Here is a 115,343-nt window from a genome sequence, read left to right as displayed (position 1 = left end):
CGGCCGCCTTCAGCTTCAGCAGCAGCGACCCGCGCGTGGCCACCGTCGAGGGCAAGGTCGTGACCATCGTCGCGGCCGGCAGCGCGACCATCACGGCGCGCCAGGGCGAACTGGGCAGCTACAACCCGACGTCCACCAGCGCCGTGCTGACGGTGGCAAAACGTACCTGCACCCTGCCGCTGGTGTATGACAACGGCCAGTGCATCGCCCCGGCCGCCACCGAATCCTTTGTGACGCGCGAGGGCCTGACCTGGATGCCGGCCACGGTGGCGCTGACCTGGGCCGAGGCCGATGCCTACTGCAAGAACACGAAAATCCAGGGCACCAACGGCTGGAAGCTGCCGACCCAGTTCGACCTGGCGGCACTGGCAACGTCCGGCATGTTGACTCAGAAGGGCTGGGCGCCAGGGGACGCCTGGACGGCCACCGCCGGCAGTACGGCGGACAGCCACTTTGCGGTCAACCTGGCCAGCGGCGCCTCGAACGCCTTCCCGAAATAGAACAAGGCTTACGTCACCTGCGTGCGTTCCTGACGCATCAGGACTCGGCTTTAGAGCCCATCCCAGTAGGGAGGAGGAAGTTGATGACGACACGCGCGTAGGCGATGCATGACAAGCGGGGGCAAGTCGCGAGGAGGCCGCTTGGCGGCGCCACGCAACGACGAGTAACGCAGCATCCGCTTGTCAGGTGCGTCAGCAACGACTCATTCCCTACTGGGATGGGCTCTTAGCCGCCGGCACAAGGTCGTGCGGCTGATGCCGAAGTGGCGCGCGGCGGAGTCGCGCTGGCCGCCGAAGCGTTCCATTACTGCGGCGATGCTTTCCGCAGCTGGCGCTGTCTGCACAGCCGGCGACATGCTTGTGTTGCCGCTCCCTAGTTCCGGGCGCAACCCCAACAAAAATTCGGCATCAGTGACTGCAGCGGCTCGACCGCCAGGAACCGCGCTAGCTGTGTCATCAAATTGCGCATACCGACTACCTCAGCAGGAAACAAAAGTCAATTTCGATTAAGTTATCGCCTCATAAGTATAAGTAATTTCGAATGCGCTTTCGGACGTCGGTGGGAACGAGGGTATTAATTAAAATTTCTTATGACTGGGGCGGTGTATCAAAAGAAGTATCAAATGTTTTTTCGATCAACGTTTTTAGGCAAATGACCGAAATTTTCTGTTTGTATTGACCACCGTCAACGTTTTCTATTTGGTAGATCTCCCATTCAAAATCATTATCAGGAACTTTCCTTATTTTTCCATAACATGTGAAAGCGTCCTTAACCTGTTTTTCTACGTCCACCTCTACAGCCCATGCGACAATATAATCTACAACGGCGAGTGCGTGATTAAAAGGACCATTGTTATTGAATTCGAACTTATATTCGACTGAACAGATGTTCGATTCTGCTAGCGGAGAAGCTATCGTCTCGTTAATTAAGCCTAAGCTGTCAATTCCCTGAGTTGAAAAAGTAACAATGCGCCTCCAGTATTTATCGAATCCTTTATTTTTTGGAAGGAAGCTGGATAGTTGTGAATAAAGTATTCCGACAAGATATTCCTCGCCAGGTTTAGGGGATAGAAAAAGGTGTGAATGATTATTTAGATCAATTATGCGGAAGCGCTCGCGAGTTTTTAATTCCTTTTTCGCATCTTGTAAAATTTCGATTTGGTCATTTAAAAGAGTTTCGGAACTCTCCTTTTTTAACCTAGACAATAATTCTGAGAATACTACGTCAGTTTTCTTCTGGGCATCAAAAAATTTCTTGATTTCCGTTCTGAAATCTGGATCTGAAAGAGTGTCGTAAGCGTTTTTGCTAAGGGCATTTCTATTCGTTACTAAATCAAAGTCGCCTTCTAAAATTATCGAATAGTGACTCGGACTGTCACCTTCAGATAAAACTTCATAATCATCAAGGCCAGATAGAAGTTCCTGATATTTGCAAATCTTAATTCCTTTAACCGCAATGAAAAATCCACGGTGCTCACTTAACCGAATGCCGGACATCGCTTTTCCCTTTCGGGCCAAGTACTTATATTCAGCATGCGCCCTTCTATTGCCGTCGATCGTCAATATTATCGAGAAATTCTGGCCATTTACTGAAAAGCTTTTTGCGGCTCTACTATAAAATCGGCCGTCCCTCAAACGTGAAACATGGGCCGGAGACTTAATTGTGGGATCTTGCTTTCCAGCAGAAGGGACTAGTAGATAAGGATATCCAAACGGGATTGATGTTGCTTTCTTATTGGCAAATATGAAAAATTTAGCTTCCACAACTGATGCAGACACCTGTTGACGCTGGCTAGGCGAAAAGCCTTCTGAAGCTGTAAGATACCTGATGTCGCCATGTCGGGTGTAAAGGCGAATGTAATTAACGATGTATGATTCTTCAGGATTGTTGCCGATGGCAAAATATTTTCCGAAGTTTTCAGTGTCTAACTCATCAATTATAATCAAGGTCATTGATGCTGTTTTTGAATTAGATACTATATCTTCAATATATTTGATCGCTTTAGTCGTATCAGCGTTAGGGCTGGTAAAAAACGAGCTAATTTCCGATACGATATTAGTTGTTTTTGACGGCGTGATGTCGTAATTAACATCCAAATTATTACGCGGATTATCGATAGTTACAACGTTCCACTGCTTTTTTGAAGCATTGGTTAGCGAAGCTACAAACACGCGACTTGAAGCAAAGCAAAGTTTAGAGCCCTGGCATTTATAACCAATCGCGTCACCTTGTTTCTTAGTTGATTTTCCAATCGAAAAGAATGCTTCCCATGGGCTAATGCCATTGGCTTTTTGTTTTGTGTCTAATCCTGATCCATCGTCGAGAAAGATGAACCCTTTTCGTTCTTTTAGTGGCGCATAGTAGATATTTTTCGCTCCAGCGTCGTAGGAATTCGAAATGAGTTCCCTAATAACTTCGCAAGGATCGTTTCGGTTTACCGATAACTCGCCTAGAACATGTTTAAATTCGATCTGTGGTTTCAAAATTATTCCTAACGATTACTTGAGTGCCATTGGTAATTGCCAATATAATTATTTAAATTATTTTTGGATATATTTTCAAATAAAATTAAAAAATTAGTAGATTTTAATGATTGAAAACTTAAAAAAGTGGCTTGTGGTCGACATCTAGTGTACGGGGAGCATTCCGTCGAGGCAAGCAAGACTATTCTTGGTCTGTCATGAACCAGCTTTTAGCCGCCGCCACAACGTCGTGCGGCTGATGCCGAGGTGGCGCGCAGCGGCGTCGCGCTGGCCGCCGAAGCGTGTGAGTACGGCCGCCAGGCTTTCCGCTACCGGTGCGATCGGTGTTTCAGCAGAGGACGGCGCGTCTGCATTGTCGCTGGCGCCTTGTAGTGCTCCCAACTCCGGCGCAATCCCCAACAAAAAATTCGGCGTCAGCGCCTGCAGCGGCTCGGCCGCCAGGAACAGCGCCAGCCGTTCCATCAGGTTGCGCAGTTCGCGCACATTGCCCGGCCATGGGTGGCGCAGCAGCAGCGGCGCGCAGGCCCCGATTTCGGCGTGCAGGTTCGGATGCGGTTTCGCGCCCAGCGCCGCCAGCGACTGCTTGAGCGACCATTCGGCCAGCGGCACGATGTCGTCCTGGCGTGCGCGCAGCGGCGGCAAGGCCAGGCGCAGCACCGCCAGCCGGTAGAACAGGTCGGCGCGAAAGCGTCCTTCGCGTACCCGCGCTTCCAGGTCGCAGTGGGTGGCGCTGACCACGCGCACGTCGATCGGCACCGGCCGCGTGCCGCCGACGCGCATCACCTCGCGCTCCTCCAGCACCCGCAGCAGGCGCGTCTGCAAGCCGAGCGGCATCTCGCCGATCTCGTCGAGGAACAGGGTGCCGCGGTTGGCCGCCTCGAACAGGCCGGCGTGGCCGCCGCGGCGCGCGCCCGTAAACGCCCCTTCCTCGTGGCCGAACAGTTCCGATTCCAGCAGCGACTCGGCGATCGCGCCGCAATTCACCGCCACGAAAGGCCGGTTCGCGCCCAGGCTGCGCGGACCCTCGCGGTGGATCGCCTGGGCGACGAGTTCCTTGCCGCTGCCGGTCTCGCCATGGATCAGCACCGTCGCCGGCGAGCGCGCATACAGCACCACGGTCTGGCGCAGCCGTTCCATCGCTTCGGATTCGCCGCGCAGGTCGTTCAGGCCGCGCCGCGCACGGCGCGATTCGTTGGCCGGGCCGCGCCGGATACGGTTCGCCTCCAGCTGGGCCAGGCGCGCGAGCTCCAGCGCGTCATCGAAGGCCTGGCGGATCGAGGCGGCCGAATACAGGAAGATAGCGGTGAGACCCGCTTCCTCGGCCAGGTCGGTGATCATGCCGGCGCCGACGATGACCTCGATCCCGGCCGCCTTCATCTCGTCCATCGCCGCGCGCGCATCCTCGCGCGTCACGTAACTGCGCTGGGCCACCGGCAAGCCGAAGGTGGCGCTGAACTCGGCCAGCTCCGGCAGCGGCTGCTGGTAGCTGATCACGCCGATGCGACTCGACACCTTGCGCGCCCGCGCCAGCGCGCCCATCACGTCGTAGCCGCTGGCCTTGGCCACGATCACCGGCGCCGAGACCCGGCCCTTTAAATAGGCGCCGTTGGAGCCGGCGGCAATTACCACGTCGCAGCGCTCGTTGGCCATGCGCTCGCGGATATGGCGCGCCGCCTCGTCGAAGCCGAGGTCGATCGGCTCGATGCTGGCGAGATGGTCGTATTCGAGCGTGATGTCGCGGAACAAGTCGGCCAGGCGCGACACGGACACGGTCCAGATGACAGGTTTGTCGAAGTCTTGCGGAGGAGGGGAGAAGGGACGCATGTTGCAATTTTACTGCAACATGTTTCACTTGGAACGCAAAGTGAAACATTGTGCGGTCTCAAGGATGAGTTCACCGAAAGCTAAGTGATTGAAACGATGCTGTTTTGCGGTTGTCCAATGTACTGGCACGCTAATTGCAACAAGGGTTGCATCCATTCGTTGATCCACCAGGAGACCCCATGATCCAATCCGCAGGCGCCGCGTTCCGCAAAGCCGTCCAGGAAGAATCGCCACTGCAAGTTGTCGGCGCCATCAATGCCAACCATGCGCTGCTCGCCAAGCGTGCCGGCTTCAAGGCGATTTACCTGTCGGGTGGCGGTGTCGCCGCCGGCTCGCTCGGCCTGCCCGACCTCGGCATTTCGAACCTGGACGACGTGCTGACCGACGTGCGCCGCATTACCGACGTCTGCGACCTGCCGCTGCTGGTCGATGTCGACACCGGCTTCGGTTCGTCCGCCTTTAATGTTGCGCGCACCGTGAAATCGATGATCAAGTTCGGCGCCGCCGCCATCCACATCGAAGACCAGGTCGGCGCCAAGCGCTGCGGCCACCGTCCGGGCAAGGAAATCGTCTCCAAAGGGGAAATGGTCGACCGCATCAAGGCGGCCGTCGACGCCCGCACCGACGAGAATTTCGTCATCATGGCGCGTACCGATGCGCTGGCCGTGGAAGGTATCGATGCCGCCATCGAGCGCGCGGTGGCCTGCGTCGAAGCTGGCGCCGACATGGTGTTCCCGGAAGCGATGACCGATCTCGCCATGTATTCGCGCTTCGCGAAAGCCGTCGGCGTGCCGATCCTGGCCAACATCACCGAATTCGGCTCGACCCCGCTGTTCACCGTCGAGGAGCTCAAAACGGCCGACGTCGGCATCGTGCTGTATCCGCTGTCCGCGTTCCGCGCCATGAACAAGGCGGCCGAAAACGTCTATACGGCGATCCGCCGCGACGGCAGCCAGCAAGCCGTGGTCGACACCATGCAGACCCGTGCCGAACTCTACGAGCGCATCGGTTACCATGAATTCGAGCAGCACCTCGACGCCTTATTCGCCGCACAGAAAAAATAAACCTGAATTGGAGATCACCATGACTGCTAATTTGTCCCAACCTGCGCCAACCTTCAAGCCAAAAAAATCCGTCGCCCTGTCGGGTGTCGCCGCCGGTAACACTGCCCTGTGCTCGGTCGGCAAGTCGGGTAACGATTTGCATTACCGCGGCTACGACATTTTGGACGTCGCCACCACCTGCGAATTCGAAGAGATCGCCTACCTGCTGGTGCACGGCAAGCTGCCCACCGTCGCCGAACTGAAGGGTTATAAAGCCAAGCTGAAGATGCTGCGCGGCCTGCCGCAATCGGTGAAACTGGCGCTGGAAGCGCTGCCGGCCGCCAGCCATCCAATGGATGTGATGCGTACCGGCGTCTCGGCGCTGGGTTGCGCACTGCCCGAAAAGGACGACCACAATGTCCCCGGCGCGCGCGACATCGCCGACCGCCTGATGGCGTCGTTCGGCTCGATGCTGCTGTACTGGTACCACTACAGCCACAACGGCAAGCGCATCGAAACCGAAACGGATGACGATTCGATCGGCGGCCACTTCCTGCACCTGCTGCACGGCTTCGCGCCATCGGACGAGTGGGTGCGCGCGATGCACACCTCGCTGATCCTCTACGCCGAGCACGAATTCAACGCTTCGACGTTTACGGCTCGCGTGATCGCCGGCACCGGTTCCGACATGCACTCGGCGATCACCGGCGCCATCGGCGCGCTGCGCGGCCCGAAGCACGGCGGCGCCAACGAAGTCGCGCTCGAGATCCAGAAGCGCTACGAAAACGCCGACGAAGCCGAAGCCGACATCCGCAACCGCGTGGCGAACAAGGAAGTCGTGATCGGCTTCGGCCACCCGGTCTACACCATCAGCGACCCGCGCAACGTCGTCATCAAGGAAGTCGCGCGCTCGCTGTCGCAGAGCGCCGGCTCGATGAAGATGTTCGACATCGCCGAGCGCCTGGAATCGGTCATGTGGGAAGTGAAGAAGATGTTCCCGAACCTGGACTGGTTCTCGGCCGTGTCGTACCACATGATGGGTGTGCCGACCGCGATGTTCACGCCGCTGTTCGTCATCTCGCGTACTTCCGGCTGGGCCGCGCACATCATCGAGCAGCGCATCGACAACAAGATCATCCGCCCGAGCGCGAACTATGTCGGTCCGGAAGACCTGCAGTTCGTGCCGATCGCAGACAGAAAGTAATCAGAGCATCACCATGAACAACGCCTACCGCAAACCCCTGCACGGTACCAACCTGCATTACTTCGACGCGCGCGACGCCGTCGACAGCATCCAGCCCGGCGCCTGGGATGGACTGCCTTACACTTCGCGCGTACTGGCCGAAAACCTGGTGCGCCGCTGCGAGCCAATGGCGCTGGTGCCGTCGCTGAAACAGCTCATCGAACGCAAGCGCGACCTCGACTTTCCCTGGTTCCCGGCGCGCGTGGTCTGCCACGACATCCTCGGCCAGACCGCGCTGGTCGACCTGGCCGGCCTGCGCGACGCCATTGCGCAAGAGGGCGGCAATCCGGCCCTCGTCAATCCCGTAGTGCCGACCCAGCTGGTGGTCGACCACTCGCTCGCCGTGGAATGCGGCGGCTTCGACCCGGACGCCTTCGCCAAGAACCGCGCCATCGAAGACCGCCGCAATGAAGACCGCTTCCACTTCATCGACTGGACCAAGAAAGCCTTCCAGAACGTCGACGTGATCCCGCCCGGGAACGGCATCCTGCACCAGATTAACCTCGAGCGCATGTCGCCCGTCGTGCAAGTAAAAGACGGCGTCGCCTTCCCGGACACGCTGGTCGGCACCGACTCGCACACGCCGATGGTCGACGCGCTGGGCGTGATCGCCATCGGCGTCGGCGGCCTCGAAGCCGAGAGCGTCATGCTGGGGCGCGCCTCCTACATGCGCCTGCCGGACATCGTCGGCGTCGAACTCACCGGCAAGCCGCAGCCGGGCATCACCGCCACCGACGTGGTGCTGGCGCTGACCGAGTTCCTGCGCGCCTCGAAAGTCGTGTCGACCTATCTCGAATTCTTTGGCGAAGGCGCATCGAACCTGACCCTGGGCGACCGCGCCACGATCTCGAACATGGCGCCGGAATTCGGCGCCACCGCCGCGATGTTCTACATCGACGAGCAGACCATCAAGTACCTGCGCCTGACCGGGCGCGAGGACGAGCAGGTCAAGCTGGTCGAGGACTATGCGAAGGAAACCGGCCTGTGGGCCGATACGCTGACCAACGTCGACTACGAGCGCGTGCTGCGTTTCGACCTGTCGACGGTCGTGCGCAACATCGCGGGCCCGTCGAACCCGCACAAGCGCGTGCCGACGTCGGAGCTGGCCGCGCGCGGCATCTCCGGCACGGTGGAAAACGAGCCGGGCCGCATGCCGGACGGCGCCGTCATCATCGCCGCCATCACCAGCTGCACCAACACGAATAATCCGCGCAACATGATCGCCGCCGGCCTGATCGCGCGCAACGCCAACAAGCTGGGCCTGCAGCGCAAACCCTGGGTGAAATCCTCGCTCGCGCCTGGCTCGAAAGCGGTCTCGCTGTACCTGGAAGAAGCGGGCCTGATGCCGGAACTGGAAAGCCTCGGCTTCGGCGTCGTCGCCTTTGCCTGCACCACGTGTAACGGCATGAGCGGCGCGCTCGATCCCGTCATCCAGCAAGAGATCATCGAACGCGACCTGTACGCCACCGCCGTCCTGTCGGGCAACCGTAACTTCGACGGCCGCATCCACCCGTACGCCAAGCAGGCTTTCCTGGCCTCGCCGCCGCTGGTGATCGCCTACGCGATCGCCGGCACGATCCGCTTCGACATCGAAAAGGACGTGCTGGGCACGGACAACAGCGGCAAGGAGATCCGGCTGGCCGACATCTGGCCATCGGACGAGGAAATCGACGCCGTCATCGAGCAGAGCGTGAAACCCGAGCAGTTCCGCAAGGTGTATACGCCGATGTTCGCACGCGTGGCCGACGATGGCGAAGCGGTCGCGCCGCTGTACGACTGGCGCGAAATGAGCACCTACATCCGCCGTCCGCCGTACTGGGAAGGCGCGCTGGCGGGGCACCGTTCGCTGTCGGGCATGCGTGCGCTGGCGGTCCTGGGCGACAACATCACCACCGACCACCTGTCGCCGTCGAACGCGATCATGATGGACAGTGCCGCCGGCGAATACCTGTTCAAGATGGGCTTGCCGGAGGAGGACTTCAATTCGTATGCCACCCACCGCGGCGATCATTTGACGGCGCAGCGCGCGACGTTTGCGAATCCGACCCTGAAGAACGAGATGGTGCGGAACGAGGACGGTTCGATCCGGGCGGGTTCCCTCGCACGGATCGAACCCGAGGGGCAGGTCACGCGCATGTGGGAAGCGATCGAGACCTACATGGAGCGCAAGCAGCCGCTGATCGTGATCGCCGGCGCTGACTACGGCCAGGGTTCCTCGCGCGACTGGGCGGCCAAGGGCGTGCGCCTGGCGGGCGTGGAAGCGATCGTCGCCGAAGGCTTCGAGCGCATCCACCGCACCAACCTGGTCGGCATGGGCGTGCTGCCGCTGGAATTCCAGCCGGGCGTCAATCGCCTGACGCTGGGCCTGGACGGCACCGAGACCTACGACGTGCTCGGCGAACGCACCCCGCGCGCGACCTTGACCCTGGTGGTCAACCGCCGCGACGGCCAGCGCATCGAAGTGCCGGTGACCTGCCGCCTCGATACGGCGGAAGAGGTGTCGATCTACGAGGCCGGCGGCGTGCTGCAGCGCTTTGCGCAGGACTTCCTGGCGTCTTCCAAGGTCGCTGCATAAAGGCATCCGGGACGCATCTGGGAACCTGTAAGGTGGGCGGCTGCGCCGCCCACGCGTTCAACCAGCCATGATCGGGCGCGACACGTGTTCGATAAATCATACGTGCGTTGAACGCGTGGGCGGCAAAGCCGCCCACCTTACGTCCCTTCGATCACCGATAGGAACTACTTACATGCCACACCAACCCCAAATCAAAATCCCCGCCACCTACATGCGTGGCGGCACCTCGAAAGGCGTCTTCTTCCGCCTCGACGACCTGCCCGAAGCCGCGCGCGTCCCCGGCCCGGCGCGCGACAAGCTGCTGCTGCGCGTGATCGGCAGCCCCGATCCCTACGGCAAGCAGATCGACGGCATGGGCGGCGCCACCTCCAGCACCAGCAAGACGGTCATCGTCTCGACCAGCACGCGTCCGGACCACGACGTCGACTACCTGTTCGGCCAGGTCTCGATCGACAAGCCCTTCGTCGACTGGAGCGGCAATTGCGGCAACCTGTCCTCGGCCGTCGGTTCGTTCGCCATCAACGCCGGCCTGGTCGACCGCGAACGCATTCCGCAAGACGGCATGGCGACGGTGCGCATCTGGCAGGCCAACATCGGCAAGACCATCATCGCCCACGTCCCCATTACCGGCGGCGTGGTGCAGGAAACCGGCGACTTCGAACTCGACGGCGTGACCTTCCCGGCGGCCGAAGTCCAGCTCGAATTCATGGACCCGGCGGCCGAGGAAGAGGGCGGCGGCGGGGCGATGTTCCCGACCGGGAACCTGGTCGACGACCTCGACGTGCCGGGACTCGGCACGCTCAAGGCGACCATGATCAACGCCGGCATCCCGACGATTTTCGTGAATGCGGCCGACGTCGGCTATACCGGCGCCGAACTGCAGGACGCCATCAACGGCGACCCACGCGCGCTGGCCATGTTCGAAACCATCCGTGCGCATGGCGCCGTGCGCATGGGCTTGATCAAGGATACCGGCGAAGCCGCAGGCCGCCAGCACACGCCCAAGGTCGCCTTCGTCGCGCCGCCGCTCGACTACGTTTCCTCCAGCGGCAAGCGGGTGGCCAGCAGCGACATCGACCTGGTCGTGCGCGCGCTCTCGATGGGCAAACTGCACCACGCGATGATGGGCACGGCGGCGGTCGCGATCGGCACCGCGGCGGCAGTGCCGGGCACGCTGGTCAACCTCGCCGCCGGCGGCGGCAAGCCGGATGCGGTGCGCTTCGGCCACCCGTCGGGCACGCTGCGCGTCGGCGCCGAAGCCGTGCAGGCGAACGGCGCGTGGAGCGTGACCAAGGCGGTCATGAGCCGCAGCGCGCGCGTGCTGATGGAAGGCTGGGTGAGGGTGCCGGGCGACGCGTGCTGACCCTGCATTCATTGTTGGCCCGGCCCGGCGGCTGCAACCCCCGCGTTGCAGCCGCCGGGCTTTTTGTCGCCCCATGGTAGAGATTCTCCCGTTGCTAGTTTATTATCCATGCAACATGGAGCGGCCCGGTTGAGAGGCGGCCCAGTCGGGGAGCTCCAGGCATGGACAGCATAAACAATATATCCACAACCGTGGCGGATGCGCTGCGCCTGATCCCGGCGCCCGCCTGCGCCTGTGACGCGAGCGGCATCGTCGTCGCTGCCAACGACGAGATGGCGGCGCTTGCCGGCCTGGCCTTGCAGGGACGTTCCCTGTTCGATGTGTTCGATGCGTCGACGGCGCCGCTGGCGGCGGGTGAGCTGGCGGCGGCCCTGCATGGTGCACGCTGCTGGCGCAGCACGCTTGCCGTGGGCGGCGAAGCGATCGCGGTCGAGGTGCGCGCCCGGCCGCTGCCCGCCGGCGGCGGCGCGTCCGGCGCCATCGTCCTGTTCACCGACGTCAGCGCCTGGGAACGCAGCCAGGCCGCGCTGTGCACCACCGTGCGCGAACAGAACGCGATTCTCGGGCATGCGCCGGTGGGCATCGTCTTCACCAAGCCGGGCCTGCTCAAGGAATGCAACCCGCGCCTGGCGCAGATGATCGGCTACAGCGTCGACGAACTGGCCGACCGCGACCCTGGCGAGATGTTCGCGTCGCAGCAGGCCTTTGACGCATTCCGCACCGAAGCCTTTGCCGCGCTTGCCGAGGGCAGGATCTACGAAAAGAGCGACTGCCAGTTCCGGCGCCGCGACGGTTCGCTGTTCTGGGCGCGCGTGCGCGCGAGCGCGGTGATGCCGGGACGGCGCGACGCCGGCATCATCTGGATCGTCGAGGACGTCAGCGAAACGCACCAGGCGCGGCGCGAACTGCAGGCGCTGCTGAACAATGCCTCGCTCGCCATCCTGTTCACGCGCGAGCGACGCATCCGGCGCGCCAACGCCGGTTTCCTGCACATGTTCGGCTATGCGCCGGGCGAGTGCGAGGGACTGCACGTGGAGAAGCTGTACCCGAGCGTGGAGGCATTCGCGGGCATCGCCGCCCCCACCTACGCGCTGCTGGCGGAAGGGCAGACCTACCAGACCGAGACGGAGCTGGTGAAAAAGGACGGCACGCCGCTCTGGGGCCAGATCATCGGCTTTCCGGTCAACCCGGACGACCTGGCGCAGGGCTACGTCTGGATTGCCGAAGACCGCACGCGCCAGCGCCGCGACGAACAGCAGTTGCGCGAAGCGCTGCAGGAAAACCAGGCCATCTTCGATACCGCGGTGCTGGGCATCGCCGTCATGGAGAACGGCCGTATGCTGCATGGCAACCGCAAGATGGAAGAGCTGTTCGGCCACGCGCCGGGCGGCATGGAGTGCATCGCCGCGCGCTCGCTGTATCCGGACGACGGCGCCTGGGAGGCGGCCTGGCTCGACACCGCGAACGACTTCGTGGCCGGACGCGTCTCGGTCAGCGAACGCCTGCTGGCCAGGACCGACGGCAGCACCTTCTGGGCCCGCCTGTCGGGCCGCCCGTTCGACCTGGCCGATCCGGCCGGACGCAGCCTGTGGCTGGTGGACGACGTCACCGCCCAGCACGAAGCCGCCGCCGCCGTGCGCCGCGCGCGCGACGATCTGGAACTGCGCGTGGCCGCGCGCACCGCGGAACTGGCCGGCGCCAATGCGCTGCTGCAGGACGAGATCGTCGAACGGCGCCAGGCCGAGGCGCGCGTGCATCACATGGCCTACCACGACAGCCTGACCGGCTTGCCGAACCGCGCGCTGCTGGCCGACCGCCTGGAGCGCGCCATCCTGGCCGCGCAGCGCGCCGGCACGCGCCTGGCCGTGATGTTCCTCGACCTCGACCGCTTCAAGACGATCAACGATTCGCTCGGCCACGCCACCGGCGATTTTCTGTTGAAAGAGGTTGCCAGACGCCTGTGCCAGGCGGTGCGCGCCAGCGACACCGTGGCGCGCCTGGGCGGCGACGAGTTCGTGGTGCTGATGCCCGGCATGGGCGGGCAGGAAGAGTGCGGCGCGATCGGCGACAAGATCATCGAGGTGCTGGGCGTGCCGGTGCGCTTCGAGGGGCACAGCCTGCACATCTCGCCCTCGATCGGCATCTGCGTGTATCCGGACGACGGCGGCGACGTCGACCTCTTGATGCGCCATGCCGACGCCGCCATGTACCAGGCCAAGGCGGCCGGACGCAACAACTACCAGTTCTTCACCGAGCGCATGAACGGCGAGATGGCGCGCGAGTTTGCCATTCGCGCACTCGAGTCGGACCTGCGCCAGGCGCTCGCCAACGGCGAGTTCGAACCCTTCTACCAGCCGATCATGGACATGGGCAGCCTGCGCGTGCACGCGCTGGAAGTGCTGTTGCGCTGGCGCCGGCCGGGCCACGCGGACAACCACGGCCTGGTGCTGCCCGACGACTTCATCCCGACGCTGGAAGAAAACGGCATGATCGTGCCGGTTGGCGAATGGGTGATCCGGCGCGCCTGCGAGCAGAGCATGGCCTGGCAACGGGCCGGGCTGGCGCCGGTGCCCCTCGCCATCAACCTGTCGGCGCGCCAGTTCATGCACCGCGCACTGGTGGCCTCGATCCAGCGCATCGTCGACGAAACCGGCATCGATCCGGCGCTGGTGGAATTCGAGATCACCGAGACCGCGCTGATGCAGCACGGCGAGCAGACGCTCGAGATCCTCGACCAGATCAACCGCATGGGCATGCGCCTGTCGATCGACGACTTCGGCACCGGCTATTCGAGCCTGGCCTACCTGAAGCGCTTCCCGGTCAGGAAGATCAAGATCGACCGCGCTTTTGTCCGCGAACTGGAAGCGAGCAGCGAAGACCGCGCGATCGTTGCCGCCGTGATGGCGCTGGCCAACAGCCTGGGGCTGCAAGTGGTGGCCGAAGGCGTCGAGACCGCCGCGCAGCTGGCGCTGCTGCGCGATTATGGCTGCCAGTACGTGCAGGGCTGGCTGTTCGCGCGCGCGCTCGACAGCGAGGCGGTGCAGGCGTTGCTGGTGGAAGACCAGAGCAGCATCGCCGTGACGTTTTAATCGATCGTCGCGATCACCGGCGTATGATCCGACGGCTGCTCCCACTTCCTCGGTTCGCGGTCGATGGTGCACGCCGTGCAGCGCCGCGCCAATTCGCGCGACAGTAAAATATGGTCGATGCGCAGCCCGCGATTGCGGCGAAAGCCCAGCATCCGGTAATCCCACCAGCTGTACTGCTTTTCCGGCTGTTCGAACATGCGGAAGGAATCGACCAGGCCGAGATCGACCAGCGCCGCCATCGCCGTGCGTTCCGGTGCGGAGCAATGGATCTGGCCGGCCCATTCCACCGGATCGTGGACGTCGCGGTCTTCCGGGGCGATGTTGTAGTCGCCCAGCAGGGCCAGTTGTGGATAGGCGCGCAGCTCCTCGCCCAGCCATTCGTGCAACGCTTTCAGCCACGCCAGTTTATAAATGTATTTGTCGGAATCGACCGCTTGTCCATTCGGGATATAGGCGCACACGAAACGCACGCCTTCGATGGTGGCGGCAATAATGCGCTGCTGCGGATCCTCGAAACGCGGATTATTCTTGACGACATCCGCAATCGGAAAGCGCGACAGGATGGCGACGCCGTTATAGGTTTTCTGGCCGGTATAGGCGACCTGATAACCCGCCGCATTTATTTCCGCGAGCGGGAACTTATCGTCGGTGAGTTTCGTCTCTTGAATGCAGAGCACGTCAATCGGGTTCGCTTCCAGCCAGCGCAGCAGGTGGGGCAGGCGTACTTTCAGCGAGTTGACGTTCCAGGTAGCTATTTTCATGTCGTTGCGTGGTGATCTACGCGGCAGACCTCCCGCCGCGACTGCGCGCAGTATCCACGCTCGACGCCAATCCTGCAACTTTCGCGCGCCATGTCCCGCCATGGCAAAGCGTTGTATTTTATTTGCTCAAATTACAAGCGCAGTGCTCCGGCGACAAGTTTGTGGTTTAAAATATATTGTCGTTTCGCACGGATGATCGCATGGATCATAATATGCGCTAGCAATATGTAACAACTGCAGTATAAGATGTCACATTTCCTCGCTATTACTCAAGAGGAACGTTCAGTTGTTTTTACATAACTCGCGCTGTAGTATTCCGATTGAACGGCATGCGCCGTTCACGCCACCGCGGCGCACGATTGAGATTCATTCGTGCAAGGCTTTTAGTGGTGAAATGGTACTATGGTGAAATATTGCTGTTTCGATAGCGAGTATCCGTACCCATATGAAAAGGACAGAGATGCGCAGTGCATTTGAAGCATGGGCCCAGCGCGATGGCCATATCGTTCGTCGCCGTGAAGACAAGCCCGAGGAATACCTCGTCTACGAGACCCAGCGCCGTTGGGTGATCTGGCAAGCGGCACTGGCGCATGGCGCGAATGCCGCCGACGCCGCGCCGTCGAAGTTCGCCGGTGCGGAAGCCGCCGCCAAGGCGGTGCAGCCGGATGAGGCCGCTGTGCGCAACCGCGTACTCAACGAGGTGCTCGACGCCTTCAGCGACCTGGACGAAGACACCGGCATCGAAGGCGTGCTGAAGGTCATCCAGGGCCTGAAGAAGAAGCAGAAGGCCACGGCCGAGCAAGCCTGAGGGGACGGGGTTGATCCAGTACCGCCATTACAAGGGTGGCCTGTACGAGCTGGTCTGCGAGGCCACGCTCGAGGCCGACCTCACGCCCATGATCATCTACCGCGCCCATGACGGTTCGATCTGGGCGCGGCCGAAGGCGGTGTTCTTCGAGCTGATCGAGGTCGACGGATTGCTGGTGCCGCGCTTCGCGCCGGTTTCGTAAACTCATGAAATAAAATTTCATGAATGGGTAGCATTTGAAATAATATTTCATTGTTGCCATGATGCGGTGCCGGTGAAACGGCGGGCATGCCCGCCGTTTCACCGTCCGCAAATCGTTGCGCAAAAAAACGGGCCGCATCAAGCGGCCCGTTCTCATTTCATTCAACCGTTTTAAACACGGTTCATCAGGAACGTCGTCAGCAACGGTACCGGACGACCGGTCGCGCCCTTGGCGGCGCCGCTCTTCCACGCCGTGCCGGCGATGTCGAGGTGGGCCCAGGTGTAGTTGCGGGTAAAGTTCTCGAGGAAGCAGGCGGCCGTGATCGAGGCGCCGCCCGGGGTGCCGATATTGGCGAGGTCGGCGAAGTTCGACTTCAGCTGCTCGTTGTACTGCTCGCCGATCGGCAGGCGCCAGGCGCCGTCGCCGGTTTCCTTGCCCGCGTCCAGCAGTTCGTCGGCCAGTGCGTCGTGGGCGGCGTCGTGGCGGGTGAACAGGCCGCTGTTGTGGTGGCCCAGCGAGACGATGCAGGCGCCCGTCAGCGTCGCGATGTCGACGACCGCCGCCGGCTTGAAGCGCTCGGCGTAGGTGAGGGCGTCGCACAGGATCAGGCGGCCTTCGGCGTCGGTATTGAGGATCTCGATGGTCAGGCCGTTCATCGCGGTGACGATGTCGCCCGGCTTGGTGGCGCGGCCCGACGGCATGTTTTCGCAGGTGGCGACGATGCCGATCACGTTCAGCTTGAGATTCATTTCGCCGATCGCGCGGAAGGTGCCGAGCACCGAGCCGGCGCCGCACATGTCGTACTTCATTTCGTCCATGCCGGGACCCGGCTTGATCGAAATGCCGCCCGAGTCGAAGGTGATGCCCTTGCCGACCAGGACCACCGGCGCATCCTTCTTGTTGCCGCCCATGTGCTTCAGGACGATGAACTTCGGCGCTTCGTCGCTGCCCTTGGCCACGGCCAGGAAGGAACCCATTTTCAGCGCTTCGAGCTGCTTGCGCTCGAGGACTTCGACGTCGAAGCCATGGTCGTCGGCCAGCTTGCGGGCGACGGTGGCGAGATAGGTCGGGGTGCAGATGTTCGGCGACAGGTTACCCAGTTCGCGCGTCAGGTTCATGCCGTTGGCGATGGCAATGGCTTGCGCCAGCGTGGCCTTGGCCGCGGCGTCGGCCAGCGGCAGCGCCAGGGTGACCTTGCGCACGCCGGTGCGGGCCGGATCCTTCTTGCTTTTTTGCGCGTCGGTGCGGAATTCGCTCTCGGTGGCGGCAAGGACGATGGCGCGCATGGCCCAGCTTGGGTCGCGCTCTTTCACTTCCGTCATCGGAAATGCGATAATGGCGTCCGCCGCGCCCAGCGACGCGAAGGCTTTGAGCGTCGCGCCGACCGCGGTCATGAAATTCTTTTCGCCTACCACCTCGTCGGCGCCCATCCCGACCAGCAGCACGCGCTGTGCGGCCACACCGGCCACGCCGCGCAGCAGCAGGGTCGAACCGGCCTTGCCGGTGATGTCGCCCGACTTCAGTGCCGCAGTGATTTCGCCCGTCTGATCGAGGGCTTGCGCTGCCTGCGACAGTTTTTTATTTTCGAACACCGCCACCGCCACGCAGCCGCTTTTGGCCGCGTTCAGGGTGGTCTTGGTGTCGAATGCTTTTATGCTAAAGTCCATTTGATTCTCCGTTTCGTTTTGTGCGCCGGGTCTGCAACGGCTGTACGACCACTGCTCAACCTGCAATTATAACTATCGAATGATTTTCCATCGCGCCCTGCATCGTGAACTGGCCAGCGCAGCCGGGGCAACCTTCACGGTATTGTTCACGGTGTGCGTCACCTGGACCCTGATTGCCATCCTCGGCCGGGCCGCGGGTGGACGGGTCGCATCCGGCGACGTCGTCGCATTGATTGCGTTTCAGTCACTGAATTATCTGCCAACTGTCCTGATCCTCACCAGCTTTATTTCGGTGCTGGTCGCCGTCACGCGCAGCTACCGCGATTCCGAAATGGTCGTCTGGTTCGCCTCGGGCCAGTCGCTGCTCGCGTGGATCCGTCCCGTGCTCACCTTCGGCATTCCGCTGGTGCTGCTGGTGGGGGCGGTGTCGCTGGTGGTGGCGCCCTGGGCGAAGATGAAGAGCGCGGAATTCATCCAGCGCTTCGAAAAGCGCGAAGACCTGAAGCGCGTGGCGCCGGGCCAGTTCCGCGAGTCCTCGTCCGCCGACCGCGTGTTCTTCGTCGAAGGCAGCACCAACGGATCGACCGTGGTCAAGAACGTGTTCGTCAGTACCAACCAGGCCAATGGCGGCAGCTCGATCGTGGTCGCACGCGAAGGCGTGGTCGAGTCCGACGGCAAGGGTGGCCAATACCTGGTGCTGAAGAACGGCCGCCGTTACCAGGGTGTGCCGGGCCAGGCCGATTTCCAGTCGATGGAGTTCGAACGCTACAGCATGCGCGTGGCGACCAGGGTGCCGGTGCTCGGCGCCGACGTGCCGCTCGACGCCTTGTCGACGCCGGCGCTGCTGGCCGTGAACAACCAGTACACGCGCTCCGAACTGCTCTCGCGCATCTCGCAGCCGATCGTCTGCCTGGTGCTGATCCTGCTGGCCATTCCGCTCGGCTTCGTCAACCCGCGTGCGGGCAGTTCGGCCAACCTGATCCTCGCCTTGCTGATCTTCTTCACCTATAACAACCTGGTGAAGATGGTCGAGGCCAGCGTCAAGAAGGAGCGGGTCGATTTCGCCCTTGCCTGGTGGCCGCTGCACCTGGTCGTGGGACTGATCGTCGTCGGCCTGTTCGCGTGGCGCCTGAACGTGAACCACCATTACCACCCGCTGGTGCTGCTCAATGCCTGGAAGCGCAAGCGCCTGTTGAAGAAGGCGCCGGGTTCGGCCCAAGACTCGGCCCAGGTGGAGTCACGATGAAAGTCTGGTCATGAAAGTGTTACAACGCTACTTTGCCGTCAACATCACGCAGGCGGTCGTCTTCGTCCTGATCGCCTTCCTTGGCCTGATCTCCTTCATGGACCTGACGCGCGAGCTGCCCCAGGTCGGCAAGGGCGACTACAGCTTCCAGCACGCGCTCTTGTACGTGGCGCTGATGCTGCCCGCGCACGTGTATGAAGTGATGCCGGTCGCCGCACTGATCGGCACCATCTATGCGATGTCGCAGTTCGCCCAGACTTCAGAATTCACGATCATGCGCGCTTCGTCGATGACGACGCGCATGGCCGGCTGGATGCTGTTCAAGATCGGCATCGTGTTCGTGGTCGTTATGTTCATCTTCGGCGAACTGATCACGCCACGCACGGCGCCGCTGGCGGAAAAGGTGCGCACGGCGGCGCGCGGCAGCACGCTGGCGTCGGAATTCCGCTCGGGGATGTGGACCAAGGATAACCTGCACGCCGAGGGCGCGAACGGCGCGCGCGGCGCGATCACCGGTTCGCGCTTCTTCAATGCGCGCACGATCCGCCCGGATGGGTCGCTGCTCGACGTGCGCCTCTACGAATTCGACAACACGATGCGCATGCGCGCCCTGATCACGGCGAAGAGCGCCACCTTCAGCGGCAACGGCACCTGGCGCCTGCAGGACGTCAGCGAAACCCTGTTCACCAACAGCCGCACGCTGCCCGTGCCGGGCGCGCCGGTGCCGGCCGGCCAGACCATCCAGAGTACCTACGGCCAGGAGACCAGCGCAGTCGCCACGCGCCAAGTCGCCAGCCTCGACCTGGTGTCGGAAATCACGCCCAAGATCCTGCAGGTTTCGCGCCGCGATCCCGAGCGCATGTCGGCCAACGAACTGGCGGTGTACTCGCGCCACCTGGTCGAGAACCGCCAGGAGAGCGAACGCTTCCGCATCGCCTTCTGGAAGAAGATCGTCGACCCGCTCGCGATTTTTGTCCTGATGGCGCTGGCGCTGCCGTTCGCCTACCTGCATACGCGTAGCGGCGGCGTCAGCCTGAAGATCTTCATCGGCATCATGATCGGGGTCGGCTTCATCCTGATCAATTCGTTGTTCTCGCACCTGGGCATGCTTTCGACCTGGCCCGCCTTCCTGACGGCGGTGGCCCCGAGCCTGCTGTTCCTGCTGCTGGCGATCGGCGCGTTGCGCTGGGTGGAGCGGCACTGATGGCACCAATGAAAAAAGCGCTGGTCCTGTTCGCCCACGGCGCGCGCGCCGCCTCGTGGGCCGCGCCCTTCGAGCGCCTGCGCGACCTGACGGCGGCGCGCCTGCCCGATTGCACGGTGCGCCTCGCGTTTCTCGAACTGATGGAGCCGCGTTTGCCGCAGGCGGTGGCCGAACTGGTGGCTGCAGGCGTCGACGAGGTCGCGATCGTGCCGGTGTTCTTGGGGCAGGGCGGGCATTTATTACGGGACTTGCCGCTGCTGGCAGAAGGGCTGCAGGCGGCGCATCCGGGACTGCGCCTGACGGTTGCGGGCGCTGTCGGGGAAGACCCGGGCGTGCTGGCGGCGATGACGGACTATTGTGTCCGGTCAGTCGGGTAAGTAGGGCGGGCATGCCCGCGTACGGCGGTGGACCCGCGTGGCCCACCGGCGAGACCCGGTGGGCATGCCCACCCTACGATTCAATCCAGGTCGGACGCGCTGTGCCGCTCCGGCACCTGCTCCTCCGGATTCCCGCGTACACGATTCACCTTGCGACCGCGAATCACCGCCGGACGCGCCGCGATCTCGTCGGCCCAGCGCCGCACGTGCTTGTACTCGTGCACCGACAGGAATTCGCCCGCCTCGTACAGTTCGCCCTGCACCAGCGCGCCATACCAGGGCCAGATCGCCATGTCGGCGATCGTGTATTCTTCGCCGGCAACGTAACGGTGGTTCGCCAGCTGGCGCTCGAGCACATCGAGCTGGCGCTTGACTTCCATCGCGTAGCGGTCGATCGGGTATTGCAGCTTTTCCGGCGCGTAGGCGTAGAAGTGGCCGAAGCCGCCGCCCAGCAGGGGGCCGGAACCCATCTGCCAGAACAGCCAGTTGAGCGTTTCGGTGCGGCCGGCCAGGGTGGTCGGCACGAAGGCGTTGAACTTCTCGGCCAGGTACAGCAGGATCGATCCGGACTCGAACACGCGCACAGGCTCGCCGCCGCTGCGGTCCATCAGCGCCGGGATCTTCGAGTTCGGGTTGACATCGACGAAGCCGCTCGAGAACTGCGCCCCTTCGTTGATGCGGATCAGCCAGGCATCGTATTCGGCGCCGCTGTGGCCCGCCGCCAGCAGCTCTTCGAGCATGATCGTGACTTTCTGGCCGTTCGGCGTGGCCAGCGAGTACAGTTGCAGCGGGTGCTTGCCGACCGGCAGTTTCGCCTCGTGGGTAGGACCGGCGACGGGCCGGTTGATGTTGGCGAACATGCCGCCATTGGACGCGGGCGGCGTCCAGACCTTGGCCGGCGTATAGTTCGCCTCGTTCGATTGTTCGGTCATCGATGTTCTCCTCGTTGGTTGTCGGATGCGCAGCTGCCGCCATGGGCGCGCGCCTTGTCATTCCTGAACGAGAAGCTTACCCGACTCCACGCGTTCGCGTCGGCAGGTCCCTGTTTTCCGTTACTTCCATGACAAGCTTCGCCGCGAACTGGCCAAGCCTTGTTCCACGTCATGGCAATGCGCCGCCGTCCGGTTTGACAGTGCTTGGGAACCCGCCCACACTGCTCAGGCATTTCCGAATGTCCCACCTACCGGCCAACGTCCCCATGCTGCGATCCTTGCTGAAACAGCTCATTGCCAGGCTCCTGCGCGCACGCGCGGGAGAGGGGGCGGCGTGGCAAGGCATGCGCTTGCCGGGCGGCCTGTTCGCGCAGGCGCGCTGCGTCCGCCACATCGACGCCACCGCGCGCCGCGTCGCCGCCATGGGCGCCAGGATCACGCATTTATCAGGCCGCCTGCATGCCGGCAGCGTGCCGGGACTGGTCGACGCCGACCGCAACCTGCGGCGCATGCTGGACGAACTGAAGGAAGAACTCAGCACCATGCGCCGCGACATGGCGCGCTGGCATAGCCGCGAATGCGCAGGGCGCGCCGGCAAGCGGCTGGAGGCGGCGATCGCGCGCCTGAACCGCGTGAATGCCGACACCCACGCGGCGGCGGACCTGCTGCTGCGGCAGATCGAGGAATACGACGGCGCGCAAGGCGCCTGCCCGGTTTGAAAAGACGCAGGCGCGCCGGGTCAGCTGTTCGCCAGCGGCTGCACCGATGACGCCAGCGCGGGCTGGTGCTCGCGCAGGCGCAGCGCCGCGCCGATCATCACCAGCACCGGACCATGCGCGGCGTGAAGTCCGCGTGCCAGGTCGGACAGCAGCAGGCGTTCGATCCGTTCGTCGGGCCGGCTGCAGTTTTCCACGACCACCACCGGCGTATCGGCCGGCCGTCCTTGCGCCAGCAGGCGTTCGGCGGTGGCGGCGGCTTCGCGGCCGCCCATGTACTGGACCATGGTGTCGGTGTGGGGCAGGGCGGGGTGTTCCGGCTGGTCGGGGCCGGTGCTGGAGGTGAAAAAGGCGACGCTGCGGGCGACGCCGCGTTTGGTCAACGGTTGCCGGGTAGCGGCGGCGGCAGCCACCGCGGTGGTGATGCCGGGGACGATTTCGACGTCGATGCCGTGCGCTTCGAGTGCGCGCAACTCCTCGTCCGCGCGCCCGAACAGCATCGGGTCGCCGCCCTTCAGCCGCACCACGCGATTAAATTTGAAGACGCAGTCGACCAGCAGCGCGTTGATCGCATCCTGGGCCGTGGAACGCTGGCCCGAGCGCTTGCCGACCGAAATCAGCTCGGCGCCCGCGCACAGTGCCAGCATCTCGGGCGTGACCAGCGCGTCGTAGAGGACGACGTCGGCTTGCGCCAGGATGCGCGCACCGCGCACCGTGATCAGGTCGGCGGCGCCGGGGCCGGCGCCGACCAGCCAGACCTTGCCGGCAGCTTTCCCGGACCGTATCGGTTCGTCGTTTTCCAGCAAAGCCATACCTCGCTCCAGCTCTAGTGTTATTCGCCCAGGCGAATCATACCCGCGGCAACGGTCTGGTGCGTGACTTCATCGATCAGGATAAAAGCGCCGGTGGCGCGGATGTCGCTGTAGGCATCGGCCGCCAGCGGCTGCTGCACGGTCAAGTGGATGCGCGCGATGTCGTTCAGCTTCAAGCCTTCCGCCGGATGGCGTTGCTGGGTATTGATGTCGAGGATGGTATCGACCCTGGTCACCTTGGCCGCCGTCTGGCGCGTGCCATGCTTGATCCAGTACTTGCGGCGCGCATCGAGCGGCTCGTCCGACATCCAGCACACGTCGGCCACCACCTGCTTGAGTTGGGTCGCCGGGGCGGCGGCGCTCGAGAGCGTATCGCCGCGCGAAATGTCCAGGTATTCCTCGAGCAGCAGCGTCACCGACTGGCCGGCCACGGCCACGGGCAGGCTGCCGTCGAAGGTGAGGATCTCTTTCACCGTTGCGTTCTGGCCCGACGGCTGCACCACCAGCTTGTCGCCGACTGCCACCTTGCCGGACTCGATGCGGCCCATGTAGCCGCGGAAGTCGTTCGCTTCGTGGCCGTTGTGACGGGCAACGAGCTGCACCGGGAAGCGCAAGGGTGCATCGTGGGCTTCGTCGTAGACGGTGATGTTTTCCAGCAGCTCGATCAGCGTAGGCCCGGTGTACCAGTCCATGTTGCTCGACGCCTCGACCACGTTGTCGCCGGCCAGCGCCGACAGCGGGATCGCGGTCACGTCCTTCAGGCCCAGCGACTGCGCGAATTCCTGGTAGGCGCCCACGATGCGCTCGTACACGCCCTGGTCGTAATTCACCAGGTCCATCTTGTTGACGGCGACGATCACGTGCTCGATCTGCAGCAGCTTGGCAATCGTCGAGTGGCGCTTGGTCTGGATCAGCAGGTCGACCTTGCCGTCGTCGTGCAGCCTCACTTTCGAGACATCGACCAGGATGATCACGGCGTCGGCGGTCGAAGCGCCGGTCACCATGTTGCGGGTGTACTGCTCGTGGCCCGGGGTGTCGGCGATGATGAACTTGCGCTTCGGCGTGGCGAAATAACGGTAGGCGACGTCGATGGTGATGCCCTGTTCGCGCTCGGCTTCGAGGCCGTCGGTCAGCAAGGAGAGGTCGATGGTGTCGCCCACGGTGCGCTTGTGCTTCGAGCGCGAGACCGCGGCCAGCTGGTCGGCGAAGATGCCCTTGCTGTCGAACAGCAGGCGGCCGATCAGGGTGCTCTTGCCGTCGTCGACGGAGCCGGCGGTGATGAAGCGCAGCAAGCTGTGTTGGGTGAGATTGTCTGTCATGGCGTTCATCAGAAATATCCTTGCTTCTTGCGTTTTTCCATCGAGGCTTCGGAGGTCTGGTCGTCCATCCGGGTCGCGCCGCGTTCGGTTACCTGGGTCACGGCGGTTTCGGCGATGATCGCCTCGACGGTCGACGCATCCGACGACACCGGGCAGGTGCAGCTGATGTCGCCCACGGTCCGGAAGCGCACGGTTTGCGTCTCGACGCTTTCGCCTTCCCTGGCCGGGGTGAGCGGCGTCAGCGGCACCAGCAAGCCATTGCGCGGAATGACTTCACGCTGGTGGGCGAAATAGATCGACGGCAGGGCCAGCTTTTCGCGGGCGATGTACTGCCACACGTCGAGTTCGGTCCAGTTCGAGATCGGGAACACGCGCATGTTTTCGCCCGGGTGGACGCGGGTGTTATACAGGTCCCACAGTTCCGGACGCTGGGCCTTCGGGTCCCACTGGCCGAATTCGTCGCGGAAGGAAAAGATGCGTTCTTTGGCACGGGCTTTTTCTTCGTCGCGGCGCGCGCCGCCGATGCAGGCGTCGAAACCGTGTTCGGCGATGGTTTCCAGCAGCGTCACGGCCTGGGCCGCGTTGCGCGAGTCGGTCGCCGGATTACGCAGGCGCACCGTGCCTTTGCGGATCGATTCCTCGACCGAGCCGACGATCAGGCGCTCGCCCAGTTCGGCGACGCGCGCGTCGCGGAAAGAGATCACTTCGTCGAAATTGTGGCCGGTATCGATGTGCACCAGCGGGAACGGGAATTTGCCTGGACGGAAAGCCTTTTCGGCCAGGCGCAACAGCACGACCGAGTCCTTGCCGCCCGAGAACAGCAGGGCGGGGTTCGTGCATTCGGCCGCCACTTCGCGCAGGATGTGGATCGCTTCCGATTCGAGGGCGTCGAGGTGGCGCGCGTTGACGGTGGCCAGGATGCCGGCGTTGTCAGAGAGGTTGGTCATGAGATGCCTGTTCTTTCAGTGTGGCTCAAGCTGCCACGGATTTGATGCGAATGAGTTTGCCGTCGACGACATGGAGGCCGCATTCCTTCGATTCCGGGTTTTCCCACCACCAGCGTCCGGCGCGCACGTCCTCGCCCGGCTGGATCGCGCGGGTGCAGGGTTCGCAGCCGATCGACGGATAGCCGCGGTCGTGCAGGGCGTTGTAGGGTACATTGTTGGCGCGGATGTATTCCCAGACTTCGGCCTCGCTCCAGTCCGCCAGCGGATTGAACTTGTCCATCATGTGCGCCGGATCGTCTTCCTGTACCGCCAGGTCCGAGCGCGTGGCCGACTGCGCGCGACGCTGGCCGGTAATCCACGCCTTCTTGCCGGCCAGCGCATGGCCGAGCGGCTCGACCTTGCGGATGCGGCAGCATTCGCGGCGCATCTCGACGCTGTCGTAAAAGGCGTTCAGGCCGTTCTGTGTGACATAGCGCTCGACTGCCAGCGGGTCCGGGCGGAACAGGGCAACTTCATAACCGTAGGTGGCCTTGACGGCGTCGAGCACCGCCAGGGTCTCCTTGGGCAGGCGCCCCGTTTCCAGCGAGAAGATACCGATTGGCAGCTTGGCGCGCAGGATCAGGTCGGTCAGCACCATGTCTTCGGCGGCCAGGCTCGACGCGAACACGGCCGGCGAAAAGTCGGCGGCGATGCGCGCCAGGATGGCCTGGGTGTCGCGCACGCGGGTGGCGAGTTCACTCATCGTTGAACCTCAGATGCCCGCGCCGACGTCGGTGTGCTCGAGCGGCACGTCGCGTTCCTTGCGGCGGAAAAGCGGCAGCGGCTGGTCGACCGAGGCCTGGTAGGTTTCGGAAAACACGGTCAAGCCCTTCAGCGCGTCATGAATCGAGCGGTCCTGGCGCGTGGCGTAGGCATTGAAGCCGACGCGCGACATCGAGAACAATTGATCGCGCAGCACGTCGCCGATCGCGCGCAGTTCGCCCGTATAGGCCAGGCGCTTGCGCACGTTGTAGGCGATCGAATAGCCGCGGCCATCGGAAAATTTCGGGAAGTCCACTGCGATCACGGCGAAGCGGTCGGCGTCGCCTTTCAAGGCTTCGAAGCGCTCGTCGGCGGCGATCCACACGCCGAGTTCGGCACGGGCCGCCAGCGCTTCTTTCTGCGCCAGCCAGACCGCCAGGGGAACGATCACCTTGCCTTCGGGGACGACGACGGTTTCGGCCGCGTCGCCCTCGGCCAGGCGCAGCACGCTCCAGTCGTCGGGCACCACTTCACGGCCGCGGATAATTTCTTTATGTGCTTCAAGCATGGTCTTCCCCTACTGGTGCGCCCTTGGAGATGGGCGTGGCGTACACGTGTTCCTTGAATGGTGCGATGCCCAGGCGCTGGGCGGTCTCGACGAAACGTTCGCCTTCGAAGCGGTTGTTGACGTATACCTGCAGCAGGCGGTCGATCACTTCCGGCATCTGGCCGCCCGAGAACGACGGGCCGATGATCTTGCCGATCGCCGAGTTGTTGCCCTGGGCGCCGCCGATCGACACCTGGTACCACTCGCTGCCGTCCTTGTCGACGCCGAGGATGCCGATCGAACCGACGTGGTGGTGGCCGCAGGCATTGATGCAGCCCGAGATGTTCAGTTCGATGTCGCCGATGTCGTGCTGGAAGTCGAGGTTGTCGAAACGCTCGGCAATGGCTGCCGCGATCGGGATCGATTTCGCATTCGCCAGCGAGCAGAAATCGCCGCCCGGGCAGGAAATGATGTCGGTCAAGAGGCCGATGTTCGGCGTGGCCAGGCCCTTCGATTTGGCCAGGGTCCAGACCTCGAACAGGTCCGATTGCTTCACGTCCGCCAGCACCAGGTTCTGCTCGTGGGTCACGCGCAGTTCGCCGAAGCTGAAGCGGTCGGCCAGGTCGGCCACGAAGTCGATCTGCTCGGCGGTGGCGTCGCCCGGCGGCACGCCGGTCTTCTTCAGCGACAGCACGACCGAGGCATAGCCCGGCACTTTATGGGGCTTGACGTTGCGGTTGATCCAGTTACCGAAGGCACGGTTGTCCGGGTGCGCCAGCAGCGGATCGCTGTCCGGCAGCGTCGCGTAGGCCGGCGCTTCGAAGTAGGCGGCGACGCGGTCGTATTCTTCGCGCGTCAGGGTCTCCGGACCATCCTTGAGGTCTTGCCATTCTTCTTCGACCAAACGCGCGAATTCCTCGACGCCCAGGGCTTTCAACAGGATCTTGATGCGGGCCTTGTACTTGTTGTCGCGGCGGCCGTACGAGTTGTACACGCGCATGACGGCTTCGGTATAGGTCAGCAGGTGCTGCCACGGCAGGAAGTCGCGGATCACGCTGCCCAGGATCGGGGTACGGCCCATGCCGCCGCCGGCCATGAACTTGAAGCCGGCTTCGCCCGCTTCGTTGTGCGTGAGCGTGAGGCCGATGTCGTGGATCGCGATCGCGGCGCGGTCTTCCACGGCGCCGTTGATGGCGACCTTGAACTTGCGCGGCAGGGCGATGAATTCGGGGTGAAAGGTGCTCCACTGGCGCAGGATTTCCGCGAACGGGCGCGGGTCCATGATCTCGTCGGCCGCGACGCCAGCGAACTCGTCGGTCGTAATGTTGCGGATGCAGTTGCCCGAGGTCTGGATGGCGTGCATTTCCACCGAGGCGAGGTCGGTCAGGATGTCCGGCGTCTGCTCCAGTTCGATCCAGTTGTACTGGATGTTCTGGCGCGTGGTGAAGTGGCCATAGCCGCGGTCGTACTTGCGCGCGATGTGCGCGAACATGCGCATCTGCTTGCTCGACAGCAGGCCATAGGGCACCGCGACGCGCAGCATGTAGGCATGGCGCTGCATGTACAGGCCGTTTTGCAGGCGCAGCGGCAAGAACTCTTCTTCGGTCAGCTCGTCGTTCAGGCGGCGCGCAACCTGGTCGCGGTATTGCGCAATGCGCTCGCGGACGATGAGATGGTCGTATTGGTCGTAACGGTACATGGGAGGTATCCTGGTAGGTCGGACTCTAAGCCCGGTAAGCTGGATGGAATGGTAAGCCCCCGCAGCTTTATTCCAAACGACTGACAATTTATTTGCTTATATACGGTAGGGGCATAAGCATTCGCATAAAATAGCGGCTGGCGTTTCGACAACTTAAACAACAACAGGAATGAACCTTCATCAATTGCGCTTCGTGCGCGAGGCCGTGCGCCAGAACTACAACCTGACCGATGCCGCCAAGGCCTTGTTCACCTCGCAGCCGGGGGTGTCGAAAGCCATCATCGAGCTCGAGGAAGAGCTCGGCGTCGACATTTTTACGCGCCATGGCAAGCGCATCCGCGGGCTGACCGAGCCGGGCCGGCTGGTGCTGGAATCGGTCGAGCTGATCATGCAGGAAATCGAAAGCCTGAAACGCATCGGCAAGGAATACGCGGCCCACGACAGCGGCAGTTTTACCATTGCCACGACGCACACCCAGGCGCGCTACATGCTGCCGAAGGTGGTGCAAGCTTTCATGCAGAAGTTCCCGAAGGTACGCCTGTCGCTGTTGCAAGGCAACCCGAAGCAGATCGCCGACATGGTCAAGACCGGCCAGGCCGACCTGGCGATCGCGACGGAGGCGATTGCCGCCATCGACGGACTGGTCACGCTGCCGTGCTACCAGTGGGAACACGTGGTGGTGGTGCCGCCGGAACACGAGCTGCTGCGCTCGAAGGCCGTCTCGCTGGAAGAGATCGCCGGCTATCCGCTGATTACTTACGACGCCGCCTTTGCCGGGCGCAGCAAGATCGACCACGCGTTTTCGCTGCGCGAACTGAAACCGGACGTCCTGCTCGAAGCGATCGACGCCGACGTCATCAAGACCTATGTCGAACTGGGCATGGGCGTGGGCATCATCGCCGGCATGGCCTTCGATTCCGAGCGCGACCGCAACCTGCGCACGATTCCGGTCGGCCACCTGTTCGGCATGAACGTGTCGCGCGTGGCGGTGAAGCAGGGCGCCTACCTGCGCAGTTATATTTATACTTTCATCGAGCTGCTGGCCCCGAGCCTGACGCGCAAGATGGTCGAAGCCGCGATGCGCGGCGGCGAAAACTACGAGCTGTAAGAGAACCGAATGAACAATCAACAAGTTGCAAAATATTATGCCCTGCTGGGCGAGTCGCTCGAGGACAAATACCTCGAGCCGGACATGGACGAAGACATCGACGACATGAGCATCCACCTCGGCAACGTGCTTGCCGGGCACACGGTGCTGGAACTGGGCTGCGGCACCGGGTTCTGGACCGAGGTGGTGGCCGAGTCGGCGCTGTCGGTGCTGGCCGTCGACATCAACGCCAACCTGGTCGATATCGCGCGCGAGCGGCCGATGGCCGAGGGCAAGGTCACTTTCCGTGTGGCCGATGCGCTCGACCTGCCGGAAGACATTGGACAATTCTCCGCGGTGCTGGTCAGCTTCCTGTGGTCGCACCTGAACAAGAAAGAGCAGGAGCAACTGCTGGCGACGCTGAAGAAGCGCCTCGGCAAGGACGTGCTGCTGGTGATCCTCGACGATTCCTTCGTCGAAGGCTTCAGCGAAACCATCGCGCGCACCGATGCGGACGGGACCACCTACGAAATCCTCAGCACGCTTGAGGGCGAGCGCTTCGAAGTGCCGAAGAGTTACCAGTCGGACAGCGCACTGCGCAAGCGCTTGGGGAATGTCGGCAAGGAGATCAAGATCGAGCGGGTCGAGTTCTTCTGGATCCTGACCTGCAGGCTGAAATGACGTAGGGTGGGCACTCTGTGCCCACGCGGTGCTACAGATGATGGTCGAAACGTTTGATGTGACACGCAACCGTCGGACCGCGTGGGCTCAAGAGCCCCCCTACAGTGCTTACTAAACAAAAAAACGCGCGTGATTCACGCGCGTTTTTCATTCATGCGCCTGATCAGAACGCGTGGCGCACACCCACCGTGAACGCGGTCGGGTCCGCACCCAGCGCGGTCGCCACCGGCGTCACGTTGGTCGAGGACGAATTCAAGCCGAAGGTGCCGCGCCCGTTGTTGCGCATCGAACCGAACGAGGTGTACAGGTTGGTGCGCTTCGACAGCGAGTAGGTGTAGGCGATGGCCCAGGCGTTGCCGCGCGCACCGTTTTCGATTTCGTTGCGCTGCACGTTCACGAAGAACTTGTTCACGCCCATGGTGTACGCGGCGCCGAGGTTGATCTGCTCGAATTCGTTGTTGGCGCCGGCCTGGTCGGCTTGCAGGTAGTTGGCCTTGATGTCGAAGTCGCCCAGCTTCACGCCGGCGCCGACGGCCATTTCCTTGTCGTCTTCCGTTGCCAGGCGCTCGAGGCGGTGGTAGCCGGCGCCGCCATAGAATGGACCGTTCGTGTATTCCAGCGCCACGCCGACCAGGTTGCCCGATGGGCCATCGGTGGTGCGCTCGCCGGCCGAGTAAGCGGCCAGCACGGCGAAGCCCGACATCGGCGCGCTCTTGAAGTTGACCGAGTTCGACAGGCGACGGGTCAGGCGGTTGGTGGTGAATGCCGACAAGTTACTGCCGTAGAAGCCCTGGCCGAAGACGTCGGTGGCGGCGGCGACCGAGGCGATCGGGCTGTATTCGCGGCCGACCGTCAGCTGGCCGAAGCCGCCCTGCAGGCCGACGATCGAACGGCGGCCGAACAGGCTCGAATCGGCCGCGCCGGTGTCGAGCGCGACGCCGGCTTCGATGTTGAAGATCGCTTTCAGGCCATTGCCCAGGTCTTCGGTACCGCGAAAGCCCAGGCGGCTGCTCGACTGGTTGCCCGAATTGATGACGGTGCGGCGCTTTTCGCCCGGTGCGTCGGTGTCTTCGCTGGCGATGGCCGCGTCCATGATGCCGTAGACGGTGACGTTGGTCTGCGCATGCGCGAACAGCGGAAGGGACGTGATCAGCGCGGCGGCCAGGGCTTTGTATTGCATGAAGATCTCCAATAAGTGGGCAAAGGGTTGAGTTGGCATTCCGGCAAACTCAAGGTCCAGCGCATCTTATCGGGGCAATATTTCCTGTTGATGACAGCTTGATACGACAGCGGTCAGACCGTGTGGTCTTTTACGGGCAGCACGATGTCGATGCGCGTGCCGGGCGCTTCGTCGGCGCTGATGGTGATTTCGCCGTTCAGCGCCCAGACCCGTTCGCGCATGCCCACCAGGCCCAGCGATTCGGCCTTTTCCATATCGGCCTCGCGGATGCCGCGGCCATCGTCGCGAATCGTCACCAGCAGTTCGCCGTTGAGGCGGTACAGGTTCATCGTCACCCGCGTGGCGTGGGCATGGCGGGCGATGTTGGTCAGCGCTTCCTGCACGATGCGAAAGATCGCGGTGCTGGCCTGGTCGTCGAGGCGCAGTTCGTTTTCGTCGGCCAGCAAGTCGCAGGCAATGCCGTGGCGTTCGACGAAATCGTCGCGCAGCCCCTGCAGGGCGAAATACAGGCCGCCTTCGTCGAGCGCGCGCGGGCGCAGGTTGGTGGCGATGCGGCGCAGCGAGGTGATCGCAGTGAGCAGGTTGCCGTCCATGCCGCCGATCAGGCGCAGCGCTTCGGGCGTGCCGCCGCAGGCCTCGGTCAGCAGGCTCAGGTCCATGCGCAGCGAGGCGAGCAGCTGGCCGAGGTCGTCGTGCAGTTCGCGTGCGATGTGGGTGCGCTCTTCCTCGCGGATGGTTTGCAGCGCCGACGACAGCTGGCGCAGCTGGTCGTGCGAACGGGCCAGCTTGCGCTGCACGCGCTGGCGCTCGGACACGTCGCGCAGGATGATGGTGTAGACGGTGCTGCCGTTGTGGCGGGTGTCGACGATCGAGCCTTCGATGGCGAAGCGCTCGCCGTTCGCGCGCAGGCCGGTGCCGGCATAGTCGGTGCCGCGCCGGCCGGCGCGGCCATCGGCCTGGAAATACTCGAGCGGTTTGGCGTCCATCGCCTGCGGCGCGCGGATGAAGCGCGCCAGCGGACTGCCTTCCATCTCTTGCACCGCCACCCCGAACATGCGCGCCGCCGTCGGATTGGCCAACACGATGCGGCTGCTGTCGTCGGCGGCGATGATCGCTTCGCCCGCATTGTGGACGATGCGCCGGCTATGGCGTGCCGGCGCATCGGCGGCGCCTTCGCCATCGTCGGCGCTGTTGGACCCGTTGGACCCGTTAGTCCCGGTCCTGGCCAGCAGGCGCCCGCCAAGGAAGCCGAGCGCAAGCATCGCCAAGCCACGCCCGCGCGAATGGGCACTGCGCTGTCGTTTCATGTGGATATGTGCCTGCGGTAACGTCCGCGAAGGCGGACCAAACGCTACGATACGGCGGGCGGAAGGCGCTACGGTTGAGCGGGGACAAAGGCGTTATAACCGGAACCGTAGGGTGGGCACTCGCGCCCACGCTGTCGTACCGGTGCATACCGCGATGGTTGAAAACATCCATCCCGGTTCGCGCAACCGGGTCTCAGCAATATTTCGACATGCATGTGCCGCACCGCGTGGGCACAAGTGCCTTTCGTGGCCCGGCCCACCCTACGGTGCACGGCCATTAACAATTTCCATAGGTGCCACGTGGCAGCGGCTAACAGGTCGAGCCAGCCTTACATCTGCTTGAACAAATGCAGGAAGCTCCTGCTTACTTCCAGCTTCTCCGGCCGCCCCTTGACCAGCACCAGGTGGCGCCCGCGGATGTCGCGCGTGACGCCTTCGATGGCGTTCACGTTCACCAGCGTAGCGCGGTGGATCTGCCAGAACAGGGCAGGGTCGAGTTCGTCGGCCAGGTCGCGCACGGGCTTCCTGATCAGGGCTTCGAAGCTCGCGGTCTGCACGCAGGTGTATTTTTCGTCGGAGCGGAAGAACAGGATGTCCTCGACCGGGATCATGCGCAGATCCTGGCCGATGCTGGCCTGGATCCATTGCAGGTGCTTCGGCTTGGGTGCCGCGATCTTTTCCGCCAGCTGCGACAGCATCGCGGTGACGCTGTCGTTGACCACGGCGCCGGGCTTGCCCAGGCGCGCTTTCAAACGTTCGACCGTCACCTTCAGGCGCTCTGGTTCGGACGGCTTCAGCACGTAATCGACCGCGCCCTGTTCGAAGGCTTCGACCGCATACTGGTCGTAGGCGGTGACGAACACGATCTGGCTGCGGTCGCCAATTTCGCGCGCCGCTTCCATGCCGGTCTTGCCGGGCATGCGGATGTCGAGGAAGGTCAGGTCGGGCTTGCACTGACTCACCAGTTCGACGGCTTCTTCGCCATTCTTCGCTTCGCCCACGATCTGCAGTTCCGGCCACACCTGTTCCAGGCGCATGCGCAGCTGGTCGCGCATCAGTCTTTCATCATCGGCAATAATCGCGGTCGGCATGGTCGTGGTCCTGGCGGAAAGAGAGAGTGACAATTATTCAACGAAACGGCGCAGCAGGCAAGCCATCGATTAGTGTCTGGAGGCCGGCTTCGGTACGGGTTGCGCGGTCGTGTAGGGCACCTCGACCATCGCGATCACGCCGCTCGGGCTGTTGGCCGCGATATGCAACTGGCCGCCGTCGCCGTGCAGCAGGCGCAGGCGTTCGCGGATGGTCGGCAAACCGAGGCCGGTGCCGGTGCTGGGCACCACGCCGAAGCCGACGCCGTCGTCGGTGACGGTCACGCGCAGCTTGTCGGCGGCGACGTCGGCAACGACTTTCAGGGTGCCGCCTTCGGGCTTGCATTCGAGGCCGTGCTTGATCGCGTTTTCGACCATCGACTGCAGCATCATCGGCGGAAAGGCGGCGCTGCGCAGGTTGTCGGGGATGCGCATGTCGACCGTCAGGCGCTCTTCCATGCGCATTTTGAGCAGGTCGAGGTAGGCGGTCACCATGTCGACTTCGCGCCCGAGATTGGTCACCAGGTTGTTGTCGCGCATCTGCGGCAGCACCGCGCGCAGGTAGAGGATCAGGCTGCGCTGCATGGCCGAGGCGCGCGGCGGATTGGTTTCGATCAGGTGCTCGACCGAAGCGAGCGTGTTGAACAGGAAATGCGGCTCGACTTGGGCCTGCATCATCTGCATCCTCGCTTCCGACAGCTGGCGCTGCATCGATTCGCGCTCGGCGGCGGCATTCGCGCTTTGCGTCTGCTGCTCGGCGCGCTTCTTGCCGCCCATCAGCGCCTTGATGCCGAACAGCGCCAGCACCAGCAGGAACACGAAGCTGTTGAACCAGGTCGAGGCCTGTTTGTGATAACGCGACACCTTCGCTTCGGCCGCATCGTCGACGGCGCCTTCGATCGCCACCGACAACTCTTCGGCAATCTGCGGCGGCAGTTCGATGTGGACCGCATCGCTGCCGGGGTTGGCGCCTTTCGGCAAGGCCAGGTCGGGCGCCGCCGGCGTGGCGGGCGTTGCCGGCATGCCGGGCGCCGCCGGCGGCAGCGGAGGCGCTTCGGGCGGCTTTGGTTTGTTGCGCGGATTGAAACGGATGCCGCTGTCGTCGATGACGATGCTGGTCTGGTCGCGCCGCGCGGCGCGCTCGGCCGCGGCAATCTCGACCTCGCCGCCGGAAAACAGTTCTTCCTGCAGGATGGCGCCGGCGATCAGGGTCAGCGCGGCGAACAGGAAGAACTTCCACCACGACAGCTGGGTCACCCAGGTGGCGACGGCATCGAAGGCGCGGTAGAGCGACGACAGGATGCCGGAAAAATAGTGATGGGTCGAGCTGCGCGCTTGCATGTCAGGTCTTGTCGTCGATTCGTGGGCGCAGCGAGTGTACCGCGTCCCTGCCGCCCGGTGCCCATCCGCCTTGTTCAAATAGCATGCCGGTGTGGCGGGGAAGCCCCGGATTGTTGGAATGCTGCAACTTTACCCCGCCGGTCGCCCCGCTGCATGCGCTTTGCGACAGCCTGCACGATGCGGGGCGTGGAATGCATATCGCGCCGCCGGGGCCGTTTGTCCGCCGCCAAAAGCGTCCATAAAACCTGACAATAGGAAACATTGCGCGGTATGATAAAAGCCATCCCTATGCTCTTTCGACGAAAGGATCCGCCGATGTCCGCCGCGCCAACCCCTGATGTTCCGAATAAATTCCGTCTCGTTACCCGCAGCGATTTCGATGGCCTGGTGTGCGCCGTCCTGCTCAAGCACCTCGACCTGATCGACGAGATCCTGTTCGTCCACCCGAAGGACATGCAGGACGGGAAAGTGGCGATCAGCAGCCGCGACATCACGACCAACCTGCCGTATGTGGCGGGCGCCCACCTGGCGTTCGACCACCACCTGTCGGAGACGATTCGCAACACCGGCCTGCGCAACAACCACGTGATCCAGCCCGACGCCCCCTCGGCGGCGCGCGTGGTCTGGGACCACTACGGCGGCGACAAGGTGTTCCCGCTGGCCTGGCACGACATGATGGCCGCCGTCGACAAGGCCGACAGCGCACGTTTTTCGCGCGAAGAAGTGCTCGAGCCGGCCGGCTGGAACCTGCTGAACTTCCTGATGGATGCGCGCACCGGCCTGGGCCGCTTCCGCGACTTCCGCATCTCGAACTACCAGCTGATGATGGAACTGATCGAGGCTTGCTGCAACCATTCGATCGACGAGATCATGGCGCTGCCGGACGTGCAGGAACGCACCAGGCTGTATTTCGAGCACAGCAACCTGTGCAAGGAACAGATCCGCCGCTGCGCGCGCGTGCACGGCAACCTGGTCGTGCTCGACCTGCGCGAGGAAGCCACCATCTTCGCCGGCAACCGTTTCATCATCTACGCCCTGTTCCCCGAAACGAACATCTCGATCCACGTGCTGTGGGGCCTGAAAAACCAGAACACCGTGTTCGCGACCGGCAAATCGATCCTGAACCGGACCTCGAAGACCAACATCGGCGCGCTGATGCTGGAATATGGTGGCGGCGGGCACGAGAATGCGGGGACCTGCCAGGTGGACAATGCGATGGCGGAGGATGTGCTCGGCGCGCTGATTCAGCGGATTACCAGCGAAGGTTGAAGCGTTGGGCGAGCAGGGTGGGACTGTTGCCTGTCCCGTTCGCTGTGTGCTGAATCCGCGTGGGCGGAGCCCACCCTACGAGGTTGTGAAAAAATCGCCATGGCGGCGTTGCGCCGCCTTGCCGTACCCACGTACTGTCTTCGGTGGCGCGCCGGGCGGCCGTATCCCTTGCCCTGACGATTTTTTCACAACCTCTTACGGGACACGCTACGTATCCGGGTCTCGTATGAATTCGCCGTTAGCGGTGACTGTAGGGTGGGCTCCGCCCACGCGGATCAAGCAGACCGATAACACAACAGGCAACAGCCCCTTTTACGCCGGCATGCGATCGCGCACGAGGTCCCGCGCCGCCTCCACCGTCACCGGCTCCGACAGCAGCACCCCCTGCAGCGCCTCGCATCCGTGCATCGTCAAAAACTCGCGCTGCGCCCGCGTTTCCACCGCCTCGCCGATCACCTGCATCCTGAGGTTGTGCCCGATATCGATCAGCGTGCGCGCCATGGTGCTGCCGTCGCCGTCGGGTTCGTCGGCGGCGATTGCGTGGACCGATTGTTTCGACAGTTTCAGCTGACTGACGGACAGTTCGCGCAGGAAGCCGAGGTCGGTCATGCCCTGGCCGAATTCGTCGATCGACAGCGTCAGGCCGAGCGCGCGTAGCTGGGTCGCCAGGTCGCGCACCTGACCCGGGTTGCGCATCACGGTTTCCTCGCGCAGCTCGATCTGCAGGCTGCCCGGCGTCAGGCCGTAGGCGACCAGGCGCGACGCGATGTTGGCCACGAAATCGTGCTGGCCGTATTCGCGCGCCGACACGTTGACCGTGACCGGCACGTCGTTCACGCCCAGTTTCTTGAGGTCGCTGAGGAAGGCGCAGGCCTGGTCGAGCACCCAGGCGCCGAATTCGACGATGCGGCCGTTTTCTTCGGCTTCGGCCAGGAAGGCCGACGGCAGCAGCACGCCGTGCTCGGGATGGCGCCAGCGCAGCAGGGCTTCGAAACAGGTGACCCGATCGCTGCGCGCATCGATGCAGGGCTGGTACAGCATGAACAGTTCGCCCCGTTCGATGGCGTGCGACATGCAGGCGTCGAGGCGCTGGCGCGCTTCGGTGGTCGATTTCATGTCGTTCGAAAAGAAATACACCTCGTTGCGGCCGGTGGCCTTGGCGTGGTACATGGCGACGTCGGCCGAGCGCACCAGGTCGACCGAGGTCAGGCCGTCGTGCGGATAGACGGCGACCCCGAGGCTGGCGCCGACTTCGATTTCATTGTGCATGAACGACACCGGCTGGGTCAGCCCCTGGCGCAGGCGCTCGATCATGCGCAGCGTGTAGCGCAGCGACGGCTGGTTGACCAGCACCAGCACGAATTCGTCGCCCGACAGGCGCGCCACCGTGTCGCTGTCGCGCACCGAGGCCTGCAGGCGCCGCGCGACCACCTTCAATACCACGTCACCGGCCTCGTGGCCGTAGGTATCGTTGATGCTTTTAAAATTGTTCAGGTCGATCAGCAGGATGCCGACCAGCACCTTCTGGCGCTGCGCCATGTGCAGCGCCTGTTCCAGCCGGTCCCACAGCAGGTTGCGGTTGGCCAGGCCGGTCAGGGCGTCGTGGTTGACCTCGTGCTCGAGATGGGCGGTGCGCTGCTTGGTCACGGTGACGTCCATGATGACGCCGATGAAATGGGTGCCCTCGCCATGTTCACCCTCGACCGGAGTGATGGAAAGGTCGTTCCAGAACAGGTCGCCGTTCTTGCGCCGGTTGCGCAGCACCACGTTGACGGGCCGGCGCGCGGCGATTGCTTCGCGCAGCTGGAAGCGCTCGTTCGCGTCCAGGCCGGGCGCGGCCATGAAGCGCGAGTCGCGTCCGATGACCTCCTCGGCGCTGTAGCCGGTGATGCGTTCGAAGGCGGGGTTGACGTATTCGATCGGGCAGTCGCGCCCGTCGGTGCCGGTGATGACGATGCCGTTGCTGGCCGCGTGCAGGGCGCGCTCGCGCAGGCGCAGCATGCGTTCCTGCTGGCGGCGCCGGGTAATGTCGATCCCCATGCCGAACAGGTATTGCCCGCCGTTGCAGTCCACCCGTGCCCCGCACAGCAGCATCGGCGTTTCGCGGCCGCTGCGTGCGACCACGTCGGCCTCGATGGCGACTTCCTCCCCGTTCTCGAACACGCGGCGGATGCTGTCGGCGATCAGCGGCCGGGTCCGCAGGTCGAACAGTTCGAGGGCGCTGGTGGCCGCCATCTCGTCGGAACTCAGTTCGGTCATGCGCTCATGGTTGCGGTTCCACAGCACGAACCGGTTGTCGCGGTTGAGCGCGTAGATGGTACCGGGCAGGAAATCGGCAACGGCCGCGAGCGGCGTGCGCCCGACCAGGACCGCGTCGGGCGTGGCGTCGGTGTGGACGTTGTCGATGGCGGCCACCCAGAAGTGCGTCGCGCCGTCGGCGCCGGTTTGCGGCGTCAGCGCCAGTTCCGCCTTGACCGTGCTGGCGTTGGCGTGGCGCAGCACGACGCGATTGGTATGCCCGCGGTTTTCGGCCAGGCCGCGGCAGCGTTCGCCGCGGTCTTCAGGGGTGGTGCCGACCAGCAAGGCGCCGAGCGGCTGGCCGATGATGGTGCCGCCCGTGAAACCGAGCAGCTTTTCGCAAGCGTCGTTCCAGCTCATGACGATGCCCGCCCCGTCGAGGAGAAAGGCGGCGTTGGCGGTCGGTACGGGCGTGGTCATGCTGGGCGCCTTGTAATGGATGGCATCCTCAGTTGGACCCGTGCAGCCTACACCCGTTCCCCAACCCGTGTCGCGGTTGTTCCAAAACAAAAAGCCACGGCTGAGCGTGGCTTTTTGCAATCTGCGCAGGGCAGGGGCTTCAGGCCGCCGCCGTCTCCTGTTTTTCCGGCAACGCGATCTGGTTGTCGACGCTGAACTGGTAATCCTTGAACACGTGCTCGGCGCTCATGATCTGGTAGTCGCCATTGGCCAGCTTGTGCGTGGTGTCCTTCAGGCGATAGGTGTAGTGCCCGCAGGTCCAGCAATTGTAGTTGCGCATGTGCGTGCACAGGCAGGTCTTGTCGAACACCGGTGGGTTCTTGACGTCCGGATTGGCCAGCACTTCGCGGTTGTACGAATTGATGTAGGCGCAATTGCCGGTGGCATCGAGCAGGTAGCCATAGGATTCGCAGCCGGGACGGATGCCGGAACCGATCGCCGGCGTGCTTTTCAGCATGCGCATCGGGTAGCCGGTCGGCGAAATGCCGTTGACGATGATGTCTTCCTCGCTGGCGCGGAAATATTCCTGCTTGACGCTGTCGGGCATGCCGCACTCGCGGGTGACGGTGAAGCGGGTCGCCACCTGCACGCCGCCCACGCCTTTTTCCAGGAATGCCACCGCGTCGGAACCGGTGAACACGCCGCCGGCCGCGATCAGCGGAATGTCGATGTTTTCCGCGCGCATGTAGGCAAGGATCTCGTCGATGATCAGGTGCAGGTCGTAGTTCTTCCAGTCGAAGCCGAAGCCAAGGTGGCCGCCGGCGAGGGGGCCCTCGACGATGATGAAATCGGGCGGGCGGTTCAGCTTCGACACCTTGCGCAGGAACAGCTGCAGCGCGCGTACCGAGGACACGATGATGCCCAGCTTGGCTTCGCGGAAGCGCGGATGGTCCTTGATCAGCTCGAAGGAACCGAGGTGCAGGCCGGCCGACATGGTGATGCCGTCGATGCCGGCGTCCAGCGCCGAAGCCAGGCGCGTGCGCAGGGTTTCCTTGGGCGCGTTCATGGTCAGCTTTTCCATGCAGTTCACGAAGATCAGGCCATCGCCCTTCTTCGCCGCCATGGTCGCGCCCACGTGCAGGCGCGTCGCTTCGGCCAGGCGTTCGAGGTCGAACTGCACCACCGCCTTGTCCATGTTGTTGATGTTGAACTTGTAGAGCTTGGTCTTGTCCTTGACGAAGGTCGTGTCGAACTTGCGGTCCGAGACGTCCTGCACCATGGCATCCGAGATATGGCCGATGCCGCCCAGGCGCGCCGCTTCCAGCGCAAGCTCGGAGGTGGAAATGTCCACGCCCATTCCGCCGATCATGATGGGCACGTATTCTTTATTGCCCAGACGCAGGCGGAAATCATCAACACGTTTCATTGCTATCCTTAGACTACCTCAGTTGCTTTATGCCTTGTTTCCGCTCAAACAGGAAATGACTGATACGAGCGAGTTTGTGCAGCCTCAATTCTACCCCAAGCATTTTAGGGAAGCCGCAAGGAGTGCGCTGCCCCGCAGAGAGGGGCGGGACGAATCCGCGCCGGGCGTTGCGTGCGCGCCGCTCGGCCGTCGTCCGCTCAGCCGGTTGCTCAGTCGCGGAAGTTGTTGAACGCCAGCGGCAAGTCCTGGATATCCTTGCGCAGCAGGGCCATCGCAGCCTGCAGGTCGTCGCGCTTGGCGCCGGTGACGCGCACCGTTTCGCCCTGGATGCTGGCCTGCACCTTCATCTTGCTTTCCTTGATCGCCTTGGTGATCTTCTTGGCGTCCTCGGTCTCGATGCCGTTGCGCACCTTGATGACTTGCTTGACCTTGTCGCCGCCGATCTTTTCCACTTTTTCCGCGTCGAGGAAGCGCACGTCGACCTTCCGCTTGGTCATCTTGTTGACCAGCACGTCATACACCTGGTTCAGCTGGAAATCGGAATCGGCGAACAGCGTCAATTCCTTTTCCTTTTGCTCGACCTTGGCGGAGCTGCCCTTGAAATCGAAACGGGTGGTGATTTCCTTGTTCGATTGCTCGACGGCGTTCTTGACTTCGACCATGTCTGCTTCGCAGACCACGTCAAACGATGGCATGGTGGTTTCCTTTGGCTTGCACATTTATAAGTGGCAGTATTTTAACGGACAAGCTGGAATAGAACGACCGTTTTCGCCGCCGGCGCCGGACTCGCCCCTGCAATGGTTCTATAATCGACCGGTTTCCGTCCCGCTAAATACCAGAAATCCATGTCCACAGAGCTCACGATCGAACACGACGTTTCCCTGCAAGGCTTTAATACCTTCGGCCTGGCGGCGCGCGCACGCCACTACCTGCGCGTGACGGACGCGTCCCAACTCGACGCCTTGCAGCCGGCCAGCCTGCCTCCTTTTGTCCTCGGCGGCGGCAGCAACGTGCTGCTCACGCGCGACATCGAAGCCCTGGTGCTGCACATGGCGATCAGTGGCCGCGCGCTTATTGGCGAAGCGGACGGCAAGATCCTGGTGCGCGCCGGCGCCGGCGAAAACTGGCATGCTTTCGTCGACTACACGCTCGAACAGGGCCTGGGCGGCCTCGAAAACCTGTCGCTGATTCCCGGCACCGTGGGCGCCGCGCCCATTCAGAATATCGGGGCTTATGGCCTGGAAATCAAGGATGTGTTCCATTCGCTGACCGTCCACGACCTGAACACTGGCGCAAGGCGCACCCTGGGCGCGGACGAATGCCGCTTCGGTTACCGCGACAGCATCTTCAAGCACCCCGAGGGCGCCGGCCTGGTGGTGCTGGACGTCACCTTCGCCCTGCCGCGCGCCTGGCAGCCGAACCTGCGCTATGCCGAACTGGCCCAGGCGGTCGAGGCGGCCGGCATCGCGGCGCCGACGCCGCGCCAGATCAGCGATACCGTGGTGGCGATCCGCCGCCGCAAGCTGCCCGACCCGGCGCAGATCGGCAATGCCGGCAGCTTCTTCAAGAACCCGGTGGTGCCCGCGGAGCAATGCGCAGCGCTGCTGGCGCGCTTCCCGCGACTGGTGCATCACCGCCAGCCGGACGGCAGCGAAAAGCTGGCGGCGGGCTGGCTCATCGACCAGTGCGGCTGGAAAGGACGGAGCCTGGGCGCGGCCGGCGTCTATCCGAAGCAGGCGCTGGTGCTGGTGAACAATGGCGGCGCGACCGGAGCCGAGGTGCAGGCGCTGGCGCTGGCGATCCAGCACGACGTGCGCGAACGCTTCGGCGTCGAGCTGGAACCGGAACCGGTGTTCATATAGATTTTGTAGGGTGGACGCCGTCCACGCGGTACACAAGCTGCGATCCAGAAACGCACATCACCGCAGGTTCGTCAGCGTTCCTGGTTGCCGTATGCAGAGGCTACGTTATTTGCACTTGTCGTCGTCTGAATGACCGCCGTACCGCGTGGACAGAGTCCACCCTACAACTGCCTGGCGCTACGCGCGGAAGGCCACGACCCGATTCCGCCCACGCGACTTCGCCGCCTGCACCGCTTCGCCGGCACGTGCCAGCATCGCCTCGAACATGCCGTCTTCCGACGGCAGCGTGGACGCCACCCCGACCGACATCGTCACGATGCGCCGTTCCGGCAGCGGATGCGCCAGCGCCAGGCCCTCGAGCGCCGCACGGCAGGCTTCGGCCACCTGCACGGCGCCGTCCAGGCCGGTGTCGGGCAGCAGGATTGCGAACTGCTTGCCGTCGTAGCGCACGGCCAGGTCGGACGCGCGTTTCAGCTGGCCTGTCAGCACGCCCGCCATCCTGCGCAGGCACAGGTCGCCCGCGTCGCGCCCGAGGCGGTGATTGAAATAGCCGAAGCTGTCGACGTCGCACACCAGCAAGGAGAGCGGCTGTCCGTTGCGCCGTGCGCGCTGCCATTCGCCCTGCGCCACCTGGTCGAAGCGGCGCCGGTTGGGGATGCCGGTCAGGCTGTCGACGCCATCGATCCGGTCGAGTTCGGCCTGGGCACGGGCCAGCAGCGCCTGGGTCTCCTCCAGGCGGCGCAGCGCGTCCGCGCGTTCGAGCAGCGCCTGCCCGGCTTGCGCGTGGTAGTGCAGGCGCGCCAGCAATTCGGTTTGGGTCGGCAATTCGGCCAGGTAATCGCTGGCCCCGGCGCCAAAGGCGGCCTCGCGCCCTGCATTCTCCGCATGCGGCGCCAGCACCAGCAGGGGCAGGGAGCCGAGGACGGGATGGGCGCGGCAGGCACGGATAAAGTCACTGCAGTCTTCGCGTCCTCCCAGCGCACGTACCAGCACCATGGGGCACAGGCTGGCCGCCTGTTCCAGCACCTGGGCGGCGTCAGTCAGCACCAATTCGATGTCATCCGCACCGGCTAGCATCTCGCGCAGCGCGCCGGCAAACGGCGGCGCGCCGACCAGCAGGACGCGGAAAGGGCTGTTCAGTGACGCAATGGAAGGTGCGATAGGCATCGGTTTGGCTGAGTGGCGAAGCGGGGTGGACAGGGCGGACGCATTCTACCCTGAGGACCAGCATCGCATTGTAACTGAAGAGCCATGCGTCCCCGTGCGAATTGTTGCATTTCATCTACTTCCGGTGTCCGTTTGCAAGGGGTTGGGCGCCTGCCGCGCCATCGAGTATGCTTGCGCTTCCATTCTGGAGGAGATCCGCATGAAAGCCATCGTCACCGGCCACACCAAGGGTCTCGGCGCCGCCATCGCCGCCGAGCTGGTCCAACGCGGCATTCCAGTGCTGGGCCTGGCGCGCAGCCGGTCCGACGGCGCCGCCTCGGGCTTGCTGACCGAGATCGACGTCGACCTCTCCGACAGCGCGGCGCTGGCCGCTTTCGTCACGGGTGGGGCGCTGCGCGACTGGCTGGCGGACGCCGGGACCACGCTGCTGGTGAACAATGCCGGCGTCGTCGCACCAGTCGGTCCGCTGGCCGGGCAAGACCCGCTGGCCGTCCTGCGCGCCGTGACGCTGAACGCGGCCGCGCCGCTGGCGCTGGCGGCCGCCGTCGTGCGGCACAGCAGCGGCGAACGGCGCATCCTGCACGTCTCGAGCGGCGCCGGCCGGAATGCCTATCCTGGCTGGAGCGTCTACTGCGCCACCAAGGCCGCGCTCGACCGCCATGCCGAAGCGGTGCTGCAGGATGGCGACGAAACAGTACGCTGCTGCAGCCTGGCGCCGGGCGTGATCGATACCGGCATGCAGGCCGAGATCCGCGCCACGCCGGAAGCGAATTTCCCGATGAAGGAACGCTTCGTGCAGATGAAGCAGGAAGGGGCGCTGGCCACGCCCGAGGAGTGCGCACGCAAGCTGGTGACCTTATTGCTGTCCGAGGATTTCGGGCGCGAGGCCGTCGCGGACCTGCGCGACTTTTAAGTCGGGTCGGATGCGCACCGTAGGGTGGGCTCTCCGAGCCCACGCGGTACGGCGGTTGATCATTGGCAAGCATCCGCAGTCGGGTGTATTTTTAGGCCGCGAGCGATATTTCACGGTTGCAGGTGCAGGACACGTGCGTAACGCGTGAGCTTGGAGAGCCCACCTGCAGTGCACAGCAGCTAACAAAAAAGCCGCCCGAAGGCGGCTTCCATTTGCAACACGCGGCTGTATTACTGCCCGCGCTTCGCGCGTGCCTTCGCCGCGATGCGCATGCGCAGCGCATTGAGCTTGATGAAGCCGCCGGCGTCGGCCTGGTTGTAGGCGCCGCCGTCTTCGTCAAACGTTGCGATGTTCATGTCGAACAGCGAATCGGTCTTCGAATCGCGCGACACCACGATCACGTTGCCCTTGTACAGCTTGACGCGCACCCAGCCGTTGACGGTCGCTTGCGTGTGGTCGATCAGCGTCTGCAGCGCGACGCGTTCCGGCGCCCACCAGTAGCCGTTATAGATCAGCGAGGCGTAACGCGGCATCAGGTCGTCCTTCAGGTGCGCCACTTCGCGGTCGAGGGTGATCGATTCGATTGCGCGGTGCGCGCGCAGCATGATGGTGCCGCCTGGCGTCTCGTAGCAGCCGCGCGACTTCATGCCGACGTAGCGGTTCTCGACCAGGTCGAGGCGGCCGATGCCGTGCTTGCCGCCGACGCGGTTCAGTTCGGTCAGCACTTCGGCCGGCGTCATGCGCTTGCCGTTCAGGGCGACGATGTCGCCGCGCTCGTATTCGATGTCGAGGTACTCGGCCTGGTCCGGCGCCGCTTCCGGGCTGACGGTCCAGCGCCACATCGATTCCTCGGCTTCCGCACTCGGGTTTTCCAGGTGGCGGCCTTCGAAGGAGATGTGCAGCAGGTTGGCGTCCATCGAGTAGGGCGCGCCGCCGTTCTTGTGCTTCATGTCGACCGCGATGCCAGCGTCTTCCGCGTACTTCAGCAGCTTTTCGCGCGACAGCAGGTCCCACTCGCGCCATGGAGCGATGATCTTGACGTCGGGTTTCAGTGCGTAGGCGCCGAGTTCGAAGCGGACCTGGTCGTTGCCCTTGCCGGTCGCGCCGTGCGAGACGGCGTCGGCGCCGGTTTCGTTGGCAATTTCAATCAAGCGTTTCGCGATCAGCGGACGCGCGATCGAGGTGCCGAGCAGGTATTCGCCTTCATACACGGTGTTGGCGCGGAACATCGGGAACACGAAGTCGCGCGTGAATTCCTCGCGCACGTCGTCGATGTAAATGTTTTCCGGCTTGATGCCGAACTTGATCGCCTTGGCGCGCGCCGGCTCGAGTTCTTCGCCCTGGCCGAGGTCGGCGGTGAAGGTGACGATCTCGCAGCCGTAATTGTCTTGCAGCCATTTCAGGATGACGGAAGTGTCGAGGCCGCCGGAGTAGGCAAGCACTACTTTTTTGATGTCGCTCATGGAAATTCCAGTGTGGAGAGGGAGGTGGGGGTGTGGTCAGCCGGTCCTTGCGGACCGACGATCAAACAAGGGTGGTGCTAAAAATCAGTTGTCTTCAATCCGGTCAAGCAGCAGGTATTCGATCAGCGCCTTCTGCACGTGCAGGCGGTTCTCGGCTTCGTCCCAGACCACCGATTGCGGTCCGTCGATGACCTCGGCCGCGACTTCCTCGCCGCGGTGTGCCGGCAGGCAGTGCATGAAGATCGCGTCCGGCGTGGCGCGCGCCATCTTGGCGGCGTCGACGATGAAGCCGTCGAAGTCCTGCAGGCGCTGCGCGTTTTCCTTCTCGAAGCCCATGCTGGTCCAGACGTCGGTGCTGACCAGGTGTGCGCCTTCGCAGGCGTCGGCAGGATTGTCGAAGCGGGTGTAGCGCGTGGTCGAGACCAGCGCCGGGTCCAGGTCGTAACCCTTCGGCATGGAGATGTTCAGGTGGAAGCCGAAGACCTCGGCCGCCTGCAGCCACGAATACAGCATGTTGTTGGCGTCGCCGATCCAGGCCACTGTCTTGCCGGCGATCGGGCCGCGGTGCTCGTAGAAGGTGAAGATGTCGGCCAGCACCTGGCACGGATGATGTTCGTTGGTGAGGCCGTTGATCACCGGGACGCGCGAATTGGCCGCGAAGCGTTCGATGATGTCCTGGCCGAAGGTGCGCACCATGATGATGTCGCACATGCGGCTCATCACCTGGCCCGCATCCTCGACCGGTTCGCCGCGCCCGAGCTGGCTGTCGCGCGTGTTCAGGTAGATCGCCGCGCCGCCCAGCTGGTGCATGCCGGCCTCGAAGGAGAGGCGGGTACGGGTCGAACTCTTCTCGAACACCATCACCAGCGTGCGGTCGACCAGCGGGTGGTACACCTCGTAGGCCTTGAACTTGCGCTTGATGACCTTCGCGCGCTCGATGACGTATTCGAATTCGTCGAGCGAGAAGTCGGAGAACTGCAGGAAGTGCTTGATCGCTTTGGTGCCTGGCATGTCGTGTTCTTCAAAGAGAGTATCCCTTTGATTATAAGGGTTTTGCTTGACGGTAGGGAAAGCAGCTTAATACAGCGTCTGCGCCGACTCGTGCAGCAGCTGCCCGTACAGCTCATGCCGGTGCTTCGCGATCTTGCCTTCGGCCAGTGCCGTGAGCACCGCGCACTGCGGCTCGGCCAGGTGACGGCAGTTGTAGTACTTGCAGCCGCCTAAATACGGCTTGAACTCGACGAAGGCGCGCTCGAGCATGCCTTCGCTGAGGTGGTACAGGCCGAATTCCTGGAAGCCCGGCGAATCGATGATGGCCGCTCCATCCGGCAGCCAGTACAGGCGCGTAAAGGTAGTGGTGTGCTTGCCGGTGTCGAGCGCGGCCGAGATTTCGCGCACGGCGATGTCGGCGTCCGGCACCAGCAGGTTGATCAGCGAGGACTTGCCCATGCCCGACTGGCCGATGAAGATCGAGGACTGGCCGGCCAGCAGCGGCCGCAGCACTTCCAGCGCGTGTTCCGGGTTGGCGCGCGCCGATACTTCGTGTACCGGATAGCCGAGCGCGGCATAGACGCCGGCGCGTTCGCGCGCGCGCGGCAGCAAGTCCTCGACGTCGGTTTTATTCAGGATCAGGTGCGCCTCGATGCCGGCCGCCTCGGCCGCCACCAGCGAACGGGAGACCAGGTCGTCGGCGAAGCCCGGTTCGGTGGCGACGACGATGAACAGGCGCGAGATGTTCGCCGCCAGCAGCTTTGATTTGTACTGGTCCGAGCGGTAGAGCAGGGTGGTGCGTTCGGCGATCTTTTCGATCACGGCCTGGTCGTTCGAAGTTTTCACCAGGTGCACCACGTCGCCGACGGCGACATTCGTCTTCTTGCCGCGCGTGACGCACTGGAGTTTTTCGCCGTCCGCATCGGCCAGGTAATGGCGCCCGTGCGCGGCGATGATGGTGCCGGTCAGGCTCGGTTGTTCATTCATGCGCGTGTCCGTTCTTCGTAGATTGCGTCGGCTTTCGCAGCGCAGATAAGGTCGTTCATGGAAATGGCGTTGCCCGCCGAATGGGTCGTCCAGGCGACGATGCAGTGGCGATAGCGCACAATCAGTTCGGGGTGATGGTCCTCGCCGTGGATCATCCCGGCGAGCGCATTCACGAAGGCGATCGTCTCGTGGTAGTCCCTGAATTCGAACGCACGCACGATGCGGCTGCCGTCCACGCGCCAGTCCGGCGCCTGCGCCATCAAGGCGGGCAACCCGGCCGGGCTCAAGGCCGGCGCGCCATGCGTGCAGCGCTGATCGAGCAGCATCATGCCGCCGCTCCATTCAAATGGGCGATCCGTACCGAGGCCGGCGGGTGCGAATCGTAAAAGGCCGAATGCAGCGGGTCCGGCGTCAACGTCGAGGCATTGTCCTCGTACATTTTCACCAGGGCCGAAACCAGGTCCTTGGCGTCGCTGTGCTTCGCCGCGAAGGCGTCGGCCTCGAATTCGTGCTTGCGCGAGGTGATCGCGCTCAAGGGGCCGAACACGAAGGTAAAGATCGGCAGCACCAGCACGAACAGCAGCAGGGCCATGGCATCGTTCGGACCTGCCAGTTGCGGCATCACGCCCAGGCCGGTATAGAACCAGGCTTGTTCCTTGAGGTAGCCGAGCACGGCGAGGAAGGCGAGCGACAGCGCGAACATCACGACGATGCGCTTGACGATGTGCTTCAGCTTGAAATGCCCCAGTTCGTGCGCCAGCACCGCTTCGATTTCGTGCGGCGCCAGGCGCTCGATCAGGGTGTCAAAAAAGACGATGCGCTTGGCCGCGCCGAAGCCGGAAAAATAGGCGTTGCCGTGGGCGCTGCGGCGGCTGCCGTCCATCACGAACAGGCCTTTCGAGGCGAAGCCGACGCGCGCCATCAAGCCCTCGATACGCGCCTTGAGGCTGTCGTCGGACAGGGGCGTGAACTTGTTGAACAGCGGCGCGATCACGCTCGGGTACAGCACCATCATCAAGAGCTGGAAGCCGCTCCAGACCAGCCAGGTCCAGAACCACCAGAGCGAGCCGGTCGACTCCATGAGTTTGAGCACGACCCACAGCAGCGGCAGGCCAATGGCGGCGCCCACCAGCGCGCCCTTGACCATGTCGGCGATCCACAGCTTGACGCTCATCTTGTTGAAGCCGAAGCGTTCCTCGAGCACGAACTGGCGGTAATAGTCGAAGGGCAGGTCGAGCAGGCCGGAGACAATCGCGAACGCGGCGATCAGCGCGATCTGATGTAGCATTCCCGGACCGGCCAGCGGCAGCAGCGCGTTCGAGATGGCCTGCAGACCGCCCAGCAAGGTAAAACCGACCAGGGTCAGGCCGCCCCACAGCAGCGCCGCGATGCCGAAGCGGGTCTTGGCGACCGTGTAGTCGGCCGCCTTCCGGTGGGTATCGAGCGAGACCTTGGCCGCGAATTCCTCCGGCACGCGGCCGCGGTGGCGCAGCACGTGGCGGATCTGGCGGTTGGCCAGCCAGAAGCGCAGCCCGAGCGTGAGCACGAAGAAAACGACGAACAAAACCGAAAACGCGAGTGAAGACATTCAGTGCCTGTGAGAAAATGCAGGATTGATTAGGCAAAGAGAGAATTATGTCACACCCAACCGAATCCGCCGTACCTGCCACCCCTGCGTCCACCGCCCAGCGTCCCAACGACATGAACCTGGTCTGGGTCGACATGGAAATGACCGGCCTCGATCCGGATAGCGACCGCATCATCGAGATCGCCGTCGTCGTCACCGACATGCACCTGAACGTGCTGGCCGAAGGCCCGGTCTTCGCGATCCACCAGTCGGACGAGACGCTGGACAAGATGGACAACTGGAACAAGGGCACCCACGGCAAGTCGGGCCTGATCGACCGTGTAAGAGCGTCGACCGTGACCGAAGCCGACGCCGAAGCCGCGCTGATCGCCTTCCTCAAGAACTTCGTCCCGGCCAACAAGTCGCCGATGTGCGGCAACACCATCTGCCAGGACCGCCGCTTCATGGCGCGCGGCATGCCCAAACTGGAAGCCTTCTTCCACTACCGTAACCTGGACGTGTCGACGCTGAAGGAACTGTGCCGCCGCTGGAAGCCGGAACTGGCCTCGGGTTTCAAGAAGCACCAGAAACACACCGCGCTGGCCGACATCATCGAATCGGTCGAGGAACTGAAATACTACCGCGAGCATTTCATCAAGATTTGAACCGGTACCCGGTAGGGTGGGCGGCTATGCCCTGGACGCATGCTGGCCCGCTGTCCCGATGCCGCCCACGCGTTCAACCAGATCCTGAAACGTCGCGACGGATCGACGGCTGGTTGGACGCGTGGGCGGCGCATACGCCGCGGGTATATCACCGACGAGGTGGAGCCGCCCACCCTACGGGTCTTTAATGAACCCGGAGCAAGTCAAGCTCCAGCCATTGCCCGACTGTGGGACAATCCGGCCATGCCCGGCCTCTTTCCCGACGATCCCTCGATTCCCCGCACCGGCGTGCGCGCGCTGCTGGCCGCCCACGACTGGCGCACCTGTCCGCTCGGCCATCCCGAAAGCTGGCCGCCCGAACTGACGACCGCGGTCGGCATGTCGCTCAATTCCGCCTTCCCGATGTTCGTCGCCTGGGGACCGGACCTGCGCTTCCTCTACAACGACGCCTACGCGATCATCCTCGGCGCCAAGCATCCGCAGGCGCTGGCACAGCCCTTCCAGCAGGTCTGGGCCGAGATCTGGAACGACCTGGTGCCGATCATCGACCGCGCGCTGTCGAACAAGTCGGCCTTTCATGAAGACTTGCCGCTGACCGTGCTGCGCCGCGGGTTTCCGGAGCAGGGTTATTTCACCTTTTCCTATTCACCGCTGCACGACGGCGCCGGGCGCGTGGCCGGCATGTATTGCACGGTCATGGAAACGACGGGCAGGGTGCAGGAAGAGCGGCGCGCCGCGCTCGAACTCAAGCTGTCCGATACCTTGCACCCGCTTGGCACGCCCGACGAGGTGCTGGCCAAGGCGAGTGCCCTGCTGGGCGCGGAACTGGGCCTGAGCCGCGCCACCTATGCCGAGGTGGACGACGCCGGCCAGACGTTTACCGTGCGCCACCAGTGGAACGCCGGCGGCGCGCGCGAACTGTCGCGCGGCGAGTATCCGCTCGACGGCTTCGGCCCGACGGTCGCCACGCTCACGCGCGCAGGCGACACCTTCGTCATCAACGACGTCGACACCGACCCGCGCCTGGTCGATTGCCGAGCGATCTTCCGCGCGGAAGCGGCAGCCGCCGTGTTGACCGTGCCCCTGATGCGCGGCGGCCGCCTGGTCGGCTTCCTCAGCCTGAACCGCGCCCAGCCCTATCACTGGACCGATTCGGACGTGCGCTTCACACGCGAAACCGCCGAGCGCACCTGGGCCGCGCTGGAAACGGCGCGCGCCCAGGCGCAGCTGCGCGCCGAGCGCGACCGCAGCCGCTACATCTTCGACACCATCAGCGAAGGCTTCGGCCTGGCCGACCGCCACTGGACGATGCTGGAAATGAACGCCGAAGGCTTGCGCATCTGCGGCCTGACGTCGGAACAGGTGATCGGCAAGAACCACTGGGACCTGTTCCCCGAAGTCGAGGGCACGCCGGCCGCCGCCATGCTGTACCGCGCGATGAACGAGCGCGTGGCCGGCAGCGTCGAGCATCCGCTGGCGCCGGTGGGCGGACGGCGCGGCTGGAACGAAATCCGCGCCTTTCCCACCCAGGACGGCGGGGTCGCCATCTTCTTCCGCGAGATCACCGACCGCAAGCGCGCCGAAGAGGGCTTGAAAATGGCCGACCAGCGCAAGGACGAGTTCCTGGCCATGCTGGCGCACGAATTGCGCAACCCGCTGGCGCCGATCAGCGCGGCGGCCACGCTGCTCGACATGGGCGCCCTCAACGAAACCCGGGTGCGCCAGAGCAGCGCCATCATCGGGCGCCAGGTGCGCCACATGACGCGCCTGGTGGACGACCTGCTCGACGTCTCGCGCGTCACGCGCGGCCTGATCGAACTGCAGCGCACCCTGCTCGACCTGCGCGCGATCGTCGACGAAGCGGTCGAACAGGTGCGCCCGCAACTGGCGGCGCGGCGCCAGCGCCTCTCTCTGCACCTGCCGCCGCTGCCGGTCAGCGTCGAAGGCGACCGCGCGCGCCTGGTGCAAGTGGTCTCGAACCTGCTCGGCAATGCGGTCAAGTACACGCCCGAGGAACGCGCGATCGATGTCGGGGTGCAGGCGGCCGCCGGCAAGGTGGTGCTGGAGGTGAAGGACGAAGGCATCGGCATGGAGCGCGAACTGACCGAGCGCGCCTTTGACCTGTTCACCCAGGCCAAGCGCAGTTCGGACCGTTCGCAAGGCGGCCTCGGGCTCGGCCTGGCGCTGGTGCGCAACCTGGTGGCGCTGCATGGCGGCACGGTCGGCTGCGCCAGTCCCGGTCCGGGGCAGGGCAGTACGTTTACGGTCACCTTGCCGCTGGCGGCCCCTGGGAACGCCCCGCCAGTGCCGGCAGCGGGAACGTCCGGCGCCGACGCCGCCGGGCGGCTGACCCTGCTGGTGGTCGACGACAACGTCGACGCCGCCACCATGCTGGCGCTGCTGCTCGAAGGGCAGGGCCACGAGGTCTTCATCGAACACGAGTCGCTGCGCGCGCTGGAACTGGCGCGCAGCGCCCGTCCCGACGCCTGCCTGCTCGACATCGGCCTGCCCGACATCGACGGCAACGAACTGGCGCGGCGCCTGCGCGCGCAGCCGGAAACGGCGCACAGCGTGCTGATCGCCGTGTCGGGCTATGGCCAGGAACACGACCGCCGGTCTTCGCTCGCGGCCGGGTTTGCCCATCACCTGGTCAAGCCGGTGGCGTTCGAGGAACTGGCGCGCGTGCTGGCGACGATCGCAAGGGCGCCGGCCGCGGCGTAACGTCGCGCCTTAGCGCATCTGGGTGTAATTTACCGGTATCCAGCGGTAGCCTTTCCCTTCGGTGCGCAGGTAGCCCAGGCCGGGGAACTGCAGGTGGGCGCCGCCGATCAGCGCGCCGTCCTTGGCCGCTGCATCGAACAGTTTCTTGCGCGCGGCGGCCGCCGCTTTCTGGTCGCCGTCGAACGCGATCGTCACCGCCGGATCCTCGAACTGCACCGCCGCCACGTGGATCAGGTCGCCGATCGCCACCATCTTCTGGCCGCGGCTCTCGACCACATAGGCCGTGTGGCCCGGCGTATGGCCGTGCCCGCCCTGGGCGCGGATGCCCGGCGCCAGCTCGACGTCGCCCTCGAAGGTCTTGAACTTGCCGGCTTTTACGTATGGATCGAGCGCGGCCATCGCATTCTTGAACGAGCCCTTGTCGTCGGCGGGCGCCTTGTCCATCTTCGACTGGTTCAGCCAGTGGTCGGCTTCCGCTTTCGACGCGCGCACGACCGCATTCGGGAAGGCCGCCTTCGACTGCGCGGCGAGGCCGCCCAGGTGGTCGCTGTGCATGTGGGTGAGATACACCTCGTCGACCTGTTCCGGGGTGTAGCCGGCCGCCTTCAGGCTCGCCTGGATCTTGCCCAGGGTTGGCCCGAACAGCACGCCGGCGCCGGTGTCGATCAGGATCAGCTTGCCGCCGGTGTTGACCAGAAAGGCATTGTCCGAGGTTTCCAGCGGCGCCTTCAGGTGCGCTTTCGCCAGCGTGGCATTGGTCTTGTCGGCCTTTTGCGCCAGCAGCTTGTCGACCGGCAGGTCGACGGTGCCGTCGGACAGCGGCGTGACCTCGAAGTCGCCCAGCATCATGCGGAAATAGCCGGGCGCCGGGGTTTTCGCCATCGGGGCGGCGGCAAACGAGGGGGCGGCGATCAGCGCGGCCAGCAGGCACAGAACAGGGTGTTTCATGGGTTCTCCGTTGAGTGATATTTGCATATCGTACATCAATGTAGGGTGGGCACTTGTGCCCACGCGGTACACGGTCGGCATGGTGGCAACGTCACCACCGATGCCGGCGCTAAAACATCACTTCTTCGCCGCAAACGCCTTCTTCAACGCATCCGCCGCAAACTGCTCCGCCTCCTTCGCCTTCGGCACCACCGCCCCCATGCCGAAGAACTCGTGCGTCACGCCTTTATATTCCTTGTAGCTGACGGCCACGCCATCCTTCTTGAGCTTGTCCGCATACGCCTTGCCCTCGGACAGCAGCGGGTCGATCTCGGCCGCGACGATCGTCGCCGGCGGCAGGCCCTTCAGCGATGTGGCCTTCATCGGCAATGCGTACGGGCTCTTCGGGTCGCCGCCGTAGTGCCCGAAGAACCAGGCCATCATCGCCTTGTTGAGCGGCTTGGCTTCGGCATTCTTCTGGTACGAGGGCGTGTTCATGTCGTCGTTCACGACCGGATACACCAGCAACTGGTGCACGGGCAGCGCCACCTTTTTGTCGCGCGCCATCATCGACACCACGGTCGCCAGGTTGCCGCCCGCGCTCTCGCCGCCGACCGCGACGCGGGTCGGGTCGCCGTTGAATTCGCGCGCGTGGTCGATCGTCCACTGGTAGGCGGCAAAGGCGTCGTTCGGCGCGGCCGGGAATTTATGTTCGGGCGCGCGGCGGTAGTCGACCGAGACCATGATGGCGTTGGCCATCCTGGCCAGTGCGCGCGGGCTGGCGTCATACACCTTGGTGTCGGCGATCACGAAACCGCCGCCGTGGTAGTACACCATCACCGGGAATGGGGCCTTGCCTTCAGGCGTATAGATGTGGACCGGGAAGCTGGCCTCGCCGCTGCCGACCGTCATCGTCTTGACCGTCACGCCCGGTTCCGGCGCGGTCGATTTCTTCATGTCGGTGAGGACCTTTTTCACCGCGTCGGCCGGCGTCGGCTGCTTGCGCGCCTCGTCCGGGGTCAGGGTCTCGATCGGCTTCGGGTTCAGGGCAGCGTGGGCATCGAGTACCTTTTGCATGTGCGAATCGGCTTTCGCCGGTTTGTTGGACTGGGCCCAGGCGCCCGTGGCGAGGAGGGCGGCGCCGGCGAGCAGCGTGAGTGGCAGTGCTTTCTTCATGGAGGGCTCCTTTTTTATCGAATTTGAGGTCACGTGGCGCGGTGCGCCGCAAGTGATTTCAGTGCCTAGAATGAAGAAGGCGAACTCGTCCGTCCGTGCGCGAACGCGCATTTGCTGGATTTGATGATTCGCGCATCAGCCAGCGATGGCGGGGCCGATGTGGTGTAATTGCGGTCTTTGCTCTTTGCGGTTTTATGCGCGCAACATTTCAACAATGGCTGCACGGCTTCCTGCCCCAGCCCCTTCCCAGCGGCAAGCCCGAACGCATCCGCGCCACCATCGGCGCCTGTGTCGGCCTGTTCGTCACCGCACTCCTGACCCACGTGCTGGCGCCTGAGCAGGCGTCCTGGCTGATCGCGCCGATGGGCGCCTCGGCCGTGCTGCTGTTCTGCGTGCCGGCCAGCCCGCTGGCCCAGCCCTGGTCGGTCGTGGGCGGCAATACCGTCTCGGCCCTGATCGGCGTGGCTTGCGCTTCTCTGGTGCCGGACGCGCTGCTGGCCGCGCCGCTGGCCGGCTGCCTGGCGATCGCCGCCATGTTCGCCCTGCGCTGCCTGCACCCGCCGGGCGGCGCGGTTGCGCTCACCACTGTGCTCGGCGGCCATGCCGTGCATGCGGCGGGCTGGACGTTCGCGTTCAATCCCGTGGCCCTGAATTCCACCCTGATCGTCCTTGCCGCCATCCTCTACAACAACCTCACGGGACGCCGCTATCCGCACGCCCAGCACGCCGCCGACCGCAACCTGCACGGCACCGGCGACCCGGCGCCGAATGCGCGCCTGGGCATTACCGAGGACGACCTGGAAGCGGCCTTGCGGAGCTACGGCGAAGTGCTCGACGTCAGCCGCGACGACCTGCTCGCCATCGTCGACGACGCGCGCCAGCTGGCGCTGCACCGCCAGTTCAAGGAGCGCACCTGCGGCGAGCTGATGTCGACCCGGATCGTGTTCGTCGCGCCGCGCGACACCCTCGACCATGCACGCGAACTGCTGCTGCGCTATCGCCTGCAGTCGCTGCCGGTGCTGGACGCGGAGCGCCGCCTGCGCGGCGTGCTGGCCCAGGAAGACGTGCTGCGCCAGGTCGGCTGGGGCGCGCGCCTGCGCCAACTGGTGCCGGGCGCCGCGCTGCGCGTGCAGGACGCGATGCAGCAGCGCGTGGTGGCGCTGGATGTAAACGCCCCGCTGGCGCAACTGGTGCCGCTCTTGACCGACAAGGGCTACCACCAGGTGGCGATCGTCGACAAGGAAGGGGCGATGGCGGGGCTGGTCAGCCAGTCGGACTTGCTGGCGGCGTTGAGCGAAGAGCGGCTGGAGACGGCGGCCTGAGGGGCCAAGAACTGCTGGGGTCAAGAACCTGCTGGGGTCGGGTCTGACATTCAGATACGAGCTCAACCATACCTATGGCCGGCCGCGTAATACAGGCTGCATTAAAGCAGAGGCCGTGTCTAAATGTGTCAGACCTGACCCCAGGGTTATCACCCGGCCGTCACCAGCGCCACGAATTCCCCGACCGGCATTGGCCGGTGAAAGCGGTACCCCTGCATGACGGTGCAGCCATGCGCGCGCAGGTAGCGCACCTGCACGTCGGTCTCGACGCCTTCCGCGATCAGGTTCAGGCGCAGCCCGCGCGCGATCGCGATGATGGCCAGGACGACGGGGTAGTGCGCTTCCTCGTCGACGATGTTGCGGATGAACGACTGGTCGATTTTGATGGTATCGACCGGGAAGCGGTGCAGGTAGGCCAGCGACGAATAGCCGATGCCAAAGTCGTCGATCGCCACCGAGACGCCCAGCTGTCCCAGCCGCTTGATCTGGTCGATGGCGTGGTGCGGATTGTCGATGCAGATGTTTTCGGTGACCTCGATCTCGATCCGGTTCGGCGCGATGCCATAGTCCGCGATCGCGCTGCGCATCTTGTCGTAGAAGCTGCCGCGATCGAGGTATTGCGGCGCGATGTTAATCGACAGTTTCAGGTCGCCGCATACCCCTTTCCACGCCTGCACGTCGCGGCACAGGGCGTCGATCATCCAGTCCGACATCGGCGCGACCAGGTCGTTTTCTTCGGCATACGGCAGGAATTCCGCCGGCAGGATCAGGCCGCGCGTGGGATGGTTCCAGCGGATCAGCGCCTCGACGCCGACGATGCGGTTGTCGCTGCTGTCGACCTGCGGCTGGTAGTACATTTCCAGTTCGTCGCTCGCCAGCGCGCGGCGCAGGCTGTGGCCGAAGGCAATGCGGCGCTCGAGCAGTTCCTGCGAGGACTGGTCGAAAAAGGCGAAGCCGTTCTTGCCTTCGCCCTTGACCTGGTACATCGCCGTATCCGCATTGCGCAGCAGTTCGTCGATCGTCTCTCCGTGCGCAGGATGGACGGCGATGCCGATCGAGGCCGAGATGTGGGCGGTGTGTTCGTCCAGCTGGAATGGCTGCTGCAAGCTGTCGATGATCTTGGCCGCCACCAGGCCGGCATCGTCGTGCTGGTGCAGGTCGGGCAGCACCACGGTGAATTCGTCGCCGCCCTGGCGCGCCAGCGTATCGCCTTCGCGCAGGCATGCCTTCAGGCGGCGCGCGACCTGCTGCAGCAACTGGTCGCCCTTGAAGTGGCCGAGCGTGTCGTTGACCAGCTTGAAGCGGTCGAGGTCGATGAACATGACGGCCAGGTCGGTCTTTTTCCGCTTGGCCTGGATCAGGGCCAGACCCAGGCGGTCCTGGAACAGGCTGCGGTTGGGCAGGTCGGTCAGGATGTCGTGATAGGCCTGGTAGGAGATCACCGCCTCGGCGCGCTTGCGCTCGGTGATGTCGCGCACCACGCCATAGGTGCCCACGAAGCCCGGCTTGTCGGCCGCACGGTCCTGCAGGTACATGCCCGAGGCGTTCAGGGAAATCGTGCGCACGGGGGCTTCCTGTGCGCGGTTCGGCGCGGCGCCGGGCGAACACTTCAGGCGCAGTTCGATGTTGCGCGCGGCGCGTTCGTCGCCGCGGCGCTCATTGAAGGCGTGGTTGGCCAGTTCCAGGTCGTCTTCGAACACCAGTACCTGGTAAGGCTGGCCGATCAGCTGGTCGCGCTGGAAGCCGAGCAGCCGGCCGACGCGGTCGTTGATGTAGGTGAAGCGCCCTTCACCGTCGAGCGTATAGATGATGTCGGGCGAAGCGTCCACCAGGTAGCGGTACATCCGCTCGGAGTTTTCCAGTTCGAGGGCGATATACCGGTTCGCCTGGCGCAGGCGCCGGCTTTCCAGCGCATTCCTCACCGTCGCCAGGATCTCCTCGAAACTGTAGGGCTTGCGCACGTAATCGTAGGCGCCACGCTTGAGGGCGCCGATCGCCGCCTCGATTTCGACCCTGCCGCTGATGACGACGACGTCGACGTCGATCTGGTCGCGCCTGATGACATCCATGATCCGGTGGCCGCCGACGTCGGGCAGGCACAGGTCGAGCAGCACCAGGTCGAAGCGCGTGTTCGACAGTTGTTCGAGCGCCTCCTTGCCGCTGCGGCTGGTCGTGACGTCCATGCCGTCGTCGCGCAGCAGTTCACGCAGGGAATGCAGCAGGCGCGGATCGTCGTCGATGATCAATAGCCGGGATGGACCGGCACCCGTGTCGAATGCATGCAGGTGCGGGACAAAACCCGCGATCGGGAGGGCGGCTGACTTGGCTGGGGACACGTGCATCGCATGCATGTTGAATGGGGTGACAAATTTACCAGTTCGCTGGCGACATGGTGGCTAAATATCTAAAAACCAACAATATAAGATAAAAAGCGTACTAAAAAAGCACAATTCGTAACGAATTCCCGTTGCACGACTGGGGGGCGGCCAGAAAAACAAAAGCCCGGCGATTACCGGGCTCTTCTTTACGTAAGGCTTGAGGCCCCCGGCAATTACGCCGATTCCGCTCCGCAGCACTTCTTGAACTTCTTGCCGCTGCCGCAAGGGCAGTCGTCGTTGCGCCCGACCTTCGGCGTTTCGTGACGCACGGTTTCCACTGCGGCCTTGCGCAGCGGCACCCAGAAGCGGTAGATGGCCGGCAGGTTCGCTTCGATTTCCAGCGCCAGCTGGTGCGCCTTGACCGGGTCTTCGACCAGCGGCAATTCTTCTTCCTCGATCTCGTCGGCGCCGAGCAGGTACAGGGGACGCATCAGTTCGGCGACCTCGGATTCCCAGATCGGCTGCCACGAACCCGGGCGCAGTTCCATGCCTTCCCAGAAGCCCCAGCACCAGGCTTCGGCGTCGATCAGGGTCTGGCCGTTGTGCTCGTGCTCGCAGTAGAGCGGCTCGAATTCCTTCGGCGCGACTTCGAAGGTGATCAGCACTTCGTTCATGAAGCGCATGATCAGGTTGAGGATGCGCTCTTCTTCCTTGCCGTTCTTCCATTTCGGCGCGGCGGTGCCGTCCTGGCCCCAGACGCGCGGCAGCCATTCGGCCGGCATGATGGTTTCCGGACCGATCGCGATCGCGGTCAGGTAGCCGTGCAGGGTGTCCATCGTCATCGCGTCTTCCGGGCTGCGCTCGGAGAGGAGGAACTGGTCGAGTTCGTCGAATTCTTTTTCGCTGAGGGGCTGTTCGAGTTGCATGGTGTGCTCTTAAAAGTATGGCGCTGGATGCGTGAAGTCCGCCAGTGTAACGCCTGGAAGGCAGCGAGCGTACGAAATAACGCGCCGCGCCGTACAATGGTGATATGCACAACGAGTCTATTTCTTCCGCAAAATCCGCGGCGCACCCGTTCTCGCGGCTCGACCCGGGCCGCGTGCTCGACGCCGTCGACAGTGTCGGCCTGCACGGCGACGGCCGCCTGCTGGCCCTGAACAGCTACGAGAATCGGGTCTACCAGGTCGGGCGTGACGAGGGCGAGCCGGTGGTGGTCAAGTTCTACCGCCCCGAACGCTGGAGCGATGCCGCCATCCTGGAAGAACACGCCTTTGTGGCCGAACTGGTCGGGCACGAAATCCCGGTGGTGCCGGCTTTGAGTATCGACGGCCGTACCCTGCACGAATTCGACGGCTTTCGCTTTGCCGTCTTCCCGCGCCGCGGCGGCCGCGCACCCGAGCTGGGCGACCCGGATACGCTGGAGTGGATGGGGCGCTTCATCGGCCGCATCCACGCCGTGGGCGCGGTCAGGCCGTACACGTTGCGGCCCGAACTCAATCCGCAGACCTTCGGCCGCGAGCCCTTCGATTTCCTGGTCCGCCACGATTTCCTGCCGCACGAACTGCGCGCGACGTATGCCAGCGTGGTCGAGCAGGCGCTGGCCGGCGTGGCGCGCTGCTACGAACGTGCCGGCGTGCAGCCAAGCCTGCGCCTGCATGGCGACTGCCACGGCGGCAACGTGCTGTGGACCGGCGACGGCCCGCACTTCGTCGACTTCGACGACAGCCGCATGGGCCCGGCCGTGCAGGACTTGTGGATGCTGCTCTCGGGCGAACGCGGCGACATGGTGCGCCAGATGAGCGACGTCCTGGCCGGCTATGAAGACTTTTGCGATTTCGACCCGCGCCAGCTGTACCTGGTCGAAGCCCTGCGCACCCTGCGCCTGATCCATTACGCCGGCTGGCTGGCGATGCGCTGGGACGATCCGGCGTTTCCGGCCGCCTTCCCCTGGTTTAACACGCAGCGCTACTGGCAGGACCGGATCCTCGAATTGCGCGAGCAGGTGGCGCTGATGGACGAGCCGCCGTTATGGCCGGTGTGAGCCGGGCCACGTTGGCTCAGCAGTTTAAGCGGCGAATTGCGCCGGTTTCATCGCGCAGTTCGGCGTGTCATGATTGTCGGGTTTCGTTGATAATGAGTCAGCGAACTTGGCGACCGCCTCAGTGCCCGCGATAACCCGAGAGCCATCATGGAACAAGCACCTCACGACGATACCGACTTCACCATCGACATGCCCGCCTCGAGCGCCGCGCCGGTTCCCCAGGTCGCACCGAGCGACCGTGGCGCCGTCGAAAAAATGGCGATCAAGGAAGCCATCGCCCGCGTGGAAGCCGAAGCGAAAGCCAGCGTGGCCGCCGAGACGCGCGCCCATGCCGAAGCGCGCGCCCGTTCGCTGGCCGAGGAGCGCGCGGCGCTCGACGCCGCCGCCGCGGCGGCCGCCCTGGCCAATGCCCAGGCATCGGAAGAAGTCATCGAACTCAATCGCGACCGCCTGGAAACCCTGCGCGCCGCCGCCCAGGCCTCGACCGAACGCCTGGAAGCGATGCGCATCGAAACCGCCGAGCTGCGCGCGCGCGTGCAGGCCGACACCGAAGGACGCCTCGCCGTCGAAGCGCGTGCGCGCGCCGCCGACGAAGCGCGCCGCCGCGCCGCCGAGCAGATGGAAGCCGAAGCGGCGATGGCGCAGGAAGCCGCGCGCGCCGCTGAAGAATTGCTGGTGCAGACCGAAGAAGCACGGCGCCAGGCGGCCGAACGCGTCGCCGCCGTGCAGGCCGCGCGCGAGGAAGTGCTGCACAGCGCCAGCGCCGACGCGCGCGTGGCCGTGCTGGCGCGCGAACGCGAACGGGCCGAAAAGGCCGCGCGCCAGACCGCCGAAAAGCTGGCCGAGGTCGAAGCCGAAGCGCTGGAACTGGCGCTGCAGCGCGAGCGCGCCGACCAGGTCGCGCTGGCCTCGGCCTTTGCCCGCGCCACCGCCGAAGCGCGTGCGCTGGAAGAAGCACGCGCACTGGCCCACGTCGAACACGAACGCGCATCGATCGCGCAATCGCAGGCCGATTCGACCAAGGTCGCTGCCGATACCCTGCGCGCGCGCCTGCAACTGGAAAAGGAATTGCGCGACGCCGCCATCCACCGCGAGCGCCTCGAACAAACCGCCGCCGCCACCGCCGAAGCACGGCGCGAAGCCGAAGCGCGCATTGCCGAGGCCACCGAAGCGCGCATCGAAGCCGACCGCCAGCTGCGCGAGCTGGCCCTGGCGCGCGCCGAAGCCGAACACGAAGCCGGCCTGGAAGTGGAAACGCGCGTGCAGGCGGAAGCGGCCGCGGTCGAACACGCGCGCAGGCGCGCCGAAGCCGACCGCGTGGCCGCGCAGGCAGCCGAAGCCGAAGCCAGGGAACAGGAACGCGAACGCGCCCTGGCCGAGGAGCGCGCCGCCCAGGCCCAGGCCGCCGCCGATGCGCGCGCGCGCACCAACGCGGCAGAGCAAGCCGAACTGGCGCTGGCCGCCGAAGCGCTGGCACAGGAGCAGCAGACGACGGCAGTGGCGCAGCAGCGCGCGCAGCAGGCCGAGACCCTGGCGGCCGCCGAGCGTGCCCGTCTTGAGGCCGAAAGCGCGGCACTGGTGCAGATCCAGGAACGGCTGCAGGCCGAACAGGAAATGACGCAGGCCGCCGCGGCGCGTGCCGAAGCCGAGGCGGCCCAGGCGGCGTTGCTGCGCGAACAGGCCGATGCCGAGCGGCGCGCCTTGGAGGCCCAGCAGGCTGTGCTGGACGCCCAGCGTCTGCAGGCTGCCAGCGTGATCGAAGAAGCGGCGCAGCGCGAAGCCGCAGCGGCGGCGGCCCAGGCCGAAGCCGAGGCGGCGGCCGAACTGGCGCGCCTGCAGGCGCAACGCGCCGCTTCGGATAGCGCACGCCTGGCCGCCACCGAAGCGGCGCTGGAGGCGGAGCGCGAGGCGGTCGAAGCAGGGCGAGAGGCGCTGGCGCTGGCCGAGCAGCAGCTGGCGGCGCAGCAGGAACAGCTCGAACTCGACACGCGCGCGAACGCGGCGGCGGCGGCGCGCCTGGCATCCGAACAGGAAGCGGCGCTGGCCGCACGCGTGCGCCAGGAAGCGGAAGAAGAAACCGCGCGCCTGGCGCGCGAGCACGAACTGGCCGAACGCGCCGCCGCCGAGGCGGCACTGGAAAAACGCGACGCCCAGCGCGCCCTGCTGGAACACGCCCAGGCCCACGCCGAAATGCAGCGCCGCACCGCCGCCACCACGCACCAGATGGCCGATGCCCGGCGCGAACTGCTGGCACTGGAAACGAAGCGACTGGAAGAGCAGGCCGCCGAACTATCGGCCACCGAAGACGCCATCAACGAACGCCACGCCGAAGCGCGCCAGCGCACGGCATCGGAAAACATCACGCGCGAAGTGCTGGGGCGTTTGAAGAAGCAGCCTTCGGCGCAGCAGGCGGCGGCCAGGCTGGCGGAGGTGATCATGCACCAGAGAAGGTCGAGCGGGGAGTGATGCGCATATTCGCTCATTTTGCGAATATACCTGTAGGGTGGACGGGGGATATGAGTCCCCCGGACTGATATCCCCCGTCCACCCTACGTCGCCGTGCTTGATATATCCAATAAATCACCGGCTTCCGGTGATTCACACTTCATATCACTGCGTTACCTTCGGCGCATCGCTCGGCGATACCGGCGACACCGGCCCGGTATTGACGGTCTCGACAAAATACTCGGTTTCGCCGAAGCAGGTCGTCGGCACGCCCTTGTGCTGCTCGTAGCTGATCTCGACGCGCTGACCCATGGTCGACTGCAGCTTTTGTACCAGGCTGTCGTCGCGCACCGTAAACGCGAAGCGTTCGGGAATCGCGCCCGGCATGCTCGAGAGCAGGATTTCGCCTTCCCAGGTTTTGCATAGCCAGCCCTTTTTCGAGAACTTCTGCAGATAGCCGGCACGCGTTCCCTCGGAATACGACCAGGTCAGCGTGAACCAGGTATAGATGCCGCCGATGACCACCAGGGCGGCGACGAGGGACAGCAGGATGGCGATGGCGCGTGGCGGCAGGGCTTTCGGCATGGTCGAGAGAAAGTGGTGGAAACAGGTGGAAGAGGGCGCTCGGCGGCGCGGTGGCGTCATTCTGCCACGCGCGCCCCGATTGTCAAAATGGCAGGGCACCTGCACGCTGCCATTTAAGGAGGGCTTAAGCGCGTCTAGGCGATTTCCGCCTTCTCGTGCGTTCCCTCCAGCTCGGCACGCTTGCGGTGCCGGATCGACGACCACAGCGACACCACGATGAACGCCAGCCCCGACAGCCCCGTGAACCATTCCGGAATGTGGTAGTGGACGTTGGCGAACATGATCAACGCCAGAATGCCGATCGCGTAGTGCGCGCCGTGCTCGAGGTAGACGAATTCCTGCAGCGTGCCCTTGTAGACCAAAAACACCGTCATCGAGCGCACGAACATCGCGCCGATCGCCAGGCCCAGCATGATGATGACGACGTCGTTGGTGATGGCAAAGGCGCCGATCACGCCGTCGAAACTGAACGAGGCGTCCAGCACTTCCAGGTACAGGAAGCCGCCGATACTGCCCTGGGAAATCATCTTGCCGATGGCCGGGTCTTCTTCCTCTTCTTCCAGCAGGCCGCTGATCCAGTTGACGCCGATATAGATCAGCACCCCGGTCACGCCGGCGATCAGCACCGGCAGCTTGCGCGCCTCGGGCATCAGGGTCATCGCGAAAAACACCGCGAGCAGGGTCAGCAGCGTGGCCAGGCCTTCGGAACCGTACTTGCCGACCTTTTCCTCGATCCAGCCGAGCCAGTGGAGTTCCTTCTGGTCGTCGAACAGGAAGTTTAGGAACACCAGCATCAGGAAGGCGCCGCCAAAGGCGGACACTTCCGCGTGGTGCTCGGTCAGGTGGCGCGAGTATTCGTTTGGCGTCTCGATCGCCATGTGCCAGACGTCGAGCAGGCCGAGACCCGTGGCGACCGAGACGATTACCAGCGGGAACAGCAAACGCATGCCGAACACCGCCACCAGGATCCCGACCGTCAGGAACAGCTTGCGCCAGAACTCGTTCCAGTGGCGCAGCACCGAGGCGTTGACGACCGCATTGTCGAACGAGAGCGACACTTCGAGCACGCCGAGCACCGCCGTGATCCAGAGCGCATTGGCAAGGCCCGCCATGCCGCCGTGCTCGTAGCCCCACCAGCCCGCCAGGGCCATGAGGACGACGGTCACAATGATGGAAATCCTGAAATGCCGCATGGTAAAACCCCTCGCTCGCTTATTGATTAAAAGTATTCGTTGAGATTATTGGTTGAAATGCCACAGTTTTAACAATCTTAACCGTAGCTTAAGGGGAGCGGCGCAGCGCAGGTCGCCGTGCGGTGCCCCTGCAGGGCGTTGCTTCTGCGATAATTCTGGCCCGGCTTACTGCAACTTTCCGACAAGGATTTCATGGACCTCGCTTACCTCCTTACACCCCTGCTGACCTGGCTGGTCGTCGGCCCGATCAAGTTCCTGATCAACAGCGCGCGCCAGCGGCGCTGGGCCTTCAATCTGGTCGGAAATGGCGGCTTTCCCAGTAACCATAGCTCGGTCGTCACCAGCATGGCGACCCTGATCGCGCTGCGCGAGGGCATCGACCACCCGGCCTTCGGCGTGGCGGTGACGCTCGCCTTTATCGTGATGATCGATGCCAACAGCCTGCGCCAGCACGTGGGCCGCCAGGCCGCCGCCATCAACCGCCTGGCCGTTGCCGTCACCGGCCATACCACGTTGCGCGAGCGCATGGGCCACACCCTGGTCGAAATCTGTGGCGGCATCGTTACCGGCATCGGCATGGGTTTTCTCGTCTTTAACTTATTCGGCGGCTGATCGTCGTTCATCCCGGGGCAGTGCCCCGGGGTCCCATGCCGGGGTACCCCGGCGTCATTCCGCCAGGTGCATATGCAGTTCATCGCACCATTTCGCAGTTCATCCCTCCAAAATAACAACGGGCGTGATCGTCAATTGACGGGTCGGCCTGCCTCCTAGATACTGCGCGCTGACTGATTCCATCCAATTCATATAAATACGTCAGAGTCCAACTGGGAGATATTTCAATGCTGCGCAACACTTTACTTGTCCTCGCCATCGCGGCCGCCCTGGCCGCCTGCGGCAAGGACGGCAAGGAGCCCGCCAAGGCCGGCGCCACGGCGAATGCCAAAGACAATAAACCGAGCCAGCTGCTGGTCGCCCCGCAAGACTTGCTGACGATTTCCAGCGATTCGCTTGCTTCCGGCCCCGTGATCACCGGCTCGATCCAGCCCGAGCGGCGCGCCGACCTGCGCGCCGAAGTATCAAGCGTGGTACTGCAGGTACTCAAGGAAAATGGCGAACCGGTCAAGCGCGGCGACTTGCTGGTGAAACTCGACGAAACTGCGATCCGCGACACCCTGGTCTCGGCCGACGCCGGCGTGACCGCCGCCGCCCAGGCGCTCGACCAGGCCAACCGCCAGCTCGAACGCCTGAAAACCCTGCGCGCCTCGGGCATGACCTCGGCCGCGGCCCAGGACGAAGCCGAAGTGCGCCGCAACAGCGCCCTGAGCGAACTGTCGGCAGCCAAGAGCCGCGCCGCGCTGGCGCGCCAGCAGATTGCTCGCACGATGGTGCGCGCGCCGTTCGACGGCATCGTCAGCGACCGCAAGGTGTCCAGCGGCGACACGGCTACCGTCGGCAAGGAACTGGTGAAAGTCATCGACCCGACCAGCATGCGCTTCGAAGGCCGCGTCTCGACCGACAAGATCGGCACCATCAAGGTCGGCCAGCAGGTCAAATACCACATCAACGGCTACGGCAGCCAGCAGTTCACCGGGGTCGTGAAACGCATCGACGCCTCGGCCAACGACATCACGCGCCAGGTCGAAGTGCTGGTCGCCCTCACCGGCGAGCAGCCGCGCGTGGCCGGCCTGTACGCCGAAGGCCGCATCGACGCCGAGAGCTCGAACGTGCTGATGCTGCCCGAAAGCGCGATGGTGAAAGCCGGCGACAAGACCTATACCTGGCGCGTGAAGGGCGGCCAGCTGTCTCGGGTCGACCTGCAGACCGGGGTGCGCGACCAGCGCACCGGCAACATCGAGATCAAGGCCGGCCTGGCCGCTGGCGACACCGTGCTGCGCAATCCGAGTTCGAACCTGAAGGATGGCCAGAAGGTCGAACTGGCGGGCAGTTCGCCAGTCGTCGGCAAGACCGTCGCCGCCGCCAATGGTGCGCAGGCCAAGGGAAACTAAGCCATGTTCCTTTCCAATTTCTCTGTCAAGAAGCCGATCGCCACGATCGTGCTGATTCTCGGCATGATGTGCATGGGCTTGCTGGCCCTGTCCAAGCTGCGCGTCAACCAGAACCCGGACGTCGAGATTCCCGTCATCGTCGTCAGCATTCCGTATCCGGGCGCGTCGCCGGAAACGAGCGAGCGCGAGATCATCGACCGCCTGGAAAAGCAGATGCAAAGCGTGCAGGGCGTGACCGAGGTCGAGTCGTATGCCAACGAAGGCAGTGCCACGCTGGTGCTGCAGTTCGACTTCGACCGCAACCTGATCGAAGCCTCCGACGACGTGCGTAACGCCATTTCGGCGGTGCGCTACAAGCTGCCGCTCGAAATGCGTGAGCCGATCCTGCGCCGCGTCGATCCTTCCTCGCAGCCGATCATGGGACTGGCGCTGTCGTCGAAGGGGCAGACCCATGCGGAACTGTCGCGCCTGGCCGAGGACGACCTGGCCGACCGCTTCCGCGCCATCGACGGCGTGGCGACGGTCAACGTCAATGGCGCCCTGCGGCGCGAGCTGTCGGTGCTGCTGCGCGCCGAAAAACTGCGTGAATACAATGTCTCGGTGTCGGAAGTGGCGAACGCGCTGCGCAACCAGAACACCAATGCCCCGGTCGGCAAGGTGCGCGGCGACATGGACGAGAAGGGCATCCGCCTGATCGGCCGTATCGAGCGTCCGGAAGACTTTTCCCAGATCGTCGTCAAGCGCAGCGGCGACACCATCGTGCGCCTGAACCAGGTGGCCGAGATCCAGGACGGCTTCGCCGACATCGACAGCGCCTCGATCCACAGCGGCAATCCGAACGTCGGCATCCAGATCATCCGCTCGCGCGACGCCTCGACCGTGTCGATCGCCAAGAAGGTGCGCGAGGAAGTTGCCAAGATCAACAAGGAACTCGGCAAGGGTACCGAACTGACGATTACCCGCGACGGCGGCGAAGAAGCGCAAAGCAGCCTGAACAACGTGATCGAATCGCTGGTGTTCGGCGCGGTGCTGACCGTGTTCGTGGTGTACGCCTTCCTCAACTCCTGGCGCTCGACCCTGATCACCGCGCTGTCGCTGCCGACCTCGGTGCTGGCGGCCTTTATCGCGGTCTGGCTGTGCGGCTTCACCCTCAACTTCATGACCCTGCTCGGGCTGTCGCTGGCGATCGGCGTGCTGATCGACGACGCCATCGTGGTGCGGGAAAACATCGTGCGCCACATGGAAGCGGGCGCCGACCGCCGTACCGCGGCGCTGGTCGGCACCTCCGAGATCGGCATGGCGGTGGCCTCGACCACCTTCTCGATCATGGCGGTGTTCATTCCGGTCGCCTTCATGCCGGGCGTCTCCGGCGAATGGTTCCGTCCGTTCGCACTGACCGTCACCTGCTCGGTGCTGGTGTCGCTGTTCATCTCGTTCACGCTCGACCCGATGCTGTCGGCCTACTGGGGCGATCCTCCAGGCCACCACCATGCGCCGAAGAAAGGCATCTCGAAAGTGCTGGGGCGCTTCAACGACTGGTTCGACCACCAGGCCAGCCGCTACGGCAACGTGATCGCCTGGGCGCTGCACCACCGCCGCTGGATGGGCGTGATCGCGCTCGCAAGTTTCGTCGGCGCCATTGCGCTGCAAGTAATGGTGGGCGGCACCAGCTTCCTGCCCAAGGGCGACGGCAACAAGATCATGATCGAGGTGCGCACGCCGGCCTCGTCGAGCCTGCAGTACGCCCGGCTCAAGATGCAGCAGGCCGAAGCGCTGGCGCATACCATCACCGAGGTGCGCGCCACCGACGTCGTCGCCCGTCCGAGCGGCGGTTCGATCTATGTCGAGATCGGCAAGCGCAATACCCGCAACCGCTCGGCGGCCGAGATCGGCGCCGAACTGCGCACCAAGGTCGCCGCGCTGGTCGGCGCCGAGTACACCGTGCTCGACGACCTGAACGGCGGCGGCAAGCCGGTGCAGGTGGAGTTCACCGGCGCCGACTCGCGCAAACTGATGGAACTGACCTCGGCCTACATGGACAAGCTGCGCCAGGTGCCGGGCGCGGTCGACGTCACGCTGTCGCAGCAGGACCCGAAAAACGAGTTGCAGATCGAGCTCGACCGCGGTCTGGCGAATTCGATGGGCGTGTCGGTGGGCGACGCGGCCACCGCGCTGCGCGTGGCCTTTGCCGGCATCGAGGTGGGCGACTGGGTCGACCCGACCGGCGAAACGCGCGACGTCGCGGTGCGCCTGCATCCGGAAGACCGTGTCGACATCGAGAACATCGAGCGCCTGCCGATCGCGATTGCCGGCACCAACGCCATGGTACCGCTCGAGCAGATCGCCCGCATCAGCATGGGCAAAGGTCCCTCCGAGATCAAGCACAAGGATGGCCAGCGCGTGATCACGGTCTCGGCCAACGCCCAGGGCCGCTCCAGCGGCGAAGTCACGGCCGACGCCATGAAGCTGGCGAAAACCTTCGACTTCCCGCCGGGCTATGGCCTGGCGCTGGGTGGGGCCGGCAAGGACCAGCAGGAACTGTTCACGGAGATGACCACCGCGCTCCTGGGCGGTATCGGCCTGATGTACCTGATCCTGGTGATGCAGTTCGGCTCTTTCACCGCGCCGCTGGGCGTGATGATGTCGCTGCCGCTGTCCCTGATCGGCGTCGTGCTGGCCCTGTTGATCACCGGCGGCACCCTGAACCTGATGAGCTTTATCGGTATCATCATGCTGATGGGCCTGGTGGCGAAGAACGCGATCCTGCTGCTGGACGCCGCGCGCGCTCTCGAAGCAGAGGGCTATGGCCGCGAAGACGCGCTGATGAAAGCCGGCCGCATGCGGCTGCGTCCGATCCTGATGACGACCTTCGCCCTGATCGCCGGTATGTTGCCGGTGGCCCTGGCGCTCGGTCCGGACGGCAAGTTCTACCAGCCGCTGGCGGTCGCCATCATCGGCGGCACCATCACCTCGACCTTCCTGACGCTCTTGGTCGTGCCGACCTTTTACGACAGCATCGAGATCGCGCGCGACCGCATGGCGGCGAAATTCCACCGCCGTGCCGAGCGCTGGCACGCGCTGCCGGCCTTCCTGGCGACCTTCGTGGAAGCGATCCTGACGCTGGTATTCGTGCGCCTGATCTTCCGCCTGATCGTGCGCGCTTTCCGCTTCCTCACCGGCCGCGGCCGGACCAGGACGGTGCCGCTGGCCAAGGCGCCGGTGGCGAAAGTCACCGAAGGGGTCTGATCGGTCTGGACGTAAAAAAACCCGCGCAAGCGGGTTTTGTTTTGGCAGGTGGACTTAGTGGATACTGCCTGCGCCGCCCGAACCTTGTTTAGTGGAACCCGGTCCGGTACCGGTGGTGTTGCCGGTATGGCCGGTGCTCTGGGTACCGGCGGCCGGCGCGCTTTGCATCGGGGCGCCGCCAGGGTTGGCGCCGCCGGTGGTGTTGCCGCTGCCGTCGACTGGCTTGACGCCGTCGAAGCCGCTGGCGCCGCCCGAGGCGCCCAGGCTATCGGTCTTGGTGCTTTCGCCCTCGCCGACGGTGCGCGGCGTGACGTTGGTGTTGTACTCGGTCGAGGACAGGCCGGTGTCGCCCGAATTGCCGGTGGCGCCGCTGACGCCCGCGGCCGAGCCGGTGCCCGTGCCTTCGGTGCGGCTGGTGACGTGCCCGGCATCGCCGGCGCCGCCGAAGCCCGAATCCTTCTTGGTGCAGGCGCCGAGCATGGCGGCGAGAAGGGCGGCGGTCAGGACGATTTTCGGTACTTTGTGCAGTGTATTCATGGTGTTGCTCCTGGTTCGATGGCGTGCCGTTGCCGCTTGACAGGGCAAGCGGTGCCCGGGGATGGATGCATTGTGGCAGGGACCGGGGGCGGCGACTGTGCGCTGTTTGACAGAGCGAAACACTCAGGCGCAGGCAGACAGGCTGGGCACGGTCGGCAGTGAAAGACAGATAGCGTGAGTGTACGTGCGCGTTGCGGAATGCGGATCGATGCGACCGCGAAGAGACGGAGCACGCGTCTACGTGATGGTCGAAAAGGAGGGAATGACAGCTTGCGTGTCATGGGACTGCAGGAACGCCGGCGTACAAGCTGCCGGCCAAACGAAAAACGCGGAGCCCGCGTTGTGGGGCTCCGGTTTGTGGACAGTCCAGCGCCGATTAACGGCCGGTGCTGGTGCCCGTGGTGCCAGCGCCAGCCGAGCCGGTGCCGGTCGAGTCGGTGCTGCCGGTGGTGCCGCCAGCGCCCGTGGTGCCGGTGGTGCCCGACGTGCCCGAGGTACCGGTGGTGCCGGTAGCGCCCGTGCCGGTGGTGCCAGTTGCGCCGGTGCCGGTGGTGTCGCCGGTGGTGCCGGTGGTGCCCATTGCGTCGGTGCCGGTAGCGCCCGTGCCGGTTGCGCCGGTACCCGAGGTGTCGCCGGTGGTGCCCATTGCGCCGGTGCCGGTGGTGCCAGTGCCGGTGGCGCCGGTGCCGGTATCACCCGTGGTGCCGGTGGTACCGCTCGTGCCGGAGGTCGAGCTCGGCGAAGTTGCCGAGGTGTCGCCGGCGGTGCCAGCCGTATCGTTCTTCTTGCATGCACCCAGCATCGAAGCGAGCAGGGCGGCGGTCAGCAGGATTTTTGGTGCTTTGGTGATTGCGTTCATTATTTAACTCCTCGTTCACGTCTATTTTGTACCGAAGTCTCCAGGTGAGGCGGTGGAGAACAACGGCGCCAGTTCGGCGTCACCATGAACCTTCTTGAATACCCCGGCTGCCCGGCGCATCCTTCGTGTTCATTAGCAAAGCCCTCAGGGAACCGACGCAACACGCGGCCCCGTTCAGTGCACGAATTCGACTGTAAAAATTAGACTGTCGTGATGAGCGCCAGTTCATCGAATTGCGCACTTCTTGCTTTGTTCCGCGTTCCTGCATGCGGAATTTGATACCGGTCAAACAGCTCCCCATTCAACCGTTCCCCCGGCGTTAGCCGGATGGTTGGTACAGATGCCTTTTTTTCAAGGCCCCTTTTTGTCCTGTTTGCCGTCCGCGCCATTGCTCGCTCGGCCGGCAATCGATTCGAGCAGCGCCGGGATCTCGTTCGGGATCTCGCGCGCCAGGTAGCCCAGCACCCCCATGCGTTCGGCCAGGCGCTCGCCGGCGCGCGCATGCAGCGCCACGCCCCAGCAGGCGGCCTGCTCCAGGGCTGCGCCGCGCGCGGCCAGGCCGGCGATGATGCCGGCCAGCGTGTCGCCCGAGCCGGAAATGGCCAGGCCGACATTGCCGCCTTCGTGCTGCCACAGCTCGCCCTCGGGCGACGCGATGACGGTACGCGCGCCTTTCAGGGCGACGACGGCGTTCCAGGCGGCAGCCGAGGCCAGCGCGCGCGCATCGGGGCCGGACACGATGTCGCATTTCTCGATGCCGGTCAGGTGCGCCATCTCCCCGCAATGCGGCGTGACGATGACCGGCTGCGCGAAGCGGTAGGCTTCACCCGGCGCCCAGTCCGCCGGCGCATGCAGCAGCGTGCCCATCGCGCAGGCGTCGAGGACGACTGCGGTGTCGCTGCCGTGCAGCCGTGCCAACAGGCCATGTACCAGTTCCGCAGCGGCCGCTTCGTCCTGCATGCCTGGCCCAATGAGGATGGCATCGATGCGGTCGGCCAGCGGATCGAGCACTTCGACCGCATCGGGCAGGAAGCCGCCGGCCTCGGTTTCGGCCAGGCCGATCACGCGCGCCTCGGGCATGGCCAGTGCAACGAGCTGGGCGACGCTGGCGCCGGTGGCGACCGTCAGCTTGCCGGCGCCGGCGCGCAGGGCGGCGGTGGCGGCCAGGATCACGGCGCCCGGCATTTCGCGCGAGCCGCCGAGGATCAGCACATGGCCGCGCTGTTCCTTGTCGCCTTCAGCGCCCGGCATCGGCAGCGGCCAGTCGCGCAGCAGTTGCGTGGTGACGTCGTGCACGGCGCGATCGGCCTCGGGAGCGTGGGGGGCGTTCATGTCGGTATCAGGCCTTCGGCGCGGACGGTACGTCTTTGCCGACCGTGACCGGCGTGCCGGTGTTCTCGAGCGGCGCGACGAAATTCACGAGGCGCACCACCAGGCGGCCATGCTTGCCCTCGGCCGGATCGAAGGAATACGAGGTGACCGAGCAATTCGGCACGTCGCCGGCGCGGTCGAACGCGAGAATGGTCGCTTCGTCGAGGCGCTCGAACAGGTAGCGGAAGCAGTTGACGATGACCTGGTGCGCGACGATGACGACGCGTTCGTGGCAGTAATCGCGGCTGAGGGTATCGAGCACGCTGCGCAGGCGCAGGATGACGTCGGCCCAGCTTTCGCCGCCGGGCGGCCGGAAATAGAACTTGCCGACGTGCTGGCGCTGGGCGTACAGGTCGGGATATTTGTGGGCGATGCCGTGCGTGGTGAGGCGGTCGAGGATGCCGAATTCCTTTTCGCGCAGGCGCTCGTCGGCATTCACGGCCAGCAGCGACTCGCGCTCGAGACGGCGCATGATGATCTTGGCGGTCTCGGCCGCACGCACGTACGGGGAATGCAGGACGACGTTCGGGCGCTCCTCCTGCGGCAGGCTGGCGAACCAGGAAGCGAGGGCTTCGGACTGGCGGATGCCCAGTTCGGACAGGGGCACGTCGACGTCGCGCTCGGCGATGTCGATTTCGTGCCCGGCTGCGGCTTCGGCGATGTCACGCGCGACGTTGCCGGCGCTTTGCCCGTGCCTGATCAGCCAGATTTCCTGTGGCCACTTCTGTTCCATTACCTGTCCGTCGTTGATGTTGACATGACATCATCATAGACGGATTCGACAACGGGTCCGCGCACGATTCCGTGCGCAAACTATTATCTTTTTTAAAAGGTTGTTTTTACTTAGGCGGCTTGTTCCTCGCCGTCCAGATTGGTTTCCACGTCGCTATTAAACACCGCCATATTGGTGGCGCCGAGCAGACGCGAGGTCAGGGTGCCGGCAGTGATGGAACCGCTCACGTTCAGCGCCGTGCGCCCCATGTCGATCAGTGGTTCGATCGAGATCAGGAGGCCCGCCAACGCCACCGGCAGGTCGAGCGCAGACAGCACGATCAGGGCGGCAAAGGTGGCGCCGCCGCCGACGCCGGCCACGCCGATCGAACCGAACACGACGATGGCCAGCAGCGGCAGCAGGAAAGCCGCGCTCCATGGATCGATCCCGACCGTGGGCGCGATCATCACCGCCAGCATGGCCGGATAGATGCCGGCGCAGCCGTTCTGGCCGATGGTCGCGCCGAACGAGGCGGCGAAGTTGGCGATGCCTTCCGGCGTGCCCAGGCGCGTGGTCTGGGTCGCCACGCTCATCGGGATCGAACCGGCACTGGTGCGCGAAGTAAATGCAAAGGCCAGCACCGGGAAGATCTTCTTCACGAAGCGCAGCGGATTCAGGCCGCTCATGGCAACCAGCACCAAATGCACGCCGAACATCAGGATCAGCGCGCTGTACGACGCCAGCACGAAGCCGAGCAGGTTGAGGATGTCCTGCAGGCTGGAGCCAGCCACGACCTTCGCCATCAGCGCGAACACGCCGTAGGGCGTGAGGCGCAGCACCAGCGTCACCATACGCATCACGATGGTGTGGGCCACGTGCACGAAATGGCTGAAGGAGGCGAACTCGGCCGGCTTCTTGGCGGCGATGCCGGTTGCGGCAATGCCGACGAATACCGAGAAGAACACGACCGCGATGGTCGAGGTCTTGCGCGCGCCGGTCATGTCGAGGAAGGGATTGGCTGGAATGAACGACAGCAGCATCGACGGCAGCGAGATTTCCTTGGCCGTCGACAGCGACCCCTGCAGGTATTCGCCGCGCGCCACTTCCGCCGCCGAGGCGGTGAGGCCGACGGCGGTGAGCCCGAACAGCTTGGCCATCAGGATGCCGATCATGGCGGCTACCGCCGTAGTCGCGATCAGGATGCCGATCGTCAACGCGCTGATCTTGCCCAGCGACGCGGCATCGCGCAATTTCAGGATGGCGCCGATGATCGACACCATGATCAGCGGAATGACGATCATCTGCAGCAATCGCACATAGCCGCTGCCGACGACGTCGAGCCAGGCATTGGTGGCGGCGACCGTGGGCGAGGCCGCCCCGTAGATCGCCTGCAGCGCCGCGCCCAGCAGCACGCCCAACCCCAGGCCGGTGAAGACGCGCTTGGTGAACGAGGCGTGGCTGGCCTGCATGCGGTAGAGGAGGGCGCAGACGAGCAGGGCGACGGCCAGGTTGAGGATCAGGGGCAGGGTCATGGCGGCCTTCGGAATACGAGAATGATGCGGACGAGAGTAACGCGGAAAGTGGTATTGAAATTAACTTATGGCATTTTATAGGCAAACGGCGGGCGCCGCAGGAAGGAGGACGTGCCGGCCGTCTCAAGCGAACGCCGCGCGGTTCTGCTCGAACAGCGCGGGCAGAGCATCGGCTTCGACCGGCTGGCTGAACAGGAAGCCCTGGTAGTCGTCGCAGCCGAGGCCGCGCAAGATCGCCAGTTGATCTTCGGTCTCGACGCCTTCCGCCACCACGCCCAGCTTCAGGTTGCGCGCCAGATTGACGATCGAACGCACGATGGCGGCGCTGTCGTCGTCGCGGCCCAGGTCGCGAATGAAGGCGCGGTCGATTTTCAGGCGCTGCACCGGGAAGCGTTTCAGGGCGGCCAGGCTCGAATAGCCGGTGCCGAAATCGTCGACCGACAGTTCGACCCCGAGCGCGCGGATGGCGTGCATCAGGGTGTCGGCTTCACTGCCCTGGCCCATCAGGGCCGTTTCCGTGATTTCCAGTTCCAGGCAGGCGGGGTCGAGGCCGCTGCTCAGCAGGCAGCGTTCGACCATCGGGATCAGGTCTTTCTGGTCGAACTGGCGCGGCGACAGGTTGACCGACACTTTCAGCGCGGCCCCGGCGGCATTCCAGCGCGCCACTTGGAGGCAGGATTGTTCCAGCACCCAGGCGCCGATCGGCACGATCAGTCCAGTGCGTTCGGCCAGGGGAATGAAGCGCACCGGCGCCACGTCGCCCAGTTCGCCGCTGTTCCAGCGCAGCAGGGCCTCGAGACCGGCGATGCGTCCGGAATTGATCGCCACCTTGGGCTGGTACACCATGCGCAATTCGCCGCGTTCCAGCGCGCGCCGCAGGTGCGCCTCGACCGTGAGGCGTTCGTCGAGATCGGACTGGGCGCTCTCGGAAAAGAAGTGAATCGTGTCGCCTTCGAAACCACTGCGGTTGCGGGCGCTGTCGGCGCGCCGGAACAGTTCGTCCGCATCCTGCCCATCCTCGGGGAACACCGAGACGCCGACGCGCGGCCCGAGGAAGAATTCGCGCCCGTTCACGCCCAGGGCCTGCGACAGCCGCCGGTGCAGCGCGACCGCGAATTCCTCGAGCTCGCCGCGTCCATGGTGCGCATGCACAACCAGCGCGAATTCGTTGTCCTTGATGCGCGCCACGCCAGCTGCGTGCGGCAACTGCAACTGGAACAAGGCGCCGATCTCGTGCAGGGCGGAGATGCCGGCGTCGATGCCAAGCAGATCGCTGATTTCGTGCAGGCGCGCCAGCGACACCACGAGCGTTCCCAGCTGGGTACCCCTGGCCGCCGCGTCGGCCAGTTCCGCGCGCAGCAGGTGGCGGAAGTGATGCTGGTTCGGCAGGCCGGTCACCGCATCGAAATTGGCGAGGTAGGCCAGGTGCGCTTCGGCCCGTTCGCGCTCGGTCACGTCGGTCAGCAGATTGACGAGTTGTAAATGGCCTGCAGCATCCCGCAACTGCGCGGTCTGCTGGATCACCGTGCGCACATCGCCGCTGCTGTCCCTGAGCATGGCGGGCGTCTCGTCGGCGCAGCCGCCGGCAAGCACCTGGGCGTAGCGGTGCGCGCGTTCGGCGGCGCCATCCGGATCGAGCAGCTCCGCTTCCGTACGACCGGCAACCTCGTCGAGCGGCCGGCCCACGAAGCGTGCGAATGCCTCGTTGCAGGTCACCAGCCGGTGGCTGCCGTCGAGCACCCAGATCGGCGTGCGCACCGCGTTCAGGATCGCAGCCAGGTAGCCTGCGCTGTTGCCGGCGCGCGCTTCGCTCGCTTCCAGGCGCGCGATCAGCGCTTGCTGGCGCCGGGCGTCGCGCGCCACGCGCCAGGCCAGGAACACGGCCACGATGCAGACCAGGGCCAGCAGCGACACGGCCGTCCACAGCCTGCCATACCAGGACGCCAGCGCCAGCGACTTGTTCATGCCGCTGATGATCACCAGCGGGTAGTTGTCGACCGCATCGTAACCGTAGAGTCGGGCCTGTCCGTCGATCGGACTGATGGTCTCGAAAGCGCCGCGCTCGGCTTGCGGCAGATAACGCTGGAACAGCGGCGTATCGCTGAATGATTTCCCAATGCTGTGCGGCAGGTTGGGACCACGCACCAGCATCGTGCCGTTGCGGTGGAGCAGCGTTACCGAGCCGCCTTCGCCCAGTTCGACCAGGCTGTAGATGCGCTCGAAGCGCTCCGAATCGACCTGGGCCAGCACCGAGCCGATGCGCCGCCCGGCACCGTCGTGCCAGGGGCGTACGACATTGATGATGCCGCGACCGGTGCCGCGGTCGACGGCCGAAATGCTCATCTGCGGCGCTGCGCCGGGCAGTTCCGCGCCAGCGGGAAGCGCGGGTGCAAGCCCCGAGGACATGGCCGTCGCCAGCAGGCGCCCCCGGCGGTCGAACACGTAGAGGCCGAGCAGGTACTCGCGCGCCGCGCCCTGCAGGCCGGCATCGTCCAGGTGCACAGGACCGGTAGCCGAGGAGTCAATCCGACTGCGCTCGATGTCACGAATCGCTTCGTCGACGGCTTGCGCCACGATCAGCGTCTGCGACGAAAACGCGATCGACAGGTTACGCAGGGTGGTTTTCTGTTGCCGGATCGTGTCTCGGTAACTGACGTTGAGCATGACGGCGGTGCCGAGCACTAGTGCCACGATCAGAAGCGCGGTCAGGGTGCCCAGGCTGGCCAGCGAACGGGGACCCAGCTGCGGTGGCGGCATGGCCGGCAGCGGGGGTGGACCGTTTGATGTCATCGTTGACGCATCGATCTGCCTCGTGGCGTGGAATCGGGATTGTTGTGCTTCCTGCGGATTATGCAACAAGGCGCGCGATTGCGGTACGTGAGGGGAGCTGAACAGTGCATGGACGAATACGAGAAGTGCCTACGGCCCGCCTGCCAGCAGAAAAGTATCGGAATGCAGAAAGCCCATGAACCAGGATTCATGGGCTTTCTGTGTACGAGAGCGAATGCATCCACGACGCTGCTGCATGCACACCTGCATTGCCGGGTTCGTCGGTTTTGCTTCTGTATCCAGCCGGGTGTGATCGTTGTGGGCATGACCGGCGAACCGACGGCCGGTGACCACTTCGGCGGCAGGGCGGCAGGGCTGGCTGGGCCGCGCTGGCATGATGCTCCCCACCTGGCGTCAAGGTCCGCACCGACATCCAGACCAGCGCACAGAACATCGCCGCCATCGCGCAGCAGGCGCCCGGACTCTATGTCTTCCTGGGCGTGACGCCGGACGGGCAAGATCCGGCCTCGGCCGCGCCGAACCATAATCCGAAGTTCTTTGTCGATAAAAAAGCCTTGGTAGTTGGCGTGCGGGCAATGTCCATGATGGCAGTCAATTTTCTGGCAAACGGCGGCAAGGTGGCGGTGCGATAGGAAGCGCTCTTGCCGAATCCGGCGCGGACATGCCAAAGCATGATGCAGTGTGCGCGGCACCGATGAGCGGACGGCTTGACTTTCGGATGCGGGAAGCACGAATGCAAGAAGAATCCGAGGAGGGGGAAACGATCGAGGGCTGTCCTCGCCAATGAACTGCGGCACCCGACGACCATCCAGTCCACGATAGGACCTGGCAGAGGCCTTTCGCGGCAGCCCTGTCCATCGGACTGCCTCTGTTGATCGGCGCCCGGTTCGGCCACATCCAGTAGGGACTGGTGTCCTCGATCGGCGCGCTGGTCTTCTTTACCTCCCCGAGACACCGTTGTCGCACCCGATGGTGTCCTGGATGGCTTGCGCCATCAGATTTCTGCAGCGTCTGCACGCTGCTCGGGCATCTGCCCAAACCAGTACCGGCGGCGCCGGCATTTGCGCTCGATTGCGTTGTACTCGACGCGATCGTGATTGGCAGCGCAGTCAGCATCTCTGGGCGAGCCGCGGTAAGCCTGTCGTCCTTGCTGTTACAATAATTGCTGAACATATACGGTCAGCAGCGCTTTTGCTGGCATTTACATCAGGTGCCCAGTGAGCTTGTTTCAACATGTTGGTTTGATGGTTCTTCTGGTGCTGGCCGCAGGGTTTCTGTCACTGACTGAAATTGCATTTGCCGGCGCGCGCAAGATCAAACTCAAGTTGCTGGCCGAGGCCGGGGACGAACGCGCCATGAAAGTAATGGCGCTGCAAATGCAGTCGGCCGATTTTTTCGCCGCCTCCCAGATCGGCCTGAACGCGATCGCCATTCTTGGCGGTATCCTGGGTGAGGGGGCACTGCGGCCGTTTTTCATTGCCTGGATTTCGGCCGTCTATGACGGACCGGCGCTCGAGAATATCGGCTTCGTCCTGTCATTCATGTTCGTCACCTTCCTTTTCATCCTGTTCGCAGACCTGATGCCAAAAAGGCTGGCGATGATGGCGCCCGAGCGTATTGCCGTCGCGGTGATTCGTCCGGTCCTGTGGTTCATCCGGATATGCAAACCGCTGTCGTGGGGATTCAACCTCATTGCAAACCTGATTTTCCGCATTTTCAAGATCGACACCACGCGCGAGGACGCGATCACCTTCGATGAGATTTCTGCCGCGCTGGAAGCCGGCGCACAAGCCGGCGTGCTGCAAAAGCAGGAGCAGCACTTCATCGAGAACGTGTTCGAACTGGAGTCGCGCTCGGTCGAATCGGCCATGACCAATCGCGATAACGTGGTGTATTTCACACTGAACGAGACCGAGGAAAGCATCCGCCACAAGATCGCCAACTACTCGAAATTCCCCGTTTGCGATGGCACGATCGACCGGGTCATCGGCTACGTGGATACGCGCGACATCCTGGTGCGGCTCCTGAACAAGCAGTCGCCGTTCCAGCTCAATGAATCGAGCATCCGCACCGTTCTGATCATTCCGAACGCGCTGACGCTCTCCGAGCTTCTCGACAAGTTCCGGGCTAGCAAGGAAACCTTCGCGGTGGTGATCAACGAATATGCATTGGTCATGGGGGTCATTACACTGAGCGATGTCATGCTGACTGTCATGGGGAGCTGGGGCAGTCCGCTCGATGCGGACGAACAGATCATGCAACGGGACGACGGCTCCTGGCTGATCGATGGCAGTACGCCGGTGGGCGACGTGAAGCGGACTATCGGTCTCGATAGCCTGCCGGAAGAAGAAAACTACGAGACTGCTGCGGGCTTCATGATGTACATGCTGCGCAAGGTTCCGAAGCGGACCGACAGCGTCGAGTACCAGGGGGTCAAGTTCGAGGTGCTCGATGTGGACCACTACCGTATCGATCAGTTATTGGTACGGCACTTGCCGCCAGCCGATATCCAGCAAGCCGACCGTTAGCCGGACAGTGCTGGTTCCTGATGACGCCTCACACAGATCGCGGGCATTCCCGCGCAATGGCGGTGCGAGGGTATCCGTCGACAGACTGCTGCGCGTCACCAGTACGGCACAGTAAATAAAGAGGGGACTGCTGCGGATACAAAAAAAGGCGTCACGATTGCTCGTAACGCCTTGATCTGATACTGCAAATTCGTGGTAGGCCGTGCGGGATTCGAACCTGCGACCAACGGATTAAAAGTCCGCTGCTCTACCAGCTGAGCTAACGACCCGAAGAAGCAAGATTATAGGGCGTCGGCGTCCCGCTGTCAAACGTGCTGCGCCCGAATGTTTCCCTAAGGCTTTACTTCAGGACGGCGAGCCGGTCCTTGGCCGATTGCGCGGCCTGCGAATCCGGGAACTTCGAGACCAGGGTCTGCAGGGTTTTCCTTGCCTTCACTTTATCCTTCAGCTCGGCGTAGCTGGTGGCGATGTTGAGCATCGCGTCCGGCGCCTTGGCGCTGCTGGCATAGGTGCTGGTGACGACTTCCTGGGCGGCGATGGCGTTCTTGTAGTCGCGCTGGGCGTAATAGGCGTTGCCGAGCCAGTACTGGGCGTTGGCGGCGTAGGCCGATTCCGGGTAGCGCTTGACGAAATCCTGCAGGGCGGTGGCGGCGGTCTTGTAGTCGCGCGCGGTGAAGTTCGCCATGGCGGCGTCGTAGGCCTGTTTTTCGGACGGCAGCACTTGCGCGGTTTCGCCGTCGATCGTTTCAGCGCGCGGCTCGAGTTTCTTGATGCGGGCGTCGAGGTCGGAATACAGGGTGCGCTGGCTGTTCTGGGCCTTGCTCACTTCGTTGGCCAGCACTTCGATCTGGCCGCGCAGCTTGGCGATTTCGGCCATGGTCTGCTCGTGCTGGTTGAGCATGTCGAGCGTGGCGGTCTTGTCGGCCTTGGCGTCGAGGCGGGTGGTCAGGTCGCGCGCGATATTGTCCACTTTCGCACGCAGGTCGAGGATGGCGCGGCGCGCTTCGTCGTCGTCCAGCAGGCCGGCCGAGGCCTGCAGCGGCAGCACGAGGGCCAGCAGCAGGGCGGCGAGGCGGGACGGGGTCGGTTTCATCATGTCGTATTCTTTCTGTACCGGTGTGGCAATGGAAAACGGGGCGGTAGCAGTCTGCACTGCCACCACCCCGCTGTCAATTCGCTACAGCTTAAGGATTACTGATAGACGATGTCCGCGCGACGGTTTTCAGCCCAGGCGGCTTCGCCCGAACCGGTTGCCTTCGGCTTTTCTTCGCCCAGCGACACGGCTTCCATCTGGCTCTCGGCCACGCCCAGGGTCGCCATCGAGCGGCGCACGGCTTCGGCGCGCTTCTGGCCCAGGGCCAGGTTGTATTCGCTGCCGCCGCGATCATCGGTGTTACCCTGGATCAGGACCTTGCGGGCCTTGTTCTGGTTCAGGTAGTTCGAGTGGTTCGAGACGACCGGCTTGCCGTCTTCACGGACGACGTAGCTGTCGAAGTCGAAGTACACGCTGCGGTTGGCCAGCACGCCTTTCGGATCGTTCAGCGGATCGACGGTGGCGGTTTCGACTGGACGGATGTCGCGGGTGTCGGCGGCGGCGGCCGGGGCTTCCGGGGTGCGCTCGACGACGGTCGGCTCGGCGACCTTGACTGGCGATTTGCAGGCCGCGAGCAGAGCTGCGGTAGCGATGATGAAGGACACACTCTTAACGTTGCGCATTGGTTTCTCTCCTGGTTCTGGTTGGGTTTACTTAGCTAACGATTACTTGGGACTAAGTTCTTTACTTCATGAAGGGGCCCCAGCTGGGCTCCCGAATATTTCCCGCGTTGGTGGTCAGGCGCTGCTTGACCCGGCCATCGGTCGACACGACGGCCAGCGAGGCACGCCCGCCGCCCTTGTTCGCATACATGATGTATTTGCCGTTCGGCGAAAAACTCGGTTCGGTGGCGCCGTCGGCCAGGCGCAGTTCCTGGCCGCTGGCGAGGTCCTTCGCGTAAAGAGAGTAACCGCCGCCCTGCTGGGAAATCCAGGCCAGGGTCTTGCCGTCCGGAGAGACGCGCGGACTGATGTTGTAGTTGCCGTTGAAGGTGACGCGGGTGGCACTGCCGCCCGAGACGCTCATCTTGTAGATCTGCGGGCCGCCGCTGCGGTCGCTCGTGAAATAAATGCTCTGGCCGTCGGCCGAGAACTGCGGTTCGGTGTCGATGCCGTTGCTGTTGGACAGGCGGCGCAAGCCGGAACCGTCGGCGTTGACGATGTAGACCTGGTAGCTGCCCGACTTCGACAGTGCGATCGCCAGCTTGCTGCCGTCCGGCGACCAGCTCGGCGCCGAATTGCTGCCTTTTTCGTTGGCGATCACGCGGCGCTTGCCGGTGACCAGGTCCTGCATGTAGATGACGGGCTTGCGGTCTTCGAACGACACATAGGCCACGCGGCCGCCGTCCGGGGACCACGACGGCGAGATGATCGGCTCCTTGCCGTGCACGGCGACGATCTCGTTTTCGCCGTCGGCGTCGGCCACTGCCAGCGCGTAGTTGCGGCCGGCGCGGTTTTCCTTCACGTAGGCGATGCGGGTCGAGAAGATGCCGCGCACGCCGGTCAGCTTTTCATAGACGTCGTCGGCGATGCGGTGTGCCTGCAGGCGCGTGTATTTCGGCTGCACTTCGCCGCCCAGCTGCGACAGCTGGCTGCCCTTGACGGTGTCGTAGAGTTTATAGCGCACGGCCAGGCGGCCGTCCGGCTGGCGCTGTACGCTGCCGACCACCAGCGCGTCGGCGCCGCGGCCTTTCCAGGCGCCGGCATCGATGCTGGCGCTGTCGCTGATGACCTGGCCGGCGTCGATGACCTTGAAGACGCCGCTGCGCTCGAGGTCGGCGCGAATGACGGCCGAGACCTGGGCGGGTGCCAGCGACTCGTCGGCAAAGGCGGCGACGGCCACCGGGATCTGGTTGCTGCCGACGCCGGCGATTTCAATTTGCAGCTGGGCATTGGCCGCCGACCCCATCAGGAGGGTGGCGCTGAAGAATAGGTAGTGAAGTTTTTTCATGCGTTCTTTTCTCGGCAAAGATTGTTCAGCTCAGTGTTCATCCGCAGTGTTGATCCATGGTCAGTCCAGGTCTTTCATGGAGAAATTGACCACGAGTGTGCGCTCCACCGTACCATCTTTCTTCTTGGGGAGCGGTGACGATTTGTTAATGCCGCGTTCCACCGCTTCGTCAAAGGCCGGCACGCCGCTGCTTTTGCTCAGGCGTACCGACAGGATGTCGCCGGTCGGCAGCAGCTCGACCTTGAACACGGCTTTCGGATTGCCCGGCACATCGGTGCTGCCGGCGAAGGTCGTGTTGCTCTTGATGAGCGCCGTGATCCGCGCGACGTAACCGGCGTCGATCTTCGGCGCGCTCGACTTCTGCGCACTGCCGCTGGTGCCGGCGGCGCCGGTGATGCGATTGAGTTCGGCTTCGCGCAGCTTGTCGAGCTTGGCCTGTTCGGCGGCTTCGGCTTTCGCCTTGGCGGCTTTTTCGGCGGCCAGTTTCTTCTTGTCGGCGGCGGCCTTTTCGGCGGCGAGCTTTTTCTCGGCTTCTTCCTTCTTTGCGAGTTCCTTCTTCTCGAGGTCCTTCTTCTCGCGTTCCTTTTGTTCGGCGAGCTTCTGGTCGGCGGCTTTCTTGTCGGCCAGTTCCTTGGCCTTCAACTCTTCGCGTTCCTTCTTCTCGGCCAGTTCGCGCTCACGCTCCTTCTTTTCCAGCAGCTCGCGCTCGCGCTCTTTCTTCTGCTCGGCCAGCTTCTTCTCGCGTTCGAGATTGATGTCCGGCGGCGCCGGTTTCACCGGTTCCGGCTCGGCCACTTTCGGCGTCGGCGGTGGCGGCGTCGGGGCAGGGGTCGGCTCCGGTTGCGGTTCGGGTTCGCGCACTTCGGGCGGCGCCGGTGGCGGCAGCGCCGGTGCGGCGGCCGACTCGACCTTCATGTCCCAGACTTCCGCTTCGACCGCGGGCGGGGTCGGGTTCTGCCAGCTGATGCCAATCCACAGGAACGCCAGCAGCAGGGCGTGCACCGCCAGCGCCAGCGCGATGGCGGGCAGGCGGTTCGGTTCCGGCGGCAGTGTGTATTGGGCGCCGTGGGTGGCTGGCTTCATTGGTGACTTTATTTACTTACTGATCTTGCTGATCATTTACTGGGTTGCGAGACCGACGCGGCTGATCCCCAGCTTCTTCGATTCGGAAATCAATTCGATCACGTCGGCGTACTTGCTCTCGCGGTCGCCGGCGATCATCACCGGGTAGTCCGGATTGGTGTCGTGCAGTTCGCGCAGGCGCGCCAGCAGGGCGCGGCGGTCCGGCATCGTCTCCGCAGCCACCGTTTCCTTGCCGCTCACGCCGATCGCCAGCGTGGCGTCCGGTTTGACGGTGATGTGGATATAGGTGTCCGGCGGCAGCGACGATTTTTCGGCGCTCGGCAGGTTGACCACGTTGGGCGTCACGTTGGCCGGCACCGCCATGAAGATGATGAGCAGCACCAGCATCACGTCGATGTAGGGCACGACGTTGATCTCGGACTTCAGTTTGCTGCGGCGTCCGCCGCGCATGCTGCTGGAAAAGGCCATGATGGAATCCTCCGGATCAGCGCGACTGGCGCTGCAGGATGTTCGAGAATTCCTCGACGAAGCTCTCGAAGCGGGTCGCGAGACGGTCGATGTCGTGCGTGAAGCGGTTGTAGGCGACGACGGCCGGGATCGCGGCGAACAGGCCGATCGCGGTGGCGATCAGCGCTTCGGCGATGCCGGGCGCAACCACGGCCAGGGTCGCCTGCTGCACGCTGGCGAGGCCGCGGAAGGCGTTCATGATGCCCCAGACGGTGCCGAGCAGGCCGATGTAGGGAGAGACGGAACCGACCGACGCCAGGAAGTTCAGGTGCAGGTCGAGGCCGTCGAGTTCGCGCTGGAAGGCGGCGCGCATGGCGCGGCGCGAGCCGTCGAGCACGGCGCCCATGTCGAGCGCGTCGCGCGAGGCCTGCTTGCCCTTGATGAATTCACCCATGCCGGCTTCGAAAATGCGCGCCAGGGGACCGCTCTGGTCGCGCTGGGCCGAAGCCGACTGGTGCAGGGTATGCAGGTTGCCGCCGGCCCAGAAGCTGCGTTCGAACTGCTCGGTCTGGCGGCGCGCGGCGCGGATGGCGAACAGTTTGCGGAAGATGTACGACCAGCTGACCACGGACAGCACGAGCAGCAACAGCATGATGAGCTGCACGATCAGGTGCGCGTTGCTGATAAGAGCCAGGAAGGAGAGGTCGTGGGTTGGTGTCATCGGGTTTGAAATATTGTTGAATGGATCAGGCGGCACGCATTTTATCAGCGACGTCGCCGGGGAGCGAGCGCGGACGGACGGTGGCGATGTCGACACAGCCGACTTTCACGCTCGCTTCCACGAGCAGCGCATCGCCCTTATAGGCTTTTTGGGCGAACTGGACCGAGGCGCGGCCGAGCTTTTCGACCGTCAGCGTCAGGGTGAGTTCGTCGTCGAGGCGGGCAGGGGCGTGGTAATCGATGTTCGCGTTCTTGACGACGAATGCGGCGCCTTCGCGCTCGATCAGGCTTTGCTGGTCAACGCCGGCGGCGCGCAACCATTCGGTGCGCGCGCGTTCAAAAAACTTCAGGTAGTTCGCGTAAAACACGATACCGCCCGCGTCCGTATCTTCGTAATAGACCCGTACTGTCCAGGTAAAAGGCGAAGGCATCTTCTCTGCCATAAGTGATAATCGGAAACATTTTACGCTAAGGCGTATATGTACGCTAGCAGACACACCAGCTGGGGCAGCGCAACTGGGGCGGGCTCGGTTGAAATGCTGTCAACGCGCGTAGTAGACGAGAGCGGACGCTGTCAGGACAACAACTGTAACACTTTCTCACAATTATCGAAGGTGGGGCGCACGCGGGTGTATGCATGTGCAATTGCCTGCGATGCAGTTGCCTTTGCAGGGTGGGCACTTGTGCCCACGCGGTTGCTTCGGCGGCGCCGATATCAGATTTATGGTTCGCAGCGGCTGCAAGTCGGCCTCGAATGCATCGATGTCGCAAGCGTCGTACCGCGTGGGCACGAGTGCCCCACCCGACAAAACCTTAGACGCGCTTGATGTTGAACGGCGCAAAGCCCTGGCACGTCGGCATCATCTCGATGCTGTTGACGTTGATATGCGCCGGCAGCGTCGCGATCCAGTAGGCGGTCTCGGCGATATCCTTGGCCGTCAGCGGCGTCGTGCCTTCGTACACTTTTGCTGCCGCCTCGTCGTTGCCCTTGAAGCGCACGTTCGAGAACTCGGTGCCGCCGCACAGGCCCGGCGCCAGGTTGGTGGCGCGCACGCCGGTGCCGACCAGGTCGGCGCGCAGGTTCAGGGTGAACTGCTCGACGAAGGCCTTGGTTGCGCCGTAGACGTTCCCGCCTGGGTAAGGGTAGTGGCCGGCCACGGAGCCGAGGTTGATCACCAGGCCGCTGCCGCGCCCGACCATCGCCGGGAGGACAGCGCGCGTCATCGTCACCAGGCCCTTGCAGTTGGTGGCGATCATGGTTTCCCAGTCGTCCAGGGGCGCTTCGTGCGCCGGCGCGGTGCCGAGCGCGAGGCCGGCGTTGTTGATCAGCACGTCGATCTGGCGCCAGGATTGCGGCAGCATCGCCAGCGCTTCCTCGATCGAGGCCTTGTCGGTCACGTCCATCTCGACCGGCAGGGCGGACTCGCCCAGTTCGGCAGCCAGGGCGTCGAGGCGGTCCATGCGGCGCGCCGCCATCACGACCTGGTGACCGTTGCGAACGAAAGTGCGCGCCATTTCGGCGCCGAATCCGGCGGAGGCGCCGGTGATGAAAACGATCATGGTGGAAGTCCTCGGGTGGAAGTAGCTTCAGGATTGTAGCCGAAATGACCATCTTGCCAGACAGCCGATGGCCGTTGCCGGTCTGCCCGGGCTTTCCTTGCCCTGAGCCGACAGTTCACATACAATCTCCAGTCCATTTATGTCTCACGTAACTGGCGAAAAACTATAACGTCCACGGCGTTACAGGAAAGGTGGATACCCACCGGGGAACGTGAGACTTCATCCGCCGTTCGCCTGGGCAGCCGACAATGGTCGCGTGCGTTGCATCGTGGCCGGCTGCATTCCGGGCCGCCTGCCGATCCAACACTGCCGTTGTCCGGTTTTCCTTTATCGATTGGAGTTTTGTTCATGTTTGCAAAAGATCACACGCTGGCCAAGGTCGACCCGGAACTGTGGGCCGCCATTCAGAAGGAAAACACCCGTCAGCAAGATCACATCGAGCTGATCGCGTCCGAGAACTACACCTCGCCGGCCGTGATGGAAGCGCAGGGTTCCCAGCTCACGAATAAATATGCCGAAGGCTATCCGGGCAAGCGCTACTACGGCGGCTGCGAATACGTCGACGTCGCCGAGCAGCTGGCGATCGACCGCGTCAAGGAACTGTTCGGCGCGGAAGCGGCCAACGTGCAGGCCAACTCGGGTTCGCAGGCGAACCAGGGCGTGTTCTTCGCCATGCTCAAACCTGGCGACACCATCATGGGCATGTCGCTGGCCGAAGGCGGCCACCTGACCCACGGCATGGCGCTGAACATGTCGGGTAAATGGTTCAACGTCATTTCCTATGGCTTGACCGAGCAGGAAGACATCGATTACGAAGCCATGGAACGCCTGGCGCGCGAACACAAGCCGAAGATGATCATCGCCGGCGCATCGGCATTCGCGCTGCGCATCGACTTCGAGCGCTTCGCCAGGGTCGCCAAGGAAGTCGGCGCCTACTTCATGGTCGACATGGCCCACTACGCCGGCCTGATCGCCGCCGGCGAATACCCGAATCCGGTGCCGTACGCCGACTTCGTCACCTCGACCACCCATAAATCGCTGCGCGGCCCGCGCGGCGGCATCATCCTGATGAAGGCCGAGTTCGAAAAGCAGATCAATTCGGCGATTTTCCCCGGCATCCAGGGCGGTCCGCTGATGCACGTTATCGCCGGCAAGGCCGTCGCCTTCAAGGAAGCGCTGTCGCCTGAATTCAAGGCTTACCAGCAGCAAGTCGTCAAGAACGCCAAGGCCCTGGCCGACGCCTTGATCGCACGCGGCCTGCGTATCGTGTCGGGCCGTACCGAAGCCCACGTGATGCTGGTCGACCTGCGCGCGAAAGGCCTCACCGGCAAGGAAGCGGAAGCCATCCTCGGCCAGGCGCACATGACCTGCAACAAGAACGGCATCCCGAACGACCCGCAAAAGCCGTTCGTGACCTCGGGCATCCGCCTGGGCAGCCCGGCGTTTACGACGCGCGGCTTCAAGGAAGAAGACGCAACCAAAGTCGGCCACCTGATCGCCGACGTGCTCGACAATCCGCACGACGCCGCGACCATCGAGCGCGTCAAGGCGGAAGTCAAGGTGCTGACCGACAAGTACCCAGTGTACGCGGCGTAATCGTCATTTCACTGCAAACGTAGTAGAGTTCAGGAACGGCGCGCTCCATCACCAGCCGCGCCGTTCCTTTTGCATCACCAGCACCATCGGCGCCCCATGAAATGTCCGTTCTGCCAGCATGAAGACACCCAGGTCCTCGATACGCGCGTATCCGAGGAAGGCGACGCCATCCGCCGCCGGCGCCGCTGCGTGCAATGCGACAAGCGCTTCACCACCTACGAACGCATCGAACTGTCGATGCCGATCATCGTCAAGAAAAACGGCAGCCGCACCGAATTTGCCAGCAGCAAACTGCGCGGCAGCCTGATGCTGGCCCTGCGCAAGCGCCCGGTTTCGGCCGAAGCCATCGACGCCGCGGTCGCCTCGATCCAGGAAAAGCTGCTCACCAGCGGCCGCCGCGAAGTCGATACCGGCTATGTCGGCGAACTGGTGATGCAGGAGCTCAAGCGCCTGGACGAAATCGCCTACATCCGCTTTGCCTCCGTCTATAAAGACTTCAAGGATCTCGCAGAGTTCCAGCAGGCTTTGGTGGAAGTGGGCCACTCCCGCAAGTAGATCAAGCCTGATTGCACCGCCTGCGCACGCTTGAGCGAGCGCAGAGGTGTGCCTTGAGGCACTGATAACTTCTCGGTTCCGCGCGAAATGACGCGCCTGACTGTGGAGGTGTTCCTTGCTGCGTCGTCGCTCGAGCGGTTTCACGCTCATCGAGGTGCTCGTTGCCATGTTCGTGCTGGCGCTCGGCGTCGTCGGCGCGGCAAGCACGCAGGTAGCCAGCGCGCGCCTGCGCCAGCAGGCCGCACTCGAATCCGAAGCCGTGCAGTTGGCCGCCTCGCTCGGTGCGCGCATGCGCGTCAACGCCGCCCGGATGGCGCTGCCCGACGGCGCCAATCCCTACCTCCAGTTCGACTACGATGCCGCCGCCGGCGCACCCGCCGCGCCGCCGCTGCAATGCTTCGGCAGCGCCGACTGCGACCCGGCGCAACTGGCCGCCTACGATCTGTTCGAGGCGGCGCGCAGCGTGCATGCCGCCTTTCCCGGCGGGCGCATCGCGGTCTGCCGCGACAGCGGCGGCTGGAATGCCGCCTTGCAGGCCTTTGAATGGGCTTGCAGCGGCGGCGCCGGAGCACCTGTTGTCGTCAAGCTGGGCTGGCGCCTGCCGACCAGGGCGGGCACGCCGGCGCCGCCATTCACGCCGCTGGTCACCATGGTGGTGGCGGGATGAAGCCGCGCCGTTCGCGCCTGCCCCAAGGCGGCATGACCCTGGCCGAACTGCTGGTCGCGCTCGCGCTCGGCCTGGGCGTGCTGCTGGCCGGCGGCGTGCTGATGATCGGCGCCAACAAATCCTATGTCGCGCATGAAGACGCGGCGGCCATCGATGACGGCGGACGCTATGCGCTGGCGCTGATCGGGCGCGCCGTCAGGCAGGGTGCCTTCATCGACTGGGAACGCCTGGGCGGAGCGGCGCCCGCCAACGATTTGCCGGCGCCGCTCGCAGGCCTCGACAACCGTTCCCTCGTCAAGACGGGCAGCGGCATCGACAACCCGTTGGAAACGGCGATCAACGGCAGCGACGTGCTGGCGGTGCGCTACCCCGGCGCCGGCGCGGCACCCGACGGCGACGGCAGCGTGACCGACTGCGCCGGCTTCCCCGTGCACGAGGCGGAGGAGGGCTGGAGCATCTTCTATGTCGCCCGCAATGGCGATGGTCTGGCCGAGTTGCGCTGCAAGTACCGCGGCGCCAGCAACTGGAGCGCGGACGCGGTGGTGGCCGGCGTCGACGGCTTCCAGGTGCTGTATGGCCTCGACACCGACACGCCGCCTGATGGCACGCCGAACCGCTACGTGAACGCCGGCGCACTGGCCGCGCTCGATGCCGCCTTGCCGCTGACAGGCGGAAGCCAGGCGGAACTCAACGCAAAGACCTGGTGGAAGCGCATCGCCAGCGTGCAGGTGGCGCTGCTGCTGCACGGGGAACGTCCCTCGGCCGCGCCTGTACAACCGGCTGCTTATGCGCTGTTCGGCCCGGACTACGCTGTGGCGCAGGCGGGATCGGATCCCGGCGTCCTGCTGACGGCGGCGGACCTGCGAGGTACCGGGCCGGCACCTTCGCGCCGGCTGTTCACGGCCGTGTTCGCAGTTGGCGCGGCCCAGCCCTGAGCCGGCCATGCGACACATTCATTCGGAGCGCTCCGAGCGCGGCGCGGCGCTCGTGACCATGCTGGTCCTGATGCTGGCGATGCTGATGATGTCGCTGTCGGCGGCGCGCGCCGCGCTGGCCGGCGCCAAATCGGCGCGCTACGAACGCGACCGCCAGGTGGCCCATGCGGCGGCCGAGGCGGCGCTGATCGATGCCGAGCGTGACATCGACGGCGCGGCCGGTCCGACCTCGCCGCGGACCGCGATTTTTGCCACGCTGGATGCGAACGCGTTCGACGAGCGCTGCGGCGGCCAGGCCGAAAAGGAAGGCCTGTGCAAGACGGCGGTCGGCGCTGCGCCGCCGGTGTGGCAAGCGGCCGACCTGGCGGGCATGGCTGGCGTCGAGTATGGCCGCTTCAGCGGGCGCACGTTGCCAACCGGGGCCGGCACCTTGCCGGCGGCGGCGCCGCGCTACCTGGTCGAACTGCTGGCGGGCACCCAGCCGCTGTTTCGCATCACCGCGCTCGGCGTCGGCGCCGACCCGAATACCGTCGTCGTCCTGCAGAGCCATTACCGGCGCGCCGCCGACGGCCAGCCCGGCAAGCGCCTGGGCTGGCGCGAGATTGCCAACTGGCCCGAACTGCATCGCGCCGCGTCCTGAACCCCGTATTGGAAAAACAACCATTGGAGAACAACCATGTCGCGCATGCGCGGTTTTACCCTGATCGAAGTGATGGTCGTGCTCCTCATCCTGTCGGTACTGGCCGGCATTGCATACCCTGGCTATGCCGGCTACCTGGCCAAGGCCCGGCGCATGGAAGGCAAGGTCGCCCTGATCACCGCGATGCAGCAGCAAGAACAGCACCACGCGCTGCACCACACCTATGTCGCCTTTTCGCGGACGGCGCCGGTGGACGGACTGCCCTGGTGGTCGGGGAATGCGGCCGCCACCAGCGCCTATGAGCTCGAGGCGCAAGCCTGTCCGGACAGCGATCTGCGCGACTGCGTGCAGTTGCGCGCCCGTCCCGGCACGGCGAACGTCGACGCCCGTTTTGCCGACCCCGAATGTGGCGCACTCACCTTGCGCAGCACGGGCGAGCAGGGCGCCAGCGGCGAGTCGGAACGCTGCTGGCCATGAAGGCCCAGCGTGCATTTTCGCTGACCGAACTGTTGATCGTGACCGCGGTGGCTGCCGTGCTGCTGGCCGTCGCCGCGCCCGACCTCGGCGCACTGCTGCGCGCCCAGCAGCTGCGCACGGCCACCAACGACCTGTTCGGCGCGATCGGCATGGCGCGGGCGCAGGCGATCGCGCGCAACGAGCGCGTCATCCTGACCCCGCGCGATGGGGCCGGCGTCGACTGGGCGCAGGGCTGGACCGTGTTCGTCGACCGCGACGGCGATGGCGCACCGGGCCCGGCCGACGCCATCCTCGCCGTGCACGAGGCCCTGCCGAGCGGCTTCGATACCGTCTTCTCCTTCACCAGTCCTGCAGCCCCGTATTACATCGCCTACAATGGCGCCGGGCGCAGCTGCAGCGCCGCCAACAGCGGCGCGGCGCGCTGGGGCACGCTGTCGCTGTTTCACGGCGGCGCCATCCGCCGTATTAAAATCAACATGCTGGGCCGGGCGCGCGCCTGCAATCCCGCGCGCGACGACAATTGCGACGGCGCCGAAGCACCGGATTAAAGCTATCAAGAACACTGTGCAGATCACGAACGATACCGAAGGCATGGCGCTGGCCCTGGAATGGGCCGCCAAAGGCATGTATATCACCGCGCCCAACCCGCGCGTGGGCTGCGTGATCGTGAAGGGTGGCGAGGTGATCGGCGCGGGCCACACCCAGCCGGCCGGCCAGGACCATGCCGAGATCCAGGCCCTGCGCGACGCGGCCGCACGCGGCAACGACGTGCGCGGGGCGACGGCCTACGTCACCCTCGAACCCTGCAGCCACTACGGCCGCACCCCGCCATGCTCGAATGCGCTGATCGAAGCGGGTTTCAAGCGCGTGGTGGCGGCGATGGGCGACCCGAATCCGCTGGTGGCCGGGCGCGGCATGGCGCAGCTGGAAGCGGCCGGCATCGACACCGCATCCGGCCTGCTGGCCGATGAGGCGCATGAGCTGAACATCGGCTTCTTCTCGCGCATGCGCAGGCAGCGTCCCTGGGTGCGCCTGAAAACGGCGGCCAGCCTGGACGGCATGACGGCGCTCGAGAATGGCGAAAGCCAGTGGATCACGGGGCCGGAGGCACGCCAGGACGGCCATGCCTGGCGCGCGCGCGCCTGCGTGATCCTGACCGGCATCGGCACCGTCAAGGCGGACGATCCGCAGCTGACGGTGCGTGGCGTGAACACACCGCGCCAGCCGCGCCGCGTCATTGTCGACAGCCGCCTCGAGATCGACCTCGACGCGCGCATCCTGGAAGGCGAGCCGTGCTGGATCGTCGCCGCCGTGCCGCATCCCGAAAAAGAAGCGCTGCTGCGCGCGGCCGGGCATGAGGTCATCCTGCTGCCGAATGCCGGCGGCAAGGTCGACCTGCCGGCCCTGATGCTGGAACTGGGCCGGCGCGAGATCAACGAAGTGCATGTGGAAGCCGGCTCGAAACTGAACGCTTCTCTGGTGCGCGAAGGCTGCGTCGACGAACTGCTGGTCTACCTGGCGCCCAGCCTGATCGGCGCCGGGCAGGGCATGTTCGCGCTGCCGCCCCTGAGCCGCCTGGCCGACAAGATCGCCCTGCGCTTTCACGCCGTAACGCCGGTCGGGGCCGACCTGCGCATCCTGGCAAGACTGGATACTACGAACTAACCTGAAGGAATCGCTGCATGTTTACTGGAATCGTCGCCGCCGTCGGCAACATCAACGAGGTCTCGCCGCTGGCGGGTGGAGAAGACGCCGGCGTGCGCCTGCAGATCGACGCCGGCGGCTTGGCGCTGGCCGACGTCGCGCTGGGCGACTCGATCGCCATCAACGGCGCCTGCATGACCGTGGTCGACAAGACCGCATCGAGCTTCGCCGTCGACGTCTCGCGCGAAAGCCTGAGCAAGACGGCGGGCCTCGACGCGCCGGGCGAAGTCAACCTGGAAAAGGCGCTGACCCTGGCCGAACGCCTGGGTGGCCACCTGGTCTCGGGTCACGTCGACGGACTGGGGCAAGTGCACAGCTTCGAACCGGTGGGCGAATCGCATGAACTGGTCATCGACGCACCGTGGGAACTGGCCAGGTTCCTCGCCTATAAAGGCTCGGTCGTGGTCAACGGCGTGTCGCTGACCGTGAACCGGGTCGACGACCTGACGGTCGAGGGCGCCAAGGTCTGCCGCTTTTCGATCAACCTGATCCCGCACACGATCGAGGTCACCACGCTCAAGCACCTGCGCGCGGGTTCGAAGGTGAACCTGGAGATCGACCTGATTGCGCGCTACGTCGAGCGCATGCTCTCGGCCGCGAAGGTCTGATCGACCGGATCGGGGCGCTCTACACTGCTTGCGCGTCCTGATGCTGCTGGTGCGTCGCGCCGCAACCCGAAGCGGATCATGGTGTCCGCCGTCGACGGCCGGTGCAGGGCGGTCAGGCGCGCGGCGATGTCGCCGATCGAGCCGGACGACATGCTGGTGCGCTTCAGGTAGCCCTGGACCGTCGCGGCTTGTGGATTGTCGGCGCTGGCGTTCAGCTTTTCCAGGAACTGGTCGGCCTTCATCACGCGCGCGCTGTCGAAGCGGCGCGGGCGCTCGATGCGTGCGTTCGGCGCCAGCAGCACCAGCGTGTCGACCGGCGCATCGTCCAGGCCGAAGGGTTCGAGCACGTCGCGCAGCACCGGGACCTGGCGCGCCAGCGCGTCCAGCGGCGAGGGCATCGGCTCGAGCGTTTTCGTCGTTTCGTTCCTGCGCAGGAAGTCGCCGTCTTCCGTGATCTTCAGGCCATGCGCGAAATGTCCCGTGTCGAGCAGGTAGAAGCGGCGCGAGCGGTGGATCAGCAGGTGGTCGATCCGGGCTGCTGCGCCATCGTTCGCCACCAGGCGCAGGTCGTGCACCACGGCGGTCCGCGTCGAATCCTTCAGGTGCATGTCGATCAGGGCCGTCGCGTCGCGCTCGGCGTTCATCCCGGCGCGCATCATGCGCAGCTCGCGCTCGATCAGCGGGCGCTTGTCGGGACCGGCCAGCGCCAGCATGCGCTGCAAAATCGCGACGATGGGCATCTTGTTGTCGCTATCCTTGTAGATCATCGTCAACTCCAGCTGAGGTCTAACCTTCACTCTAGCTCTGCGTCAACAATCCGCCACCGAATTTGTTAAGTGCAAGTAAGATTATTCCTCTTGCATGGAAGTTGTTGCGCTCGCGACGCACCGAAAACCACGTAGACTGCCTGGCTATCGAACATAAGCTCGCCCCGCTGGAATTCCTGCAGCGGCGGCAGGCATGACCAGGAGATGAGATGAGGGTAACGGATGTGATGTCGCGGGCCGCGCTGGCGGCCTGTTTGCTGGGCGGCGGCTTTGTGCACAGTGCTGAGATGCGCGAGTACCGCCAGGTGGCGATCAGTGGCGGCGGCGAAGCGGTGGTCGCGGTCGAATGGAGCGATCCCGGCATTTCCGGCCAGCGCGCGCATGGGCGCATCGTCGTGCGCGACGCCGCCAGCGGCCGCATCACGGCCGAATACGATCCCTGCGCCGCCTGCAGCTACGATTTCCCGACCTGGTCGCCGGACCGCAAGGCACTCGCCTTTATCGGCGCCGACCGCGCGGCGGGCAGCGCGACGCTGTGGGTGGCGCGCGGTGGCGAAATGATCGCGGCGGCCACCGTCAAGGGCGTGGCGAACACGGCGCGCTGGTCGCCCGACGGCGCCAGCATCGCGCTGCTGGCGACGGTCGACGCGAAGAAGCAGACCGGGGCCGTGGAGGCGGGCGCGCGCCAGGTCGGCGAGATCGGCGTCAGCGAGGACGCGCAGCGCATCGCGCTGGTGCCGAGCCGGGGCGGGGCGCTGCGCCTGGTGTCGCCGCCCGACGTGTACGTGTATGAGTACGACTGGACGCCCGACGGCCGCGGCTTCGTCGCCACCAGCGCCCGGGGCAACGGCGACAACAACTGGTGGGTCGCCACGCTCGGGCATATCGACGTAAACAGCGGCGCGCTGCGCATCGTCGCCGCGCCGAAGATGCAGGTCAGCCTGCCGCACGTGTCGCCGGACGGGCGCAGCGTCGCCTTTGTCGGCGGCCTGATGAGCGACTTCGGCTCGGTCGGCGGCGACGTCTTCACGGTGCCGCTGGCCGGCGGCGAACCGGTCGACGTGACGCCGGGTTATGCGGGCTCGTTCAATGGCCTGGCGTGGAAGGGCAGCAGCTTGCTCGCGTCAAACCTGCAGGGGAGCGAGATGGCGGTGGTGGCGATCGATCCGCAGGCACGCAGCACGCGCACGCTGTGGCGCGGCGCCGTCACCGCGAACGGCTCGGGCGACGGGCGCATCGTGTTCAGCGCCGACGGCAGTTCGGCGGTGTCGGTGCACGAAACCTGGGAGCAGGCGCCGCGCATCGTGGCCGGGCGCTTGCCGACACTTGCGCCGATCACGCACGAGAATGCCGGTTTCGCGCCGCAGGTGGCCAGCCGCAGCTTGACCTGGACCAACGAGGGACTGCGCAGCCAGGGCTGGCTGATCGGGCCGATCAACCCGCGCGCGGGCGTCAAGCACCCGCTGGTGGTGATCGTGCACGGCGGGCCGGCATCGGCGGCGACGCCGCGCTATGTCGCGCCGGGCGACTTCGGCAACCCGCTGGTGCGCGAGCTGGTCGAGCGCGGCTTCTACGTATTCCAGCCGAACCCGCGCGGCAGCTATGGCCAGGGCCTGGCGTTCACGCAGGCGAACCGGCGCGACTTCGGCGGCGGCGACTGGCGCGACATCCTGGCCGGGGTCGACGCCGTCATCGCCCAGGCGCCGGTCGACGGCGAGCGCCTGGGCCTGATGGGCCACTCCTACGGCGGCTTCATGACGATGTGGGGCGTCACCCACAGCAAGCGCTTCAAGGCGGCGGTGGCCGGCGCCGGCATCGCCAACTGGATCAGCTACTACGGCCAGAACGGCATCGACCAGTGGATGGTGCCGTTCTTCGGCGCCGCCATGTACGACGATCCCGCCATCTATCGCGCCGCCTCGCCGATCGAATCGATCAAGCACGCGACGACACCGACCCTGCTGTACGTCGGCGAGCGCGACGTCGAGACGCCGGCGGTGCAGTCGATGGAATTCTGGCACGGCCTGCGCGCGATCGGCACGCCGACCACGCTGGTGATCTACGACGGCGAAGGGCATGCGATTCGCAAGCCGGAGCATCAGCTGGACCAGCGCCGGCGCACGGTGGCGTGGTTCGAAAAATATTTGAAATAAACCCGCCGGCATTGACCGGAGCGACGTAGGGTGGGCACTTGTGCCCACGTGGTTGTTCCCATGAATACCGCAACGTTTCAGGAGATTGAAACATTCGAGCGTCGCAACCTGGCATGCGATTCGCAAGCCGGAGCACCAGCTCGACCAGCGCCGGCGCACGGTGGCGTGGTTCGAGAAGTATTAAATAGAGGTAGGGTGAGCACGGGGCGCCCACCCTACATCCTTCAGTTTGCCGGAACAGCCGGCGTTTCCTGCGTGGCGGCCGCCTGCACCGGCGCCTCCACCTTCGTCTCCGGATACAGCACCACCTGCACGTAATTCTCCGTGTTCAGGTAACGCCGCGCCGCTTCCTGCACCTCGCTGGCGGCCAGCGCATTCACGCGCTCTTCGTGCGTCAGGATCGCGGCCGGGTCGGTCCCGTCCAGCAGCGCCGACTGGATGCGCCCGAGCCAGTAGCCGTTTTCGCGCAGCGCGCGGCGGTAGTTCTGGATCCAGTTCTGCTTGACCTTGGCCAGGTCGGTGGCGCTCGGCCCTTCGCGCTTGAGGCGCTCGAATTCGGCGAAGGTGGCGGCCAGTACCTTGTCGACGTTTTCCGGGCCGGTCGGCAAGTTGACGGAGAGCGTGTAGTGGCCATACGGGATGCGCGCCAGCTGGCCGCCGGCGCTGCCGCCGTAGATCATCGACAGTTGCTCGCGCAGCACCTCGATGATGCGGATGTTGAGCACTTCGACCAGCGCCTGCAGGCGCATCTGCTCGGCTTCCGAGAACGGCGCCTCGCCGGTGAAGGTGAGCGAGATCGTGCTCTTCGGCTCGGCGCCGCTGTAGACGGCGCGCTTGACCACGCCCTTGACCGGACGCAGGCCGACGTCGCGCCAGGCGGTCGGGATGTCGGGCGTCGGCAGGCTGCCGAGCCAGGTCGCCAGCAGCGGCTTGACCTTCTTCGGATCGAAACTGCCGACCATGACGAAGGTAAGGTCCTTGGCGCTGGAAAAGCGTTCGCGGTAGATCGCGATGCTGCGGTCCAGGTCGATCTGGGCGAATTCTTCGGGACGCAGCGGGCGCGGCGCGCGCGGGTGGTTGCCGTACAGCGTGGCGGCGATGGTGTCGCCGAAACGCGCGCCCGGCTGGGCCAGGCGGTTACGTGCGGCTTCCACCTGCTTGCCGATGAAGGATTTAAACAAGTCTTCGTCGCGGCGCACGGCGTCGAAGCGCAGCCACAGCAGCTGCAGCATGGTTTCGATGTCGGTCGCGCCCGAGGAGGCCCCCACCACTTCGCTGTAGCCGGCCAGGCCGAAGGTGACCGCGGCTGCTTTTCCGGCCAGGACTTTCGACAGGTCGAGCGGCGAATAGTCTTTCAGGCCCATGCTGGCGACGATCGCGTTGGCGTAGCGGGCGTTGACGATGTCGGCGTCGCCGTACAGGCTCTGGCCGCCGAAGCGCGCCGCGCTCATCACGACCTGGTCGTTGCGGAAGTCGGTGGGTTTCAGGATCACCTTGACGCCGTTCGACAGCGTCAGGTACGTCAGGCCCAGGGCCTTGTCCTCGCGCTCGGCGACGATGCTGCCGCCCGCCGGCGGCTGCGCCAGCAACTCGGTGGCGAGCGACTTTTCCTCGTAGGGCGCAACCTCGGCCTGCTCCGCCGCTGCCAGCGCCGCGAGCAGGGATTCGCCGCTCGGCGGCGGCGTGTCGCGCTGCTCGATGCCGGTATAGATCACCAGTTTGCCGGAGTTGGCGGGGATCGTGCGGCGCGCATAGGCGTTGATTTCGTCGAGCGTCACGCCCGGCAGCAGTTCGGTGGCGTAGCGGTATTCGGCGGCGATGCCGGGAATCGGTTCCTGCTGCAGGAAGTTGCGCATGTACTCGGCGACATAGGCACGCGAGTCGGTCTTCTCGCGTTCGTTGTACAGGCGCTCGTAACTGCGCAGCATGTCCTTGCGCGCGCGTTCGAGTTCGGCCGCACCGAAGCCGTAGCGGCGCACGCGCTCGTTTTCGCGCACCAGGGCGGCGATCGCCTTCGGTGCACCGCCGGGACCGATCGAGGCGCTGGCATTGAAGGATTTATAGAAGGGCGTGAGCGAGCCGACGCCGCTGCCGCCGCGCAGGAAAGGCGGCTCGGGCAGCTGCGACAGCTCCTGCAGGCGCGCGCTCAGCATGCCGCTGAACAGGCCCTCGACCATCTGCTGGCGGTAGCCGCGCACGGTGTCGGGTTCGCGCACCGGTTGCATCGGATAGCGCACCAGGATGCTGTTGCCGCCGGCCTCGCGGTCGGTGACGACCACCGCTTCGGTCTCTTCGCGGCGCGGAATGGCGGCGTAGGCCCGGGGACGCGCCGGCACCGGGTTCTTCAGCTTCGAGAAATGCGCCTTGACCAGGCTTTCGATCGTCTTCGGGTCGACGTCGCCGACCGCCACCACCGCCATCAGGTCGGGCCGGTACCAGTCGCGGTAGTAGCGGCGCAGGGTGTCGGGCTTGAAGTTGCGTAGCACCTCTTCCTTCCCGATGGGCAGGCGTTCGGCATAGCGCGAACCGTTGAAGATCTTCGGGTACAGCTGCTTGCCGATGCGGTCGCCCGCGCCTTTGCCGAGCCGCAGTTCCTCGAGCACGATACCGCGCTCCTTGTCGATCGCGGCATCGTCGAAGCTGATGCCGTGGGCCCAGTCTTCCAGCACGCGGAAGGCCTGCTTCAGGTTGTCCGGACGGTCGAGCGGGATCGGCAGGATGTAGACGGTTTCGTCGAACGAGGTGGTGGCATTCAGGTCGGCCCCGAACTTGACGCCGATCGATTGCAGGTAGTCGATCAGCTCATGCTGTTTGAAATTCGTGCTGCCGTTGAAGGCCATGTGCTCGACGAAGTGGGCCAGTCCCTGCTGGTCCTCGTCTTCCAGGATCGAGCCGGCTTTTACTACCAGGCGCAGTTCGAGCCGGCGTTCGGGGCGCGTGTTCTTCTGGATGTAGTAGGTCAGGCCGTTGGCCAGCTTGCCGACCTTGACCTGCGGCCCGACCGGGATCGGCGCGTCCAGCTTGAGGGCGGCGCCGGCGACAAGGGAATGGGTGAGGAGAACTGCGACTAAACAGAAATGACGAAGAAGGTGGCGGAACATCGGGGTGTCCATGGAAAGGCGTCGAGCGGCCATTGTAACGGCCGCCCGCACCTTCGTGGCACTTCACACCGCCACGCGTCCCGCCTGCAACAGCAAGGCCATTTCGCGCGCCGGCAGCGGCTGGCTGTAGAGGTAACCCTGCAGCACCTGGCAGCCGATGCGGCCGAGGAAGTCGCGCTGGTCGAGCGTCTCGACGCCTTCGGCCACCACCCGCAGCGCCAGGCCTTCGGCCAGCGCGATCGTGGCCTGCGCGATGGCCGCGCTGCGCGGGTCGGTGGTGATGTTGCGCACGAACGCCTGGTCGATCTTCAGTTTGTCGAGCGAGAAGCGCGACAGGTAGCCGAGCGATGAGTAGCCGGTGCCGAAATCGTCGAGCGAGAGCGACACGCCCATCGCGCGCAGTTCGGCCAGCTGGGCTTCGGCCGCGCTGGTGTCGCCCATCATGACGCTTTCGGTCAGTTCGACTTCCAGGTAACGCGCTTCCAGGCCGGACTCCGCCAGCGCCGCGCGCACCACGGCGGGCACGGTGCCGGCCTTGAACTGGTGCGCCGAGACGTTCACCGCCACCGGCACGCAGGGCAGGCCGGCGTCCTGCCAGGCCTTGTTCTGCAGGCAGGCCTGGCGGATCACCCAGTCGCCGATCGGCAGGATCAGGCCGGTGTCCTCGGCCAGCGGAATGAAGTCGGCCGGCGAGACGCGGCCCAGTTCCGAACTGTGCCAGCGCAGCAGCGCTTCCATGCCGAGCACGCGCCCGTCGGCGCAGGCCACCTGCGGCTGGAAGTGCAGCGCCAGTTCGGCCTGGCCGATGGCGCGGCGCAGGCGCGTTTCCAGCGCCAGCCAGCGCATCGCCTGGGCATTCATCTCGCCCTTGAAGAAGCGGAAGCCATTGCGGCCGGCATCCTTCTGGTGCGCCAGCGCGGCGTCGGCGGCCTTGAGCAGGTCGCCCGGCATGTCGCCGTCGCGCGGGAACACGCTGATGCCGACGCTGCCGGTGACGACGACGTCGTGGCCGTCCACCGAATGCGGCTGGGCGATCGCCTCGATCAGGCGCTGGGCGGTGAAGATGATGTCTTCGGTATCGTCGCAGCTGGTCAGCAGCACGAATTCGTCGCCCGACAGGCGCGCGACGGTGTCGGTGGGACCGGCGACCGCGCTGGCGCGGCGCGCCACTTCGCGCAGCAGGGCGTCGCCGGCGCTGTGCCCGAGGCTGTCGTTGATGCGCGAGAGGCGGTCGACGTTCACCAGCAGCAGCGCCAGCTGGCTGCCGTCGCGGCGCGCCGCGGCGATCGATTGCTGCAGGCGGTCGTGGAACAGCGAACGGTTCGGCAGCCGGGTCAGGGCGTCGTGGTTCGACAGGAAGTCGAGCTGGTTGTGGGCTGCCTTCAGCGCCGACATGTCGGTCGACACCGAGACGTAGGCGGTCAGCTTGCCGGCTTCGTCGCGCACCGCGCTGATGCTCATGCGCTCGGGGTAGACTTCGCCGTTCTTGCGCCGGTTCCAGATCTCGCCGCGCCACTGGCCATGCTGTTCCAGGCTGTCCCACATGGCGCGGTAGAAGCAGGCTTCGTGGCGGCCCGAGCGCAGCAGGCGCGGATTCAGGCCCAGCACATCGGCCTCGCGATAACCGGTGATGCGCTCGAAGGCAGGGTTGACCGCGACGATGTTGGCGCAGGCGTCGGTCATCATGATGCTTTCCTGGGTGCTGTCGAACACCTGGCGCGCCAGCTCCAGGCGGTGTTCGCTCTCGCGCAAGGCGGCGTCGGCCTCGGCGCGTGCGGTCGCTTCCAGCTGGAGCTGGGCGGCGTGGCGCTGCACCACGCCGTACAGGTTCAGGTTTTCGTAGGCGACCGCCAGGTGGGCGCCAAGGGCCGAGGCCCAGTGAGCGTCGTCCGGCCCGAACGGCGCCGCGCTCGGGGCGCGCAGCAGGTACAGCCAGCCGTACAGGTGGCGCTGGTCGCGCACCGCGAGGCCGAGGAAGGAACCGCAGCGCGGCAGGGCGGGCGGCAGGGTGCCCAGCAGCGGGTCGCCCTCGGCCAGCAGCAGGGCCTGGCGCGATTGCAGCAGCGCGCCCGGCAGGCGGGTGCCGGTCGCATGCGCCAGCAGGGGAGCGGCATCGAAGCCGCGCGCGTCCAGGTGGCAGACCGTGCGTTCGTCGCTCTCGAGCAGGCACACGGCCAGCTGGTCGGCGTCGAGGATGGTTGCCGCGGCCTGCAGGAAGCCGGCGGCCAGGCCGTCGACGCGGCGTTCGCCGGCCAGGCGCAGGCACATGTCCTCGAGTGCGGCCAGGCGTGTGGCCAGGCGGCTGTCGCCCGGCGGCGTGGCCTGCGCGGGCGCCGATGCGAGGGCCGGATGGCGTTCCTCGCGCGCCGTGGACAGTGCCGCGTCGGCGGCCGCCGCCGACAGTCCCAATTCGGCATTCACGGCCGCCATGATGTCCTGCGGGTCGGACGGCTTGGACAGCACGGTCTGCACGCCGCAGCTGCGCGCCATGGCCACCGTCTCGCGCTCGGCGTAGACGGCGGAATAGAAGATCACGCGGGTGGCGGCCAGGGCGCGGTCGGCGCGCAGGCGCTGGACGAACTCGTAGCCGTCCATGGTCGGCATCAGGATGTCGGTGATGATCAGGTCGGGGCGCTCGCTGCGCACCAGCTGCAGGGCGGCGGCGCCGTCTTCGGCTTCGAGCAGGCGGTGTTCGGTGAAGCCGAGCAGGGCCAGCAGGTAGGCGCGGTTGCTCGGACGGTCATCGACGATGAGGATGGTGGCCATCAGTGGGTCTCCCGCGCTGCGGCGGCGCACTGACAGACGAATAGCGGTACCGGCATGACAACTCCATGAATGCACCGGCGGCAGCACGCCGGCACGTAGACCTGACTGTGATGAATCATAATCCTCTGGATGTCGCAAACACCACAAAGTTGCTTATTAAAACATAGTATTTAACAATTGATTTTGAACAATTGTATTTTGTTGCACATGTGCAACGCTCTATGGTTTCCCGTGTGTTCAATTACCGCTTGCCGCCCCCATTGTCGGGTCGGGTTCCTCGCATCGACCCGGTCGGACGCCGGTAAATCCTTTAAAATAGCGGATTACGCACGCTGCGTCACCGAATCAAGTACCGAACAGAGGAAATCCGCATGTCTATCTCCAGCACCCAGGAAATCGTTGCCGAACTTCGCGCCGGCCGCATGGTCATTTTGGTCGACGAAGAAGACCGCGAAAACGAGGGCGACCTGGTCCTGGCAGCCGACTTCGTCACGCCCGAGGCGATCAATTTCATGATCCGCCACGCGCGCGGCCTGGTCTGCCTCACCCTGTCGGAAGACATCTGCGACCGTCTGGCGCTGCCGATGATGACGACTCGCAACGGCACCTCGTTCGGCACCAATTTCACGGTCTCGATCGAAGCGGCCGAAGGCGTCACCACCGGTATCTCGGCGGCCGACCGCGCGCGTACCATCCAGGTGGCCGTCAACCGCGGCGCGAAGCCGGACGACCTGGTGCAGCCGGGCCACATCTTCCCGTTGCGCGCAGTGAAGGGCGGCGTCCTGATGCGCGCCGGCCACACCGAAGCGGGCTGCGACCTGACCGAGATGGGCGGCCTGACCCCGGCCTCGGTGATCTGCGAGATCATCAAGGAAGACGGCACCATGGCACGCCTGCCGGACCTGATCGAGTTCGCCAAGGAACACAACCTCAAGATCGGCACCATTGCCGACCTGATCCATTACCGCAGCGAGAACGAGAGCCTGGTCGAGCGCGTTGCCGAGCGCACCCTGAACACCGCCCACGGCGAATTCCAGCTGATCGCCTACCGCGACAAGCCGAGCGGCAGCGCGCACCTGGCGATGGTCCACGGCAGCGTGCAGCGCGAGGTCGAAACCCTGGTGCGCGTGCACCAGCCGGTGTCGATTCTGGACGTGCTGGAACACCGCGCCACCACCCACTCCTGGACCATGGCCTCGGCGATGGACGCGATCAAGCGCAGCGAATCGGGCGTCGTCGTCCTGCTCAACTGCGGCGAGACGGCCGAGCAGCTGTTCGCGCAGTTTACGTCGCTCGACGCACCGGGCGCACGTCCGACCGGGCGCGCGGCGACGATGGACTTGCGCACCTACGGCATCGGCGCCCAGATCCTGAAGGAACTGGGCGTGGGCAAGATGAAGCTGCTGGCCAATCCGCGCAAGATGCCGTCGATGACCGGTTTCGATCTCGAGGTGACCGGCTACATCGCCAGTCCTGTGGCTTAAGCCTCGATAAACCTACTGCGCGTCGAACTTTCGGTCTGCGATGCTCGCTGTACGCTTGTACAGCTCCGCTTCTCGACCGAAATTTCTTCCGCTCGCTACGGTTTCTCGAGGCTTCGAGACGCTGTAGGATCCATTATTATTTAACGACAAATACGAAAGAGGGCAGCCATGACGGTAGGAACTTATGAGAGCAACATGACAGGCGAGGACCTGCGCATCGGGATCGTGCAGGCGCGCTTCAATGCCGACGTCGGGCATGGCCTGCTGTCGTCCTGCCTGGCTGAACTGAAACACCTGGGCGTGGCCGACGAGGACATTTTGCACGTGACCGTGCCGGGCGCGCTGGAAATCCCGCTGGCCCTGCAAAAGATGGCCGAGACCCAGCAGTTCGACGCCCTGATCGCGCTCGGCGCCGTCATCCGCGGCGAGACTTACCACTTCGAGCTGGTCTCGAACGAGTCGGGCGCCGGCATCACCCGCATCGGCCTGGACTACGGCATCCCGATCGCGAATGCGGTGCTGACCACCGAGACCGACGAGCAGGCCGAAGTACGCATGGCGGAAAAGGGTGCCGACGCGGCCAAGGTCGCGGTCGAGATGGCCAACCTGCTGCTGGCGCTGGAAGAGCTGCACCCCGAGGAAGAAGAAGAGTAAGGGACGAAGATATGGAAAAGACTACCCACGCCAACCCGAGCAAGAACCGCACCCCGCGCCACCGCGCGCGCGAGTTCGCGCTCCAGGGCCTGTATCAATGGCTGCTGAACAACGAGCCATCGACCAAGGTGGCCAACAACATCCGCGCCGCCCACGGCTTCGACAAGGCCGACGGCGAGTATTTCTCGTCGCTGCTGAACGGCACCATCTCGACCTCGGTCGAACTGCGCGAATCGATCGCCCCACTGATCGACCGCGGCGTGGCCGAACTGTCGCCGATCGAGCACGGCGTGCTGCTGCTGGGCGCGTACGAACTGAAGAACCACCCGGAAATCCCGTACCGCGTCGTCATCAACGAAGCGGTCGAGCTGACCAAGTCGTTCGGCGGTATCGACGGCCACAAGTACGTCAACGGCGTGCTCGACAAGCTGGCATCGCAGCTGCGTCCGGAAGAAGTCGGCGCCGACGCCCGCCGCTGATTTCCCTCTATATATAGTAGGGCGGCAAAAAGCCACCACGCGGAGCAAGCGTGGTGGCTTTTTTGTTTGTGCTGGCCTGTGACGGTGGCGCACTGTAGGGTGGACTCCGGAGTCCACGCGTTCGTGCTTAAGCACGGGCATACTCCGTCCGTGAGACCGCAAACGGTGAGTGGAACGTGGTGAGGATCAGCCGCAGGGAAGCCCGACGTCGCAGGCTATCAACCATCGTAACGCGTGGACTCAGGAGTCCACCCTACGGTGCGCAGCGATTTCGATTGCCATGAGCGCACGGTGCACAACCGTCCCGACTCCATAAAAAAAGCCACCGCGAGGGTGGCCATGAGGAGTGAACGTTGTTCGCGTTACAGCGTCGCCAGCGCTTCCACGTGCGGTTCGGCGGGTGCTGCCGGTTCCTCGGCTTTCGATGCGGCCGGGGCGGCGGGCGCCGACTTGACCACCATCTGCGCCGGGGCGGCGGGGGTGTTGGTCGGGACTTTCTTGCCGCCGGCAACCAGTTTCAGGCGCTTGTATTCGGCCAGCACCTTGGCGCCGTAGCCGGAATCGCTGTCCATGTCGGCCGCGCCGACGTAGGTCTTGAGGCCGCCTTCGACCGAGCCGGTGCGCTTGACGTAATCCTTCAGGATCAGGGCGCCGACACGGATGTTGGCCACTGGATTGAGCGCAGCCTGGGCGCCGCCGACTTCCTGGAACTTGTCGTGGTGGACCTTGGCCATCACCTGCATCAGGCCCTTGGCGCCCATCGGGCTTTCCGCGAACGGGTTCAGGCCCGATTCGATGGCCATCACGGCCAGGATCAGCAGTGGATCGAGCTTGATCTCGTGGGCCGTCATGTAGGCCGTCGAGACGAGCATGTTGGCGGCGTCGCCGGCGACCCGGTAGCGCTTGGCGAGCCAGGAGGTGACGTTCTGCTGCTGTTTCGTATTACCGAGGTGCTTGACGTCGGCATGGTGCTCTTGCGTGGCGTCCGGCGCGACGTCCTGAATCGGTGCCGGGGTTGCAGTCGCGACGGTGGCACGGACAGGTGCGTTGGCGACGGTTGTTTCTGGATACAGCAGTTCGGAAACCTTTTTTGCTGCATCCGGGTTCGTGTAGAGCAGGGCCAGTACCGCCACTGCCGAGAGACCGAACACGGTCAGGGTGTGTTGCATTGTGGTCAGCAGACCACGCGCCGTTTTGCTCACTTGTGCAAACGTGAATGGCTGGCTGGCCATGGATTGGACGAGCCTTGCGCTCGTACCGAACAAACGATTGATCATCGAAGTCCCCTTTGTCGCGGCGAAAAGGATCCCGTCGTGGCGCTCCAGGCGCTACGTTGGTTACCAATGCCGTGCATCAGAAAAATCGTCAGGGCTTCCAGTGCGGAAGACCAAAACGCCGTCATTGCTTTGCTTCAGCTGGCCGATGCCCAAGCGTGGGACGGTCCAGTGGCTCAACAACTGTCTCGGGGGTTCAGGCAGACGCCTGGTGGAAACACTCCTTACAAATGTCGTTGGGGCCCCGACCCCGTGAAGTTATGAGAGCGGCTACAATCAGCTTTTTAAATGGCCGTCTCATCAAGTAGGTGCGATTGTAGGAGGTCGTTTATACGGAGTCAATACTAGCACGAACGCGCCTTATAACTTATAGATCTGACTTTTGGTGACCGAGCTCAGCAATACCTTGCCAAATCAAACACTTGGCGGCGCATTTTGATTAACCTCAAGCAATCGAAAAAACAAGCAAAACTTGATGAAATATGCAGATCTCCGGGATTTTATGTCCCAATTGGAACTAAATAGCGACTTAAAGCGTGTAACTACCCCGGTATCGCCGTATCTGGAGATGACGGAAGTGGCCGATCGGGTGCTGCGTGCCGGCGGACCGGCGCTGCTGTTCGAAAAACCGGCAGGGCACACCATTCCCGTGCTGGCCAACCTGTTCGGCACGCCGCAACGGGTGGCAATGGGCATGGGCGCCGACAGCGTGACCGAACTGCGCCGCATCGGCCACGTGCTGGCGCGCCTGAAGGAACCGGAACCGCCGCGCGGCTTCAAGGACATCATGGGCCTGGGTTCGCTCGTGAAGGCCGTGTGGGACATGGCGCCGAAGGAAGTGAAGGGCGCCGCTTGCCAGGAAATCGTCTGGGAAGGCAATGACGTCGACCTGGCGCGCCTGCCGATCCAGCATTGCTGGCCGGGCGACGTCGCGCCGCTCATCACCTGGGGTCTGGTGATTACCAAGGGGCCGAACAAGAAGCGCCAGAACCTGGGGATCTACCGCCAGCAGGTGCTGGGCCGCAACAAGGTCATCATGCGCTGGCTGGCGCACCGCGGCGGCGCGCTCGACTTCCGCGAACATGCGATTGCCAACCCGGGCCAGCCGTATCCGGTGGCGGTGGCCCTGGGCGCCGATCCGGCCACCATCCTGGGCGCGGTCACGCCGGTGCCCGACAGCCTGTCGGAATACCAGTTCGCCGGCCTGCTGCGCGGCCAGCGCACCACGCTCACCAAAGCCATCGGCAGCGAGTTGCGCGTGCCGGCGTCTGCCGAAATCGTGCTCGAAGGGCATATCTATCCGGATGCGAACCACCCGTCCGGCTTCGAGCATGCGATGGAAGGACCGTACGGCGACCACACCGGCTATTACAACGAGCAGGACAGCTTCCCGGTCTTCACCATCGACCGCATCACCATGCGGCGCGACCCGATCTATCACTCGACCTATACCGGCAAGCCGCCCGACGAGCCGGCCGTGCTCGGCGTGGCCCTGAACGAAGTCTTCATTCCGCTGCTGCAAAAGCAATTCAGCGAGATCACCGATTTCTACCTGCCGCCGGAAGGTTGCAGCTACCGCATGGCCGTGGTGCAGATGAAGAAGCAGTACGCCGGGCATGCCAAGCGCGTCATGTTCGGGGTCTGGAGTTTCCTGCGTCAGTTCATGTATACGAAGTTCATCGTCGTGGTCGATGAAGACGTCGACGTGCGCGACTGGAAAGAGGTGATCTGGGCCATCACGACCCGGGTCGATCCGACGCGCGACACGGTGCTGGTCGATAACACGCCGATCGACTACCTCGATTTCGCCTCGCCGATTAGCGGCCTCGGCAGCAAGATGGGGATCGATGCCACCAACAAGTGGCCGGGCGAGACCAACCGCGAATGGGGCACGCCGATCACGATGTCGCCCGAGGTCAAGATGCGGGTCGATGCGATCTGGCAGGAGTTAGGCTTGTAATGCGGGGCTTGTAATAAGCAGGGTGGGCGGGGCGCGAAAAATCCCTGCCCACAAGTTTTCTTGCGTCGGTTATAATGCGATCTGGCGGGCCCCTGCGCATTGTGGCATGGTTTACCTGGTCAGGTCGGGAACGAAGCAGCCAAAGCCGTTCACCGCAAGTGCCGCAGATCAGGCTCGCCTCCTTCGTTTCTCCTCCGCAGTTCACTTCATTTCCCGCTTTTCATGCCCAACAATTGTTTGTCCAGCAAAGACAAATGTTGCTCGCCTGTCATCGGCGTTTCGCCTGGTCTCAGCCGGTAATGTTCGCGCCGGCGGCCATCTGCGGTAAAATCGCGGTATGTCCTATCAAGTCCTCGCCCGCAAATACCGCCCCAAGAACTTCGACACGCTGGTTGGCCAGGAGCACGTCGTGCGCGCGCTCACCCACGCGCTCGATACCGGCCGCCTGCACCATGCCTACCTGTTCACGGGTACCCGCGGCGTCGGCAAGACGACGCTCTCGCGCATCCTGGCCAAGTCGCTCAACTGCACCGGCCCCGACGGCGCGGGCGGCATCACGGCCCAGCCCTGCGGCGCCTGTGAAGCCTGCCGCGCGATCGACGCCGGCCGCTTCGTCGACTATATAGAGATGGACGCCGCATCGAATCGCGGCGTCGACGAGATGGCCCAGCTGCTCGAGCAGGCTGTCTACGCACCGAGCAATGCGCGCTTCAAGGTCTACATGATCGACGAGGTGCACATGCTCACGAACCACGCATTCAACTCGATGCTGAAAACGCTCGAGGAACCGCCCGAGCACGTCAAGTTCATCCTCGCCACCACCGACCCGCAAAAGATTCCGGTCACGGTGCTGTCGCGCTGCCTGCAATTCAACCTGAAGCAGATGCCGCCGGGCCATATCGTCGGCCACCTGGAAAACATCCTCGGCCAGGAAGGCGTGACGTTCGAACAGCCGGCCCTGCGCCTGTTGGCCCAGGGCGCGCACGGCTCGATGCGCGACGCGCTCTCGCTGACCGACCAGGCCATTGCCTATGCCGCCGGCGCCGTCACGCTGGAAGCGGTGCAGGGCATGCTCGGCGCGCTCGATCAGTCCTACCTGGTGCGCCTGCTCGACGCGCTGGCCAATGAAAACGGCGCCGACCTGCTGGCCGTGGCTGACGAGATGGCCAGCCGCAGCCTGTCGTACAACGGCGCGCTGCAGGACCTCGGCACCTTGCTGCACCGGATCGCACTGGCGCAGTCGGTGCCGGCCGCCGTGCCGCAGGACTTACCTGAACTGGCCGATATCCTGCGCCTGGCTGAGGCTTTCGATCCGCAGGAAGTGCAATTGTTCTATCAAATTGCCGTGCACGGCCGTAACGAGATCGGCCTGGCGCCGGACGAGTACGCCGGTTTCACGATGACCCTGCTGCGCATGCTGGCTTTCCGGCCGGGGCAGGGTGGGGCCGAGCGCATTGCTGCGCCCGCTGCCGCTGCGGCGCCACGTGCGGCTGCGCCGATGGGGCGTGCAGCTGCGGCGGCATCCGCTGCGGCTCCGCCGTCGCCGCGTCCGGCCGCGCCGCAATCGGCACCGGCGGCACCAGCCGCGCCTGCCGCTGCTGCCAATCCGGCGCCGGCCATGAATTCGGCGCGCGCGGCCATCAACGCGGCCCTTGAAGCGGCGCGTGCAGCCTCGGGCCAGCGTTCGCCGCCCAAGCGCCCTGGCGCGGATACGCCCGTCCCGAGTGCGCCGTCTGCTGCCCCGGCGGCAGCGCCGGCGCGTCCCATCAATGTCGGCCCCGGCGCAGGGCCGGGCGGTCCTGGCGGGCGCATGGCCCCGCCGGGCGCGCCTGGTCCGTCCGCCGCTGCGGCTGCCCGTCCCGGCGCCGCGCCGCCCTGGGACCGTCCAGGCGCGCAGGCCGAGGCGCGGCAGCAACCGCAATCGCGCGCCGGCAATGAGGCTGCGAGCGACGACGGTCCGCCATCCTGGGTCACTGAATTTTCCGACGATACCGCCGTTGCCAACGAAACGGCCACCAACGCCGCCACCGATGCAGTCGCCGCGCCGGTGAGCGTGCCGGTCGCCGCGCGTGCGCCGGCCACGCCGCCGCATGCCTACGTCGTCACGTCCGTCCCGAGCCTCGACTGGGACGGCAACTGGCCGGCGCTGGCAGCAAGCCTGCCGCTGCGCGGCGTGTCGCAGCAGCTGGCCCTGCAGACCGAACTGATCGACTGCCATGCCGATACCCACTCGGCCGTGTTCCGCCTGCGCGTACCGGTCGACACCCTGCGCGCCAGCGGCAACAGCGAAAAGCTGCAGGCCGCATTGCAGGATGTGTTCGCCGGCAAGCGCATCACCGTCGAGACCGAAATCGGTCCGGTCTGGTACACGGCCAGCGCCGAGGCGAAAGCCGCCAAGGAAGAGCGCCAGCGCCTGGCCGAGGCGATCGTCGCGGGCGATCCGTTCGTGCAGGAGATGGAACGCGTGCTCGGCGCCTTTGTCGTGCCCGGCTCGGTGCGCCCGCCAGTCTAAAATCCCCCTTTTAACGAATTATTGGAGAATCGCACCATGATGAAGAACCAGCTCGCAGGCTTGATGAAACAGGCGCAAGCCATGCAGGACAACATGAAGAAGGCGCAGGAGCAGCTGGCCCTGATCGAGGTCGAAGGCCAGTCGGGCGCCGGCCTGGTGAAGGTCACGATGACTTGCAAGAACGACGTCAAGCGCGTGCAGATCGACCCGTCGCTGCTGGCCGACGACAAGGACATGCTGGAAGACCTGGTCGCCGCCGCCTTCAACGACGCCGTGCGCAAGGCCGAAGCGACCGCCGCCGAAAAGATGAGCGGCCTGACCGCCGGCATGCCTGGCCTGCCGCCCGGCTTCAAGATGCCGTTCTGATCGTCCTCACGCATTAATGTTTATCGTCTCGCTCACCTATACCGCGCCGCTCGCCAAGATCGACGCGCGCCTGGCCGCGCACCGCGAGTGGCTGGGCACGCAGTACAAGGCCGGCATCTTCCTGATGTCGGGCGCCAAGGTGCCGCGCGACGGCGGCATCATCCTTGCGCGCGCGCCCAGCCGCGGCGCCCTGGAGCGGATACTGAGCGAAGACCCGTTCGCGCTGGCCGACCTGGCGCGCTACGAGATCACCGAATTCACCCCGACCATGACGGCCGAGGCATTCGACGCCTGGCGCGGGGTGTAGGTACTTGATATGTCCAAATCCCTCGACTTCCTGACCGAAGCGCTGCGCCGCCTGCCGGGCATCGGCCCCAAGTCGGCCCAGCGCATGGCCTTCCACCTGTTGCAGCACGACCGCGAAGGCGCGGCCATGCTTTCGCGCGCGCTCTACCAGGCGGTCGACTCGGTGCACCATTGCGCGCTGTGCAATACCTTCGCCGACACCGAGGTGTGCGAAATGTGCGCCGACGAGGCGCGCGACCGCACGCTGCTGTGCATCGTCGAAACCCCGGCCGACCAGATCATGATCGAGCAGACCCTGACGTATAAAGGCCTGTACTTCGTGCTGATGGGGCGGCTGTCGCCGCTGGATGGCATCGGTCCGAAAGACCTGCACCTCGACAAGCTGGTCGGCCGCGCCGCCGACGGCGTGGTGGGGGAGGTCGTGCTCGCGACCAATTTCACCAACGAAGGCGAAGCCACCGCCCACTACATCAGCGAGATGCTCAAGGCGCGCGGGCTCAAGGTCAGCCGCCTCGCACGCGGGGTGCCCGTGGGCGGCGAGCTCGAGTATGTCGACGCCGGCACCATCGCGCGCGCCATGCTGGATCGCCGCAGTGCATAATCTTCCGACAAGAACTGAGCCTATCCCGGTAGACCGGGGGAAGCTGTGAACGACATGCGCGTAGGCGATGCAGGGCAAGCGCGGGCAAGGCGCGAGAAGGGCGCATGGCGGGGCCATGAATTTTTCTAATGCGCCGACGAGCAACGCAGCACCCGCTTGTCCTGCGCGTTCGCAGCGACTCCGGACTACCGGGATTGGCTCCTAAGTAGCTCCGAGCGGCGGTAGCCGTTTGCGTGTGCGCAATCGGAATTGAATGTCCGCTGCTATCGTGGGCTCAATTCAAGCGGACCTGCAAGCATGCACCTCGTCGATATCACGATGTTTTACGCCGCCGAAGGCAACGGCGTCAGCACCTACCTGAATGCCAAGGCACGCTGGCTGGCCCGGCACGGCCGCGTCCAGCACACCATCCTCAGCCCGAACGTCGACAGCGGCGGCGAATCGCCGGCGCTGGTGCGCGTGCCCGCCTTCGCGCTGCCGGGCATCAACGGCTTTCGCATGCCGACCTCGGTGCGCGCTCCGGCGCGCCTGCTGCGCCAGGCCCGGCCCGACCTGATCGAAGCCGGCGACGCCGGCCACAGCGCCTGGGCGGCACTGCGCCTGCGCCGCCGCCTGGGCGTACCGGCGATCGCCTTTTATCACTCCGACCTGCCGCGCCTGGTGCGCCCGCGCTTCGGCCAGACAGCGGAAAACGCCACCTGCAAATACCTGGCCCACCTGTACCGCCAGTTCGATCTCGTGCTCGCGCCCAGCCGCGCCATGGTCGAGCAGTTGCATGCGATGGGCGTGCCCGATGCGCACCACCAGCCGCTCGGCATCGACAGCAGCGTGTTCAGTCCGGCGCGGCGCGTCGAGACCCTGCGCGCCCATCTGCGCCTGCCCGAGAATGCGCGCCTGCTGGTGTACGCGGGCCGCTTTACGCACGAGAAAAAACTGCCGCTGCTGATCGACGCGGTGCGCAAACTCGGCCGGCCGTATCACCTCCTGATGATCGGCGGCGGCGATCTCGAATTGCCGCGCTATCCGCAAATCACTTACCTGCCGTTCAAGCGCAACCAGCGCCACCTGGCGCGCCTCTTGGCCAGCTGCGACCTGCTGGTGCATCCGGGCGACTGCGAAACCTTTGGCCTGATCGTGCTCGAAGCCATGGCCTGCGGCTTGCCTGTGGTGGCGACCACCGGCGGCGGCGTGGCCGAACTGATCGACGAACAGACGGGCATCCTGGCGCGGCCGAACTGCGTCGACAGCCTGGCCGGCGCCATCGAGGCGGCCTACGGGCGCGACCTTGGCGCGATGGGCGCGCATGCGCGGCGCAAGGCGGCCGAGTATTACGACTGGAACGAGATCCTGCCGCAGGTGATGCGGCGCTACCAGGCCGTGCTCGGTACGCGCGGCCAGGACGAACCCGGCGCGAGGAGCATCTGTGTCACCGACTGAAGTGCAATCAACTGAAGCACGTGCGCTGCTGGCAGAGCCGCCCATGCTGTGCGTGTCGATCCACGACGTCGCGCCCGGCACCTGGGAAGAATGCGCGCGCCTGGCGCGCGCCATGCGCCAGGCCGCCGACGTCCGCCTGACCTGGCTGGTGGTACCGCACTACCACGGGCGGCCGGCCGACGAGCGCGACGAGCGCAGCATGCGCGCCGGACTCGATGCGGCGCTGGCGCGCGGCGACGAACTGGCGCTGCACGGCTATACCCATCTCGATACCGGCGCGCGGTCGTCCGGCTTGCGCCAGCGCTTCCTGCGCGGCGTGTACACCCAGCGCGAAGGGGAGTTCGCGGCGCTGGCGGCGGCCGATGCGCGCGAACGCATCGCGCTCGGGCTGGAGTGGTTCCGCCAGCGCGACTGGCCGGTGTCGGGTTTCGTGCCGCCCGCCTGGCTGCTGGGCGAAGCATCCTGGCGCGTGCTGCCCGAGTTTGCCTTTTCCTACACCACCACGTTTACGCGCTTTCACCTGCTGCGCCAGGGATGCTCGGTGTTTGCGCCGTCGCTGGTCTACACGGCCAGGAACTCGCTTGGGCGCGCGCTCTCGCCGCTTGCCGCCAGCGTGGCTGCACGCTGCATGGCCCAGGGACCGCTGATGCGCCTCAGTTTGCATCCGCCCGACGTGCGCCATTCGCGCCTGGTGGCGCATGCCCAGCGCCTGGTCGAGCGCATGCTGGGCACGCGCGAGGCGGTCACGAAGGCCGAATGTGCGCGACGGCTGCTGGCGACCCGGAGCAGTCGCGTAACGTAGAGGTTGTGAAAAAATCGTCAGGGCAAGGGATACGGCCGCCCGGCGCCGAGTCGAAGACAGTACGAGTGTACGGCGAGACAAGGCAACGCAGCCATGGCGATTTTTTCACAACCTCGTAGGATGGGCACTTGTGCCCATGCGGTCGTATCTGTGCCTATCCCGACGCGTCTCGAATCAGGGACCGTCAAATTCCGATAGAGGTATGCAAACCGATGCGAACGCCGGTTATCGTGCGGCACGGCGAGGCACGACCGCGTGGGCACAAGTACCCGGTGAAACCTTCATGGCGACCATTGGCCGCCATGACCCTACGTTGCCTCGGCGTTCCAGGCTTCCGTGAAAGCGCGGACCAGAGCCGCTTACCGCCAGCCACGCCCCCAATAACCGCCGCCCCAATAGCCACCCCAGGGGCCGACGTACCCGGGGCCGGTCCCGTAGCGCTGCACGTCGTCCTTCGTGCTCAGGCTGATGATGCAGCTGCGCCATTGGTCGGTTTGCTGGGCATAGCCCAGACGGTCGCAGGCCGGGCCGTAGATGGCGATCATTTC

96 protein-coding genes, 1 tRNA gene, 1 other RNA gene and 1 riboswitch (2 of these 99 only partly in view) are annotated in these 115,343 nt (G+C 64.6%); of the genes, 47 read left to right on the top strand and 51 right to left on the bottom strand.

Annotation, left to right across the window (positions count from 1 at the left end; genetic code table 11):
- Positions 1-500: the 3' portion of an Ig-like domain-containing protein gene (locus AC56LG_RS01245; protein WP_497164323.1), read on the top strand. 160 nt of this gene lie to the left of the window's left edge; only the last 500 of its 660 coding nucleotides appear in the window; the start codon falls outside the window, past its left edge; it ends in the stop codon at positions 498-500.
- 203 nt (positions 501-703) lie between these two features.
- On the opposite strand, the gene AC56LG_RS01240 is transcribed toward AC56LG_RS01245, so the two are convergent.
- The 3 genes from AC56LG_RS01240 to prpR all read right to left on the bottom strand — a co-directional run bounded on the left by AC56LG_RS01240 (position 704) and on the right by prpR (position 4,808).
- Positions 704-856, bottom strand: coding sequence for a helix-turn-helix domain-containing protein (locus tag AC56LG_RS01240; RefSeq protein WP_497164322.1), 153 nt, complete (start codon positions 854-856; stop codon positions 704-706).
- Between the two features lie 232 nt (positions 857-1,088).
- The gene (locus AC56LG_RS01235) at positions 1,089-2,984 is read right to left on the bottom strand and encodes an ATP-binding protein (RefSeq protein ID WP_497164321.1); all 1,896 of its coding nucleotides are present in this window, start codon (positions 2,982-2,984) and stop codon (positions 1,089-1,091) included.
- Positions 2,985-3,179: 195 nt separating this feature from the next.
- Complete coding sequence (gene prpR, locus AC56LG_RS01230) at positions 3,180-4,808, bottom strand: propionate catabolism operon regulatory protein PrpR (RefSeq protein WP_497164320.1); 1,629 nt, start codon at positions 4,806-4,808, stop codon at positions 3,180-3,182.
- A 179-nt stretch (positions 4,809-4,987) separates the two neighbouring features.
- On the opposite strand from prpR, the gene prpB reads away from it, so the two are divergent.
- The 5 genes from prpB (at position 4,988) to AC56LG_RS01205 (ending at position 14,121) form a co-directional block, all read left to right on the top strand.
- On the top strand, positions 4,988-5,872 hold the full coding sequence (prpB, locus tag AC56LG_RS01225) for a methylisocitrate lyase (protein ID WP_497164319.1): 885 nt from the start codon (positions 4,988-4,990) through the stop codon (positions 5,870-5,872).
- A gap of 19 nt (positions 5,873-5,891) precedes the next feature.
- Positions 5,892-7,055, top strand: a complete 1,164-nt coding sequence (gene prpC / locus AC56LG_RS01220) for a bifunctional 2-methylcitrate synthase/citrate synthase (protein WP_497164318.1) — start codon at positions 5,892-5,894, stop codon at positions 7,053-7,055.
- Between the two features lie 13 nt (positions 7,056-7,068).
- A complete protein-coding gene (gene acnD, locus AC56LG_RS01215; protein WP_497164317.1) occupies positions 7,069-9,669 on the top strand; it encodes a Fe/S-dependent 2-methylisocitrate dehydratase AcnD in 2,601 nt (866 codons plus the stop codon).
- 172 nt (positions 9,670-9,841) lie between these two features.
- Positions 9,842-11,032 carry a 2-methylaconitate cis-trans isomerase PrpF gene (gene prpF, locus AC56LG_RS01210; protein ID WP_497164316.1) on the top strand — a complete coding sequence of 397 codons (1,191 nt, stop codon included), beginning with the start codon at positions 9,842-9,844 and terminating at the stop codon, positions 11,030-11,032.
- Between the two features lie 161 nt (positions 11,033-11,193).
- Positions 11,194-14,121 carry a bifunctional diguanylate cyclase/phosphodiesterase gene (locus tag AC56LG_RS01205; RefSeq protein WP_497164315.1) on the top strand — a complete coding sequence of 976 codons (2,928 nt, stop codon included), beginning with the start codon at positions 11,194-11,196 and terminating at the stop codon, positions 14,119-14,121.
- On the opposite strand, the gene xth is transcribed toward AC56LG_RS01205, so the two are convergent.
- Positions 14,118-14,882: an exodeoxyribonuclease III gene (gene xth, locus AC56LG_RS01200; protein WP_497165005.1), complete on the bottom strand. Its 765-nt coding sequence runs from the start codon at positions 14,880-14,882 to the stop codon at positions 14,118-14,120. The two genes, AC56LG_RS01205 and xth, sit on opposite strands and share 4 nt — an antisense overlap.
- A 460-nt stretch (positions 14,883-15,342) precedes the next feature.
- Between xth and AC56LG_RS01195 the strand changes: the two genes are divergently transcribed.
- Both AC56LG_RS01195 and AC56LG_RS01190 read left to right on the top strand, forming a co-directional pair.
- Entirely contained in the window at positions 15,343-15,690 is a 348-nt protein-coding gene (locus tag AC56LG_RS01195) for a phiTE_015 family protein (RefSeq protein ID WP_497164314.1), read from the top strand.
- A 10-nt stretch (positions 15,691-15,700) separates the two neighbouring features.
- Complete coding sequence (locus tag AC56LG_RS01190; RefSeq protein ID WP_497164313.1) at positions 15,701-15,892, top strand: DUF1653 domain-containing protein; 192 nt, start codon at positions 15,701-15,703, stop codon at positions 15,890-15,892.
- A gap of 170 nt (positions 15,893-16,062) precedes the next feature.
- On the opposite strand, the gene AC56LG_RS01185 is transcribed toward AC56LG_RS01190, so the two are convergent.
- Positions 16,063-17,559 (bottom strand): leucyl aminopeptidase, encoded by a 1,497-nt coding sequence (locus AC56LG_RS01185; protein WP_497164312.1) that lies wholly within the window; start codon positions 17,557-17,559, stop codon positions 16,063-16,065.
- A 79-nt stretch (positions 17,560-17,638) separates the two neighbouring features.
- On the opposite strand from AC56LG_RS01185, the gene lptF reads away from it, so the two are divergent.
- Genes lptF through AC56LG_RS01170 form a run of 3 tightly spaced genes read left to right on the top strand, consistent with a single transcriptional unit; the run spans position 17,639 to position 20,386 of the window.
- The gene (gene lptF, locus AC56LG_RS01180; RefSeq protein WP_497164311.1) at positions 17,639-18,805 is read left to right on the top strand and encodes an LPS export ABC transporter permease LptF; all 1,167 of its coding nucleotides are present in this window, start codon (positions 17,639-17,641) and stop codon (positions 18,803-18,805) included.
- A gap of 10 nt (positions 18,806-18,815) precedes the next feature.
- Positions 18,816-20,009, top strand: a complete 1,194-nt coding sequence (gene lptG, locus AC56LG_RS01175) for an LPS export ABC transporter permease LptG (protein ID WP_497164310.1) — start codon at positions 18,816-18,818, stop codon at positions 20,007-20,009.
- Positions 20,010-20,017: 8 nt separating this feature from the next.
- Positions 20,018-20,386, top strand: coding sequence for a sirohydrochlorin chelatase (locus AC56LG_RS01170; protein ID WP_497165004.1), 369 nt, complete (start codon positions 20,018-20,020; stop codon positions 20,384-20,386).
- An 80-nt stretch (positions 20,387-20,466) separates the two neighbouring features.
- On the opposite strand, the gene yghU is transcribed toward AC56LG_RS01170, so the two are convergent.
- Positions 20,467-21,318: a glutathione-dependent disulfide-bond oxidoreductase gene (gene yghU, locus AC56LG_RS01165; protein WP_497164309.1), complete on the bottom strand. Its 852-nt coding sequence runs from the start codon at positions 21,316-21,318 to the stop codon at positions 20,467-20,469.
- 239 nt (positions 21,319-21,557) lie between these two features.
- On the opposite strand from yghU, the gene AC56LG_RS01160 reads away from it, so the two are divergent.
- Positions 21,558-22,037, top strand: coding sequence for a hypothetical protein (locus AC56LG_RS01160; RefSeq protein WP_497164308.1), 480 nt, complete (start codon positions 21,558-21,560; stop codon positions 22,035-22,037).
- Between the two features lie 20 nt (positions 22,038-22,057).
- Here AC56LG_RS01160 and cobA read toward each other — a convergent pair whose 3' ends face one another.
- The 6 genes from cobA to AC56LG_RS01130 are packed head-to-tail and all read right to left on the bottom strand — an operon-like array spanning position 22,058 to position 28,099.
- Positions 22,058-22,846 (bottom strand): uroporphyrinogen-III C-methyltransferase, encoded by a 789-nt coding sequence (gene cobA / locus AC56LG_RS01155; protein ID WP_497164307.1) that lies wholly within the window; start codon positions 22,844-22,846, stop codon positions 22,058-22,060.
- A gap of 20 nt (positions 22,847-22,866) precedes the next feature.
- A complete protein-coding gene (locus AC56LG_RS01150) occupies positions 22,867-24,174 on the bottom strand; it encodes a sulfate adenylyltransferase subunit 1 (protein ID WP_497164306.1) in 1,308 nt (435 codons plus the stop codon).
- Positions 24,174-25,112 (bottom strand): sulfate adenylyltransferase subunit CysD, encoded by a 939-nt coding sequence (gene cysD, locus AC56LG_RS01145; protein ID WP_497164305.1) that lies wholly within the window; start codon positions 25,110-25,112, stop codon positions 24,174-24,176. Before cysD ends, AC56LG_RS01150 begins: the two co-directional genes overlap by 1 nt.
- 25 nt (positions 25,113-25,137) lie before the next feature.
- Positions 25,138-25,854, bottom strand: a complete 717-nt coding sequence (locus AC56LG_RS01140) for a phosphoadenylyl-sulfate reductase (RefSeq protein ID WP_497164304.1) — start codon at positions 25,852-25,854, stop codon at positions 25,138-25,140.
- A gap of 9 nt (positions 25,855-25,863) precedes the next feature.
- A complete protein-coding gene (locus tag AC56LG_RS01135) occupies positions 25,864-26,421 on the bottom strand; it encodes a DUF934 domain-containing protein (RefSeq protein ID WP_497164303.1) in 558 nt (185 codons plus the stop codon).
- Positions 26,414-28,099: a nitrite/sulfite reductase gene (locus AC56LG_RS01130; RefSeq protein WP_497164302.1), complete on the bottom strand. Its 1,686-nt coding sequence runs from the start codon at positions 28,097-28,099 to the stop codon at positions 26,414-26,416. The genes AC56LG_RS01135 and AC56LG_RS01130 overlap by 8 nt, the downstream gene beginning before the upstream one ends.
- A 169-nt stretch (positions 28,100-28,268) precedes the next feature.
- Between AC56LG_RS01130 and AC56LG_RS01125 the strand changes: the two genes are divergently transcribed.
- Both AC56LG_RS01125 and AC56LG_RS01120 read left to right on the top strand, forming a co-directional pair.
- Entirely contained in the window at positions 28,269-29,207 is a 939-nt protein-coding gene (locus AC56LG_RS01125; RefSeq protein ID WP_497164301.1) for a CysB family HTH-type transcriptional regulator, read from the top strand.
- A 9-nt stretch (positions 29,208-29,216) separates the two neighbouring features.
- The gene (locus AC56LG_RS01120; RefSeq protein WP_497164300.1) at positions 29,217-29,867 is read left to right on the top strand and encodes a class I SAM-dependent methyltransferase; all 651 of its coding nucleotides are present in this window, start codon (positions 29,217-29,219) and stop codon (positions 29,865-29,867) included.
- Between the two features lie 163 nt (positions 29,868-30,030).
- On the opposite strand, the gene AC56LG_RS01115 is transcribed toward AC56LG_RS01120, so the two are convergent.
- The 4 genes from AC56LG_RS01115 to AC56LG_RS01100 form a co-directional block, all read right to left on the bottom strand.
- On the bottom strand, positions 30,031-31,047 hold the full coding sequence (locus tag AC56LG_RS01115; protein ID WP_497164299.1) for a porin: 1,017 nt from the start codon (positions 31,045-31,047) through the stop codon (positions 30,031-30,033).
- A 113-nt stretch (positions 31,048-31,160) separates the two neighbouring features.
- Complete coding sequence (locus AC56LG_RS01110; protein WP_497164298.1) at positions 31,161-32,354, bottom strand: PAS domain-containing sensor histidine kinase; 1,194 nt, start codon at positions 32,352-32,354, stop codon at positions 31,161-31,163.
- 329 nt (positions 32,355-32,683) lie between these two features.
- Complete coding sequence (locus AC56LG_RS01105; RefSeq protein ID WP_497164297.1) at positions 32,684-33,445, bottom strand: LytR/AlgR family response regulator transcription factor; 762 nt, start codon at positions 33,443-33,445, stop codon at positions 32,684-32,686.
- 69 nt (positions 33,446-33,514) lie between these two features.
- Complete coding sequence (locus AC56LG_RS01100) at positions 33,515-34,783, bottom strand: sensor histidine kinase (RefSeq protein ID WP_497164296.1); 1,269 nt, start codon at positions 34,781-34,783, stop codon at positions 33,515-33,517.
- Between the two features lie 315 nt (positions 34,784-35,098).
- On the opposite strand from AC56LG_RS01100, the gene AC56LG_RS01095 reads away from it, so the two are divergent.
- Positions 35,099-36,052 (top strand): exopolyphosphatase, encoded by a 954-nt coding sequence (locus AC56LG_RS01095; protein ID WP_497164295.1) that lies wholly within the window; start codon positions 35,099-35,101, stop codon positions 36,050-36,052.
- A gap of 312 nt (positions 36,053-36,364) precedes the next feature.
- Here AC56LG_RS01095 and AC56LG_RS01090 read toward each other — a convergent pair whose 3' ends face one another.
- The 3 genes from AC56LG_RS01090 to AC56LG_RS01080 all read right to left on the bottom strand — a co-directional run bounded on the left by AC56LG_RS01090 (position 36,365) and on the right by AC56LG_RS01080 (position 40,870).
- Positions 36,365-38,770 (bottom strand): putative bifunctional diguanylate cyclase/phosphodiesterase, encoded by a 2,406-nt coding sequence (locus AC56LG_RS01090; RefSeq protein ID WP_497164294.1) that lies wholly within the window; start codon positions 38,768-38,770, stop codon positions 36,365-36,367.
- A gap of 139 nt (positions 38,771-38,909) precedes the next feature.
- Positions 38,910-40,175, bottom strand: coding sequence for a nitronate monooxygenase (locus AC56LG_RS01085; RefSeq protein ID WP_497164293.1), 1,266 nt, complete (start codon positions 40,173-40,175; stop codon positions 38,910-38,912).
- Between the two features lie 209 nt (positions 40,176-40,384).
- On the bottom strand, positions 40,385-40,870 hold the full coding sequence (locus AC56LG_RS01080) for a YajQ family cyclic di-GMP-binding protein (protein WP_192056093.1): 486 nt from the start codon (positions 40,868-40,870) through the stop codon (positions 40,385-40,387).
- 150 nt (positions 40,871-41,020) lie between these two features.
- Here AC56LG_RS01080 and murB point away from each other — a divergent pair, with 150 nt between their 5' ends.
- Positions 41,021-42,037, top strand: coding sequence for a UDP-N-acetylmuramate dehydrogenase (murB, locus tag AC56LG_RS01075; protein ID WP_497164292.1), 1,017 nt, complete (start codon positions 41,021-41,023; stop codon positions 42,035-42,037).
- A gap of 177 nt (positions 42,038-42,214) precedes the next feature.
- Here the strand turns inward: murB and AC56LG_RS01070 are convergent, their stop codons facing one another.
- The gene (locus AC56LG_RS01070) at positions 42,215-43,204 is read right to left on the bottom strand and encodes a diguanylate cyclase domain-containing protein (RefSeq protein ID WP_497164291.1); all 990 of its coding nucleotides are present in this window, start codon (positions 43,202-43,204) and stop codon (positions 42,215-42,217) included.
- Between the two features lie 199 nt (positions 43,205-43,403).
- Here AC56LG_RS01070 and AC56LG_RS01065 point away from each other — a divergent pair, with 199 nt between their 5' ends.
- Positions 43,404-44,117: an SDR family oxidoreductase gene (locus AC56LG_RS01065; RefSeq protein WP_497164290.1), complete on the top strand. Its 714-nt coding sequence runs from the start codon at positions 43,404-43,406 to the stop codon at positions 44,115-44,117.
- A gap of 230 nt (positions 44,118-44,347) precedes the next feature.
- Here AC56LG_RS01065 and AC56LG_RS01060 read toward each other — a convergent pair whose 3' ends face one another.
- From AC56LG_RS01060 to AC56LG_RS01040, 5 genes are all read right to left on the bottom strand, one after another.
- Entirely contained in the window at positions 44,348-45,580 is a 1,233-nt protein-coding gene (locus AC56LG_RS01060; RefSeq protein ID WP_497164289.1) for an argininosuccinate synthase, read from the bottom strand.
- An 84-nt stretch (positions 45,581-45,664) separates the two neighbouring features.
- On the bottom strand, positions 45,665-46,591 hold the full coding sequence (gene argF / locus AC56LG_RS01055; protein WP_497164288.1) for an ornithine carbamoyltransferase: 927 nt from the start codon (positions 46,589-46,591) through the stop codon (positions 45,665-45,667).
- A 66-nt stretch (positions 46,592-46,657) separates the two neighbouring features.
- A complete protein-coding gene (gene rsgA / locus AC56LG_RS01050) occupies positions 46,658-47,557 on the bottom strand; it encodes a ribosome small subunit-dependent GTPase A (protein WP_497164287.1) in 900 nt (299 codons plus the stop codon).
- Positions 47,554-47,886 (bottom strand): 4a-hydroxytetrahydrobiopterin dehydratase, encoded by a 333-nt coding sequence (locus tag AC56LG_RS01045; protein WP_497164286.1) that lies wholly within the window; start codon positions 47,884-47,886, stop codon positions 47,554-47,556. The genes rsgA and AC56LG_RS01045 overlap by 4 nt, the downstream gene beginning before the upstream one ends.
- On the bottom strand, positions 47,883-49,145 hold the full coding sequence (locus tag AC56LG_RS01040) for a M48 family metallopeptidase (protein WP_497164285.1): 1,263 nt from the start codon (positions 49,143-49,145) through the stop codon (positions 47,883-47,885). The genes AC56LG_RS01045 and AC56LG_RS01040 overlap by 4 nt, the downstream gene beginning before the upstream one ends.
- 113 nt (positions 49,146-49,258) lie before the next feature.
- Here AC56LG_RS01040 and orn point away from each other — a divergent pair, with 113 nt between their 5' ends.
- Both orn and AC56LG_RS01030 read left to right on the top strand, forming a co-directional pair.
- A complete protein-coding gene (orn, locus tag AC56LG_RS01035) occupies positions 49,259-49,789 on the top strand; it encodes an oligoribonuclease (protein WP_497165003.1) in 531 nt (176 codons plus the stop codon).
- A 243-nt stretch (positions 49,790-50,032) separates the two neighbouring features.
- On the top strand, positions 50,033-52,510 hold the full coding sequence (locus AC56LG_RS01030; protein ID WP_497164284.1) for a hybrid sensor histidine kinase/response regulator: 2,478 nt from the start codon (positions 50,033-50,035) through the stop codon (positions 52,508-52,510).
- A 9-nt stretch (positions 52,511-52,519) separates the two neighbouring features.
- Here AC56LG_RS01030 and AC56LG_RS01025 read toward each other — a convergent pair whose 3' ends face one another.
- The gene (locus tag AC56LG_RS01025; RefSeq protein WP_497164283.1) at positions 52,520-53,458 is read right to left on the bottom strand and encodes an MBL fold metallo-hydrolase; all 939 of its coding nucleotides are present in this window, start codon (positions 53,456-53,458) and stop codon (positions 52,520-52,522) included.
- A 117-nt stretch (positions 53,459-53,575) separates the two neighbouring features.
- Positions 53,576-54,613, bottom strand: coding sequence for an alpha/beta hydrolase (locus tag AC56LG_RS01020; protein ID WP_497164282.1), 1,038 nt, complete (start codon positions 54,611-54,613; stop codon positions 53,576-53,578).
- A 194-nt stretch (positions 54,614-54,807) separates the two neighbouring features.
- Here AC56LG_RS01020 and AC56LG_RS01015 point away from each other — a divergent pair, with 194 nt between their 5' ends.
- Entirely contained in the window at positions 54,808-55,935 is a 1,128-nt protein-coding gene (locus tag AC56LG_RS01015; RefSeq protein WP_497164281.1) for an HPP family protein, read from the top strand.
- A gap of 149 nt (positions 55,936-56,084) precedes the next feature.
- On the opposite strand, the gene AC56LG_RS01010 is transcribed toward AC56LG_RS01015, so the two are convergent.
- Both AC56LG_RS01010 and AC56LG_RS01005 read right to left on the bottom strand, forming a co-directional pair.
- The gene (locus AC56LG_RS01010) at positions 56,085-58,277 is read right to left on the bottom strand and encodes a putative bifunctional diguanylate cyclase/phosphodiesterase (protein ID WP_497164280.1); all 2,193 of its coding nucleotides are present in this window, start codon (positions 58,275-58,277) and stop codon (positions 56,085-56,087) included.
- Positions 58,278-58,486: 209 nt separating this feature from the next.
- Positions 58,487-59,179, bottom strand: a complete 693-nt coding sequence (locus tag AC56LG_RS01005) for a UPF0149 family protein (RefSeq protein ID WP_497164279.1) — start codon at positions 59,177-59,179, stop codon at positions 58,487-58,489.
- Between the two features lie 104 nt (positions 59,180-59,283).
- On the opposite strand from AC56LG_RS01005, the gene AC56LG_RS01000 reads away from it, so the two are divergent.
- Together AC56LG_RS01000 and AC56LG_RS00995 are read left to right on the top strand one after the other, a co-directional pair.
- Positions 59,284-60,294 carry a serine/threonine protein kinase gene (locus tag AC56LG_RS01000; RefSeq protein ID WP_497164278.1) on the top strand — a complete coding sequence of 337 codons (1,011 nt, stop codon included), beginning with the start codon at positions 59,284-59,286 and terminating at the stop codon, positions 60,292-60,294.
- A gap of 147 nt (positions 60,295-60,441) precedes the next feature.
- Positions 60,442-62,760: a coiled-coil domain-containing protein gene (locus tag AC56LG_RS00995; protein WP_497164277.1), complete on the top strand. Its 2,319-nt coding sequence runs from the start codon at positions 60,442-60,444 to the stop codon at positions 62,758-62,760.
- 144 nt (positions 62,761-62,904) lie between these two features.
- On the opposite strand, the gene AC56LG_RS00990 is transcribed toward AC56LG_RS00995, so the two are convergent.
- Positions 62,905-63,324 (bottom strand): DUF8785 domain-containing protein, encoded by a 420-nt coding sequence (locus AC56LG_RS00990; RefSeq protein WP_497164276.1) that lies wholly within the window; start codon positions 63,322-63,324, stop codon positions 62,905-62,907.
- Positions 63,325-63,458: 134 nt separating this feature from the next.
- Complete coding sequence (locus AC56LG_RS00985; protein ID WP_497164275.1) at positions 63,459-64,517, bottom strand: DUF475 domain-containing protein; 1,059 nt, start codon at positions 64,515-64,517, stop codon at positions 63,459-63,461.
- Between the two features lie 192 nt (positions 64,518-64,709).
- Here AC56LG_RS00985 and AC56LG_RS00980 point away from each other — a divergent pair, with 192 nt between their 5' ends.
- The 3 genes from AC56LG_RS00980 (at position 64,710) to AC56LG_RS00970 (ending at position 69,769) form a co-directional block, all read left to right on the top strand.
- A complete protein-coding gene (locus AC56LG_RS00980) occupies positions 64,710-65,129 on the top strand; it encodes a divergent PAP2 family protein (RefSeq protein WP_497164274.1) in 420 nt (139 codons plus the stop codon).
- 227 nt (positions 65,130-65,356) lie between these two features.
- On the top strand, positions 65,357-66,523 hold the full coding sequence (locus AC56LG_RS00975; RefSeq protein WP_497164273.1) for an efflux RND transporter periplasmic adaptor subunit: 1,167 nt from the start codon (positions 65,357-65,359) through the stop codon (positions 66,521-66,523).
- 3 nt (positions 66,524-66,526) lie between these two features.
- A complete protein-coding gene (locus tag AC56LG_RS00970) occupies positions 66,527-69,769 on the top strand; it encodes an efflux RND transporter permease subunit (protein ID WP_497164272.1) in 3,243 nt (1,080 codons plus the stop codon).
- A gap of 54 nt (positions 69,770-69,823) precedes the next feature.
- Here AC56LG_RS00970 and AC56LG_RS00965 read toward each other — a convergent pair whose 3' ends face one another.
- The 6 genes from AC56LG_RS00965 to AC56LG_RS00940 form a co-directional block, all read right to left on the bottom strand.
- Positions 69,824-70,306 carry a hypothetical protein gene (locus tag AC56LG_RS00965; RefSeq protein WP_497164271.1) on the bottom strand — a complete coding sequence of 161 codons (483 nt, stop codon included), beginning with the start codon at positions 70,304-70,306 and terminating at the stop codon, positions 69,824-69,826.
- Between the two features lie 376 nt (positions 70,307-70,682).
- Positions 70,683-71,165 (bottom strand): hypothetical protein, encoded by a 483-nt coding sequence (locus AC56LG_RS00960; protein ID WP_497164270.1) that lies wholly within the window; start codon positions 71,163-71,165, stop codon positions 70,683-70,685.
- 351 nt (positions 71,166-71,516) lie between these two features.
- Positions 71,517-72,497: an NAD(P)H-hydrate dehydratase gene (locus AC56LG_RS00955; RefSeq protein WP_497164269.1), complete on the bottom strand. Its 981-nt coding sequence runs from the start codon at positions 72,495-72,497 to the stop codon at positions 71,517-71,519.
- Between the two features lie 7 nt (positions 72,498-72,504).
- A complete protein-coding gene (locus AC56LG_RS00950) occupies positions 72,505-73,269 on the bottom strand; it encodes a histidine phosphatase family protein (RefSeq protein WP_497164268.1) in 765 nt (254 codons plus the stop codon).
- Positions 73,270-73,379: 110 nt separating this feature from the next.
- Complete coding sequence (locus AC56LG_RS00945) at positions 73,380-74,780, bottom strand: L-cystine transporter (protein WP_497164267.1); 1,401 nt, start codon at positions 74,778-74,780, stop codon at positions 73,380-73,382.
- 123 nt (positions 74,781-74,903) lie between these two features.
- Complete coding sequence (locus AC56LG_RS00940) at positions 74,904-77,537, bottom strand: bifunctional diguanylate cyclase/phosphodiesterase (protein WP_497164266.1); 2,634 nt, start codon at positions 77,535-77,537, stop codon at positions 74,904-74,906.
- A 1,250-nt stretch (positions 77,538-78,787) separates the two neighbouring features.
- Between AC56LG_RS00940 and paeA the strand changes: the two genes are divergently transcribed.
- The gene (gene paeA, locus AC56LG_RS00935) at positions 78,788-80,098 is read left to right on the top strand and encodes a polyamine export protein PaeA (RefSeq protein WP_497164265.1); all 1,311 of its coding nucleotides are present in this window, start codon (positions 78,788-78,790) and stop codon (positions 80,096-80,098) included.
- Positions 80,099-80,291: 193 nt separating this feature from the next.
- Here paeA and AC56LG_RS00930 read toward each other — a convergent pair.
- From AC56LG_RS00930 to AC56LG_RS00890, 9 genes are all read right to left on the bottom strand, one after another.
- Positions 80,292-80,367, bottom strand: a tRNA-Lys gene (locus tag AC56LG_RS00930).
- Positions 80,368-80,438: 71 nt separating this feature from the next.
- Positions 80,439-81,194, bottom strand: a complete 756-nt coding sequence (gene ybgF / locus AC56LG_RS00925; RefSeq protein WP_497164264.1) for a tol-pal system protein YbgF — start codon at positions 81,192-81,194, stop codon at positions 80,439-80,441.
- Positions 81,195-81,289: 95 nt separating this feature from the next.
- Positions 81,290-81,814, bottom strand: coding sequence for a peptidoglycan-associated lipoprotein Pal (gene pal / locus AC56LG_RS00920; protein ID WP_497164263.1), 525 nt, complete (start codon positions 81,812-81,814; stop codon positions 81,290-81,292).
- A gap of 61 nt (positions 81,815-81,875) precedes the next feature.
- A complete protein-coding gene (tolB, locus tag AC56LG_RS00915) occupies positions 81,876-83,141 on the bottom strand; it encodes a Tol-Pal system beta propeller repeat protein TolB (protein WP_497164262.1) in 1,266 nt (421 codons plus the stop codon).
- A 60-nt stretch (positions 83,142-83,201) separates the two neighbouring features.
- Positions 83,202-84,224: a cell envelope integrity protein TolA gene (tolA, locus tag AC56LG_RS00910; protein ID WP_497164261.1), complete on the bottom strand. Its 1,023-nt coding sequence runs from the start codon at positions 84,222-84,224 to the stop codon at positions 83,202-83,204.
- Between the two features lie 36 nt (positions 84,225-84,260).
- Positions 84,261-84,692, bottom strand: coding sequence for a biopolymer transporter ExbD (locus AC56LG_RS00905; RefSeq protein ID WP_229511028.1), 432 nt, complete (start codon positions 84,690-84,692; stop codon positions 84,261-84,263).
- A gap of 16 nt (positions 84,693-84,708) precedes the next feature.
- The gene (gene tolQ, locus AC56LG_RS00900; RefSeq protein ID WP_192054914.1) at positions 84,709-85,392 is read right to left on the bottom strand and encodes a protein TolQ; all 684 of its coding nucleotides are present in this window, start codon (positions 85,390-85,392) and stop codon (positions 84,709-84,711) included.
- 25 nt (positions 85,393-85,417) lie between these two features.
- Positions 85,418-85,822 (bottom strand): tol-pal system-associated acyl-CoA thioesterase, encoded by a 405-nt coding sequence (gene ybgC / locus AC56LG_RS00895; protein ID WP_497164260.1) that lies wholly within the window; start codon positions 85,820-85,822, stop codon positions 85,418-85,420.
- Positions 85,823-86,204: 382 nt separating this feature from the next.
- Positions 86,205-86,951 carry an SDR family oxidoreductase gene (locus AC56LG_RS00890; protein ID WP_497164259.1) on the bottom strand — a complete coding sequence of 249 codons (747 nt, stop codon included), beginning with the start codon at positions 86,949-86,951 and terminating at the stop codon, positions 86,205-86,207.
- A 138-nt stretch (positions 86,952-87,089) separates the two neighbouring features.
- A riboswitch (ZMP/ZTP riboswitch) is annotated at positions 87,090-87,198 on the top strand.
- Between the two features lie 101 nt (positions 87,199-87,299).
- Between AC56LG_RS00890 and glyA the strand changes: the two genes are divergently transcribed.
- The 9 genes from glyA (at position 87,300) to AC56LG_RS00845 (ending at position 94,133) form a co-directional block, all read left to right on the top strand.
- Positions 87,300-88,547 carry a serine hydroxymethyltransferase gene (gene glyA, locus AC56LG_RS00885; protein ID WP_497164258.1) on the top strand — a complete coding sequence of 416 codons (1,248 nt, stop codon included), beginning with the start codon at positions 87,300-87,302 and terminating at the stop codon, positions 88,545-88,547.
- Positions 88,548-88,643: 96 nt separating this feature from the next.
- Positions 88,644-89,102 (top strand): transcriptional regulator NrdR, encoded by a 459-nt coding sequence (gene nrdR / locus AC56LG_RS00880; protein WP_192054923.1) that lies wholly within the window; start codon positions 88,644-88,646, stop codon positions 89,100-89,102.
- Positions 89,103-89,217: 115 nt separating this feature from the next.
- The gene (gene pilV, locus AC56LG_RS00875) at positions 89,218-89,769 is read left to right on the top strand and encodes a type IV pilus modification protein PilV (protein ID WP_497164257.1); all 552 of its coding nucleotides are present in this window, start codon (positions 89,218-89,220) and stop codon (positions 89,767-89,769) included.
- Entirely contained in the window at positions 89,766-90,704 is a 939-nt protein-coding gene (locus AC56LG_RS00870) for a PilW family protein (protein ID WP_497164256.1), read from the top strand. Before pilV ends, AC56LG_RS00870 begins: the two co-directional genes overlap by 4 nt.
- 7 nt (positions 90,705-90,711) lie before the next feature.
- Positions 90,712-91,344 (top strand): pilus assembly protein, encoded by a 633-nt coding sequence (locus AC56LG_RS00865; RefSeq protein WP_497164255.1) that lies wholly within the window; start codon positions 90,712-90,714, stop codon positions 91,342-91,344.
- A gap of 36 nt (positions 91,345-91,380) precedes the next feature.
- Positions 91,381-91,821, top strand: coding sequence for a type IV pilin protein (locus AC56LG_RS00860; RefSeq protein ID WP_497164254.1), 441 nt, complete (start codon positions 91,381-91,383; stop codon positions 91,819-91,821).
- Positions 91,818-92,369, top strand: coding sequence for a GspH/FimT family pseudopilin (locus tag AC56LG_RS00855; protein WP_497164253.1), 552 nt, complete (start codon positions 91,818-91,820; stop codon positions 92,367-92,369). The genes AC56LG_RS00860 and AC56LG_RS00855 overlap by 4 nt, the downstream gene beginning before the upstream one ends.
- A 16-nt stretch (positions 92,370-92,385) precedes the next feature.
- A complete protein-coding gene (ribD, locus tag AC56LG_RS00850; protein WP_497164252.1) occupies positions 92,386-93,486 on the top strand; it encodes a bifunctional diaminohydroxyphosphoribosylaminopyrimidine deaminase/5-amino-6-(5-phosphoribosylamino)uracil reductase RibD in 1,101 nt (366 codons plus the stop codon).
- A gap of 17 nt (positions 93,487-93,503) precedes the next feature.
- Positions 93,504-94,133, top strand: a complete 630-nt coding sequence (locus AC56LG_RS00845; protein ID WP_497164251.1) for a riboflavin synthase — start codon at positions 93,504-93,506, stop codon at positions 94,131-94,133.
- Here AC56LG_RS00845 and AC56LG_RS00840 read toward each other — a convergent pair.
- Positions 94,097-94,900: a nuclease-related domain-containing protein gene (locus AC56LG_RS00840; RefSeq protein ID WP_497164250.1), complete on the bottom strand. Its 804-nt coding sequence runs from the start codon at positions 94,898-94,900 to the stop codon at positions 94,097-94,099. The genes AC56LG_RS00845 and AC56LG_RS00840 overlap by 37 nt on opposite strands.
- Before the next feature lie 209 nt (positions 94,901-95,109).
- Between AC56LG_RS00840 and AC56LG_RS00835 the strand changes: the two genes are divergently transcribed.
- A complete protein-coding gene (locus AC56LG_RS00835; protein WP_497164249.1) occupies positions 95,110-97,053 on the top strand; it encodes a prolyl oligopeptidase family serine peptidase in 1,944 nt (647 codons plus the stop codon).
- Positions 97,054-97,277: 224 nt separating this feature from the next.
- Here the strand turns inward: AC56LG_RS00835 and AC56LG_RS00830 are convergent, their stop codons facing one another.
- Both AC56LG_RS00830 and AC56LG_RS00825 read right to left on the bottom strand, forming a co-directional pair.
- Complete coding sequence (locus AC56LG_RS00830; protein ID WP_497164248.1) at positions 97,278-100,166, bottom strand: M16 family metallopeptidase; 2,889 nt, start codon at positions 100,164-100,166, stop codon at positions 97,278-97,280.
- Positions 100,167-100,217: 51 nt separating this feature from the next.
- Entirely contained in the window at positions 100,218-102,920 is a 2,703-nt protein-coding gene (locus AC56LG_RS00825) for a two-component system response regulator (protein ID WP_497164247.1), read from the bottom strand.
- A 371-nt stretch (positions 102,921-103,291) separates the two neighbouring features.
- Between AC56LG_RS00825 and ribBA the strand changes: the two genes are divergently transcribed.
- The 3 genes from ribBA (at position 103,292) to nusB (ending at position 105,537) form a co-directional block, all read left to right on the top strand.
- Positions 103,292-104,404, top strand: coding sequence for a bifunctional 3,4-dihydroxy-2-butanone-4-phosphate synthase/GTP cyclohydrolase II (gene ribBA, locus AC56LG_RS00820; RefSeq protein WP_497164246.1), 1,113 nt, complete (start codon positions 103,292-103,294; stop codon positions 104,402-104,404).
- 168 nt (positions 104,405-104,572) lie between these two features.
- Entirely contained in the window at positions 104,573-105,058 is a 486-nt protein-coding gene (ribH, locus tag AC56LG_RS00815; protein ID WP_056339428.1) for a 6,7-dimethyl-8-ribityllumazine synthase, read from the top strand.
- Between the two features lie 11 nt (positions 105,059-105,069).
- Positions 105,070-105,537: a transcription antitermination factor NusB gene (gene nusB / locus AC56LG_RS00810; protein WP_497164245.1), complete on the top strand. Its 468-nt coding sequence runs from the start codon at positions 105,070-105,072 to the stop codon at positions 105,535-105,537.
- 362 nt (positions 105,538-105,899) lie between these two features.
- Here the strand turns inward: nusB and AC56LG_RS00805 are convergent, their stop codons facing one another.
- Positions 105,900-106,706 (bottom strand): transglycosylase SLT domain-containing protein, encoded by an 807-nt coding sequence (locus AC56LG_RS00805; RefSeq protein WP_497164244.1) that lies wholly within the window; start codon positions 106,704-106,706, stop codon positions 105,900-105,902.
- A 580-nt stretch (positions 106,707-107,286) separates the two neighbouring features.
- Here AC56LG_RS00805 and ubiD point away from each other — a divergent pair.
- From ubiD to AC56LG_RS00765, 8 genes are all read left to right on the top strand, one after another.
- Positions 107,287-108,771: a 4-hydroxy-3-polyprenylbenzoate decarboxylase gene (ubiD, locus tag AC56LG_RS00800; protein WP_497164243.1), complete on the top strand. Its 1,485-nt coding sequence runs from the start codon at positions 107,287-107,289 to the stop codon at positions 108,769-108,771.
- Between the two features lie 83 nt (positions 108,772-108,854).
- An RNA gene (ffs, locus tag AC56LG_RS00795) (signal recognition particle sRNA small type) lies at positions 108,855-108,953 on the top strand.
- A 155-nt stretch (positions 108,954-109,108) separates the two neighbouring features.
- On the top strand, positions 109,109-111,283 hold the full coding sequence (locus AC56LG_RS00790; RefSeq protein ID WP_497164242.1) for a DNA polymerase III subunit gamma/tau: 2,175 nt from the start codon (positions 109,109-109,111) through the stop codon (positions 111,281-111,283).
- Positions 111,284-111,319: 36 nt separating this feature from the next.
- Positions 111,320-111,649, top strand: a complete 330-nt coding sequence (locus tag AC56LG_RS00785; RefSeq protein ID WP_056339437.1) for a YbaB/EbfC family nucleoid-associated protein — start codon at positions 111,320-111,322, stop codon at positions 111,647-111,649.
- Positions 111,650-111,665: 16 nt separating this feature from the next.
- Positions 111,666-111,956 carry a YciI family protein gene (locus AC56LG_RS00780; protein ID WP_497164241.1) on the top strand — a complete coding sequence of 97 codons (291 nt, stop codon included), beginning with the start codon at positions 111,666-111,668 and terminating at the stop codon, positions 111,954-111,956.
- Positions 111,957-111,965: 9 nt separating this feature from the next.
- Positions 111,966-112,556: a recombination mediator RecR gene (gene recR, locus AC56LG_RS00775; RefSeq protein ID WP_497164240.1), complete on the top strand. Its 591-nt coding sequence runs from the start codon at positions 111,966-111,968 to the stop codon at positions 112,554-112,556.
- Between the two features lie 297 nt (positions 112,557-112,853).
- Positions 112,854-113,993 (top strand): glycosyltransferase family 4 protein, encoded by a 1,140-nt coding sequence (locus AC56LG_RS00770; protein ID WP_497164239.1) that lies wholly within the window; start codon positions 112,854-112,856, stop codon positions 113,991-113,993.
- The gene (locus tag AC56LG_RS00765) at positions 113,980-114,795 is read left to right on the top strand and encodes a DUF2334 domain-containing protein (RefSeq protein WP_497164238.1); all 816 of its coding nucleotides are present in this window, start codon (positions 113,980-113,982) and stop codon (positions 114,793-114,795) included. Before AC56LG_RS00770 ends, AC56LG_RS00765 begins: the two co-directional genes overlap by 14 nt.
- Before the next feature lie 359 nt (positions 114,796-115,154).
- Here AC56LG_RS00765 and AC56LG_RS00760 read toward each other — a convergent pair whose 3' ends face one another.
- A protein-coding gene (locus AC56LG_RS00760; protein ID WP_497164237.1) for a hypothetical protein crosses the window boundary here: on the bottom strand, positions 115,155-115,343 show its 3' portion. Its footprint extends 93 nt past the window's final position; 189 of the gene's 282 nt are visible here — the last part of the coding sequence; its start codon lies off the right edge, out of view — the gene reads right to left on this strand; the stop codon is at positions 115,155-115,157.

The sequence above is a fragment of the Telluria sp. ZB2R32 genome, assembly GCF_059685715.1.
Note: the sequence above shows the minus strand (reverse complement) of the source record. Positions and strands in the feature narration are given on the sequence as shown.

Coding starts and splice junctions, on each gene's coding strand:
- AC56LG_RS01240 (WP_497164322.1), bottom strand. CDS start 856: ATGTCGCCGGCTGTGCAGACAGCGCCAGCTGCGGAAAGCATCGCCGCA.
- prpR (WP_497164320.1), bottom strand. CDS start 4,808: ATGCGTCCCTTCTCCCCTCCTCCGCAAGACTTCGACAAACCTGTCATC.
- prpB (WP_497164319.1), top strand. CDS start 4,988: ATGATCCAATCCGCAGGCGCCGCGTTCCGCAAAGCCGTCCAGGAAGAA.
- prpC (WP_497164318.1), top strand. CDS start 5,892: ATGACTGCTAATTTGTCCCAACCTGCGCCAACCTTCAAGCCAAAAAAA.
- acnD (WP_497164317.1), top strand. CDS start 7,069: ATGAACAACGCCTACCGCAAACCCCTGCACGGTACCAACCTGCATTAC.
- prpF (WP_497164316.1), top strand. CDS start 9,842: ATGCCACACCAACCCCAAATCAAAATCCCCGCCACCTACATGCGTGGC.
- AC56LG_RS01205 (WP_497164315.1), top strand. CDS start 11,194: ATGGACAGCATAAACAATATATCCACAACCGTGGCGGATGCGCTGCGC.
- xth (WP_497165005.1), bottom strand. CDS start 14,882: ATGAAAATAGCTACCTGGAACGTCAACTCGCTGAAAGTACGCCTGCCC.
- AC56LG_RS01195 (WP_497164314.1), top strand. CDS start 15,343: ATGCGCAGTGCATTTGAAGCATGGGCCCAGCGCGATGGCCATATCGTT.
- AC56LG_RS01185 (WP_497164312.1), bottom strand. CDS start 17,559: ATGGACTTTAGCATAAAAGCATTCGACACCAAGACCACCCTGAACGCG.
- lptF (WP_497164311.1), top strand. CDS start 17,639: ATGATTTTCCATCGCGCCCTGCATCGTGAACTGGCCAGCGCAGCCGGG.
- lptG (WP_497164310.1), top strand. CDS start 18,816: ATGAAAGTGTTACAACGCTACTTTGCCGTCAACATCACGCAGGCGGTC.
- AC56LG_RS01170 (WP_497165004.1), top strand. CDS start 20,018: ATGAAAAAAGCGCTGGTCCTGTTCGCCCACGGCGCGCGCGCCGCCTCG.
- yghU (WP_497164309.1), bottom strand. CDS start 21,318: ATGACCGAACAATCGAACGAGGCGAACTATACGCCGGCCAAGGTCTGG.
- AC56LG_RS01160 (WP_497164308.1), top strand. CDS start 21,558: ATGTCCCACCTACCGGCCAACGTCCCCATGCTGCGATCCTTGCTGAAA.
- cobA (WP_497164307.1), bottom strand. CDS start 22,846: ATGGCTTTGCTGGAAAACGACGAACCGATACGGTCCGGGAAAGCTGCC.
- AC56LG_RS01150 (WP_497164306.1), bottom strand. CDS start 24,174: ATGAACGCCATGACAGACAATCTCACCCAACACAGCTTGCTGCGCTTC.
- cysD (WP_497164305.1), bottom strand. CDS start 25,112: ATGACCAACCTCTCTGACAACGCCGGCATCCTGGCCACCGTCAACGCG.
- AC56LG_RS01140 (WP_497164304.1), bottom strand. CDS start 25,854: ATGAGTGAACTCGCCACCCGCGTGCGCGACACCCAGGCCATCCTGGCG.
- AC56LG_RS01135 (WP_497164303.1), bottom strand. CDS start 26,421: ATGCTTGAAGCACATAAAGAAATTATCCGCGGCCGTGAAGTGGTGCCC.
- AC56LG_RS01130 (WP_497164302.1), bottom strand. CDS start 28,099: ATGTACCGTTACGACCAATACGACCATCTCATCGTCCGCGAGCGCATT.
- AC56LG_RS01125 (WP_497164301.1), top strand. CDS start 28,269: ATGAACCTTCATCAATTGCGCTTCGTGCGCGAGGCCGTGCGCCAGAAC.
- AC56LG_RS01120 (WP_497164300.1), top strand. CDS start 29,217: ATGAACAATCAACAAGTTGCAAAATATTATGCCCTGCTGGGCGAGTCG.
- AC56LG_RS01115 (WP_497164299.1), bottom strand. CDS start 31,047: ATGCAATACAAAGCCCTGGCCGCCGCGCTGATCACGTCCCTTCCGCTG.
- AC56LG_RS01110 (WP_497164298.1), bottom strand. CDS start 32,354: ATGAAACGACAGCGCAGTGCCCATTCGCGCGGGCGTGGCTTGGCGATG.
- AC56LG_RS01105 (WP_497164297.1), bottom strand. CDS start 33,445: ATGCCGACCGCGATTATTGCCGATGATGAAAGACTGATGCGCGACCAG.
- AC56LG_RS01100 (WP_497164296.1), bottom strand. CDS start 34,783: ATGCAAGCGCGCAGCTCGACCCATCACTATTTTTCCGGCATCCTGTCG.
- AC56LG_RS01095 (WP_497164295.1), top strand. CDS start 35,099: ATGTCCGCCGCGCCAACCCCTGATGTTCCGAATAAATTCCGTCTCGTT.
- AC56LG_RS01090 (WP_497164294.1), bottom strand. CDS start 38,770: ATGACCACGCCCGTACCGACCGCCAACGCCGCCTTTCTCCTCGACGGG.
- AC56LG_RS01085 (WP_497164293.1), bottom strand. CDS start 40,175: ATGAAACGTGTTGATGATTTCCGCCTGCGTCTGGGCAATAAAGAATAC.
- AC56LG_RS01080 (WP_192056093.1), bottom strand. CDS start 40,870: ATGCCATCGTTTGACGTGGTCTGCGAAGCAGACATGGTCGAAGTCAAG.
- murB (WP_497164292.1), top strand. CDS start 41,021: ATGTCCACAGAGCTCACGATCGAACACGACGTTTCCCTGCAAGGCTTT.
- AC56LG_RS01070 (WP_497164291.1), bottom strand. CDS start 43,204: ATGCCTATCGCACCTTCCATTGCGTCACTGAACAGCCCTTTCCGCGTC.
- AC56LG_RS01065 (WP_497164290.1), top strand. CDS start 43,404: ATGAAAGCCATCGTCACCGGCCACACCAAGGGTCTCGGCGCCGCCATC.
- AC56LG_RS01060 (WP_497164289.1), bottom strand. CDS start 45,580: ATGAGCGACATCAAAAAAGTAGTGCTTGCCTACTCCGGCGGCCTCGAC.
- argF (WP_497164288.1), bottom strand. CDS start 46,591: ATGCCAGGCACCAAAGCGATCAAGCACTTCCTGCAGTTCTCCGACTTC.
- rsgA (WP_497164287.1), bottom strand. CDS start 47,557: ATGAATGAACAACCGAGCCTGACCGGCACCATCATCGCCGCGCACGGG.
- AC56LG_RS01045 (WP_497164286.1), bottom strand. CDS start 47,886: ATGATGCTGCTCGATCAGCGCTGCACGCATGGCGCGCCGGCCTTGAGC.
- AC56LG_RS01040 (WP_497164285.1), bottom strand. CDS start 49,145: ATGTCTTCACTCGCGTTTTCGGTTTTGTTCGTCGTTTTCTTCGTGCTC.
- orn (WP_497165003.1), top strand. CDS start 49,259: ATGAACCTGGTCTGGGTCGACATGGAAATGACCGGCCTCGATCCGGAT.
- AC56LG_RS01030 (WP_497164284.1), top strand. CDS start 50,033: ATGCCCGGCCTCTTTCCCGACGATCCCTCGATTCCCCGCACCGGCGTG.
- AC56LG_RS01025 (WP_497164283.1), bottom strand. CDS start 53,458: ATGAAACACCCTGTTCTGTGCCTGCTGGCCGCGCTGATCGCCGCCCCC.
- AC56LG_RS01020 (WP_497164282.1), bottom strand. CDS start 54,613: ATGAAGAAAGCACTGCCACTCACGCTGCTCGCCGGCGCCGCCCTCCTC.
- AC56LG_RS01015 (WP_497164281.1), top strand. CDS start 54,808: ATGCGCGCAACATTTCAACAATGGCTGCACGGCTTCCTGCCCCAGCCC.
- AC56LG_RS01010 (WP_497164280.1), bottom strand. CDS start 58,277: ATGCACGTGTCCCCAGCCAAGTCAGCCGCCCTCCCGATCGCGGGTTTT.
- AC56LG_RS01005 (WP_497164279.1), bottom strand. CDS start 59,179: ATGCAACTCGAACAGCCCCTCAGCGAAAAAGAATTCGACGAACTCGAC.
- AC56LG_RS01000 (WP_497164278.1), top strand. CDS start 59,284: ATGCACAACGAGTCTATTTCTTCCGCAAAATCCGCGGCGCACCCGTTC.
- AC56LG_RS00995 (WP_497164277.1), top strand. CDS start 60,442: ATGGAACAAGCACCTCACGACGATACCGACTTCACCATCGACATGCCC.
- AC56LG_RS00990 (WP_497164276.1), bottom strand. CDS start 63,324: ATGCCGAAAGCCCTGCCGCCACGCGCCATCGCCATCCTGCTGTCCCTC.
- AC56LG_RS00985 (WP_497164275.1), bottom strand. CDS start 64,517: ATGCGGCATTTCAGGATTTCCATCATTGTGACCGTCGTCCTCATGGCC.
- AC56LG_RS00980 (WP_497164274.1), top strand. CDS start 64,710: ATGGACCTCGCTTACCTCCTTACACCCCTGCTGACCTGGCTGGTCGTC.
- AC56LG_RS00975 (WP_497164273.1), top strand. CDS start 65,357: ATGCTGCGCAACACTTTACTTGTCCTCGCCATCGCGGCCGCCCTGGCC.
- AC56LG_RS00970 (WP_497164272.1), top strand. CDS start 66,527: ATGTTCCTTTCCAATTTCTCTGTCAAGAAGCCGATCGCCACGATCGTG.
- AC56LG_RS00965 (WP_497164271.1), bottom strand. CDS start 70,306: ATGAATACACTGCACAAAGTACCGAAAATCGTCCTGACCGCCGCCCTT.
- AC56LG_RS00960 (WP_497164270.1), bottom strand. CDS start 71,165: ATGAACGCAATCACCAAAGCACCAAAAATCCTGCTGACCGCCGCCCTG.
- AC56LG_RS00955 (WP_497164269.1), bottom strand. CDS start 72,497: ATGAACGCCCCCCACGCTCCCGAGGCCGATCGCGCCGTGCACGACGTC.
- AC56LG_RS00950 (WP_497164268.1), bottom strand. CDS start 73,269: ATGGAACAGAAGTGGCCACAGGAAATCTGGCTGATCAGGCACGGGCAA.
- AC56LG_RS00945 (WP_497164267.1), bottom strand. CDS start 74,780: ATGACCCTGCCCCTGATCCTCAACCTGGCCGTCGCCCTGCTCGTCTGC.
- AC56LG_RS00940 (WP_497164266.1), bottom strand. CDS start 77,537: ATGCCGCCACCGCAGCTGGGTCCCCGTTCGCTGGCCAGCCTGGGCACC.
- ybgF (WP_497164264.1), bottom strand. CDS start 81,194: ATGATGAAACCGACCCCGTCCCGCCTCGCCGCCCTGCTGCTGGCCCTC.
- pal (WP_497164263.1), bottom strand. CDS start 81,814: ATGCGCAACGTTAAGAGTGTGTCCTTCATCATCGCTACCGCAGCTCTG.
- tolB (WP_497164262.1), bottom strand. CDS start 83,141: ATGAAAAAACTTCACTACCTATTCTTCAGCGCCACCCTCCTGATGGGG.
- tolA (WP_497164261.1), bottom strand. CDS start 84,224: ATGAAGCCAGCCACCCACGGCGCCCAATACACACTGCCGCCGGAACCG.
- AC56LG_RS00905 (WP_229511028.1), bottom strand. CDS start 84,692: ATGGCCTTTTCCAGCAGCATGCGCGGCGGACGCCGCAGCAAACTGAAG.
- tolQ (WP_192054914.1), bottom strand. CDS start 85,392: ATGACACCAACCCACGACCTCTCCTTCCTGGCTCTTATCAGCAACGCG.
- ybgC (WP_497164260.1), bottom strand. CDS start 85,822: ATGCCTTCGCCTTTTACCTGGACAGTACGGGTCTATTACGAAGATACG.
- AC56LG_RS00890 (WP_497164259.1), bottom strand. CDS start 86,951: ATGATCGTTTTCATCACCGGCGCCTCCGCCGGATTCGGCGCCGAAATG.
- glyA (WP_497164258.1), top strand. CDS start 87,300: ATGTTTGCAAAAGATCACACGCTGGCCAAGGTCGACCCGGAACTGTGG.
- nrdR (WP_192054923.1), top strand. CDS start 88,644: ATGAAATGTCCGTTCTGCCAGCATGAAGACACCCAGGTCCTCGATACG.
- AC56LG_RS00870 (WP_497164256.1), top strand. CDS start 89,766: ATGAAGCCGCGCCGTTCGCGCCTGCCCCAAGGCGGCATGACCCTGGCC.
- AC56LG_RS00865 (WP_497164255.1), top strand. CDS start 90,712: ATGCGACACATTCATTCGGAGCGCTCCGAGCGCGGCGCGGCGCTCGTG.
- AC56LG_RS00860 (WP_497164254.1), top strand. CDS start 91,381: ATGTCGCGCATGCGCGGTTTTACCCTGATCGAAGTGATGGTCGTGCTC.
- AC56LG_RS00855 (WP_497164253.1), top strand. CDS start 91,818: ATGAAGGCCCAGCGTGCATTTTCGCTGACCGAACTGTTGATCGTGACC.
- AC56LG_RS00845 (WP_497164251.1), top strand. CDS start 93,504: ATGTTTACTGGAATCGTCGCCGCCGTCGGCAACATCAACGAGGTCTCG.
- AC56LG_RS00840 (WP_497164250.1), bottom strand. CDS start 94,900: ATGATCTACAAGGATAGCGACAACAAGATGCCCATCGTCGCGATTTTG.
- AC56LG_RS00835 (WP_497164249.1), top strand. CDS start 95,110: ATGAGGGTAACGGATGTGATGTCGCGGGCCGCGCTGGCGGCCTGTTTG.
- AC56LG_RS00830 (WP_497164248.1), bottom strand. CDS start 100,166: ATGGACACCCCGATGTTCCGCCACCTTCTTCGTCATTTCTGTTTAGTC.
- AC56LG_RS00825 (WP_497164247.1), bottom strand. CDS start 102,920: ATGGCCACCATCCTCATCGTCGATGACCGTCCGAGCAACCGCGCCTAC.
- ribBA (WP_497164246.1), top strand. CDS start 103,292: ATGTCTATCTCCAGCACCCAGGAAATCGTTGCCGAACTTCGCGCCGGC.
- ribH (WP_056339428.1), top strand. CDS start 104,573: ATGACGGTAGGAACTTATGAGAGCAACATGACAGGCGAGGACCTGCGC.
- nusB (WP_497164245.1), top strand. CDS start 105,070: ATGGAAAAGACTACCCACGCCAACCCGAGCAAGAACCGCACCCCGCGC.
- AC56LG_RS00805 (WP_497164244.1), bottom strand. CDS start 106,706: ATGCAACACACCCTGACCGTGTTCGGTCTCTCGGCAGTGGCGGTACTG.
- ubiD (WP_497164243.1), top strand. CDS start 107,287: ATGAAATATGCAGATCTCCGGGATTTTATGTCCCAATTGGAACTAAAT.
- AC56LG_RS00790 (WP_497164242.1), top strand. CDS start 109,109: ATGTCCTATCAAGTCCTCGCCCGCAAATACCGCCCCAAGAACTTCGAC.
- AC56LG_RS00785 (WP_056339437.1), top strand. CDS start 111,320: ATGATGAAGAACCAGCTCGCAGGCTTGATGAAACAGGCGCAAGCCATG.
- AC56LG_RS00780 (WP_497164241.1), top strand. CDS start 111,666: ATGTTTATCGTCTCGCTCACCTATACCGCGCCGCTCGCCAAGATCGAC.
- recR (WP_497164240.1), top strand. CDS start 111,966: ATGTCCAAATCCCTCGACTTCCTGACCGAAGCGCTGCGCCGCCTGCCG.
- AC56LG_RS00770 (WP_497164239.1), top strand. CDS start 112,854: ATGCACCTCGTCGATATCACGATGTTTTACGCCGCCGAAGGCAACGGC.